We start from the raw sequence: 115,343 nt of genomic DNA, 5'->3' as shown, positions 1-115,343 counted from the left end.
CGTTACAGAGAACCAGATACTGAGTATCGCGGTTCCGCCCTCCTCCGGCTTTACCAACAAGCGCATTAACGCCGGTGAAATTAAAAACCAGGGGATCGAGCTGTTGCTCTCCGGGACTCCCATCCAGTATACCGGAGGATTCCAGTGGGATATCAGCCTTAACTATGCGACCAACCAGAATGAGGTCGTTGCCCTTACGGAAGGTGTAGAGAGCTTTCAGCTTGGTATTGACCGGGGAGCTATTATCACGGCTAATCCAGGTCAACCGTATGGAGAGATCTATTCTGCCGCCGCGCGATGGTTGAGAGATGAAGCGGGGAACCGTCTCATTAATCCCAATACCGGACTTCCCATCCGGGAAACGGGACAATACCGTGTCGGCAATGCCGTGCCCGACTGGACGGGAGGAATCACGAATACCTTCCGCTACAGGGGCTTTGATATAAATTCTCTCATCGATATTTCGCAGGGGGGATTGATCGTTTCGATGTCAAATGTAAACGAGGCCATCCACGGAACCACCAAGCGGACCCTGAAAGGACGGGACGGTACGCTGGTGGCTGAAGGCGTAATTGCAGAACCGGACGGGAATGGGGGATGGACCTCGACCGGCCAGGAAAACACCATGCAAATCAGTGCGGAGGATTACTGGACGCAAGCTGCTCCCGGATCGGAACAGTCTGTTGCTGAAGCGTTTACCAACGATGCGAGCTACATCGCGCTCAGGGAGGTAAGTATAGGTTACACCTTTCCATCGCTTGTAGAGCGTTTATCGGTAATAAACTCCCTGAGATTTTCGATTATCGGCAGAAACCTGCTCTACCTGGAGAGGCATACCGACGGTTTTTCTCCGGAATCCGCCAGCTTTAATGTTTCCAGCAATTCAATAGGTCTGGAATCAGCGGCTTTTCCCATGACCAGAAATGTTCGCTTTAACCTCAGCCTGGGTCTGTAAACTTATGAAAAGACGGAAATCTGCAATTAAACCATGGAAAAAAATGAAGCGCGATATTTATAACTCTCTGTCGGTTGCCCTGTTGACAATTATTGCCGTTGTTTCCTGCACGGATCATTTTGAGGAACTGAATGAGCCACCTACCTCAGTGACTGAGATAGACCCGGCCCTGGTCTTCAGCAGTACTCAACGGGATATGATGTATGACAGTTCGAACGACTACTGGAAGACCAATACGATGCAATACGGCGCCTGGGTTCAGCACTGGGGTATCTCCGACCGTAACCAGACGGCGCCCTTCTATATCCCGATGCTGGCATGGCACGATAATGACTGGGAATGGCATTACAACCAGCTCAAAGAGCTGTCCCAGGCAGAAAAATTGCTGCTTGGCAGTGTGGAAGGCAGCAACCCGGACGATCCGGCAATCCGCTCAAAAATGGCCATGGTGAAGTTTCTGCATGTGTATGTGGCAGAGCGATTGACAGCGCTTGTAGGCGATATGCCTTATTTTGAGGCGGTACAGGGGATCTCGGGCATTTCAACCCCCGTCTATGATGCCCAGCAGGATATCTATCCCGCACTGTTGGATACGCTGGACAAGTATATTGGTAAGTTGAATAACGGGGACCAGTCTTTTGGGGAGGCCGACTTTTTCTACGGTGGTGACATAGATCTGTGGAGAAAATTTGGGAACTCCCTGAAGCTGAGAATAGGTATGCGGCTAAAATATATCGATCCGGCGGCTGCCGAGGAGGCCGTGACCGATGCCATGGGCGGTCCGCTGCTGGCAAGTAATGCCGAATCAGCCACGGTTCCCACTACTTCGGGAGGCGGTTCTGATTTCCAGGCTCACCCCATACTGGCTATCTTCCGTCAACCGGTGGGGAAGTCGCAGGTTGGGGAAACCATCATCGAAACCTTGAAAGCGAAAGATGATCCGCGCTTGACACTCATTGCAGAACCGACAGCAAATTCCAAAAATGACCCACCATTGGAGTATCGGGGTATTCCCCACGGCATGACCAATGCTGAAGCCGATCAGGTCGATGTGGGGGACTATTCCTATCCCAGCAGCAGCATCTTTGTGAATGAAGCCCTGGCCCGTCCCATGAAGGTGTTTATGTATCCAGAAGTTGCATTCCTTAAGGCCGAGGCGGCTCTGGAAGGTTGGGGCGCAGCACCGGCTGCGGCCGAGGAGTATTACCAGGATGGCATTCAGGCTGATTTGAGCAGATTCCCTTATAATGTGTCGCAGGGAGATATTGAAGCTTACCTCGCGAATGAAGGTTCTCTAAGCGGAACCCATGCAGACCAGATGGAGCAAATTATGACGCAAAAATGGCTGGCCTTTTTTGACCAGTCGATGCAGGCCTATATCGAATGGCGAAGGACGTCCTATCCACGGCTGGATCCCGGCAGTGCCCAGGGGGTGACCAATGGAAACATCCCCCGGAGAGGTCTCTATCACCGGGATGAGGCTTCGCTCAATCCAACGAACTATCAAGAAGCGATACAGCGCCAGGGCCCGGATGAAGTTATGACAAAAGTCTGGATCGATGCTAATCCGAGTAACGGACAGCAGTGACAGCTTTAAACCGTAATGGTGCTCTATGAAAAGGCAAGTCGTATCCGGCTTGCCTTTTTTAAGGCAACAGCATAGTTGACAATGAACAAGAGTCAGCAGGATATTTTTTCAGAACTCATATCGTCCAGAACCTATTTTACCATTCGCTTTTGCTCACAGAGCGTACCTTGAGCAAAATTAATGTCCTCCTGCAGGTGTGCAATTTAGATGGCTGCATTTTATATTCTTTAAGGAAGTGATAAGGGACATCTGCTAACAACGTGGGGTTGGATTCATGATGAGGTTTTCTATTTTGCTGATTCCGATGGTTTTATGCTGCTTCTGTAGTACTGAGCAGCCGGGGAAGGGTGGGAAAAAGAGCGATCTTTCTGTAGAGAAAAATAGCACAAGGGGAGATTTTATTGATATCACGGCGGCTAATTCGAAAGAGGCAAACAACAAAGAACAGATCAGGAAATTGGTGGAACCGGACCCTGTGGCTGTGAAGAAAGTTCAAAGTGAGCACGATACCGGAAAGGCGGGGACGGCCGTGAGTTCCGGCTTGCAGCAGCCCCTGTATGTGATCGATGGCGTTGTGAGGGAGCAGCATCGACGGGCCAGCGCGGGAAGCTGGGGAGAAAAAGAATATAACACGCCACTGGATATCCCCCCGGAGGAAAGAGAGTCGGTCGAGGTGCTGACGGGGGCAGAAGCAATTGCGCTCTATGGGGAGCGCGGCAGGAATGGAGTTGTTATCATTAAGACCAAAAGAGGGAAAAAGGGGAAGGTGAGTTATATTGAATCCTCGGGCGACACGGTGTATACCAGAGGTGATGCTGCCTCGCTCGGCATGCAGGAACTGATGAGGGAACAGAAAAACAACGGGAAGAAAGATCACTGAAATGATATATCGCTTTTTAACGCTTGCGCTTGCTTTGATGGTCGTTCCCACTTCTTCCAGGGGGCAATCTGACAGTAAGGCCGCCCCCCCCCGTTTAAAGCTTTTGGATCCTTCCGCTACTAATGTTCAGTTCAGTAATAATATTCCGGAATCCAAACACCTTAATATTCTTACCTACGAATATCTGCATAACGGAGGCGGTGTAGCAACGGGCGACCTGGACAATGACGGGCTGGCGGATATCTATTTTACGGGCAACTTCGTGAAAAACAGGCTGTACAAAAATAATGGCAATATGCGGTTTGAGGAGGTGGCGGCTGAGGCGGGAATACTGGGCAGCCAGGGCTGGGATACCGGGGTGTCAATGGTGGATATAAACAATGACGGCTACCTCGATATTTATGTATGCCGTTCGGGGCCTCTGGAACCCGAGCTGCGGGCCAATGAGCTCTATATTAATAATGGGAATATGACATTTACCGAAAGAGCCGCTGAGTATGGCCTGGATGACCGGGGATATGCGACGCAGGCAGCCTTTTTAGATTATAACGGGGATGGCCTGCTGGATATGTATCTGCTGAACCATAATATCCGGCAAATGGAGTCATTTAACCCTGCGGAGGTCGTCGGGCAGCGGGATCCCTATGTGGGAGACAAGCTGTATAAAAACACGGGCAATGGATTTGTGGATGTCAGTGAAGAAGCCGGTATAATCGGTAATCCCGTCGGTTATGGATTGGGCATCGCCATCGGTGACCTGAACAATAACGGTCGTCCGGATATTTATGTAGGAAATGACTTCCTGGAAAGGGACTATCTTTACATAAACAACGGAGATGGAACGTTTACCGAGAAACTGAAGAAGGCGATGCCTCATATTGTTCAGTTTTCCATGGGGAACGATATTGCTGATTTTAACAACGATGGATGGCTTGATATCCTGGCTGCCGATATGATTGCGGAAGGGAATTATCGCCAAAAAACAAATATGACGGGCATGGATCCCACTACCTTTGGTTATATGGTGGAAGACGGATTCCATTATCAGTATATGAGCAATACGCTGCAGCTTAACAATGGCAGGGCGGTGTTCAGTGATGTTGGGCAGCTTGCAGGTATTTCCAATACAGACTGGAGCTGGGCTGCCCTGATGGCCGATTTCGATAACGACCGCCTTAAGGATATCTTTATTGCCAATGGGTATTACAAAGAGGTGGCAGACAAGGATTATGATAGATATGAAAATAAAATACTGGACAGGGTACGGGCCGAGGAGGATCTGAGCATCCTGGATTTTATGCCGAAGCTGCTGGCCCGAATTCCGTCAACTCCGATCTCAAACTATATATTCAGGAATAATGGGGACCTGACCTTTACGAAAAAAAATGCGGCATGGGGCATGGATCATCCGGGCTTTTCAACCGGGGCCGCCTATGCCGACTTAAACAACGACGGGGCGCTTGATCTTGTTATAACCAATGTAAATGACAAACCCTACATCTACAGAAACACGGCCGCCGCCGGCCGGCATTATCTCAGGATCAAACTGGATGGGCCTTCAAATAACCGGAGCGGATTGGGTAGCCGGGTAACAGTCTATAGCGGGGGAGAGCAGCAGATGATTGAGCACTACCTGAACCGTGGATTTCAATCTTCCATGGAGGATGTTGTTCACTTTGGACTGGGAAACCATTTGCAGGCTGACAGTGCTGTTGTGAGATGGCCGGACGGTAAACAGCAGACAATCTATAACATCGCGGCAGACCAGACGAAAGTATTGAACTATGGTGATGCCTCTCATCCTGTTGAGAAGCAGAAGCAACAGCAGGAACCCCTTTTCAGTGATATAACACGGCAGGCCGATCTGTCATACCAGCATCAGGAAAATGCATATGATGATTTTGCCAAAGAACCCCTGCTGCCCCATAAAATGTCGAACTTTGGTCCGGGCATAGCGGTGGGAGATGTCAATGCCGACGGTCTTGACGATTTTTTTGTCGGGGGAGCGCATGAGCAGAGCGGCACCCTGTATATACAGAACGAGGAGGTATCGTTCTCACCGGCTGAATCACAGCCCTGGCGTTTTGACAGCCGGAGTGAAGATATGGAGGCCGCCTTTTTTGATGCTGACGGGGATGGAAGCCTGGACCTGTACGTAGTGAGCGGGGGGAGTGAGTTTGATCCCCATTCACCGGAACTGCAGGATCGTCTCTACCTGAACGATGGGGAGGGGAATTTTGAGAAATCTTCAGCGGCCCTGCCCGAGATGTTGACGAGCGGTTCGGTGGTAGCACCGGGGGATTTCAATGACGACGGGCAGACCGATCTCTTTGTCGGAGGTCGGCTTATTCCGGGCCGTTATCCTTCACCTCCCCGAAGTTACATTCTCAAAAATGACGGGGGAACATTCATTGATGTAACTGATGAGATAGCCCCGGATTTACATGAAGCAGGTATGGTCACAGATGCGATATGGTCGGATTATAATGGGGACAAGCAGGTGGACCTGATGGTAGTGGGGGAATGGATGTCGATTCTGGTTATGGAAAATGAGGAAGGGGTATTCATCAACAAAACATCAGAGGCGGGGCTTTCAGATACCAATGGATGGTGGTTCAGCATTGCCGAGGCGGGGATAAATGAACACGGAAATATGGACTATATCGGGGGAAATCTGGGACTGAACTATACCTTTCGCACCTCAAAAAAGGAACCTTTTCAGCTGTTTAGTGGTGATTTCAATGAGGACGGTCGCCAGGAAATTGTTATGGGCTATTATAATGGCGGTCACCTTTATCCCCGCCGCGGAAAGGAGATCATGCAGCAGCAATTTCCTTTTATCAAGAAGAAGTTTACCACCTTTGATGCCTATGGACGAGCTACACTTGATGATATATTCGGCCAGCAGAAATTGAGTGAGGCCCTGAACTATAAGGCACGGACCTTTGCCAGTAGTTACCTGGAGAATGGGGAGAATGGTAGGTTTACGGTTTCACCTCTTCCGAATATGGCTCAGCTATCCTCGGTAAACGGTATTCTGACCGAAGATTTTAATGGAGACAATCGTACTGATGTTGTCATTGCAGGAAACCTCTACAGCTCCGAAACGCATATCCCCAGGAATGATGCAAGTATCGGTCTGTTCCTGGCAAGAAATGAGGATGGTAGCCTGCGTTCGATTCCCGCCCGTGAAAGTGGATTATATGCAGGAGGAGATGTCAAGGATCTGGAACGTATTCGATTAGGCCGGAATGGGGAAAGGGGAATTTTGATTGCCAAAAATGATGATTATTTGCAGCTGGTTAAAGTGAATGCTGAGCCCCGGTCCAGCGGACGAGATTAGGTGCGGGGTCATCGGGCTTTACTGTCCTTGCGGACCCTGGTACAGATAGGGAATGAGCGTATCTCCATGCCGGCCTACAATGATCAGTGGCCCAATACCACTGGAGAGCACCTCGATATTTCGAACATCACCTACACCCAGAAAGCCTGTTGCATGAGAACTGATCGGGCTAAAGTCAAAAGTTCCCTGGCCTTTTAGTAACATTCCTTCGTTGGCTGTGGGACCATTTTCAGGACGGGTTCCAAAGTTGCTGCCGGCAACCAGTAGATCAGGAATGGAGTCATGGTCAAAATCGGATACTACCATATCGAAAATCGGGGCTGTTTGTGCTTGCCGGGGCAGTGGGATAGAACGGAATGTGCCATCGCCCTTATTCTGGAATACCGTTGATGCAAAGGTGTGAGCTTCAAGTTTTATGGCATCCTCCATTTGTTCATCGGTGAGAATGTCTTCGATGGTAGCTGTTGAATAAGAGGCATAGGTCGGGAATTTTTTTTCCAGTTCAGGCAGTTGTCGAAGCAACAGATCTCTGCCGGGCACGGGGTAGCGATTCTCTTCGATGACCTGTGTCAGGATGGGATCGTAATAACCATTATGGTTGAAATCACCGGCATACACGATTGCCGGTGATTTGGTGGAGGCATCCCAAAAGGCATTAAGCCCCCTGTTACCTGCAATAAGGTCCAGGTGCCCGTCACTGTTGAGGTCAGCTGCTTTCAGGACGTTCCACCAGCCGGCGCTGGTTTGGAGTCCAGCCGCTTTGGTAATTTCATGGAAGGTATGGTCATTGTTTTTCTCAAAGATGCGAATCGGCATCCATTCGCCGGCAATAACAAGCTCCGGCCGGCCATTGCTGTTGAAGTCTCCCCAGACGGCATCTGTGACCATACCCGGTGAAGCGAGCTGAGGTGCCGCTTGTTGAGTGATATCTCTGAATTGACCATTGTTGTTTTTAAGCAGGTAACTCCGGGGTGCAGAGGGATAGCGACCGGAGTTCACCCGGCCTCCGACAAAGAGGTCCGGGGCGCCGTCTCCATTGAGTTCTACCGGGGTCACGGTTCCTCCGCTGCTATGCATCCGGGGCAGTGCATCGGGAGCATAGGCGAAGTTGCCAAATCCGTCATTAATATACAGGCGGTCCTGGTATCCGGGCCCATTAGCCGGATCAGAGTTGCCACCGCTGACTACATACAGATCGAGGCTCCCGTTGCCGGTGATATCCATAAAAAGCGCATCGGTGTCTTCCTGCTGCCGGTGCTCTTCGAAGGCAGTTATCGGTACTTCGTTGAATGTGCCGTTGGGTTGTTGAAGGTAGAGAGCAGCTGTTTGTCCCTGGCCTCCACCTACAAACAAGTCGGCGAGTTTATCATTATTGACATCTCCACTGGCCAGTGCCGGGCCGAGGTTAGTCAAGGTATGGGGCATGAGGGGAGTGTCAATTCGGTCGCGTTGTATGCTCTCCTGGTGAGTGAAATCCATTCCCATGGCAGCGTTGTCAAGAAATAAAAACATCTGGTTTTGCTGCGACATGGAATCCTTATGGACCGAAGAAGGCTTCCCGGCCCTGTTCTGGTGAAGCCTGACGAGCTGGTTGGCACTGACATCAGTTATCTTCTGATGAGACTGGTCGGGCCAGATAACCTCAATGTCAACCTGTTGATGGGAACCAAGACCGAAATGAAGGACGGGATCGACAGATGATTGAAAGCCGCGTACAGGAAAGTTTTCCTGGAAGAAGATGGTACTGTCTTTACCGGTGACGGTAATTTTGGCCCCGATGCCGTAAGTATTCATGCCGGCTCCCTGCAGGCGAATCTTCAGGTAGTTGTTCTCCTTTCTGGTCCGGGTCCTGTTTCTGAGTATGAAGGGGGGTTCATTGATATTATTCACGATATAATCCAGCGCCCCGTCATTGTCCAGGTCCGCATAGGCTGCGCCGGTAGAGAGGCCCTGCTGATTAACGCCCCAGGTCTCCGATACATCTCTGAACGACAGGTTTCCCTCATTTTTAAAGGCGAAATTATGCAGCTCAACCGGTTTCATCTGCTGGACGAGCTTATAGAGGAGCTTCGGATCTTCCGGTAATTCCTCATGGGGATATTTTTCCCATAGAATATTATTCAGGTAGTCCAGATCGGTGTAGAACCGGCCAAAACCGTTGGTGACGACAATGTCTTTCCGGCCGTCGTTGTTAAAATCAGCCAGCAGGGGAGCCCAGCTCCAGTCTGTATTGGAAATACCTGCAAGACGCCCCACTTCTGTGAATGTCCCATTCCCACTGTTGATTTGCAGGGTGTTTCTCATGTTCTGCCGGTGGTATCCATGGGCGGTCAACTGCTCATACATGCTATAGTCGGGTTTTTTAAAAACCCTTCTGCGGGCATATTCGTATGGCAGCATATCAGCGACCAGGATGTCAGGTGACGCATCGTTGTTAATATCGGCGATGTCCGACCCCATCGAAAAGTAAGAGGTGAGGTCCGTCCTGCTAAATATCTCGTCCTCGAAGGTTCCATCACCCTGATTGATGTACAGGTAGTCTCTTTCAATAAAATCGTTGGTAACGAAAATGTCGGGCCAGCCATCCCTGTTTAAATCAGAGACCGTTGCACTGAGTCCGAAGCCAATGGGATTTTGTTCAATACCGGCTTCCCTGCTGACATCCCTAAACGTTCCGTTGTCATTCCTGTAAAGCCTGTCACCGGCGTAACGATCCACTTGTGTCCTGATATCATCAAGGTCAAAGCCGGTCAGCGGTTTAACGGAATAGTTGACGATATAGAGATCGAGGTCACCATCACGGTCATAATCAAGGAAAGCGGGCTGTGTACAGTAGCCCGGGTCATCCAGCCCATAGCTTTCGGCTGCCTCGGTAAACGTCATATCCCCATTGTTAATAAACAGCTTGTTATGACGATTTTTTAATGTCGTTTCTCCCGCCTTGCAAACATAAATATCCAAAAACCCATCCCCGTTGATGTCGACCATAGCTGTTCCGGCCGACCAGCCCGAAGCATCGCCGACCATTGCTTTGGCCGTGATGTTTTTAAACTGAAAGTTACCCTGGTTAAGATATAAGGCGTTTTCCCCTGTATTGGCAGTAAAATAAATATCTGTCAGTCCATCATTGTTAATATCTCCTGTCGCTACCCCGCCGCCGTTATAGAAAAATTCGGTTTCCAGGATGTTGCTTCCTACACCTTCTTCCACATTATTAATGAAATTAATGCCTGTTTGTTCATGGGGTACCAATTCAAAAAGGGGTGGTGCATCAGTTGAGGCAGCACAATTGGTGAGGATGAGGACGGCCAGCAATGGGATGCATGTGAGAAGACCCGGAAAAAGAACTGTTTTTTTTGACTGAGTCATGGAGGCAGATCAACTATTCAGCTATTGACGAGGTGCTGTATCCCTTATCTTGAAGCAGTATAAAAAACCCTGTTGTTAAGTATCTGAAATGAATATTCAATTTATATCCGAATCCATCAAATATTAATTGAGGATTTGGCAGATGGGCCGTCATCATGAGAGGAAGGAATTGATTGAAGGATTTAAGCGGACCTGTAAAACAGGTGCCATTTGGCTATTTCCTTTTGCATTAATACAATGGTATAATTGATTTTGTTAGTTGACAGGGTATTAAATCAGAAAATATACTATGGATAAGGTGAAATTGAGTCATTTAGTGGGCGTGTGTGTTATATTGCTTTTTGGGGGATGCGGTAGGGAAAGGGACGCTTCAAATAGTGATGTAAAAGAGGGTGATTTTTGGAAAAGCCAGGCTCTTAACGAAATCATTATTCCGTGGACAGAGTATGCCTACGACGCTGATACGGGATCCTTTCCGTCATATATGGATCGGGAATGGCAGCCGTTCCAGGGAGATAGCCAGTTCCCCGGAATGGTTTCCCGCCATATTTTCAGCTATTCGACGGCCTATCTGCTCACCGGCGAAGACCGATACCTGGAGATAGCCGAAGGCATTGTTGATGACCTGCTGGAAAATGGATGGGATTCGGAATATGGATTGTGGTTTAATGAGCTTGATATGCAGGGGGAGCCTGTCGATAGCCAAAAAGACATGTTTATGCAGCTTTATGCCGTGACCGGGCTTTCCATGTACTATGTTGTGACCCGTGATAAACGGGTTTTAAATAATCTTGAAAAATCAATCGAATTGTTGAACAGGCATGCCTGGGATGCTGAAAACGGGGGATATGTTAATATCCTGGCTCGGGATCTTATGGTTGAGGATGACACCAAGAAGGCTACTCCTCAGCTGGCGTCCCTGTCCGGTTATCTTGCTTACCTGTATCCTGTTACACAGAGTACCCGGTATCTGGATGAACAGGTTAGGGGAATAGAACTAATGCTGGATAAAATGAGGGCTCCGGAGCAAGGATGGCTGCTGGAAAGCTTCGACCGGCAGTGGCAGCTCAATGGCGAACGGAGTAACAGAATCAATGTGGGGCACAACCTGGAACTGGTATGGCTCTTGCTCAGGGTGCACCTTCTTACCGGCAAAGATCGGTACAGGGAGAGGGCTATGGAGTTGTATACTCCCTTGTATGAAGTTGCCTTTAACCGCGAAACAGGGGCATGGCATCACAGTTTTCTCCGGGATTCAAATAAAAAAAGAGCCAGTACCTCCTGGTGGATCCAGGCGTACGGAAACATGCTGGAGCTGTATATGTACCGGATTACCGGTGATCGGAATCATCTTCAAAATTTTCAGAAGGGAGCCGATTTTTGGAATGATCATATTATGGACAAAGAGTTCGGTGGCGCCTTTCTGAAAGTGGGGGTGGAGGGCAGGCTGGTTGAGGGTAACAAAGCGGTGCGTTCGAAGACCTCATATCATTCCATGGAGCATGGGCTGTTAAATTATCTCTATCTTAATTTCTGGGTAGCAGAGCAGCCCGTGACATTATATTTCAAGGTTGATGGCCCCACAAAGGGGGGGAGACTGTATCCGAATATCACGGAGGATTCTGAAGTCTACATTAACAGTGTTCGAATAGATGGTGAAATCTGGGATCAGTTCAATGCGGAGGAGGGGTTTATTACATTGCCTCCCGGGAATAAAAAAATAGAGGTGGAGTTGATGCGATGAGTAGCGAAAATATGCTAATTGGGGAGGGAGTAGGTCTGCCGGATTCTCTTTGTTGGCCGGCGGAGGACAGGGCAGCACTACAGGACCTGTCGTCAACGCGGTGATTTAAATAGTTGTGGTGGTATTTTGCTTTTAATTCGTTATAAGATATGAAAATGAGCAGGGCATACAGCAGAAGTAAAAAAGGATACAGGGAATATGATTTTATAATGCCCTGCCTTTGGATGTTCAGTTAGCTTCTAAAGCATGGTGTGGTGCAGTTCCTGAGCTCACAGAAGAGCAGGCCCAAGGGTGACCATTTCTGTACATTACGGCTCTGTACCTGCAGTAATGATGGTAAATAACTTTAAACGAATGCGTCTATGAAAGAATCAAAAAAGGAGAAAAAAGGCATTAAGCGACGGGATTTTTTGCGGCAAACCGCCCTGGGTGGAATGAGCCTTGGATCACTGATCATGGCACCGCAGCGGAGTCAGATTGAACAGTTGACTTCCAGGATTAACAGGAATTCCGCCCCCTCTGATCTACAGATTACCGATATGCGCATTGCCCATGTCGATGATGCTGCGCCGATTATTCGGATTAGTACCAACCAGGAAATCCATGGATACGGAGATGTCAGGGACGGGGCAGACCCCCGATATGCACTGATGCTGAAAAGCCGGATTCTGGGCATGAATCCCTGCAATGTGGAAAAATTATTTAGAATAATAAAACAATTCGGAGGTCACGGGCGGCAGGGGGGAGGTGTTTCAGGCGTTGAAATGGCTCTGTGGGATTTGGCCGGGAAAGCATATGGCGTGCCGGTGTATCAAATGCTGGGAGGCAAATACAGAGACGAAGTTCGGGTTTATGCTGATACTCCCACATCCAAGGATCCAGAAGTTTTTGCCGACAGGTTGCAGGGAAGAATTGATCAGGGGTATACAGCACTTAAAATGGATGTGGGTATAGGGCTCATTGCTGATGTCCCCGGGACACTGGTCAATGCCGAGTTTTGGAGAAACCAGCCGGGAGGATTGTCAGGCTGGAACTCGATAGCCGGCAGTTATTCAAATACGAAGCATCCATTTACAAGGATCCAGATCACGGATAAAGGTATTGACCGGCTCATGGAGTACATTGATGTTACAAGATCAAAGATTGGGTATGAAATACCACTGGGGGTCGATCACTGGGGGCACTTCGGGATAAACGAGGCTATTAAAATAAATCGCGCGGCCGAACCGTATAACCTGGCATACTCCGAAGATATCATCCCCTGGCAGTATACAGAACAATGGCGAGAAATTACCACCTCCTCAACGACCCCTACGCTGACAGGGGAAGATATTTTTGGCTTGGAAGGATTTAAGCCCCTGATTGACAACCAGGCTGTGAGCATCGTTCATCCCGATCCAAATTCGGCGGGGGGAATTTTAGAGACCAAACGCATAGGAGATTATGCCTCCCGGCATGGGATCGGTTTCATGCATCATCATGCCGCTTCCCCGGTCTCCTTTTTAGGTTGTGTACACAGTGCAGCCGCTACTGAAAACTTTATGTGGCTGGAACATCATTCTGTGGACGATCCATGGTGGGAGGACCTTGTTACGGGCATCGATAAGCCTATTGTTCAGGATGGATATGTGAGGGTCCCCGAGAAGCCGGGTATTGGAGTGGAACTGAATGAGGACGTTGTAAAAGAACATCTTATGGATGATGCCGAATTTTTTGCCCCCACTCCGGAGTGGGATCAGCAACGTTCGTGGGACCGTCTATGGAGCTGACAGGGGACCCCTGGTGATGGGTTGGCATGGTTTTCCTGGTTGTGTAAGTGCTTAAGACGATCTGTTGCAATAATACCCCGGGCAGGCACGGACGGTTTGGGCCACCGATTCAGAATACCTAACATTACGAATGATTAGATACCAAAAGTATAAATCAATGATTATGAAATATGTAAAGTCTTGGTCAATTTTTGTTTTCATCTTCTGTTTATGTTTCCCGTTTCGGGTGAATGCGCAGACGATCCCAGAGGAAAAGCTTATTGCCCTCACCCCCCACTGGGAGGGGGAGCGTTTTGATGATGGACGCCCGCGGGTGCCGGACCACATCCTGGAGCGCATGGAGCATGTAACTATTGAAGAGGCCTGGGGCATCATCCGTGGCGAGGGATACCACAACCAGTTTGAAGGAGGGCAGTGGAGGATTCTGCATCCGGAGGAGCCCATAGTGGGCCGGGCGCTGACCGCTACCTATATGCCGGCGCGCCCCGGGGTGCAGGAGTACATTGATGGCGAGGGCAAAAAGGCCGATCGGTCGGGCCCGCCCAACACCTGGCCCATCGACATGCTCGAGCAGGGCGATGTATACGTGGCCGACGGCTATGGAAAAGTAAAGGATGGCACGCTCATAGGCGATCGCCTGGGCAATACGATCTATGCCAATTCCGGCAACGGGGTGGTATTCAACGGTTCCTCACGAGACCGTGAGGGCCTGGCCGAAATCGAGGGCTTCAACGCCTTTGTGCGCGACTGGCACCCCTCCTTTATCCAGGAAATGATGCTGGCAGCCATCAACGGGCCGACGCGGATCGGCTCAGTGACAGTGCTGCCCGGTGATGTGGTGCTGGCCAAGCCAGAGGGAGTGATTTTTATCCCGCCCCACCTGGCCGAACAGGTGGTGACGCGCTCAGAGGTGATTCGTGCCCGCGACGCCTTCGCCCACGAACGGGTGCGCAGCGGCACCTATACCGCTGGTCAGATGGATACCGAATGGACCGATGCGATCGAGGAGGATTTTCGGGCGTGGTTGCAGGCCAACAGCGAACGGCTGCAATCCGAGCTGGGGGTCAGTTCCAGGACCATCGATAATCTGCTCAACGACTAACCACACGCAATCAATAAATACTTACCAACTATTATGTCAGACAGGAAGAGCAATGACACGGAATATCAGGGGAAGAGCCGGCGCGATTTTCTGAAGAAGGCCGGGATGGGCGGTCTGGGGCTCGGTTCCCTGATGATGCGCCCCCTGGAGGAGCAAGTCGGTCACCTGGCGTCAAATATCAACAGAAATTCAGCTCCCTCGGAACTTGAAATTACCGACTTGCGTATTGCAGAAGTGGACGGCATTCCCTTCCGGGTACCGCTGGTCCGCATTGATACCAATCAGGGGATCTCCGGCTACGGAGAGGTACGCGACGGCGGCGCCAAGGAGTATGCCCTGATGCTCAAGAGCCGGATTCTGGGTCACAATCCCTGCAATGTGGAGAAACTGCTTGGAATTATTGAACAGTTTCGCGGCGAAGGCCGGCAGGCCGGCGGCGTGGCGGCCGTGGAGATGGCACTTTGGGACATCGCCGGCAAGGCCTACGGTGTACCCGTCTACCAGATGTTGGGCGGAAAGTATCGTGACAAGATTCAGCTTTATGCCGACACGGCAGGGGCCAAGGACCCTCACGAATTTGCCCGCCGGATGAAGAAGACCCGGGTGGATCAAGGTTACAAGGCCCTGAAGATGGACATCGGAATTGAATTGCTCTCGCAGACCCCGGGCACCCTGGTGAACTCCGGAGCCCATATCCCCAAGGGCGATTCCCGCCTGCAGAGCCAGTACTCGGGGACTCCCGGAGAATACGGTCAGATTGACCACCCGTTCACGCGCATCCAGATTACTGAGAAAGGACTGGAGCTGATGGAGGAGTACGTGCGCGTCATGCGTGATACCATCGGCTATGAAATCCCGCTGGGAATCGATCATTTTGGTCATTTTGGAGTCAACGAGGCTATTAAGATTGCTCGCATGCTGGAACCCTATACCATCGCCTATGCCGAGGATCTGGTTGCGTGGAAGTGGACCAACCTGTGGAAAGAAATCACCGATGCCACCACTACACCCACTCAGACCGGTGAAGACATTGGCACCTGGGAGGGGTGCAAACCGCTGATTGACAAGCGGGCAGTAGATATTATTCACCCGGACCCGGGCTCGACGGGCGTCCTGGGGACCAAGAAGATCGGCGACTATGCCCAGGCCAACGGGGTAGCGATGAACCTTCATTTTGCGGGCTCGCCCATCGGTTTTATGGCTTCGGTTCATGTAGCGGCGGCCACTCAGAACTTCAATACCCTTGAGCATCACTCGGTGGGTGTTGACCGGTGGTATGACATGTACGACGGGGATCCGGCCATGATTTTCGATGATGGCTATGCCACGGTGCCGGAGAAACCGGGGCTGGGAGTGGAGCTGAACATGGATGTGGTCAAGGACAGCCTTATTGAGGATGCAGGCTTTTTCGAGCCCACCCCGGAGTGGAACGAGGTGCGTTCCTGGGACCGCTTGTGGAGCTGAAGGCATACAAGATCAACATTAGACAGGTAGAAGCTATGAGGCTATTGAGAGTACTGGTCGTTGTAATACTGGGAGGGTTTGTCCTGGCGAAGTGCGAAAACAAGGATTCGCAGGCAGGTCCGCCCCCGGTTCAGGATCGGGCCCGGACCATTATGAATGAAATAGACAGCGTACTGAATGATCAGTATCAGCTGTGGTACCCGCGGGTGATGGACCGGCAGCACGGTGGTTACCTGAGCCAGTTTACCTACGACTGGAAGCCAGAGGGAGACCAGGATAAATTTATCGTGACGCAGGCCCGTCATGTCTGGTCGACTTCAAAAATAGCCGCGGCCGATAACGGCCTGACTGCATTCGAAGATTATGGACGCCACGGCTATCAATTTCTCCGGGGGGGCATGTGGGATCAGGAACATGGCGGGTTCTATGAGCTGGTCAGCCGTGAGGGTGAGGTTATAGCGGAGGGAGATACCGTCCGGAAACAGCTTTATGGCAATGCCTTCGGTATCTATGGCCTGGCCGCCTACTACCAGGTCTCCAAGGATCCGGAAGTGCTGGATTTGGCCAGGGAGGCGTTCCGCTGGCTGGACGAAGGCGCCTATGACCCTGAAAACGGGGGCTATTTCAATAGCCTGACCCGGGAGGGAAAGCCCTATTCCGAGGGGTTTCCCAAGGATTACAACAGCAGCATCCATATTCTGGAGGCTCTGGCGGAGTTGTACCAGGTATGGCCGGACGCTCTGCTCCGCGAGCGACTGCATGAGATGTACCGTATTGTGCGCGACCGCATGGTGACCGACAAAGGGTATTTGAACCTCAACTTCCGGGCCGATTGGTCGCCGGTGGTCTATACCGACTCGTCGCGGGCCCTGCAGAAAGCCCATCTCGATACTGATCACATCACTTTTGGTCATGATATTGAGACCGCCTTCCTCCTGCTGGAGGCCGCTCACGCCCTGGGGTTTCCTGCCGATTCCACTCTTTCAAAGGCAAAGCAGATGGTCGATCACACAGTCGAACATGCCTGGGATGAGGAAGAGGGTGGGATCTATGATTATGGCTATTACTTCCAGGGCGATGACAGCCTGACCGTGACATCCAAGGCCAAGGTGTGGTGGTCTCAGGTGGAGGCCCTGCATTCCCTGTTGATAATGGCCCGGTATTTTCCGGATGATCCGCATAATTACTTCGATCTGTTTGCCCGGCAGTGGGCCTACATTAAACAGTATATGCTTGACCGGGAACATGGCGGGTGGTATCGGAGTGGGTTGGATGAGGAGCCGGAAGCCCGGAAGACGCCGAAGGCTACGATCTGGAAAGGAAACTATCACACCATCCGTGGACTACTTAGATCGAAGGAGCTTCTGAAGGCGATGGCTCAGAACGAAAGCTCAGAGTAGAGGTTTTGCTGCCGTCTATGAAGTCTTTTAATCCTGTTCCAGTGAAGATAAGGTCTTATTCTTTTATCGTATGTGCTATTATCTTTGGGGGGACCGCCTTGGTCGGATGCCATTCCGGTGTGAGTGAAAGTGATTGGGCAGTATACAAGAGTGATGCGGCCAGCTCAAGCTATTCCACGCTTAGCCAGATTAATAAGCAGAATGTCAATCAGCTGGAGGTCGCCTGGAAGTACGAAGTTGGAGATGCCAAAGAGGAGGATTATTCGACCATAGAAACGAATCCATTAATCGTTGATAATGTGCTTTACGGGGCCTCACCGTACTTAAAAGTGTTTGCTCTGAACGCAGAAACGGGGGAAGAACTGTGGCGGTTCGATCCTTTTGAAGGCGGCCGGGCCCGGGGCTATATGAGATCGGTTGTTTACTGGGAAGATAGCAACGACCAGCGCATACTGTTTTCAGCAGGCCCCCATCTCTATGCCCTGGATGCATCAACCGGAGAATTAATAGCTAATTTTGGTACTGAGGGTAAAGTAGATCTGAATGTTGGCCTGGGAAGGGATCCGGATAAAATTTCGGTAAAAGCCTCCTCGCCTGGTATCATGTATGAAAATTTACTCATCATGGGTTCGGCCGTGGGGGAAAGCTATAAGGCACCGCCCGGACATATCCGTGCTTATAATGTTCGTACGGGCGACGTCGAGTGGACATTTCACACGATCCCGCAACCCGGAGAGAAGGGAGCGGAAACATGGGCCGGTGGAAGCCAGGATTCATTGCAGAACCGCGGGGGAGTAAATAACTGGGCAGGGATGAGCCTGGATAGGGAGCGAGGCATCGTCTATATCCCGCTGGGCTCTCCAGTCTATGATTTCTACGGGGGCAATCGCAAGGGAAAAAACCTGTACGGCAATTCCCTGGTTGCGCTGGATGCTTCAACAGGTAAATATGTCTGGCATTATCAGACGGTCCACCATGATTTGTGGGACTATGATTTGCCGGCGCCTCCCAATTTGGTTACCGTACAACATGATGGCAGGGAGGTAGACGCCGTAGCCCAGGTCACCAAAACCGGATTTACATTTGTATTCAACCGGGAAACGGGGACGCCGCTTTTTCCCATTGAAGAGAAACCTTTTCCATCTTCCAATATTGCATCCGAACAGACCTGGCGAACCCAGCCTGTTCCGGTCAAGCCGGAGCCGTTCGTTCGTCAGGGATTCAGAGAAGAAGACGTTACAGAAAGATCGCAGGCCGCCCATGATGCTGTTCAGGAAAAACTCGGAACCCTTCGCAACGAAGGACTCTTTACTCCCCCTGATCCCCGGGGAACAGTGCTGTTTCCCAGCACCCGCGGAGGGGCTAACTGGGGAGGTGCGGCTTATGATCCGCATTCGGGATTACTTTATGTCAATGCCAACGAAACACCCGAAATTTCCACCGTTAAAAAGGTCAAACAGGAACCCTCGCCGGATAAATCCCTTTTTGAACGGGGCGAAACCTTCTATCTGCAGAATTGTGCTTCCTGCCATGGCTCCAAGCTGAAAGGCCAGCAGCCTACTTATCCTCCACTATCAGATATAGCACAGAAAAGATCAGAAGATGAAGTGCTGGAGATTATCAGGCAGGGTGGGGGCATGATGCCGGCGTTTACTGATATATCGCAAGCCGAAAAAGAAGCCATTATAGCTTTTCTATTCAACCAGAAGGGGGATCGGGAAAAGCCGGCGGTACACGAAGGGGAGAATGGATTTGAAAATAAAGGCAGATACATCAATGTAACGGCCTACAGCCGTTTTGAGGATCCCGATGGATTTCCGGCTGTCACGCCTCCCTGGGGAACATTAAATGCCATTAACTTGCATACCGGCGAAATAGCGTGGCGCATTCCGCTGGGGACGGACCCTGAACTGGAGTCCTCCGGTCTTACAGGACTCGAAAGTGCAGGTGGCCCCATCGTGACAGCAGGCGGCTTAGTCTTTATCGGTGGTACCAGAGACAAAAAATTTCGCGCTTTTGACAAGGATACGGGTGCATTACTTTGGGAAACAACGCTGCCGACGGGTGGATTTGCAACCCCTTCAACCTATATGAGTAACGGCAGGCAGTATGTCGTTATCGCCGTGGGCGGGGGAAGGGGGACTCCTCCCGATGACTGTTACGTGGCGTTTGCTTTACCCGGTTAAAAAAGCCCTGAAGCTCCTTCCCTGTCGTGGTGAAAAGGTGTTCCCGTTCATTGAAGCTGTTATCCCTTATTCTTCTGTGGCCAATTCGGCCCAAAGGTTGATTGTTAATTTTTTATTGGTAACTTAAAAAGGGATAATAGTAGCAAGGGATTACGTACAAAATTTAGCAGATTTTAAGAAAAGGGATGGGATTATGGATTCTGCTCATAAATTTAGCCCGTTGCCGACTGACAAAACGTTAGTTGAGCAAATACGCAACAGCAATAAAGAGGCTTTTGAAAAATTATTCCGAAGATATTACTCGGGACTGCACCGGTTTCTATGGGGATATGTGCAAAATAGTCAGGTGGCGGAAGATATGGTGCAGGAAGTATTCGTGAGGGTCTGGGAAAACAGAGGGGAATTAAATCCGAATGAAAAGGTAAAAAACTATTTATATAAAGTTGGTAGGAACCTTGCCATAGATCATAGCCGTCACAAAAAAATTGTCAGAGAGTGGGAAAAAGAAAAAAAAGCCCTTCATTCATACTCATCGGATAAAAAAAGAGTGGATGAAAAGCTCCATAACAAATTTATGCTCAAAGAAGTAAAGAAAGCCATAGAAGAACTGCCTTCACGCCGTCGGTTGGTGTTTATTCTCAGCCGCTATGAAGGGATGACCTACAAGGAAATTGCCAAGGAGCTTGACATTTCAGTGAATACCGTTGATACACAGATATGTAGAGCCTTGCAAACCCTGAGAGATAAATTTTCATCATTTCTCTAATGGATGAGCTCTACATTCCTCAAACTTCGTGGCAGAGGTCAAGGAAGCAGGGCATGGAACTTGCCGCAACAGATCGTTAAATCCTACCATGCTGTCTGCAATCCATTTGAAGATGTCCCGTCCCGGATCACGAGCAGCCTGAAAATACGGTTCATATTGGCCTGTCGGGAACACCCCTTTTTGTAACCGGTACGGGTATCCGAGGGAAATAGTTCAGATGTTTATAACTGCAGTCAATGTATGGGGTTGCACGGATAGTTGAATGGTTGTGATGGGGGGAATGAGCTGAATGCGATAAGGAATACCATGATTTTAAAAAACATAGGCGATTGGTCTTCATAATACTTATTTTCAAGGCTTCTGAAAACAGATTGTCAATATAAGTTAAGAATAGTTTTTATTTATGACGTGGAAACGAACCCACAACTGTGGAGAACTGACAGCGGAAAATACGGGCGAAGAAATCATCCTGAATGGATGGGTATCCACCCGGCGAGATCTGGGCGGGGTTATCTTTATCGATCTCCGGGATCGGTACGGCATCACCCAGATTGTATTTAATGAAACCGATAAGGAACTCCACGAAAAGGCTGAGCAACTGCGCGGCGAATACGTCATCGGGGTAAAGGGAATGGTTGAAGAGCGGGATGAAGAGAATGTTAATCCTGAGCTTTATACCGGCGATATTGAAATTACGGTCACAGATCTGCAGATCTATGCGAAAGCGGAAACACCGCCTTTTGAAATCAAAGAGGATATAGCGACGGGCGAGGAAATTCGGTTGACCTATCGCTACCTTGATCTACGGCGGCCGGACCTGCAGCGCAATATGATACTCCGTTCCGACTTTTATCAGTCCGTTCGCTCGTTTTATCATGAACGTGATTTTGTAGAAGTGGAAACACCGGTGCTGATGAAAAGCACGCCGGAAGGCGCCCGCGATTATCTGGTGCCCAGCAGGGTCAACCCGGGCAAGTTTTTTGCTTTGCCGCAGAGCCCGCAGACCTACAAGCAACTGCTGATGGTGTCGGGATATGACCGCTATTTCCAGATTGTAAAATGTTTCCGGGACGAAGACCTCCGGGCCGACCGGCAGCCTGAATTTACCCAGATCGATGTCGAAATGTCGTTCGTGGATGAGGATGCCGTGATGAGCAGTACCGAGGATCTGATGCAGAAGCTGATGAAGGAGACCATCGGGGAGGACATTGAGCCCTCGTTCAAGCGAATGACCTATGAAGAGGCGATGAAAACCTATGGCACCGACAAGCCGGATACCCGTTTTGGATTGGAGTTTGCGGACTTCTCGGAGCTGGTTGAGGACTCAGAGTTCAAGATCTTTTCAGGCACTGTTGAGAAAGGCGGTGCGGTGCTTGGCATTACGGTGCCCGGGCAGGGAAGCATGGGGCGCGGTGCCATTGACCGGCTGACCGAGCGGGTCCAGGACGAGACCGGGGCCGGCGGGCTTATTTATATCAAACTCAATGAAGAAGACGGGGTGAAGTGCAGTGTGGAGAAATTCCTCAAGGAGGAAACCGTGGAGGCCATGGTTGAAAAGGCCGATGCCGCTATGGGGGACCTGGTACTTATCCTGGCCGGACCGAGCCCGGATGTTTACCACCAGATGAGCAAGCTGCGACTGATGATGGGCGAAGAGCACAACCTTATCAACGAAGACGAATTTGATTTTCTCTGGGTAACCGACTTTCCGCTGGTGAAGTGGAGCCGCGAAGAACAGCGTTACCAGGCCCTGCATCACCCATTTACGGCTCCCTACCAGGAAGATGTTGACAAGCTGGAAGAAGACCCCGTGTCTGTGCGTTCGCGGGCCTATGACCTGGTTCTCAACGGTTATGAAATAGGAGGAGGATCCATTCGTATCCATGACCGGGAGCTGCAGAAGCGCATGTTCAGCCTGCTGGGCATCGATGAGGAGGAAGCCGAAGAGCGGTTTGGATTCCTCCTCGAAGCGTTTAAATACGGGGCGCCGCCCCATGGAGGCATCGCACTCGGCGTGGATAGAATTATTATGATTCTTTCCGGGGGCAACAGCCTGCGCGATGTGATTGCCTTCCCCAAAAACCAGAAAGCACAGAGCCTGATGGACAACAGCCCCGACTACGTAGACCAGGAGCAGCTGGATGAGCTGCATATCCGTCTGAAGCGAGGAGTGGGACCAGAACACGAATAAAAAATGAATGGAGCTGAACTTTGAAAACCTTAGGTGTTGACGGCTGCCGGGCGGGATGGATTGCCATATCCCTGGATAACAACAATGCGGGCTACTGGCTGCTGGAATCGGACCAGGAGCTGGGTAATTTTTTTGAGTCTTACGACCGCATCTTTATTGATGTGCCCATCGGTCTTGAAGAAGAGGCCTATGTGCGGGATTGCGATCGTGAGTTGCGTGATGTGCTGGGACCAGATTATACGGCCAGTGTCTTCAATCCTCCCATTCGCCCGGCCCTGCATGCCCCCACCTATGCGGAAGCCTCTATGACCAGCTACGAAATAACGGGCAAGAAGGTGTCTATCCAGTCGTGGAATATTACACCCAACATCAAGACAGTCGACCAGTTTTTGCAGCAGGATGAGACGCTCAGGGAGAAAGTGTATGAGAGTCACCCCGAGTTGTTGTTTCAAAAGCTCAATGGTGGGAACGCCATCCTCCAGAAAAAAGCAACCAAGAAGGGGCTGCGCCATCGATTGGGGCTGCTCAAGGAAAAAAGCAAATTTGCGGACGACTTTTTCCGGGATATCAAGGAAGAGTACCGCCGCAACCAGGTGGATGAGGACGACATTGTGGATGCAATGGTGTTGGCCCTGTTCGCCCGGTATTCGCTCGACCGGGAGGTTAAGACTCTTCCGGAAGATCCCCCCACCGATGCTACCGGGCTGAAAATGGCTATTCACTACGTATAGCGATCAGCAGTTTTTTTCTTCCAGGATCTGTTTGTATTGCACACCCTCCTTGTAGACGCTGTTGACGCCATTGAAGGCAGCAATGCGGTAGGCCTCACTCAGGGTAGGGTAGTTCATCACGTGCTGGATAAAGTACCGCACGTCTCCGTCCAGAGCCATGACCGCTTGCCCGAGGTGCACAAGGTTGGCAGCTTCATTGCCGAGAATATGGACGCCCAGCAGCTTGAGTGACTCCGTATTAAAAACCAGCTTGAGCAGCCCGTCGTTGTGATTGGTCATGTCGGCCTTGGTGATCTCACTGAAGTATGCACGTCCCACGGTGATATCAAGGCCCATTTTCTCAGCTTCCTGCTCGGTCATGCCGATGTTGGAGATTTCCGGAATGGTATAGATGCCATAGGGAATCTGCTCGGGCATTTCTAAACTTGAAATGCTGAACATATTGCAGGCTGCCAGCCGTCCCTGTGTAAAGGAGGCCGATGCCAGACTCGGGAAGCCGATCACATCGCCGGCAGCATAGATACTGTCAACATTGGTTTTATAGTTCTCATCGACAATAATAAAATTATCTTCATCCGTTTTGACGCCGGCCTTGTCGAGGTTAAGGTTACCAACGTTGGGCTTGCGACCTCCCAGATACAGCACATGTTCAGTCTCGAGAACCTGGAGCTGTTGTTCGCCGGTATTGGCCTTGAACTTGACCTCCGTGTTATTTCGCAGGGGATTGAACTCCACATCCTGGATTGAAATACCATTTTTTACGGTAATGCCGCGGTCGTGAAGCGCCTGTTGAAAATGCTCCTTGATTTCATGATCCAGGAAGGTCAGGTAGTCGTCCTGTTCGTTGAGAAGCGTAATGCGGGTTCCGAGTGCCGCAAAAATGGTGGCGTATTCAAAAGCGCTGACGCTGGAGCCGATAACAACGAGCCGGCGGGGAATATGCGTGAGGTCAAGGATGGATTTATAATCCAGGATCTTGTTATGCTCTATTTCAAAAGTCCCCGGCTCGGTGGGACTGCTTCCCGTGCACAGCAGGATATAATCAGCCGTGTAGGTTTCGGTAGTTCCCAGGTGCGTCTCCACTTCGACGGTATGGTCGTCGAGCAGTCGGCCAAAACCGCGGGCTACATCTACGTTGTTGTTGATGAAATCATTTTTAACTTTGCGGTTTTCTTTTTCCAGGATTTCCTGCTTGTACTGCAGAAGGTCGGCCATACGAAACCGCTCATAGGGCTTTCTGCTTTCATGATCGCCGAACTGATTGTTGAATTCCAGAATGGTTTTGGCAGCCTCGCGCAGGGCTTTGCTGGGAACGGTGCCGGTATTGATCCAGGTACCGCCCAAATAGTCTTCATGGGATTCGACAACCAATACCTTCTGGTCAAATTTGGAACTCTGCATGGCACACGAAAATCCTGCCGGTCCGCTGCCAATAATAATTACATTATAATCTCGGCTCATGGTATTTATTAGTAGCTAATTGTTTTGTGACAATAAAAGTAAAATAGATGAATTTGCGAAGGATTTCTCTGTTTTCAGCTATAGTTTTAATTTTTTTTAAATTGGAACGAATTAATCACCGTTTTTGATTGGGAGTATGCGAATAAGATGCTAAATTTAACACATTGATTTGTAAAGAGTTATATCATATTCATACACTATTACTAACTCTAAAATTTTAAACTTGTAATAATTATGGCTTACGAATTACCCGATCTTCCATACGATTATGATGCATTGGAACCTCACATTGATGAGCGAACGATGAGAATTCATCACACCAAGCATCATCAGGGATATACGAATAAGGTGAATGCAGCATTGGAAGGACATGAGTTTGCTGATCTTCCCATTGAAGAAGTGTTGCAGCGGATTAACGAAGTGCCCGAGGATATCCGTCAGGCTGTGATCAACAACGGCGGAGGTTACGCCAATCACAAATTATTCTGGACCATTCTCACTCCGAACGGAGGAGGACCGGCAACTGGCGATATTGCGGACGCCATCGACGATGAATTTGGCAGCTTTGCTTCTTTCAAGGAGCAGTTCAACAACGCGGCTACCGGACAATTTGGTTCCGGATGGGGATGGTTGTGCGTCAAAGATGATGGAAGCCTGGAAGTGCTTTCGACGGCCAACCAGAACAGTCCCTATATGAATGGGCTGACCCCAATTCTCGGCGTGGATGTGTGGGAGCATGCTTACTACCTGCATTACCAAAATAAGCGCGGCGACTATGTTGAACATTTCTGGAATCTGATCAACTGGGATCAGGTGAATGAGAACTATGCGGATGCTACGTAATAGCCGCTGATATAGTCTGCTTCAGGAAACGCTCCACGGACAGCTGTGGGGCGTTTTCTTCTTCAATACTTCACAAAAGGTTATTATATTTATTATTTAATAGTAGCCGTAACGAAAGAATGTTTTTATTATGCAATTTGGATTAGGAACTGGTCCCGATGTTTCTTGGATGCGTGAGGAACTGACCGATTTAGGCGTCGAGGAGTTAAAAACGGTTGATGATGTTGACCGCGCGATGAAAGAGTATAACGAAGGCACTATGCTGATGGTGATTAATTCGGTATGTGGCTGTGCAGCGGGTAATGCCCGGCCGGGTGTAAAGATTGCCCTTGACGAATCCGATACCAAACCGGATCATATGGTGACTGTTTTCGCGGGGCAGGACAAGGAAGCCACCGCCCGCGCCCGTGAATATTTCAGCGAGTATCCGCCATCTTCACCGGCATTTGCCTATTTCCAGGATGGCGAGATCAAGGCTATGATTCCACGCCACCGTATTGAGGGGCGTACCAAGCAGGAAGTAGCCAGCGACCTGAAGATGGTTTTTGAGGCTTTCAACGGCCAGGAAGAGGAAGAATAACTGAGAATAATCGTTTCATAAAAAGCCGGTGGTTCTTATCACCGGCTTTTTATAGTTGAAGGAATAAAGAAGGTCGTTGTACACCTGATTTCATGACGACTGGGACAGGCATCGGGTTCTCCTCCCCTGAATGACCGTGCCTCTCATCAACCATTGCCTTGCCCCCTTATGTCTGGCCTTCGTTCTTGAAGATGTTGGCAACTTTCAGCATAGGATAGAACGCCAATAGATTACAACTGTTCCTGCTCCATCTCACCCAGCACCTTCTGGGTAATCTCCTTGCTTTGCCGAGTGTCGATTCTGGCTTTCAATTTCATGAGGATACTGTACAGCCCCATATGAACCTTCGTGCTGTAAATGAAGTTCTTGTCGCCGCGGGGCTCATTCATAATCGGCATCCTTTTGGCGTAATGGTTGATTTTCCGCTTAAACGACGGATCGCCAAAGTCAAACTCATTATTCATGTAGGGCAGAGCAAAGGTATTGCCGTAATTCTTGCAAAACTGGAAGAACTCTTCCTCCTTCCGGGGGTTGTCCGGATGTTCCTTGACGATATCCAGCCGGGTGTATAGTTCCCGGATGGCTTTTTCATCGCCATTGAGGTGCATTGGCAGCAGTTGCATATAATTTTGCGTAAACTCCTCATCAAACTTTTTGACACATCCGAAATCAATAACACCCAGTCGGCCGTCGTCCCGAAAAAAGAAATTGCCGGGATGGGTGTCAGCATGGATGAAGTTGCGCTGCTCCACCTGGTCGTGGAAGAAATCCCAGAGCAGCTGTCCGAAATGATTGCGTTCTTCCTGGCTGGGATTCATTTCGAGGAGCTCTTTGAGGTGCCGGCCCTCCACAAAAGTCATGGTCAGTACTTTCCGGGAGGACAATTCTTTAATCCAGCGGGGAGTGACAATAGTGTCACCGTGAAACCGCTGGTGAAAGTACTCGATATACTGCCCTTCCTGCCGGTAGTCGGTTTCTTCCAGCAGGGTGGCTTCCACCTCATCAAAATAGTCATCGAGGTTAGCCCCCCGCTTGGCCAGTCGTTTGACCAGCGACTTGGCCATGGCCATATCCGAGTGGATGGTATTGCGCACGTTGGGATATTGAATCTTGACGGCAACCTTCTCACCGTCTTTGAGGCGGGCCTCGTGCACCTGTCCAATGGAGGCCGCGGCAATGGCATCCGGTTTAAAATGACTGAACAGTGCTTCCGGGTAGTCTCCGAGCTCTTTCTTGATGATGGAGCGGGCCAGTGCCTTGTTGATGGGGGGTACGCTGTACTGCGCTTCACTCATCACTTCGGCGAATTCATCGGGGAGCATGCCCTCGTCCATACTCAGCGACTGGGCAATCTTGAGGGCAGTTCCGCGCAGTTTTGTAAATTCATTAAAAATCTGCCGGGCATTCTCGGAGTGGAACTGCCGCCCCTCTTCCTGGCTCTCTTTCTGTCCAATTGATTTTTTCAGGTATCGTTTGGCATAATTGGTGCCGACTTTAAGGCCGGTTTTGGCAAAAATTTTGCCGCGTTCGAACTTTGAGGATGGAAAATCTTCGTTCATAAATTATCGAATTTCTATTTTGGAAAAGATCTTTTTAATAAGGGGCATCTGGTTAAGGAAAGTCTTTTTGTTGGAATACAGGAACTTTCCGAGTTCAAATCCCTGGTCGAGAATGGTGTTGTACAGCAGCTCCTGCAAAAGGCTGGTCAGCTTATCGATGAATTCCATGGTCAGCTCGTGCCCCTCACTCGTATCGTAAATTCGGAATCGAATGGTCTCCAGGTACTTGCGCCGGAGAAAAGCGTAGAAGCAGCTATTCATGATGATGGTAGAGCCGGTCGACAACCGGGAGTCTTCTTCCAGGAACTCCTTTAGCAGTTTTTCCACTTCCTGCTCAAAATCGGTTGTGGTGTGTGACTGCAGGATGAGCTGCTCAAAGGTGTTATCCACGAAAGCCGGTTTTTCATCCAGCATGTCAAAGCTTGCATAGGCAAAGTTTGAAAATTTTTCACTGATCGAGTAGGCTTCGAAACCGCTGATTTCATCAATCATGAAACGGTAGCGGTAAATAATGGCGGTATAATAAAACTGAAGTATGGCTTCTTTGTTCGGGAAGTAGTCAAATACATCAGCAGGATCGATGCCTGTGGCTTTTGCCACATCTTTTATCACAAAATAGCCGTTGCCCTTGAGATACAGATCCACAGCGGCGTCTGCAATGGCATATTTTATTTCGAGCGTTTCAGGATCAAGAGTCGACATGGTGAAAATTGTTTCTAGTTAGATATTGTTGCTAGGGCTGTACGGATAATCACTCCAGGGCCGGTGCTGCAGGTGCATTTTGACGATTCGTAGGGAAAACGTATGAATCGCCCGTTTCATTATATCCTCTGCTGGAAGGTTATCAATTAATGATGTTATTTTTGCATAATGTCAGTTCGTTTGCAGTGTATAGGATTAACAAAGATTGTCTCCGATTCAATCCCCTGGTGTAATGTTTTTTGCCGGCATGTTGCGGGAAGTCATGTCCGGAATACAGAGGAGGCCGCCGGCTCATGAAACCCAGGCTCTGCTAGGTATTGGCAGACTTGTCGTAGCTTTCCTCTAATGCTGACAGAGTTTGTTCGGCCTGCCACTGGTGGCGCCGCTGGTGAGCCAGCGTCAGGAGGTAGTACTCGGAAAAGGTCAGCCGCAGCAGGCTTAGAAGGGGATGGGGCACCTTGGTGCCTCTCAAGCTGACGCTTTCCTTTCTCGCGTATCTGAGCTGGCTCACAAATCGTTCCTGCAAATTTATAAACTCGTCCAGCAGCTCCAGCCGGTTGTATCTGCTCACTGCATCGGGGCGCATCGGGGATACCGTTTTCATTTTGAAGGTGTAGGGCGGTTCGAAGAAATCAGCAACTTTTTTCCAGAACCAGCGGGGTGGAAAATCCTGATCAATATCATTGGTAGTGGCGGGATTACCTGAGAGACGGCGGTCCAGGTTCCGGTGATAAATATTCCCAAATTTGATGAGGTGGTGATAGCATTCGGCAATGGACCATTGCTGGGCGGAAGGGGACTGAAGGAAATGCGCCTCATCGACGGAGAGAAGAAAAGTTTCAGCGGTTTCCCCGGCCTGTTCAAACTGTTGAATAAACCAGTCATAGCTGTATCGGAGAATCATGGGAAGAAATATCCTTGTGAAGGGTTATCTTAAGGGATAGATTAGAGATAGCATCAACTGTGCGATTTGCTATTATAACATAGTCATTGGGGATAGCGTTTTGAAATTAATGGACAAAATAAAGCGGCTGTTTAAACAGCTATTTGAGCAGATACGGAACTTCGATATGGGTTTGCATGGGGCTGCTATCGCATTTTTTGCTATTTTTTCTACGGCCCCGCTGATCATTATTGTGGTATGGGTGCTCAGTCTCGTGCTGGGAGGGGAGACAGGACAGGCTCAACTCCAGCAAACTCTGTATGCGATTGTGGGCAATGATATTGCCGACTCGATCCAGGAAATGGCGGTTACCGCTTCACGTAGTTCCTCGGGTTTCTGGTCTTCGCTGGCTGCGGCGGTTACGCTTCTTTTTGGAGCCACTACGCTGTTGTCCCAGTTTAAATACAGTCTCAATATGATCTGGGAGGTCCCGGAGCCGGAGACAGGCATGGTCGTGGTCTTCCTGTGGAACCGTTTTAAGGCCCTGCTGTTTATCGGGGCTGTGAGCCTTCTTTTGCTGCTCGGTTTGATTTCCGAAAGCATTCTCTACGGGATGGAGCGGGTGCTTATATTGTTTTGGGGGACAGGCGATCTTTTTATGGTGCAAATGAGCAGCACCGTGACTAACATACTGCTGGCGATGGCCTTTTTTGTGACGCTTTTCAAGGTACTGCCTGATGTGGTCATGCGGCTGCGGGATGTTGCTGCTGGTGCTCTATTCACCACCCTTCTTTTTATGGTGGGCAAAATGCTGGTCGGATGGTATCTTTCCGAGTCAGCGCTTGAGCCGGCCTACAAGACAGCCGGATCGTTCGTCATTTTTCTGATTTGGATCTATTACAATGTGCAGATTGTGCTGGTGGGTGCTTTTTTCACCAGGGAGTACACCCGGATGTTCGGGGGGGAGGTCAGCTACCGGGAGCGTTCTTTCAAAACGCCTAATAGCGATCGCAGCTGATCTTCGTGTAAAAAGCTTCTGGTTTCTGTTGTATAGATAATGAAGCCGACAGGGCTACCGGAGCCGCTGCTTTTTAAGGGCCATGATCCGCTGATAGGATTGATCAATTCTTTCCGGGCTGATGGCTCCCTCTTCAAGCAGACGATGGATGATGCTGTTTACTTTGGGTACAATCTCGGGATCGTAAATGGCATTGTTGCCGAAGGTAAGAATATCAACACCCGCCAGAAGCGCTTGCCTGACCGCGGTTTCAAGGCCGTACTCCTTGCGGATGGCTCCCATCATCAGATCGTCGGAAATAATGACCCCTTCGAAATTCAGCTGATCGCGCAGCATGCCGGTGATGACCGGTTTCGAGAGGGTAGCGGGATAGGTCGTATCCCATTGGGCGTTAAAGATATGAGCCGTCATAATCATATCTATCAGGCCGTCATTAATCAGCTTCCGGTAGGGAATAAGTTCCTCTTTCGACCATGTTTCGGTTACATCCACTACGACGAGATGGGAATCTTTTTCCGAGCTGCCGTGTCCCGGGAAATGTTTGAGCACCGTCACGATATCCTGTTCGTGCAATGCTTGGATATAAATGGAAGCGTGTTTGACCACGGTTTGCGGATCTGCAGAGAAACTGCGCTTCAATCCCCCGATAACGGGATTGCCGGGATTGGTGTTAAGGTCTACCACCGGTGTAAAATTAAGGTTGAATCCCAGTTCAGAGAGCGTTCGGGCCATTTGTCGTGCATAGTGGCGCGTGCTGTCGCTATTGTTGAGCTCTCCGAGGTACTGTGCCGATACCGTGGACGGAAAGCCTCGTTCCGGCTTGAGTCGGGCTACCTGGCCGCCCTCTTGGTCAACGGCAACAAAGAGCGGAGTCTGTGCCTGCTCCTGAAGGTCGCTGATGAGTGTTTTGACTTGGTCGGGAGATTGAATATTGCGCAGAGCCGTGTCTTTCGGGACGTCATAGTCAAAAAGGGTAACACTTCCCAGGTGATATTGGTTAATATCCCGTACGATGTGATTGGTGTCTGAGAGGCTGGTGCCACGAAACCCGACATTCAGCATCTGGCCTATTTTTTGATCCAGGGAGACCGGTTCGTTCGTCGTGTCGGGGGTGCCGTCCTGGCTGCAGGCGCCGGTGGCAAAAAAGGCCGTAATCAGGGTGGCAAACAAGGCGGTTGATTTCATCATGATCAGTCTGTAAAAACGTATGGGTTAAGGTTGAGTGATCAGGCTGTCCAGGATCTGGGGCAGGTTGAAGGAGGGGCGTGCATCGTTGTAACGGAGGATATTCCCCTCCGGCCCCACCAGGATATAAAAAGGAATCCCCCCGCCGCGGTAGGCTGAAAAGGTTTCTTGTTCAAAGCCATGGCCTCCATAAAGCTGGGGCCAGGGGTTCTGGAATTGTTCCGTCGCCTGTCGCCAGCGGAGGCTGTCTTCTTCGATGGATATTGCCAGGATCTCAAACTGATCCCGCGAATAGTTGTTGTACAATTTCCGCATATGGGGAAATTCATCGAGGCACGGGATGCACCAGCTGGCCCAGAAATCAAGCAGTACATACCGGCCGCGGAAGTCCTGCATCCGGAGGGTTTCACCTGCTGCGGTAGGGAGTGTAAAAGGAATGGCCGGCTGGCCCGGGGAAACACGCTTAATTTCCTTGTAAAAGGAGATCAGAAAGTCTGTATAACGGGGGAAGTCTGTATAGTCATCCAGGAAAGCCCTGTAGCTGGGTTCGGCTGTTTTCAGCGGCATCTCCCCGATACGTTCGGCCACAAGATACAGCCGTGCATAGGCTTTGGCACGGCGGCCGTCGATATGTTTCAGAACAGAGGTGCGTGCTGAATCGAGGGTGGGGTACCCGAGGCGCTTCACGTCGTATTGCATCAGGGATTGCCCCAGCTTTTTTTCCAGGCGGTCTGCAACACCAAAGGTATTGGCAAAGGCATTGGTGAAGTCACGGATGCCGGCCCGCTGGGCATGAAGCGAACGGAACGTGAAAAAATCAAGCTTTTGGGCGGTCTGCAACACCTCTGCTCGCTCTTCTTGCGGGTGGAAACCGGGTGTTGTTCGTTGATAGGTGATCGATTCAAGCCGCTTGACCAGGTATTCGCCTATGGCCTTAAAATAAAGATCCTCAAAAGGAGTGGAGGCAAAATATTCTTTGGCTAATTCGTATCGTTTTTTGTACAGGTCCAGGACGGCCGTGGAATCTCCTTCCCGGAAAGCGGGAAGGTGGTTATTAATTTGCATCAGCAGCGGTTGTTCCTTCTCAAGGTAGGTCGCATAGGTTTCATCCCAGGGTTCAGAATAGCCATCCACATCTACCGCGGCCGGAAAATCGGCGCGACTGATGGTCAGCTGCAGACCGCGGCCCGGCTTCAGATACAAAGGATAGGACTGTTCATCAATATGAAAACGCACGAGCTGTGCAGAATCTACGGGTATAGAAAGGCTGAAGTTTCCGTTTTCATCTACGGCGACGGGATGCTCAATCTTGTCAGAATATTTGTAGTGCAGCGGCTGCTGGCTGATATAAAATTGAGCTGATCCCACATAGTCAACAGAGCCTGAGATAGATGCTCCCTGCTCCTTTTGGGCACAGGAGGCAGTTACCAGCAGAAAAGCGATGAGAATAATTTTGCGGAATGACATGGAGCAAAGACTCATGATAACATATTGCTGAATTTTTGGGCATGATAACGGCTCGCCATGAATGCGGAGGATCCTAAGATAAACTGAAAGTTTCGTTTTGCAAGAGATATTTCACAAATCGAAGGGAAACCATACAAAATTTATTGCTTGCGCTTTGGATTTATATTATTAAGTTGTAAAGGAAATTTTCGGACGGCTTTTCTCTCCGCCTTACAGGCACCTGTCAGGCGGATTCTTTTCAACGTTAAGAGAAGGGCCATCGTTCTCGGAGTAATGGAACAGCTAATCAAAAAATAGGGTGATGGGAAAGAAGAAGGAAAAGATGGAAGAGTATTGGCATGCTAATCTTCGCTATGTCAGCATTCTCCTGGTCATCTGGTTCATGGTGTCGTTCGGCTTCGGTATTCTATTTGCTGATCAGCTGAATACCATAGAGATGGGCGGATTTGAATTGGGCTTCTGGTTTGCACAGCAGGGGTCCATCTATGTATTCGTTGTTCTTATTTTTGTCTATGTCTGGCTTATGAACCGGCTGGATAAAAAATATGATGTGCACGAAGGGTAATAATAAGGGTAATTTTATAATAGCAGGGTTATAGTTATATGGATATTCAAGCGTGGACGTATATACTGGTAGGGGCCACCTTTGCCGTATATATGGGTATCGCAATATGGTCGAGAGTTGGTTCCACCAGTGATTTTTATATTGCCGGCGGCGGGGTTCACCCACTGGCAAACGGCATGGCAACAGCGGCGGATTGGATGTCGGCGGCTTCTTTTATTTCCATGGCCGGCCTCATATCATTTATGGGGTATGACGGCGGCGTCTATTTGATGGGCTGGACCGGGGGATATGTACTGCTGGCTCTTCTGCTGGCCCCTTACCTCAGGAAGTTTGGTAAATTCACGGTTCCCGATTTTATAGGAGACCGCTATTATTCCAATGTCGCCCGAACCGTGGCCGTGATATGCGCCATCATTGTCTCCTTTACTTATGTGGCCGGACAAATGCGGGGCGTGGGCGTGGTTTTCGCCCGGTTTCTGGAAGTTTCCATCGACATGGGCGTTTATATCGGAATGATCATTGTTTTTTTCTATGCCGTGCTGGGAGGCATGAAAGGCATTACCTACACCCAGGTGGCTCAGTACTGCATCCTGATTTTTGCCTATATGGTTCCGGCCTTTTTCATCTCATTTCAGCTGACAGGGAGTGTATTTCCACAGATTGGTTTTGGGAGTACCATCGCTGACGGTTCAGGAACCTATCTGCTGGAGAAGCTGAACCAGCTGCACGTGGAACTGGGTTTTGCGGAGTATACCTCCGGCACCAAATCAACCATCGACGTCTTTGCCATAACACTGGCCCTGATGGTAGGAACAGCGGGCCTGCCGCACGTAATTGTTCGATTTTTTACTGTTCCCAAAGTGCGGGATGCACGAAAGTCTGTGGGCTATGCGCTTCTGTTTATTGCAATTCTGTATACGACCGCCCCGGCTATTGCAGCCTTTGCCCGGGTCAATCTTATTGAAACCGTCTCCAATGAAGAATATGAAGAAGTCCCGGCCTGGTTCAGCAACTGGGAACAGACGGGCCTCCTGGGTTTTGATGACAAGAATAACGACGGGAGAATCCAGTATGTCGCCGATGAGCAGACCAATGAGTTGACCATCGACCAGGATATCATGGTACTGGCAAACCCGGAGATTGCGGATCTCCCCAACTGGGTGATTGCTCTGGTGGCTGCCGGTGGACTGGCCGCCGCGCTTTCGACGGCAGCTGGTTTGCTGTTGGTAATATCAACCAGTATTGCCCACGACCTGATCAAGAAACAAATCAAGCCGTCTATCTCTGAAAAGGGCGAATTGGTATGGGCTCGTATTGCCGCGGCTTTTGCCGTCCTGGTGGCCGGATATTTTGGTATTAACCCGCCCGGTTTTGTGGCAGCGACGGTTGCTCTGGCCTTTGGCCTGGCAGCTGCCTCCTTTTTCCCGGCGATCCTGTTGGGCATCTTTGACAAGAGGATGAATCGACAGGGAGCAATAACCGGCATGATTGTCGGTATAGTGCTGATGCTGTTTTATATGATAAAGTACAAGTTGGGAGGTTTCGGAGGAGGAACGCCCGACGACTGGTGGTTCGGCATTTCACCGGAGGGCTTCGGTACCGTAGCCATGCTGGTGAACCTCGTTATTGCAGTGGTGGTATCCAGGCTGACGGCGGATCCCCCCGAGGATGTGCAGGATATGGTGGAAGAAATCAGGTATCCCGGCAAACCGAGAGAAATCAAGCACTAAGGCAGTGGGAAACAGAGAAAAATAGTTGCACAAAAAGTAACATTTTTTTGCTTTTTTAATCTGCAAGCACTTGATTATGTCTCAATAATATTTAATATAGGATTTACTGATATAAAAATAGGTTCAATTTAAATTTGATTGTTATATGTGGCTGAATATCGATTCATTTGAAGAATACAAGGATGTTTACAAGGAAAGCGTTGAAAATCCCGAAGAGTTTTGGGAGCACGAAGCAGGGACCTTTTATTGGCGAAAGCGGTGGGAAGAAACGCACAGCGGCAGTTTCAAAAACGGGGATGTGAAGTGGTTTGAAGGCGGAAAGCTCAATATCACCGAAAATTGTCTTGACCGCCATCTCAATACCATTGGCAATAAGACGGCCTTCATTTTTGAACCCAACCATCCCGACTCCTTTCGCCGGACAATCACCTATCGCCAGCTTCATGAAGATGTATGCCGCTTTGCGAATGTCCTGGAATCAAAAGGTATTGAAAAGGGAGACCGTGTGGCTATTTACATGGCCATGACGCCTGAACTGATGATTGCGGCTCTGGCTTGTGCCCGAATCGGTGCGGTTCACTCTATCGTATTTGCCGGTTTCTCTGCGCAGTCGCTGGCCGAGCGTATCCAGGACTGTGACGCCAAGATGCTGATTACCAACGACGGGCTGCGCCGGGGGGAGAAACATGTTCCGCTCAAGGATATTTCCGATGAGGCTCTGGAAGATTGTCCCTCCGTCAAAAAAGTGATTGTTTGCCAGCGTACCAACCGGGATATCGACTGGGTGGAAGGCCGCGATGAGTGGTGGCACCTGTTGATCCGCAATGCCCCGAAAGAACATGAAGCGGTCGAAATGGATGCCGAGGATCCGCTCTTCATTCTCTATACTTCCGGCTCTACCGGCAAACCCAAGGGACAGGTTCATACATGCGGTGGATACATGGTTTACACCAGCTACACCTTCCGGAATGTCTTCCAGGTTGAAGAGGAGGATGTTTATTGGTGTACAGCTGACGCAGGATGGATCACCGGTCACTCTTACATTCTTTATGGACCGCTGCTCAATGGGGCTTCCAGCATTATTTTTGAAGGAACCCCCACCTACCCGGATGCAGGCCGTCTCTGGGAAGTTTGCGAAAAGTATGGCGTCACGCACTTTTACACCTCGCCAACAGCCATCCGTGCGCTGATGAAGGAGGATATCGAATATGTGAACAAGTATGATCTCAGCTCGCTCAAAGTACTCGGCAGTGTAGGCGAACCCATTAATGAAGAGGCCTGGCACTGGTATCACGACAAGATCGGTAATGGACAATGCCCTATCGTGGATACGTGGTGGCAGACAGAGACAGGCGGTATAATGATTTCGCCTCTGGCTGGTGTTACGCCTACCAAACCGGGATTCGCCACACTTCCGCTGCCCGGCATTCAACCGGCCCTGGTCGATAAGAACGGAAAAGAAATCGATGGCAATGGCGTGCAGGGCAATCTTGTGATCAAATATCCGTGGCCGGGTATGACGCGGGGTATCTGGGGCAATGAGGAACGCTACAAGGAAACCTATTTTGCCGACTATCCCGGATACTATTTTACGGGTGATGGATGCCGCCGCGATGAGGATGGTTATTACCGTATTACAGGCCGGGTGGACGATGTATTAAATGTATCGGGCCACCGCTTGGGAACGGCAGAAATTGAAAATGCCATCGATGAACATCCCAAGGTGATTGAAGCTGCAATTGTGGGGTATCCCCATGATGTGAAAGGCGAAGGAATATTTGCATTCATGACGTGCGACAACGGGGTCTCTGAACCAGAGGATTTCAAGAAAGAAATTCATGACTTGGTCTCGAAGATTATCAGCCCAATCGCAAAGCCTGATAAAATTCAGATCGTGGATGGGCTTCCTAAAACAAGATCCGGAAAAATCATGCGCCGTATATTGCGCAACGTTGCCGCCGGGGAAACGGACGACATGGGAGATACGTCCACCCTGCTCGATCCCAGCGTAGTGGATGAGATTATTGCCGGTAAGGCGTACTAGTGACAAACCGCCACCTGTCAATCCAATATCCAAGGCACACCATTAGGTTGGTGTGCCTTTTTTTATCTCCCAGCAAGAATCCATCCCGCCGCAAAGAATACCAGGCTGACGATAAGCAGAACAAGTCGAAAGCGCGTCCGCATCATAAGCGGATGAAATAACAGTCCGAACGTCAGGGGATAGTCGGTAAGCCAGTTGTAGTAATGATGGCGGTGGGCGCTGCCTAAAACCATCGTCACATGTCCGTGAAGGATGGTGATCATAAAAGGTACGGCAAAAAAAGCCGCCCCGGCATACATCAGCACATCCTGGATCATGAGGTACCGGGCAATGTAGATATACGGCCAGGTAAAAAGAAGAAGCAGGGGCAGGCAGAGCAGCCAGTTGATGATATTGATTCGCCTGAAATTCTTATGGCTCAGCTCGGAGTGTTTCAAGGTTTCAGCTGTCGGCTATTAAAAGAAGTTAACAATATGATTCTAACGACATGGATACCCATAGGCAATACCCTTATATCTGGCTGGCAATAAGCATTTCTATACTTCGGTAGGGCAGATTGAAGAGGTTGGCCAGCGATTTCTTGGTGAGGTTTTTTTTGTAGACGTAGGTGCCGTTGCGCAGGGCCGTGTTGCTCCAGAGGCATTCTTCAATACCGCCGGCATCACCGATAGCAAGCAGGTAGGGTACAATCACGTTGTTGAGGGCATAGGTAGCCGTCCGGGCAACATTCGACGGGATATTCGGCACACAGTAATGAATGACATCATGGGCCAGGAAGGTAGGTTTCGAATGGGTCGTAGCCCGGCTCGTGGCCACACAGCCTCCTTGGTCAATGACGGTATCCACGATAACGCTGCCAGCCTTCATGTTCATTACCATGGGCTCGGTCACCAGGCAGGGAGCCCGGTCTCCTTCCTGCATCGCGGCCCCGATAACTACATCGGCATGCTCAAGGGCGGAAGAGATATACTGGTAGTTGGCTGTGGCGGTGATAATACGACGGTCGAGAGCATTTTCAAGGTGGCGCAGCCGGGCCAGGTCATTGTCCATGACAAACACCTGGGCCCCGTAACCCAGGGCTGTGCGGGCCGCGTATTCAGCCGTAATGCCGGCGCCCAGGATAACCACTGTCGCGGGGGGGATTCCTGAAATGCCCCCCAGCATGATGCCTTGCCCCCCTTCTCCCTTCTCAAGGTAATGGGCGCCGATCTGTACTGCCATGGATCCCGTGATCTCATGCATCATCCGTACAATGGGAAATTCTTTATCCTCTCCCTGTATAAATTCAAAACCAAAGGCGGTGACAGACTGTTCAATAAGGGTGTTAATAAAAGACTCTTTCGCATTTCCCAGGTGCAGGGCGGAAAAGAGGATGTGGCTTTCTTCCAGCAGATCAAGTTCTTCCTCGCAGGGGGGCGCCACTTTGACAATCATTTCAGCTTTACGGTAAATTTCATCAATGCCATAGGCTATCTCTGCGCCGGCATCGGCATATTCCTGGTCAGTGAAATTAGCCTCTTCCCCTGCCTTTTTTTCCACAAAAATTTCGTGGCCGTTGGCTTTGAGTATTGATACTCCCCCGGGCGTCAGGGAAACCCGGCGTTCATCATTGGAAACCTCTCTGGGGAGTCCTATCTTAAGGGATACTTTGGATTCGGATTCTATGAGTCGCTTTTCCAGCGTCTGGATACCAATTTGTTCGGTTTCAAGCGGCTTTATGTCCATAAACGAATGTTTTGCAGAGACCTTATTTCTGATAATTTAATTGACACAACTACAGTAAGCAAAAAGACAATTTAAAATATGAATGCGGAATGGTGCATTAGCAATAAAAGCAGCCCTGCATTTCTAATTCTGAATTCAATATTCACTGATGAGTTTACGCCCCAAGAAGAGTTTAGGACAGCATTTTTTAACGGACGACAATATTATCAACAAAATTGCCGATGCCATACCGGCCCGCCCAGACGATCGGGTGATTGAAATTGGTCCGGGTACGGGGGCACTTACTGAAGCACTGGTTCGCCGTTTCGAAAATCTGTTGGCCCTGGAGCTGGATGAACGAGCCATCGCCTTCCTGGAAGAGAAGTTTGATAACCTCGTGATCCATCACCGTAATGTGCTGGAAGTGGATTGGACGGACTATTCCATTGGCAAGGAGCGGACGCATCTGGTGGGCAATCTTCCGTATTATATCACCAGCCAGATTCTCTTTTCCCTGCTTGAGTCACGGGCCTTGCTATCTGATGCTGTATTGATGATGCAGAAAGAAGTGGCAGAACGCCTGGTGGCCGTACCGCGGACCAAGGATTACGGGATTTTGAGTGTACAGACTCAGCTGATGAGTACGCCGGAAATCCTGTTCCCCGTTTCACGCCATTGTTTCAGTCCCCAGCCCAATGTGGAAAGTGCCATGGTAAAATTAACTTTTGACAAGGGGGCCCTGCGTTGTACGGATAAGCATCTAAAGACTGTTGTGCGAACGGCCTTTAACCAGCGGCGAAAAAAATTGAGTAATGCCCTCAAGCCCCTGATTGCCAAGGACCGGCTACCTGCAGGTTTCGATTTTGATAAACGGGCTGAAGCCTGGCCGCCATCCGAATATGAAAAGTTGACAGCACTATTCGAGAAAAGTGGCATTTTGACCTGAAATTTCGGCTACTCTTTTATCGCCATCTTTCAACTTGGCAATGAATTAACCCATAAAACGGGATTTCGCCAGCTTAAAGCGCCCTTTGTGATATTAATTGGTTATTAGCAATAGTTTGGTACGATCCTTGCTCACTTATATGTCTTAACAAAGTCATTTGCTTTGTACGATTTTTGAACGTATTTCCAGCATTATTATGCTGATAGTGATGAATTTCAACTTCAACTAATAACCTTAAATTGTAGGAGTCATACTTATGGCTAAATCTAAAATCAAACCGTTAAGCGATCGCGTTTTGGTTCAGCCAGAACCTGCCGAAGAGAAAACCAGTTCCGGAATTATTATTCCTGATACGGCTAAAGAAAAGCCCCAGGAAGGAACGGTGGTTGCCGCAGGTCCCGGCAAAGTAGAAAACGGAACCAAGATTGACATGTCGGTAAAAGAAGGCGACAAAGTGCTCTATGGAAAATATTCAGGTACGGAGATTACACTGGATGGTGAAGAGTACTTGATCATGCGTGAAGCCGATATTCTTGGAATCGTTTCCTAAGCATCTCACCTTATTTTTGATACATAACCAATTACAAACAATTAAAATTTATAGACAACTATGTCAGCAAAACTAGTTCATTATGATATGGATGCACGCGATGCTCTAAAGCGTGGCGTTGACAAGCTTGCCAATGCTGTCAAGGTCACACTGGGACCGCGTGGACGAAACGTAGTAATTGAAAAATCTTTCGGTGCACCCACTGTAACCAAAGACGGTGTTACGGTAGCCAAAGAAATCGAGCTGTCCAACAAGCGCGAGAACATGGGCGCTCAGATGGTAAAAGAAGTTGCTTCCAAGACCAGCGATAATGCCGGTGACGGAACAACTACGGCGACTGTTCTTGCCCAGTCCATTATTCAGACCGGCTTGAAAAATGTTACGGCCGGGGCAAACCCAATGGAACTGAAGCGGGGAATTGAGACCGCCGTGAAAGCTATCGTCAAGGAGCTCAGCAACATGAGCAAACCGGTGGGCGACAGCCTCGACAGTATCAAGCAGGTAGGTTCTATTTCTGCCAATGGTGACGAGGAGATTGGTCAGAATATCGCCGATGCGATGGAGAAAGTAGGAAAAGACGGTGTGATCACTGTTGAGGAAGCCAAGGGTACCGAAACGTATCTTGAAACGGTTGAAGGTATGCAGTTCGATCGCGGATACCTCTCTCCCTATTTTGTGACCGATTCTGAAAATATGGTTGCAGAGATGGAAGAACCCTATATTCTGATCTTCGACAAGAAGATTAGCAATATGAAGGATCTGCTTCCCATCCTTGAAAAAGTGATTCAAACCGGAAAGCCACTGCTCATCATTGCTGAAGACATTGAAGGCGAAGCACTGGCTACGCTGGTTGTGAACAAGCTTCGCGGCTCGCTGAAAATTGCTGCAGTCAAAGCTCCGGGCTTTGGCGATCGTCGCAAGCAGATGCTGGAAGATATTGCAATACTGACCAATGGTACGGTCGTTTCTGAAGAGCGTGGTTATAAGCTGGAAAATGCTACGCTTGATTACCTCGGCACTGCCGATCGGGTGAATATCACCAAAGACAACACGACTGTTGTGGGTGGACAAGGCTCTGATGATGACATCAAGGCCCGCGTCAACCAGATTAAAGGTCAGATTGAATCTACCACTTCCGACTATGATCGTGAAAAACTGCAGGAGCGTCTTGCCAAACTCAGCGGCGGTGTTGCCGTGCTGAATATTGGCGCTGCTTCTGAAGTTGAAATGAAAGAGAAGAAAGCCCGCGTCGAAGATGCCCTGCACGCAACTCGTGCAGCCGTTGAAGAAGGCATCGTAGCCGGTGGCGGTGTTGCCCTGCTGCGAGCTCAGAAAGCACTTGACGAACTGAAAGGGGAGAACCCTGATCAGGAGGTCGGCTTTGACATCGTACGACGAGCTCTCGAAGCTCCGCTGCGTTCCATCGCGAACAATGCCGGATCAGAAGGGTCCATCGTTGTACAGAAAGTGAAAGAAGGCGAAGGCGCTTTCGGATTCAACGCACGTACGGATACCTACGAGGATCTGATCAAGGCCGGCGTTATTGATCCAACAAAAGTAACGCGTACGGCCCTTGAAAACGCTGCGTCCGTGGCTGGCTTGATGCTGACCACTGAGGCCCTCATCTCTGATAAGCCTTCCAAAGGCGATGACGACGATGACGGACCTGCTGCCGGCGGCGGTATGCCCGGCGGAATGGGCGGCGGTATGCCCGGCGGAATGGGCGGAATGGGTGGCATGATGTAAATCCACTCCACGCTCTTAAAGCCTTACGGCTGAGGACGTTCTAACAACGTCAAGCCCCACTTTTCCAGCTGATGGAAGAGTGGGGCTTTTTATTTGAATTGAGCTGTTCCTCTGTTGGTCTTCGTATATAGGAGTGAACAGCTACCTTTTTAATGAAAAACATCACTATGAGAGCAAATACGAAGACCTTCTGCAGGGGGATGGCACTGCTATGTCTGGCTGTCTTTCTACAGAATTGTGCATCCACCAAAAAGGCATCCATACCGCAGGGATGGAGCTATAACCTGAACTGGGAGAATTTTAACAGTGCAGAGATTACACCGTCAGATTATCTGATTGTTCAAAGCAAAGAGGATATGGTAATGCTGGACGGAAACAGCGGCCGGGTAGTAGTTAATGACATCCGCGAACGAGGCGGATTCTTCTCGGAAATCGGGCGTGATTTCAAAGAACAGGTCAAGGAAGATCTGCTGGTAAGCCAGCGAGTGGATATCAAATATTACCACAAGGAATTGCCGCAGCTGGGAGCGATGCTTCTTTTTAATCAGGTGGAGAAAGGAGACCGGGTGCGAAGTATTAATCTTGACAGCGGGCAGGAAAATTGGTCTTCGACGTCGTATGTATGGAACCTGGACAAGTATCAGGACATTGCTAACATTGCCATCAATGAGCTGATGGGAGGCAGTCTCGGGGCCAAGGGGATGTCAGCTGTGGCCCTGCAGACCCGCATGATTGAAAGCATGATCCGGGAAGTGCCTGAGCAAAACGGATTTCTGTTTCGAACGGTGGAAAAATTGTATTTCATCGAGGGTAAAAGCGGGGAAATACTCTGGGAAAATGAAGAAATGGCGGGAACCGGAATTGCTGATGTTGAATACCTGCCTGCTACGAATCAGCTTTTGTTGGCTACCAGCATGGCTGGGCTAAGAGATGTCTTGGAAAATGCCAATGTGGACCGCGAGCTCAAGCAGGTGGCATTACTGGATGCCACCACGGGACAGACAGAATGGAAATCAAGCTATACCGGCCGAAGCGAACAGCTAAGGGTTGTCAGGAAGCAGGGAGAAAATGTACATCTGGATTTCAACGGGGGCTCCGTAGAGATCTTTGATTTTGACAGTGGGGAGCGCCTGTTTGGAACCCGTGACGGTATTCAGGAAAGCAATGCCAAGCTGGCCAGTTTTACGACGGATTACAACCCGATGGAGACGCCCGAGACGGCTGCGCCAAAATTGGAAGGTGATGCGGTCTACGCCGTAAATCCAGAGGAGGTTAAAGCCGTTGGCTTGCCCGATAAGCAGATCCAGAAGTTTGACTACACCACCGGCGAAATGTTGTGGCAGGTCGAAATGGAAAATACCACGGATATCCGGGATATGCGGTTCCGGGATGATCATCTCATTGTACGACTTTCGGCCCAGCAGCCGGATACGATGTCGGGGAATGTTTCCAGTATTGTAGGAAAGGTGAAGCCGCTCGGATTTTATGCTTTTTCAAAAAAGAGCGGTGAACCGGCCTGGGAACTGACGGAGCCTTTTGAAAATCATGTTTCCAATGTCATTTATGAAGAGGATCATGCCTGGGCCGCCGGAGGAAAATCATTGTACAAGTTCAGCCTGGTGGATGGCAGCGTCCTCGCCGATTCATCCTACGAAGACCATGGGATGGGAGAAATAAAGTATATCCATGAGTCGGGTGACAAGCTGGTTCTGGTGGGGTTCAAAGGGGTAGCTATTGTCAGCAAGGCAGATCTCACAACGCAGTTTAGCAAAGCACCCAAAGGGCGCCTGAGGAGTTTTGACATCAATGATCAATTTTTGGTGATTAAAATGGAGCGGCTGCTTTCGGGCCAGGAAAATATCCATGTTTTCAACATCAGCAGTCCCTCGGAAGTTGCAAACTTCACGCTGGGAGGCCCTGATAAAGATCTTCACGGACGCCTGGGCCGTCAGGGATATAATCCGACCGCTGATTTTCAGCAGCTAATCACCATCACGGACGGAGGCATCAAAAGCTTTGAAATATATTGAACAGATGAGAAGCTGTGATCTCAAGGGGGGGCAGGGGAAACCGTGTTCCCCCTTTTTCTTATGGCCATCAATGAGTGGCGCTCATTTCCGTGGCGAGTTCAACTTCTTTTGCCAGATCCATTACGGCATCGGCATAGAGGCCGCTTGGATTATAACGGAGCACGGAGGTTCGCAGGCTATTGGTGCGCTGTTGGAAATAGGCCAGATAGTTGGCTACCGACATGATGTTATTGTCCATGTCAAAAATATCGTCGCCCACAAACCATTTATTCAGCGAGTAGGGGATAAACTGGGCAAAAGACATGGCTCCTGCATAGCTGGATTTCAACTCGAAAACATCGATGCTGTTTCGCTGGGTAAAGTCCAGGAGTTCGAGCAGCTGTGCTTTGGCAAAATCGGCCCGGTAATCTACCGCATACATTGATACGTAGGCATTGAAAGGGTTATAGCTGCCGATGTTTTGGCCAAAATCTGATTCAATGCCAATGATGGCTGCAATGACATATTTGGGAATGCCATACTTTTCCTGGGCCTTTTGCAGCTGATCGGCGTGCTTGCGTATAAAGTCAGCCCCGCGATCTCTCTTGTCATCAAAACCGAGTATTTTTTTATACTCTTCAAGGTTGATGGACTTCCGTTCGGCAGATTTACGGAAACGATCACCTATGCCCTCATAGATCTCAAACCGATCGTCGCGAAGCAGCGGTTCAATTTCATATCCCTTCCTGCGGCAGGCCTCGAGGAGAGCTGAGAGAGAGGATTCATAATTGGAGTGCGCGGGCAGTGAAAGGGTATCTGGTGAAGCATGCCACCCGGCGGGCGATGCCGGTATTGGTTTATCTGCAGCAAAAGAATGGGCCTGTGCTGAGGATATGGCCCAGGCAAGAAGCATAATGAGTAACGAACTTTTTTTCGAAACAGACGCGATGATGGTCATAAGTACTGATGAACTTTAATGGAGACTGTGTAACAATATATATAAAAATTTTGTACCATTTTTAACAACGATGGGTGGCAGAATCTCTTTTTTAAAGTAGGGAGTGTTTGGGCAGTTGTGTAAACAGACGGGCAAGAGGGATCTGGTGGAGATGGGCTTTTCATGGTTGTAGTTATACAGGTTGTCACCGAGCACCCGGTGTTCCGTCCACGCTGAAGAAGGGCTGGTGCTCATTACGAGGGAGAATCACAACCAACTTAAAACGGAAGGTGCACGGTGACTGCCAGCGCCCGGGCGGTAACGGTGTATACGGTCTCCTGCGCAGTATCAGAGGTCCGCCCAAGACCGGTGCACAACGGTACTTTCTGGCTTTACCTCTGATAATAACGGGCTTGGTGCAAGCGAGCCCTGATTCCATATGGCGTGGTGCCTCGCCGTAATGTAAACACAGGGATGGTGACAGGTCGACCATTTTAGTCAATGGTTGTTCTGTCGGCAAGCAGGTTCTTGTAGAGGTAGGATAGCCCCATCACAAGCCCCCATTGCAGGATAATCGTTGCCACAGAAAAGGCACTGAGTGGATTGTACCAGCTGTCGGGAGCATAGGCGGTGATGCTCAGGTACATCCACCAAAGCAGCAGGGAGATGACCTCCACCGGAACCACATATTTGATGATGATCTCCCACCAGCGGCCGAGGGTGTACCGCTGCTCGCCGTTATTGACAATCTCAGATCGAAACCGGGAGGGGTCGAAACGAATAATTGCAAACGATATAAAGGCTCCTGAGACCATCAGGCCCACGGACCAGACGAAATCCTGGTTGGCCAGCACATCCAGGGAGAGGGCTGAGGGCATGCCCATCAAAAAGCCGGTGAGGCAGATGAAAAGCGTTGAATGAGTACGTGCATAGCCCATATCTACAAATACCCGGCTGGACAGTTCAATCATCGAAATAAGGGAGCTGAAGGCGGCAAACGTTAATCCCAGGAAGAAAAGAATAGCGAACAGGGAGCCGCCGGACATTTCATTGAAAAGCTGGGGCATCCATATGAACGTAAGACCGGTGGAGGCGGGCCCGGAGGTTTTCATGACCTCCAGTACTTCCCCTGAGGTCATGTTGCTGCCCAGCGTGCCGAATACAGTGGCAAAGATGGTCATGGCTGCCAGCAGGGAGACGATGTTGTTACCAATGCCGGTTTGAAAGGCACTGACGCTGATATCGTCGCGATTCCGCATGTATGCGCCATAGGTGAGAATGAGTCCCCAGGCCGCACCGGTATCCCAGGCGTTCTGGGTAAGGGCCTCGAGCCAGAGGGAGGGGGTGGCCAGGGTAGACCAGTCGGGGGTAAACAGGTATTGAAGACCCTGGACACTCCCGGAAAGGGATACTGCGCGGACAAGCGAGATGACAACAACCAGCAGCAGTGAAGGGATCAGGATCTTATTGATACGCTCAATGGAGGAAACCCCCTTTACCACGACGAATCCTCCCGCCCCCATCATCAGGGCGTGAAATGCAGAAGGCCACAGTGAGTTTTGAAACCCCTCCCAGACCCTATTTGCCTGCTGCATGCTTTCGGGCAGACCAGTACTTATCGATTCGACCAGGTAAAACAGCGACCAGCCGGCGACAACGCTGTAGTAGAACATGATAGCGGTGGCTACGAAGCCGATGAAGGCCCCCATCCAGCTGTATTTTTTACCAACCAGCCTGATGAAGGAACCGATGACTCCTTTGCGTCCATTCCTGCCGATGCCGTACTCAGCAATAATCAAGGGAATGGAAAACAGGAAAAGACAACATATCCATGCAATGAGAAAAGCACCGGCTCCTTCCTGTCCCCCGTTTTGTGCTGCAATACGTGGAAACCGCCAGATGTTCCCCGTGCCTACTGCAATACCCAAAACACTTAAAATTAACCCGATTTTCGATGAAAATAGATCGGAACTGCTGTTATCTGAGCTTGTGGGCATGGAGAAGCAGTGAAAATTTCAGTTTTTAGGTTTATTATGGAAGCCGCATCTATTGTTAATAATTTTTTTATGCAGAGGCAACCTGTTTATTGGTATCCCTTAAAGCAGCCTGCGGGGCGCAATAAGCAGGAACAGATGAAGTCAAAGGGTTTTGGGGAGGTATCAAGAACGACAGCTGGTTGCGATTGAAGTGTCCGTAGATTTTAAGCTACTTTTTATCGCTTTATTTGACTGTCTGAGCTGAATGAATAGACGCCCTAAGAGAAAAGCGAATGTACTGTAATTCCGGTTTATACACATTTGGAATGTTGAATTCTACTTAAAAGAATAATTTGTTAAAGTTTGGATGAAAGTTAGAGAAGACTCTTTCAAAGTTGTTTTCTTCACTATATCCTTTTTAATTATGGTGTGTATAGGGATTTTTAAAAGGGTTAGTTCAAAATAATTTTTGCTCTTATAATTTTAAAGTGTCCATTCTTCATTTAGTTTTATGCATATTTTAAGGAGAGCAAAAATAGTTTAAGCAGTATATAGAGCTTGTCCAAAATTTGAATAGGTTAAATTTATTTTTGGAAAATGGGGTTGGATGATGAGAAGGATGTAGTTCTATTGCAAAAGCTGAGGGAGGGAGATGAAATGTCTTTCAGAAGCATCTATTTGAAATATCACAGTCGTATGTTCAGGCTGGCTTTCAAATATTTGAGAAATAGACCATTGGCTGAAGATGCTGTTCATGAAGTTTTTGTTTCCCTTTGGGACAATAGAAAGAAACTCAGAGCATCAGGATCATTAAAGGGATTCTTATTTACGGCCATCAAAAATCATGTACTGAATGTTATTGATGAGGACAAGCGAAGGCTCAAGAAACACATTAAACTTTCATATGAGAAAAAAATAGACCGTTTCAAAACTGCTAATGTTATTGAGCTTTCAAAATACAGGGATATATATAAAACTGATGTAGAACAGCTCCCTGAAAAGAGGCGTGAAGTTTTAAAACTGCGCACTGAAGAAGGTTTAAATAATAGGGAAGTGGCAGCATACCTTGATATATCTGTTCATACTGTAAAATCACAGTATTATAAGGCATCTGTTTTTATAAAAGAGTATGTACACAGAAAAATGACTAAAGAAACAGGTAGTTAACACATTTCTTTATGGATCAGTATTTGATGTGTGGAAATCTATAATTAGATATGTATTGGTATGCTGTGATAACTTTGAACTGGCATTCCTTCTTTTTGTTTTTAATTGAGTCTTTTGTAAGGCCTTTCCTGCGACCTTGGTATGGTGGATTTGTAACCAATAAAACCGCTGAAAATAAATAGGGAGTAGATATTAGTAATAAACTTTGATTTTGATATATAGAGTGTTTTACAAGATGTTATTCAAGATTAAAATGAGCTGAATAAAAACATTTAATAATGTGAGATAATAAAAATAAAGTCCATCATAAACTTCTATTTTGTTCTTACTCATTTCTAATAATTTTGTCAAAAAAAATTTAGCGTAATACTTTTACGATTGGCAGCTGTAGTATTAGTAAAGAAGGCAACAACCGCAAAGATTTGAGTATTAATGGACCGCAGGCTGCTGAACAGATATTTCCGTGACGAGTGCTCCGAGGCGGAGTTGGACAAGGTTCTGGATTGGTTCCAAACAGAGGAGGGACAGGCATTTCTAAAACAAGATATGGAACGGCAGTTGACGAAAGACGACGAGCTGTCAATTTATCCGGATGTGGAAACCGAAAAAGTATTCAATCGTATTCAGCTGAGTAAGAAAAAAGAGTATAAGAAGCATCGCTGGGTGGGGGGGCGCGTTGCCTCCATTTTGCTATTGGTAGCCGTACTTTCATCCCTGTTGTATTGGGGGGGAATTACCACTGCGGAGGGGGATGAAAATACAGAACCCGTTTATACAACTTATGTAACCGAGTCGGATCAGCAAAAAGTGTTGACGTTGACCGACGGGACCCGAATAAGACTGAATGAAGATGCAAAACTGATTGTGCCGGAGGCATTCAAATCTGAAAGAAGAGAAGTTGAATTAGAAGGGGAGGCATATTTTGACGTAATAAGTAATAAAAAACGCCCTTTTTTAATAAGAATGGAAGGGGCTGTTGTTGAGGTGCTAGGAACTAAGTTTAATGTTAAGGCTGATACCAATTCTAACAGTGTTGAAGTTGCCGTTCTTGAAGGAAAGGTGGCCTTAAAGAGTGGAGATACTGATAATGCGGCCAGTGCACTGCTGACACATAACAATTTTGGTGTATTGCGGTTTACTGACAGCCAAATTACAATTGAGAACACAAATGCTAAAAATTATGTAAGCTGGTTTAAGAATCGACTGAAATTCTCCGGGGAACCGCTGGGACAGGTTAGTCGTCAGCTCGAGCGACTTTATGGAATAAAGGTTGTGTTCAAAAGTAACAAGCTCAAAGATCTGCAGCTAACAGCAGAAATGGAAAAAGTTGATTTGGAAGAAGTGATAAAAACAATTGCAAATACCTTTGATATACGTTTCAGAATGAAAGGGGATTATATTGTCTGGATGGAATAGTTTTGTCAAAATGACAGCATAGATAAAGGAAAAAGTAAATTAAGAGGATGAATTGTATGGACAAGAACAACGGGTATGCGTTATTCTTAAGAAGAAAGAAGATAGTTCTCAGAGTATTTCCCTTATGTATAGGTATGATATTGCTGGTAAATATGGCTTTTGCAGGTCAAATAAGTCCGGTAACAGCATCACTCTTGGATAAATCCAATGATAGTCAGCGACCTCTCGTTTCGGTACATTTTGAGAATGAACCTCTGCCTGGTGTTTTGCAGAAGTTAGCTCGTAAAGTGAATGTTGGGATTTCGTATGATACACAGGTGGTTCCTTCAAAATTGATAACATACCAAGGTAAAAATGAATCCATCTATACTGTTTTAAAAGCTGCTCTCGAAGGGACCGATCTGTATGCTACCTTATCTGAGAATAGAAAAGTGATTGTGATCAAAGAAAAAAAAGTGCAGCAATTGTCCAAAATTCAGGAAAAAATAACTGGAACTGTTATCGATGCCCAGTCAGGAGAAACACTGCCTGGAGTAAATATTTTAGTAAAGGGAACGACAAGAGGAGCCTCTACAGATGTAAATGGTGCGTTTGAGCTGGAGGTACCTTCCTTGCAGGACACTTTAGTTGTATCCTTTATCGGATACCAAACCAAGGAGGTTCCCATTGATGGACAAACTGAGCTTAACATTGAAATGGAGCAACAGGCAATATCAGGGGATGAAATTATCGTGGTAGGGTATGGGACGCAAGAAAGGCAAGATTTTACAGGCTCTGTTAGCCGAATAGAAGCTGATGATTATAACAAACAATCTGTTTCTCAGCTTACTGAGATGCTGTCCGGAACCATTCCTGGATTCTATTCTCAACAATCAGCTTCTCCTGCTGGTGGTGGATCTATGGAAGTAAGGGGGCCAACTTCAATAAGTGCAAATACAGATCCTATGATTATTCTTGATGGAGTTATTTATAATGGGAGTTTGCGAGATATTAATCCTAATGACATTGAAACAATTGATGTATTAAAAGATGCTAGTTCTGCAGCTGTATATGGGTCAAGAGCTGCGAATGGTGTCGTGCTCGTTACAACTAAAAAAGGAGCTAAAGGTAAACCCACAATTAGTTTTTCTTCAAAAGTAGGTGTATCTACGCCAACAAAAGATCGAAAACCTTTGGGACCAGAAGAGTATTTGACATTTAGGGCAGATTATTTCAGAGAAACAACAAGAAATAATCCAACCATTTCCGAGTATTTTTATACTAATCCGGATGATTTGCCAAACAGTTTAAGTATTGATGAATGGTTAAATTTAAATGATAGTCCTAATCCGGATCCTTATACCGAGTATCTTCAAAGGTTAAATTTATATCCGGCTGAGCAAGAAAATGCGTTGGCTGGAAAGACAGTGGATTGGTATGATTTGGTTATGAATGATGGAATAAGGCAAAATTATGATATAAGTGTTAGTGGAGGACTGGAAAATCTAAATTACTATTGGTCGGTAGGGTATCTAAATAATGAAGGGTTAATTAAGGGAGATGAATATTCTACATTTCGCACAAGGCTAAATTTGGAATATGAAATCAATGATTGGCTGGTTATAGGGACAAATACACAATATAGTAGCAGAGATGAAGGAGATACACCAGCAAGTCTAGCCTTAATGTATATTGCCAGTCCGTTTGGTGAGGTGCGTAATGATGATGGATCCCTCAAATTACGTCCTTATGGTGATCCAAGTGCCTACAATCCATTGATGAACTATTATGGGCACAATCGTGACAGGAAAATAAACTCGATTTTTTCGAATCTGTATACACAGATCACATTTCCTTTTAATATTGAATATGAATTTTCCTTTCAACCGAGGTTATCATACACAAATGAACTGAATTTTTGGGGAGAACAAACGATAACGGGTACACAGACATATCCGGGAGGATATGCCAGTCGTGTTAATAGTAAGGTTAGTGACTGGATGGTAGATAATTTATTGACGTGGAAGAAAGAGATTGGCATTCATTCAGTAAATCTTACTTTTTTATACAATATCGAAAAAAAATCTAGTTTGTATGAAATTCAATCCAATCAAAATTTTGCACCTAATGCGAATTTGGGATACCACGGACTACAGTTTGGAGACAGTCCGAATTTGAACAATATAGACACCAAAGAGACGGCGGATGCCTTGATGGGGCGAGTGAATTATACCCTGCTTGACAAGTATATTCTTACTGCATCAGTCCGCAGGGATGGGTATTCTGCTTTTGGTCAGGATCAACCCCGAGCTGTTTTTCCAGCCTTGGCAGGAGCATGGAGAGTATCAAACGAGCACTTTTATAATACCGACTGGTTCGTCAACAGAGTAAAATTAAGGGTATCTTGGGGTATAAATGGCAACCGTTCAATTGGTGCTTATTCTGCTTTAGCTTCGTTAAGCTCAACACTGGACTATGACGGTTCAAGTGTTAACGTTGGAGTTGAGAATTCTTCTCTGGCAAATGAAAATCTGGCTTGGGAGCAAACTACAGCTCTTAATTTTGGGACTGACATTGGCATATTAAATGACCGCTTGGGCATAAGTGCAGATTATTATATAGGTACTACAAAGGATGTATTGATGAACAGGCGTTTACCGATTATTACAGGTTTTTCAAATGTAACAGCTAATCTTGGCGAGTTGAAAAACCGGGGACTTGATATCAGTATAACGAGCAACAACATTATAAAACCAGATTTTTCCTGGAGTACAGATTTGGCATTTTCTTTCAATAGGAATGAAATTGTATCTCTGTATGGAGATTTGGGTGAATATACTTTATTAGGGGAGCAGCACAGAGGTGAACTGCCAGACTTTTCAAACAATTGGTTCCCTGGTCACGCTATAGATGCCGTATGGGATTATGATATTTCAGGTGTTTGGCAGATGGAAGAGGCTGAACAAGCTGCAGAATACAATATGTTGCCGGGGGATTATAAAGCTGAGGATGTTAATAATGATGGAAGGTATGTAGATGTAGAGGATAAACAGTTTATAGGTCACACAAAACCTCGATTCCACATAGGGTTAAGAAATAATTTTAATATGGGGCCATTCGGTGCCAACATATTTATTAGGGGAGACTTGGGGCATCTTATCCCATTTAATGAAGCTTTGAGAGGAACCTTATCTCATGACAGGCGAAATTATGATATGGGTCCTTTACCCTATTGGACAGCAGAAAATAAAAATAATGAATATGCTCGCTTACGACCTAAGCATACAGCTTACGGTGGAGGAATAAATTTTTATGAGCCGGGGACATTTGTTAGAGTACAAGACGTAACTCTAAATTATTCGCTGCCTCACTCACTGTTGGAAAGATTTGATGTGAATTCGATGAGTATATATTTATCATCTCGTAATTTGTTGACTTTTGATGATTTTGCAGGGTGGGATCCAGAATCAAGGATGCTTCCTATGCCCAAAACATATACCATCGGAATTGACTTGTCATTATAAATGACTGCTAAATTTATAAATAACAATAAGATATGAAAGTTATAAATATAAAAGTCTGTCTTATATGCGGGTTAATGTTTTTGAGTCAGTTTTTTAACTCGTGTACCGATAATTGGCTCGCACCTGAACCGCTTTCAACATTTACACCAGAAAATGTTTATGTAGATGAAGAGGGGTTTGAATCGTTACTTGTAACGATGAGAAAAAATCTCAAAGATGAGCATTATGGTTTTTTTAGCTGGTCGACGGCTGAATATGTTTCATCTGATTTAGCGGTAGGAGGGTATGGACCTGATTTCTCTTTTCTTACTCCTACTGGCACGCCAGAGCGATACCCGGTGGATGATATGTTTGGTGATATCTATGAGTATTTGAAAGATCCGAACGTGCTAATCTCTCGCATTGATGAGGTTGCATGGCAAGATCAATCTATACGTAATCGGCTTCTTGCGGAAGCATTTTGGCATCGTGCATATTTGTATTATAGATTAATCCATTCCTATGGGGATGTACCGTGGATTGGTGAGGAATTGAAAGGGGCTAAAATTGATTTTGTAACTCACTCCAGATGGGCAATCTTAGATAAGATTCAAAGAGATTTAGAATGGGCCGTGGAGTGGATGCCTGAGTCAGCGCCTCCCAGAGTCCCTACGAAATATGCCGGCTGGCATCTGTTGGCAAAAATTTATTTGGCAAATACGGAATTTGATAAAGCAATTGAAGCTGCTACAAACGTAATTGAGGGTCCCTTTGCTTTAATGACTAATAGATTTGGAAGTTGGTCAGATGATCCAACACGTAATGTGATCTGGGATCTTTTTAGACATGAAAATATTTATAATGGTCAAAATACCGAGACTATCCTGGGGTTGGTGGATAGAGCCGAAGCCCCGGAGGAAGCTCGGAGATATCGATCTTTGGCTGCAAACTTTAATCCTCATTGGTGGGATGTGAAAGATATAGATGGCCAAAGGGGCATTGAATACCCTTCAGCCCTTATGGATACAGTTATGAGGGGTCAAGGGATTACGGTATCGAATAAATACTTTCAATATGGAATATGGGGAGATGAAACTTACTCCTGGGAAACTACGCCAGACCTTAGGAGATCAGATATAAATTGGATTGAAATGAGAGAAATTCGTTATAATGTGGCTGATTCTCCTAACTTTGGCGAGCGTATCGAGCAACGGTGGTCGACTCCAAGCGACACTACATTAAGATGGTATTCATGGCCTCACTACAAAACATATAATCCTACAAGTCAGGAGGAAAGCACGTGGGGAGGAGGAAATGGAGATTGGTATCTATTTCGTCTTGCAGAAACTTATTTAATAAGAGCTGAAGCATATTACTGGAATGAGCAATTAGCTCAATCCGCTGCTGATATTAATGTGGTTAGATTACGTGCTAATGCTCCCTCCATTACAGGGGCTGATGTAACAATAGACTATATTTTTGATGAGCGGGCACGTGAATTATATATGGAAGAACCCCGCCATACAGAGATGGTTAGGGTATCAAATATAATGGCCAGATTAAATACTAATGGCTATGAACTAGAAACTATTGGACAAAAAAGCTGGTGGTATGATAGAGTAATGAGGGTAAATGATTTGTATAATCAACCGCCCGGCACTTGGTGGAGTAGTCAATCTGTTACAATTGAGCCATATAACATTTACTGGCCAATTCCTCAAAACATAATTACAGCAAACACCCAGGGTACAATCAATCAAAACTATGGTTACGAAGGTTATCAAAATAACAGTGAACCACTTGATACGATTGAAGATACGATTGAAAAATAATTCTATGCTGCTGTAGGAAAAAAATATAGTCTTATATCTATCGTATTCACTGTGACCTTTCTTCCATCTTCGGATTTTGGCAGCTTATTGTACAGGAGGAGCACCCGATAGGATTATGTCATGGTTTTAAAATGGATCGTGGTGGCTTATGAGATGTGTTTCAATGTTTTTGATATATTCCATTACGGTTATTTTAATGGTTAAAATAAGGGTTCGGAGGATTATGGAATTCAGGGATAATAGGTTTCCAGTTGGCAAGCGACTTGTTTTGTTCTTTTTCTTTGCTATGTGCTTTTTAAACATCTGGCCGGGAAAAATGCATGCACAGTCCGATAACCATGCTTTTGTTATTGAAAGTTCAATAGACAATGCCCCAAAACATATTTCATCAATCGCTGAATGGGAGAACCAGAGATGGAATATCATAAAGGGAATGGAAGAAGTAATGGGGGCATTACCACAACGAATTGATCTGCCTCCCTTGAATATACAGGCTTTTGATACGTTAAAGACAGATAGGTATAACCGACTTACGATCAGTTTTACGGTTGCAAAAGATGAACGGATATCCGCCTATTTGTATATCCCGCATCGCAGCGGTGTATCTGGGAAACTGCCGGCAATGCTTGCCCTTCATCCGACAGGAGAAATAGGAAAAGATATTGTTGATGGACAAGGGCTTGCCAACAGAGGCTATGCAAAGGAATTGGCCGAACGGGGATATATTGTCATTGCACCGGATTATCCCGGATTCGGAGAGTTAAAAGATTATAAATTTGATGAAGACCGGTATAAGTCAGGGACAATGAAGGGAATTTTCAATCATATGCGCAGTGTAGATCTGCTCAGGGAAAGAGAAGATGTCGATCCTCAGAAAATTGGGGTCATCGGGCACTCGTTGGGAGGACATAATGCCATGTTTGTTGCTGCTTTCGATCCTCGCTTAAAGGTCGTTGTTTCCAGCAGCGGATGGACACAACTTGGATACTATGACATTGGCAAGGCGGCAGTTGAAAAATATGGGGGGCGGCTTGGTCCCTGGGCACAAGATGTATATATGCCTTTAATACGTGATAAATTTAATATGGATGATGATATAATCCCTTTTGACTTTCATGAAATTATAGCGGCCATAGCTCCACGTTCCTTTTTTTCGAATTCTCCTGCCAATGATAACAACTTTGATGTTAATGGAGTACGAAAAGGAATTTTAAAATCACGCAGCGTATATAAATTTTTGGATGCTGAAGACAACCTTCAGGTTCGATATCCTGATGCAGGGCACGATTTTCCGACAGAGGTGCGCCGAGAAGCCTATCAGTTCATAGATAAGGTCCTTGGTCACATCCCTTCCGAGCATGATATGGAATAATATAACCTCACCCGTTTTAGAGTTCACACAGGTTTAGCTGTTATCTACTTGCTTGCAGGTTACACAAGCTCGGGATGAGGAAAAACCGGTCGTAGCAGGGTCAGGCGACATCTTCCCCGACCCCGGCCCATTCCAGGTAGCGGCTGCGTATCTCTGTGATATGACCGTCGAGGTTCTCCAGGGTCCAGTTCGACACGTCTATCGCTTCGTGGATATGGGCTGTGACGGTCCCGGATTTTGTGATGAGGCTTCCGCCCTTGCTCAATTCCCGGCTCCCTTCAAAATAGATGGGAACAATGGGATATCCGAGATCCAGGGCCATACGGAAGGGGCCCTTCTTGAAGGGACCGATAATGCCCGGGTGCTTGCGGGAGCCTTCAGGGGCCATCATGACCGATAGCTGGTTGCGCTTGATGCGCCCGTAGGTTTTTTTCAGCTGCTTTATCGCTTTATCAGACTGCCTCCGCTGGATGAAAATCTGCCCCGTCAGACGTCCGAGGAGGAAGAAAAGGGGGTTATACTGGAACTCCCATTTGGCAACGAATCGGATCCTGGGCAGGCCCAGGGCTAAGAGTGTCAGTACATCAAGGGTCGAGCTGTGGTTGATGATGAAAACAGCCGGACAGGTAATTGGGCCGTCATGGTGCTGTACGTCGAAATGGATACCACTGGTCCACAAGACAGGCTGCATCATCAGGGGGGCGACGTGTTCAACAATAAAATTGGAGGCCCTGCCAAGGGTGAGCAGCAGAAGCAAAAGGATAAGGGGAGTGAAGAACAGCAGGATCAGGAAAAAAAGACTGATAGCGAGAATGCTTCGGAAATGATCCCCGAATGTAAAAGTGGAAGTACTCATAGCCAAGGGGTGATACTCTTGTCAAATGTGACCGGAATATAGAAAAATCATTGACCAATCATGGCACGCCCCTCACCTTTGATGAAGGCGGTACCTGCTGACCCGCGGTATAAGGTCTCATTTGCCGCCAGGTGGAGCTACCGGGTTTTGTTATTGTAGGTCAGCTTAAAATAAAGAAGGGTTATGGCCAAAGATAAGGTAACCAGGTTGGCGGCAATGATGGGAAGATCCGAAACGATGAATCCATAGATGAGCCAGAGTGAGACCCCAAGGCAAAATGCCACATACATCCCAAGAGACAGATCATCAGCAGATTTCGTTTTCCAGGTTTTGACAACTTGCGGTATGAAGGCAATGGTGGTGAGCATACCGGCCACCAATCCCAGGATCATGGTCATAGACATGAGTAGTTAGTTCTCTAAATCAAATTTGGAGGTGCAATGGGGACATCGTGTTGCCTGGATAGGTATATCAGAGTAGCAGTAACGGCATTTCTTGATAGTGGGAGAAACCGGTTCCGGGGTTTGTTTCGGATCTTTCAGTTTGTTGATATAGCGTATCATCAGAAATACGGCAATGGCAACGAGTCCAAAATTCGTTATGGCGTTGATAAAAGTTCCTATCCGAAGGATGGTAGCTCCGGCTTCTTCTGCCATCTGGAGGGAGGTATAGGGACCCGGGCTGCTTCCTTCCCTGAGCACCAGGAACAGATTACTAAAATCAACTTCACTGGTGAGCAGACTGAGGGGCGGCATCAACAAGTCGTTGACCAGTGATTGTACCACCGTCGTGAAAGCCGCCCCGATAATTATTCCGACGGCCATATCGATGACGTTACCACGTACAGCAAAGGCTTTGAACTCTTTAAACATAAGATGTTCGACTAAGAGGATTCCGAGTGCTCAAAATTCCGGGATTATGAAACCAGCTGTATACAGGAAGCAGCAGGCTGTTCCAGCTCGCAGTCTTCCGTATGATGATGAGCATCGCTTCTCATGCCGGTCTGACTCTGACTGCTACTCTTCCTCTTGCTCGGACCCGGTGTTGCTGGAATCGGTCAGCTGTTCCTCTTTTTTCTCCGGTTCTTCTTGAGCATCCATATCTCCATTCATCCAGGCCATAACAATTTTGCCGGACACTTCCTCTTTCTCCAGAAGCTCGTCGGCCAACTTGTCTAACACATCACGGTGTTTATTGATAGCCTCGAGGGCACGGTCATAGGCCGTTTTCAGGATCTGTTGTACTTCCTGGTCGATCTCCCGGGCCGTGCTGTCGCTGTACTCCTGCTGGCTGCCCATCTGCTCGCCCAGGAATACCTGTTCGCGCTGACCTCCGAAGGCAATATTGTTAAACTTGTCACTCATGCCCCAGTCCAGTACCATCTTGCGGGCCAGCTTTGTAATCTGCTTGAGATCGTTCTCAGCTCCGCTGGTGGCCGTGTCGAAGATGAGGTTTTCTGCCGCACGCCCCCCCATCATAACAGCCATGCGATCGAGCATATATTTCTTTTCGTAGAGCAGCTTTTCTTTCTCGGGAAGCTGCATCGTGACGCCCATGGCCTTGCCGCGCGGAATGACGGTGACTTTGTGTATGGGGTCGGTGTCGGGCAGGGCGGCCGCTACAATAGCATGCCCCGCTTCATGATATGCCAATAGTTTTTTCTCGTGATCAGAAAGACGAATCCCTTCCCGCTTGAGCCCCATCATCACCTTGTCGCGGGCCTGGTCGACATCCTGCTGCTCTACAGCCTTGCGCTTATGCCGGGCAGCGATGAGAGCGGCCTCGTTAAGCAGGTTCTGAAGGTCTGCTCCGCTGAAACCGGGGGTTGACCGGGCAATCTCACTGAGGTCAATGTCCTCGGAAAGTTTTTTGTTCTTGGCATGGATTTTTAAAATCTCCTTGCGGTGTTCCTGGGTTGGCAGGTGTACCGTAATCTGCCTGTCAAATCGACCGGGTCGGAGCAGGGCTTTGTCCAGGATATCCGGACGGTTGGTGGCGGCCATCACCACAACGCCTTCATTGGGTTCAAATCCATCCAGTTCGGCCAGCAGCTGATTGAGCGTTTGTTCCCGCTCGTCATGGCCACCACCCAAGCCGGCTCCCCGCTTGCGGCCAATAGAGTCAATTTCGTCAATGAAAATAATGCTGGGAGCTTTTTCCTTGGCCTTGTTGAACATATCCCGCACGCGCTTGGCCCCCACACCTACGAACATTTCCATAAAGTCAGAGCCGGTAATGGTAAAGTAGGGAACCTTTGCTTCTCCGGCTACGGCCCGTGCCAGGAGCGTTTTCCCGGTTCCGGGTGGACCCACCATCAACAAACCCCTGGGAATTTCACCGCCGAGGGAATCAAACTTATTGGGATTCTTGAGGAAACTGATGATTTCTTGCAGCTCGGTTTTGGCGCCACTGAGTCCGGCCACATCATCAAAGGTGGTATTGACTTTTTCAGCGTCTTGCAGCTTGGCCTTGCTTTGCCCAATCTTGAACATATTCTGCCCCTGCATACGCATCTGACGAAAAAACTGGATGCCTATGATGATGAGGAAGATCAGGGGGATGCCCCAGATTAAGATGGTCCACCAGTTGTAATTGCTCTGCGGCAGTGTTTGTACCTTTACATTGTTGGCTTCGAGCATGTCCATCAGCTTCTCATCGCCAAAGGAAGGCAGATAGGTTGAGAAATGGCTGTATTGCGTGGTATCGTTTTCAGAGGCCTTGAGTGTTGCCTTCTGATTGAGCTGGCCTTCAATTTTGTCACCGCGCACCGTTACCTTCTGGACATTGCCAGCCTGGATTTGTTCACGGAAAGTGCTGTAATCAATGGTAGGTGGGCCACCAAAGAGTCCACCATCCTGGGAGCTGAAGAGCCAAAAAGCAAGAAGCGTGGCAATAATGATCCAATAGAAACTGTATTGAAATTTACCGCCCGGCCTTTTATTACCTTTCCTATTTTTGGGATTGTTACTGTCCGATGATTTTCTCTTGTTCTCGGCCATAAACTTGGGTTAAATAATAGATAGCAAAAGATTCAAATAAAGTAGGTATCCCTTTCAACGTGAAATGAAGGGATCGTAATTCCATAGGTCAGTATACGAATAGCGTGATGGAATTGCGATGCATTTAATATCTGAAAGAATCGTAATAAAAAAGCATGAAAAAGAGTGATCAGAAAAAAGCCCCTGAGGCTATCAACCGTCAGAGGCTTAAGAGAGAGTGTCTAGAAAGTGAGTCGGGAGGGGATCGAACCCTCGACCCACGGCTTAAAAGGCCGTTGCTCTACCATCTGAGCTACCGACTCTCGGTCTCAAAACAGATTCCAAATATACGGCTTTCATCGGTTGAATTTCAACCAAAAATCAGGAAAAATTTTGTTTGCCGTACTGCAGCCCGTACAGGCACAGTTGGAAACTTCAATTGCGTCTAAAAATCGCTAACTTTCAACCTTATTTCCAATTTAATTTATTTTTTTGATTTGAAACCGTCTCTGTTGATGTCGCAGCACATATTTCCCCTGCGTATTCCCACGCCCTTTGCGGTGGGGGATGTGTTTTGTTATCTCATTGTGGATGACAAGATTGTACTCGTGGATTGTGGCTATTATGCTGAAGAATCGCTGGAACGGCTGAAAGCCCACCTGGGGGAACAGGGATTGCAGTTGGGGGATCTGGATGAAATCTGGCTTACCCACGGACATCCTGATCATTTCGGGCAGGCCGCTTTGTTGGCCGACCGGTCGGGAGCAGTGATATACGGACATCCCAAGGAACGGTCAAACTTTGCAGGGAATGACGACCGGGATCTGTTTCGGGACTACTTCCAAAGCCAGGATGTCCCGGAAGAGCTGGTTCAACAGATGCTGGATCAGCTGGAATGGCTGCAGCAATATCAGCAGCCCATTGAACCGGAATGGGTGCGGGAAGGAGACCTGCTGGAGAGCGGCAGAATATCGGTTGAGGTGAAAAAAGTGCCGGGACACGCTCCCGGACATCTCCTCTTTGATACGCGGGAAGGCGTAATGTTCGGTGGAGACTTGTTGCTTGACAATATCAGTACCAATGCGCTCATAAATTTTGACCCGGATACGCGTCAGCGGAATAAAAGTTTATTGCAGTACCGGGCATCCCTCCGTTGGATTGCTGAACGGGAGGGACAAGTGCTGCCGGGCCATGGGGAGATCATTCACCATATCAGGGAGGTGGCAGAACATCACCTGCAGGAACAGGAAAAGCGCTATGCTCATATTCACCAGCTGCTGGCGAAGCAACCGATGAGTTTGATGGAGCTGGCCCGGCGGCTGTTTGCCCCGTCCATTGAACAGGGAGCCGTCTTTTTGGCATTGTCGGAAGTATTGGGGTACCTGGATTGGGGCCGGGAAGAGGAGACTATTGGCTGGAACCAAAGAAAACGAACATATTGCAAGGCATAAGGTTTGACTCTTCATTTGGAGCTGCAAGAAAATAGCCAATTGGTTTGACAATGAGCCATGGTATTGCCAGCTTCCGATAACCATAAGAATAACAAATAACCATTGACAGTATGGCTACGATATTCACCAAAATCATTGAAGGCGAAATACCATGTCACAAGGTGGCGGAGACGGAAGATCATATGGCATTTCTGGATGTAAACCCCATCGCAGAGGGACATACGCTGGTAGTACCCAAACAGGAGGTGGATTATTTTTTTGATTTGCCGGATGCCTTGATGCATAGCACTATGGGCTTTGCCCGGACGATTGCCCGCGCTATCGATACCTCCTTGGAACCGCTTCGCACCGGTGTTATTGTGCAGGGACTGGAAGTACCCCACGCGCATGTTCACCTGGTTCCCCTTTATGAAACGCATCAGGTAATGGCACTCGGGCATAATGTAAGCGTGAGTGATGACCGGATGAAAGAACTGGCCAGCCTGATAAGCAGAGAGGTGCAGCTATGAAACTATCCATATTGAATGGACCCAATCTCAACATGCTGGGCACCCGCGACCCTGAGCATTACGGTGCTGAAACGCTTGAAGATATCGAGCAGCTGCTGACCGAAACATTTCCTGATGATGAACTTATCTTTTTTCAAAGCAACCTGGAGGGAGAACTGGTCGAAGCTATTCAGTCGCTCCTGAAAAGTGATGTTGATGGGCTCATTGCAAACTTTGGAGGGTATTCTCACACCTCCGTGGCTATACGAGATGCCCTGGACCTGCTGGAAATACCCATCGTGGAGGTGCATTTGTCCAATATTCATGCGCGCGAGGAATTTCGTGAGCAGACGCTGACCGGCCGCATTGCAGATGGTATCATCACCGGCTTTGGCAAGCACAGCTACGTGCTGGGAGTGTATGCCATCCAGCGGCTGATAGCGGATCAGTGATAGACGTGGACTGGAAAAAAACCGCCCCGTTTTATTATGAGATGCCAACAGTTGCAGCACAGGTCAGAACTAATGTTAATCTCACGCTTTTGTAATTGAAAAAATTAAGAGAACTCCTCTCCGATACGCTGGTTTACGGGATAAGCAGCGTCCTGGCCCGGTTTATTGGGTATTTGCTGGTGCCCCTTCACACCGATGCTTTTGCCACCTCGCAATACGGGGTTGTCAGCTTGGTGTATGCCGGATTGGCATTTTTAAATGTGTTGTTTACGTTCGGGATGGAATCGGCCTACCTGCGGTATGCCAAAGATCGGGAGCGGTCTCCGGACATCTTCAAAACGCTCCAAATTGGACTGGGACTGCTTTCTTCATTCCTCGTACTGATGCTTGCCCTGCTGGCCCCTACCCTCATGCCGGTAATGAATCTGGAGGCTGCGGGCAATCAAAATCTGTACTGGATGATGCTGGGCATCCTTTGGTTCGATACCATGGTATTGATTCCATTTGCCGAGCTGCGGCTGGTCCGCCGCCAGTGGTTGTTTGCCATTGTAAAGACAGCCAATGTCGTTGTCAATGTCGGATTGCAGTTCTACTTTATCCTGTGGCTCGACCGGGGGATTGAGGCGGTTTTTTTTGCCAGCTTAATTGCATCGGCCCTGACGGCCCTGGTGTTGTGGTTGGTTACGGCTGATATGTTTTCAGGGACGTGGGATACGTCCATCCTCAAAAAGGCGTTCTACTTTGGGCTGCCGTTTGTTCCGGCAGGGTTGGGCTTTGCGATCAATGAAACGCTTGATCGCTTTTTTCTTGGCAACTACCTCTCGGAAAGCAGGGTTGCGGAGCTTTACAGTCCCGACCTGATGCCAGACGACGTTGTAGGGATCTACAGTGCCTGTTACAAAGTATCGGTCTTCATGCTATTGCTGGTACAGATGTTTCGCATGGCATGGCAGCCGTTCTTTCTGCGCGAGGCTGATGACCCGGAAGCCCCCGGGCTTTATCGCGATGTGTTTCGGTATTTTAACGTCATTGCCGGGACCTGTTTTTTAGTCGTGGGGCTGTTTGTACAGCAGATCGTTCAGATCAAGGTTCCGTTTCTTGATGTCTACCTGGTTGGGAAGGAATACTGGCTCGGGCTCCAGATTGTACCGCTACTGCTTGGGGCATACTGGTTTCATGGCTGGTATATGAACTTTTCGGCCGGTATTTTTATCCGCGAAAAAACCAAAGTGCTGCCCGTTATTACATTGATCGGCGCCGTTATCACGATTGCAGCCAACCTCGTATTTATCCCGTACTGGGGCATGATGGGATCGGCGGCAGCCACGTTAATCAGCTATTCGGTTATGGCGCTGCTGCTCTACTATCAAAGTATTAAAGTTTACCCGGTACAGTACGAGGTGTTCCGCGGATTGGGAATGATGATTCTTGCGTTTCTCTGTTTGTACCTGCAGTCGTATCTGAATCAATGGGTTTCAGGGGAATGGATGAGCCGTGGTATTATGTTAATAATTGGTATAGCAGGCTTTGTTGGTTTTGCCTGGTCTACCCCTGAGCGATAAATATAAGTATTGCGCAGGGTGATAGTTGCTGAGAACTACACCTATCTGTTCTTCATTATTAAGATTGGAATAAAAATTATAGAGAGAAATAATTATGAAAAATAATGTTGGTATTTTTGTAGACGCTGTGAATGTAACCATGAATGGCGGATTTGGCTTGCGATATGATATATTAAGACGATTTGCCTGTCGCGACGGACGCACTCCTTCGAGGATGAATGTATACTTGGGCTATGATCAGGAAAGAGCGAATAATGATGAATCCTACCACGCCAAGACACAGCGATTCAGCGAGGTACTGCGTGATTTTGAGTACAAGGTTATTGAAAAACCCATGCAGTATTATGAAGATCATGAGACTGGAGAGGTAATAACCAAATCAACGGTGGCTATGGATATGGCCGTCGATATGATGACCCAGGGCAGGCAGCTGGACAACGTCGTTCTGCTGACCAACGACGGAAGTTATGTAAGTGTAATCAGAGCCCTGCAGCGCCAGGGCGCCCGGGTCGAGCTGGTTGGTTTTGATGATGTTCCCACGGAGCTTCGCAAGGAGTCGGATCTGTATATATCCGGCTATTTGATCCCGGGGATTCTGCCCATTGAATCGCCCTATGCCTGGGGCGAAGTGGGGTCACGGGTGCGGGGAGTGTGTTACGACTTTTCACACAGCGACGGCTACGGGTTTTTACGCTATCTCGTCAAGCTAAATGAAAATCTCTGGATTACCGACTCCCGGTTCGAAGCCTCGCCCTATAAAACCGTCTTTGCGCATGTATCACAGTTTGAGAGCGATTTTGATACCAGCTATCTGCCCAGTCGTCATCTTATTTTTGAGTTTGACCTGATAGAGAACGACAAAGGATTGGTAGCAGAAGACATTGTCCTGGTCAGTGCACCCTGATGGGCATCCACCGGCTCATGGAAGAAACCTATGTGAAAGATTCGACAGCACGGGCATTTCTGGATGGAAATCAAAAAAGGCCCCGCTATGGTCTGCGGAGCCTTTTTTTCAAATGCAAGTAGTGAAGAAGCCTTACGTCTTCAATTTATTGCGATTTATTTATTCATCAGCTTGCGGAATTCTGCGAGTACAGAATGCACGTGATCAGCCGATGTGTCCATAAGTTGTTGTTCTTCGTTGTTTAAATCAACCTCAATTATCTCTTTAATTCCTCCTTCACCCAATTTTACGGGTACGCCCAAAAAGAGATCCTCGTGGCCATACTCACCGTTTAGATAGGCCGCACAGGGGAAGACGCGGTTCTGATCGAGCATGATAGCTTCCACCATTTGTGCCGCTGCCGCTCCGGGTGCATACCAGGCTGAGGTTCCCATCAGGTTGACCAGTTCGCCGCCCCCGCCTTTGGTGCGCTCGACGATTTCATTCAATGTATCCTCATCAATAAATTGTGTAACAGGCATTCCGGCGACGGTAGTAAATCGGGGAAGGGGAACCATCGTGTCTCCGTGTCCGCCCAGCAGCAGTGCCTGAATATCCTTCGGGGATACGTCCAGCTCTTCTGCCAGGAATGAGCGATAGCGCGCGGTATCCAGAATTCCGGCCATTCCCATAACCCGGTTGGAATCCAGTCCGCTGGTTTCATAGGCCACCTGGGCCATAACATCGAGCGGATTGGATACAATAATGAGAATAGTATCGGGCGAATGTTTAATCAGCTGCTCTGTGACGGACTGCACGATATTTGCATTCGTTTCCAGCAGATCGTCACGGCTCATCCCGGGACGACGCGGAACACCGGCTGTAATCACGCAGACATCCGAGCCGGCGGTATCTTCATAATCTACCGTGCCGGTAAGCTTGGTATCAAATTTATGAATGGGGGATGATTCCCACTGGTCAAGGGCCCGACCTTTTGAAGGATAAATTTTATCACCATTTTTTTCTTGCACGATATCAACCATCACAACCTCTTTGGCAAAGTCGCGCTGAGCAACGGCCATCGAAACCGTAGAACCGACATTGCCGCCGGCACCAACTACTGTTACTTTCATATTGACTAACTTTTTTATGTGTTAAAATTCGATATAAAGATAATGGTAAAATTACTGAATATCAGGATAAAGAAAATGGCGGGCACGACGCCGAAACGGACTGCCGCCGATTGAATTTTTCAGGCGCAGCTCTACAGGCGTTCCCTGGAATCCATCCCCCACATGAGCTTGTGGCGAAGAGTATCAAAATAGCTTTGGTTGGGCAGTTCGATAAGATCTATGGTAAAATTGGACCGCTTGATGTTGACTTCAAAGGGGTAGGAGGTGATCTCCTTTATCTGTCCGTCGTATGAGAACAGCACTTCGTGGTCTTGCTTCTGGACCTTTATTTTCAGCGACTTGTTTGAAGGCAGTACCAGCGGGCGTGTGGTCAGGGTATGCGGATTGATGGGGGTTAACACCATCACATTGGTATTCGGCATTACAATGGGTCCGCTCGAAGAGAGGTTATAGGCTGTGGAACCGGTAGGGGAGGCCACAATCAGTCCGTCGGCCCAATAATTATTGATAAACATGTCATCATATTCGGCACTGACGGTTACCATGGAGGTAGAATCTTTCTTGGCAAAAAGAAATTCATTTAAGGCATGGTAGATGGTCCCTTTATGATCTTCGGCTTCCAGGAGGTATCGTTTATCAATGCGGTAGTGTCCTTCTTTCAGGTTGTCCAGCGCCTGGGTAATATTCTCTTTCTGCGTGTAGGCCATAAAACCCAGCCGTCCGCTGTTAACGCCCAGGATGGGCTTTTGAATGTTTTTCATCAGGCGGGCGGTATAGAGCATCGTTCCATCGCCGCCAACGGCAATAATGATATCGGCCTGGTCGATGGCTGCCTGTTCACTGTCGGTGACAACGGCAGAGGGATGCTCCTCGCCCCGATAGAGTTCCTGCAGTTCGGAGCAGAAAATAATCTTGACGTCATGACTGTCGGCCCAGGAAAGAATATCGATGAAGGATTCTTTTACGGAATACTTCCTGGGGTTTGCTATTACCGCGAGTTTCATGAATATATACTTAAATGTTAGTCGGCTGGTAATTCGGTCTTGCGAAGGTTAATCCACCATGAATACCGGTTAGCGGCAAGATGCTGGATGTTTTGACGCTTGAGGGAATACTGTTGTATGGTAAAGCTGGCGACCTCGGGATGGCGGCTCCAATCCACGGTTGGAAGCAGTTCAGAATAACGGCTCATAAAAACGCCGGTTTGTTGTGTGGGGATGCGGACATCATTGATGGCAAGCATTCCGCCCTGGTTGGCAAGCAGTTCGGAAAGCTGTAGTAGAAAAGCCGTTGCATATGGATCTTCAGTTGCTGGCGCTTCTGTGTTCAGGCTGCCGGTCGGCGGGACATCTGCTTCTGTTTTCATATAGGATGTATCGGCTAGCAACGGACCGAACGGATCGAAAAGCGTCTCCCCATTATTTTGGGCAAGCTGAGCCAGGGCCGCTGCTTGTCCCTGAGAGAGGGAGGAGGAAAGGTGCCGCCGCAGGGTATATTGTATTTCACCGGCTTCTTCGAGTGCATAACGGTTTGCATAGGGCATTGCCAGGGACATGTCTGCTGATAATACCCGGCGTGCGAGCGACGGTCCCAGGGCCGGCAGAAAATGAATATCTCCCTCTTCGAGTGCCTGGAAAAGGGCCGATTCATTACTGCTTGAAATGACATCGACACGATTAAGTTGTACATCTGAGGCCCCGTAATAGTTGTTGAATTTTGAAAAGATGAAGCTGGAGTCACTGGACTGTTGAGACAAGGTGAAGGGACCGGAACCTACGGCTGCAAAGCTGTCAGTATTTCTTCTGGTGGCCTCCCGGGGATAGACCACGGCCAGAGGTGAGGCCAATTTTTGGAGAAAATCCGGGTCTGGTTCGTTTAACTCGAAAACCACCGTCGTATCGTCGGGGGTCCGGATGCCATTGATTTTATCCAGTGTTCTCAGACTGGGTTTATACAGCAACCGCTGTTCCCGGAAATAGGCGTCAAACCCTTCAATATTCATGAACAATTCAGCCGCATGGGGAGGAACGTCATTATGGGCCATCCGTTCGAATACAAACCGTACATCATTGGCTGTCAGTTTGCGTCCCGTCCCGCTTCCAAATACCTCGCTGTTGTGAAAAAAAACATCCGACCGTAAATGGAAGGTATATTGGCGACGGTCATTCGAGGAAGACCACTCCCGGGCAATGGCAGGCGTGATCGTCCCTGTTTCATCGAAACGAACCAATCCCTCGTACAGCAGTTGAATGGCCCGTGTCTCCGCGCTGTTGGTGGCAAGCAGCGGATCCAGGGATCTTATGGGCTCAAGTTCTCCTATATTGAGCTGTTGGAAACTGGCCGCCTGTCTTCCGGTCTGGGACTGATCGGTCGTATCACCAGCGGTGGCCGTTTCGGGATCCCGGTCAACGATAATGGTCTCGGGCTGTTTGCAGGCCATGGCGAGGACGAATATCAAAAGAAAAACAGACAGTCGTTTGGCAGTAGGGAGTAGTATCATTGTCCGGATAATTTTAAAGGAATGTTTGTGAACACTTCATCGAACGTCCTTATTTTAATAATGGATGGTATTTTTTGAATATCCATTGATGAAACAGCCTGTTGCAGAATCTGCAGAATCTGCCCCGGATCAAGCAACAGGTAATACGGGTTATCATTTTGTCCCCTTCAATCCCTTGATACCTTTGACTGCTTTTTCATTGAGCAGGTTGGTGTCGTAAGAACGTATGCGGCCCACCTTCTGCCGGTGCTGCTCCAGGGCTATGTCAATAAGCTTTAGCATTAATTCTTTCATATTCATTCCACTTTCTTCCCATAAATAGTAAGAAAAAGAACCGGGAATGGTGTTGATTTCATTGAAATAAACCTCGTCAGTATCGGTATTGACCAGGAAGTCGAGACGGGCCACTCCGCTGGCCCGAAAAATCTTGAATATATTGCGAGACATGGCCTGGATTTTCTGGGTGAGTTCATCAGATATATCGGCGGGGATAATGCGGTCTGCCGAGGCCATGCCTTTTTGCCCTCCTCCCTCATTTTGATACTTGTCTTCAAATGAAAGCAAGTCCTGTTGTCCCAGGGGGCGCTCGCAGACACTGGTCTGCATCTGTTCGGTGGTGCCAAGAATCGAACAGTTGATTTCCATCAGGGGGATCACTGCCTTTTCTATCATCAGGTTGTGATCGTATCGGAAGGCCATCTCTACAGCTTCGATCAACGCTTCTTCATCATCGGCTTTCGCGACCCCAATACTGCTGCCCAGTGTGGTGGGCTTCACCATAACAGGATATTGGAGTTTCTCGGCATAATAGAGTACGGATTTTTGGTCACGGACCCATTCACTTTCATAAAAGTCATATTCGTCGACAACGGGGATGTTATGGGCCCGGCAGAGTTCTTTGGCTTTTACCTTGTCCATGCCCAGGCTCGAAGCGAGAACATTACTTCCGGCATAGGGTATGTTATACATTTCGCAGGTTCCCTGAAAAGCCCCGTTTTCACCTTCCGACCCGTGGAAAGCAGGGATAACAGCGTGGATGGAATGTTGTTCAGGGGAAGAGAAGAAGCCGTTCTTCTCGGTTTCCCGGAGAATGGGTTTTCCCAGATCATCATGCCCGAAGCTACAGGAGGTAGCCTGCTTGACTAATGCATCCAAATCCTGGTAGTTTTCAAGATCCAGCAGGGGCGGGCCGGTCAGCCAGCGTCCCGATTTGGATATGTACAGCGGAATGATCGTATAGCTCGTATTCTTGAGCGAGGCAATCGCCTGCATGGCCGAGAGTACGGATACTTCATGTTCAGGTGAAATACCTCCAAAGGCAACAATAATATTTTGGCTACTCATAACATCTTATCATCATTAAGTTAAATCCCTCTAATGATAAGAAAAGATACCCTCAGATGTGAAGGAAATGACAGACGGGTGCTGCCCCGGGTTCGGCATTTCCATCCCGTCACCTGCCATACCGGCAGGAGCTTCGTGCGGCTGCTATTTTTTATTCTGGGCCATGTAATAAAGCTGCATAACGCGTAATTCGCTGTAACCAACAGATTTATCGAGCTTATTGTATACAATGCGCAGCATTCGCGCTCCAACATCGTCCATGACCTCCATCACCTCGTCACGCTTGCGTACGGAAAGGGAGGAGGCCGCGGCGATTCCCTCGGTTCTGAGGTCGTTGCCTTCTTCCAGGTAGGTCTTCAGGTGTTTGATGACTGTCACCTGCTTGACCCCGTGTTCCTCGGCCAGGTGGTCAATCGACTGCCCCTCATTGAAGGCCTCTCCCATCTGCTCGAATGTTTCCCCGGACGATTTTTTCTTCTTTTTCTTTAACGACTTACGGCGCGATTCCACTTCATTTTCATCACAGTATGTCCTGATCATCTTCAGAAAATCTTTCCCGTATTTCTTTTGTTTGACCGATCCGACGCCATAAATGGCGAGAAGATCTTCTTTATCCCGGGGGAAGTAATAGGCCATTTCCATGAGTGTAGTGTCGGGAAAAATAACATAGGGAGGGATGCCCTGCTGGTCGGCCATTTCCTTTCTCCTTTCACGAAGCTGCTCAAAAAGGTCCCGGTCGTAGTTATTTTCCACATCCGAGGAGGTACGATCAATGGCTTCGTCGCCAATAACGGTATCGGTGCGGTCGAGCACGCCAAACACATTTTCCTGCCCGTTCAATACGGCTTTGGCCTGTTCGGTAAACTGCAGCGAGCCGTGCTTTTCATCGCGACTCAGGTAGTTTTGTCGGACGAGCATACGCCCGAGTAAAATCCACTGTTCCTTGGCCCATTCGTTGCCAATATCATAAGTGGAAAGCTGATCATGCCCATTCTCGATGACTTTCTTGGCCTTCGATCCCCGCAATACATCCGCAATATGATAGGCCCCGAACTTTTGATCAGTGCGGGCTATACAGGAAAGGAATTTTTGGGATTGAACTGTCAGGTCTTCCACTTCGGCATCAACCGACAGACAATTGTCACACATGCCGCATTCGTCGTTTGGGTATGTTTCGCCGAAATACTTCATGAGTGGTTTCCGGCGGCATTCATCGGTTTCCAGGAATTTCATTAGATCCTTCAGGTGCTTTTCAGCTACCTTTTTTTCCTGGCCTTCTTTCTGGTTGATAAAATACTGAATTTTCTGCTTGTCGGACCTGCTGTAGAGCAGCAGGCAGTCGGAACGCAAGCCATCGCGGCCGGCCCGTCCGATTTGCTGGTAGTAGGATTCAATGTTCTTGGGCATGTCGTAGTGCATGACAAACCGTACGTTGGGCTTGTCAATTCCCATGCCGAAGGCGATGGTTGCCACGATAATCGAAATGTCATCCCTGATGAAGAGTTCCTGATTGCGGGCACGCACTTTCTTGGAAAGCCCCGCATGGTAGGGCTTCACCGAGTGCCCTTCTTTTTTTAGTTCGACATAGAGCTCCTCCACCTGCTTGCGGGAAAAGCAGTAAATAATCCCCGACTGCTTTTTCCGCGTATAGAGAAAATCAAGCGTCTGTTCAACGGGGTTGTCTTTGTCAGCGACCTTCAGAAAAAGGTTCTTTCGGTCAAAGCTGGCCAGAAATGTTTCGGAGTCGTCCAGTTCCAGGATGTCCTTGATATCCTGGCGTACGCGGGGGGTTGCCGTTGCCGTGAGGGCCAGGCAGGTTGCATCCGGAAAATCGCTCCGTACCTCGTTGAGCTGCCGGTATTCGGGACGGAAGTCGTGCCCCCATTCGGAGATGCAGTGAGCCTCGTCAATGGTAAACAGATCAACCTGCTGGTTGCTAAGCAGTTCGCGAGTCTGTGGCATGAGCAGCGTCTCAGGGGCCAGGTACAGCATTTTAACTTCACCGCGTTTAAGCCGGGCTACATTATCCTGGTACTGTTCAGGCGTCAGCGAGCTGTTCAGGTATATAGCCGGAATGTTAAACTGGCGCAGCTGTTCCACCTGGTCTTTCATAAGGGAGATGAGGGGAGATACGACAATCGTCAACCCGTCAAAAAGAAGCGCTGGGATCTGGTAGCAGAGCGACTTTCCCCCGCCTGTGGGCATGATGACCAAGGCATCCTCTTTGTTTAGGACCTGGGTGATGACATCCTCCTGTAGGGGACGAAACGTTTCGTACCCAAAAACATTATTCAGTTTCTTGCGTGCTTCTTTGATCATGGAGTACAAATAAATTTTGAAATGGGATAGAATGAATGATGATAGCACAGATTTCGGACCGGTGATGTCACCACCGGCCGAAATCTGTGCTATCCGGAAAAAGGGCGCTTCTTATGTCCTACGAGTAAAACTTATTTACTGAGATAGAGATTTTTAAATTCAAAAGGTTTTTTAAAGTGTTCGTCATTAAAATTCTCCATAAAGTAAATGGTTTCCCCGGTGGATTTCATTTCCGGGCCAAGTTCTTTCTTAACTTCGGGGAACTTATCGAAGGGAAAGACCGGCTCCTTAATGGCCCATTTGTCGAGAGTCGACGTCAGTTCTTCCGTACTGAAATCCTTTATTTTGGCCCCCAGCATCACTTTTACAGCAATCTGCGCTTCGGCACGTCCCGTCGCTTTGGCCAGGAATGGAATGGTGCGCGTTGAACGGGGGTTGGCTTCCAGCACGTACACCTCATCACCTTTGACGGCATACTGTACGTTCAGGAATCCTTTTATGTTCATGTTTGCCGCAATTTTTTCATGGTACGAGCGGATTTTATCCAGTGCGGTGTCGCTGAGTGAGTAAGTCGGGATGACGGCCGTGGAGTCGCCCGAATGGACGCCGGCCGGCTCGATGTGTTGCATAATACCGGATATATGCAGCTGTTCACCATCATAGACGGCGTCAACATCCACTTCAACCGCATGCTCCAGGAATTTGTCAATGAGGAAGGCATTTTCGGGATGCGTGGCGAGAACGCGTTCGGTGTAATATTCCAGCTCTTCCTGTTTTACGGCGATACGCATGCCCTGCCCGCCCAGTACGTAGCTGGGTCGGATGAGCACCGGGTAGCCGATGCGGTTGGCAATTTCGATTGCTCCATCCACATCCTCGGCTGTACCGTAGGAGGGGAAGGGGATATCCAGTTTTTTGAGAAACTCCGAGAAGGATCCGCGGTCTTCGGCAAAATTGATCATCTCAAAGTCGGTGCCGAAAATGTTGATGCCCTCTTCGACAAAGCGTTTTCCCAGTTTCAGGGCCGTCTGTCCACCCACCTGTAAAATAACGCCCTCGGGCTGCTCATGTTCATAGATATCCAGCACGCGTTCCCAGAAGACTGGTTCAAAATAGAGTTTGTCGGCGATGTCAAAGTCGGTGGAAACCGTTTCGGGGTTGCAGTTGACCATGATGGCCTCATAGCCCATATCCTGGGCCGCCTTGACGGCATGCACACAGGAGTAGTCGAACTCGATACCCTGGCCGATCCGATTGGGTCCGCTGCCCAGGATCATCACTTTTTTCTTGTCAGAGACCTCGCTTTCGTTTTCTCCCTCGTAAGCGGAATAGAAATAAGGGGTTTCGGCCGGGAATTCTGCCGCGCAAGTATCCACCACCTTGAAGGAGGGGGTCAGCCCCAGCTCCTTGCGCCGGGCCCGCACTTCCTCTTCGGTAACTTCACCATTACTCTGGCTGAGCATCCAGCTGATCTGTTCGTCGCCGAAACCAGCCTGCTTGAGCTCGTAGAAGTCCTCTTTTGATATATCCTTCAGGGATTGTCCCTCCGTACGATTTTCGAGGGAAACCATGTAGCGGATCTGTTGCAGAAACCAGGGATCGACCTTGGTGATATCAGCAATTTCTTCAACCGAAGCACCCAGCTTAAAGGCATTTCGTATATTCAGCATGCGATCCCAGTAAGGTTTGATGAGGCGTTCGCGCACATGCTTGCGATCCAGCTCCTCATAACCGTCGGCGCCCAGTCCCGCACGTCCAATTTCGAGCGACTGGAAGGCCTTGTTCAGCGCTTCGGGGAAATTGCGTCCAATGGACATGGCCTCCCCGACAGCTTTCATCTGTGTGGTAAGCTCTTCATCCACATTAGGGAACTTCTCAAAGTTAAACCGCGGCGTCTTGACAATGACGTAGTCAATAGAGGGCTCAAAGCATGCCGAAGTATTGCCGGTAATCGGGTTGGGCAGTTCGTCCAGGTTGTAGCCCACCGCCAGCTTGGTTGCTATCTTGGCAATGGGATAGCCGGTGGCCTTCGAGGCCAGGGCCGAGGAGCGGCTCACCCGGGGGTTGATCTCAATAGCTACATAGCGGTCGCTGCCCGGTTCAACAGCGAACTGCACATTGCAGCCCCCCGCAAAGGTTCCAATCGAGCGCATCATCTTAATAGCCGCATCGCGGAGCATCTGGAACTGTTTGTCGGTCAGGGTCTGAGAGGGGGCAACGGTTACCGAGTCGCCGGTATGCACGCCCATGGGGTCAATATTCTCCACCGTACAGATGATAACGACGTTATCATTGGGATCGCGCAGGAGCTCGAGCTCGTATTCTTTCCACCCGAAGATGGATTCCTCGATCAGCACCCGGTGTACAGGACTCATTTCCAGTCCGCGGCGTACTTTGCGTTCAAACTCATCTTCGCTCCATACGATGCCGCCGCCGGCGCCTCCCATGGTGAAGGAGGGGCGGATAACAATGGGCAGGCCGCCCAGTTCTTCGGTAATCTCTTTAGCTTCCAGCAGCGAATCGGCCGCCCGGCTGCGGCACTGGGGGATGTCAATTTCGTCCATCAGGTCTCGGAACTGCTGGCGGTCTTCGGTGATATCCACTGCAGCTATATCCACACCGATGATCTGAATTCCGTGGTCGCTCCAGTATCCTTCCTGCTGCAGGTCCCGGGCTAAATTAAGGCCCGTCTGGCCGCCCATGGTGGGCAGCACGGCGTCGGGATTTTCTTTCTCTACAATTTCCTTAATGGATTCGATGGTCAGCGGCTTCAGGTAAATTTCATCGGCCATCATCGGGTCTGTCATAATGGTCGCCGGATTGGAGTTGATCAGCACAACCCGGTAGCCGTCTTCTTTCAGGGAACGGCAGGCTTGTGATCCGGAATAATCAAATTCGCAGGCCTGGCCAATGACAATGGGTCCTGATCCGATAATGAGGATGGTATTAATGTCGTTACGTCGTGGCATTCTGGGTGTAGTTTTCTATTTTATTAATAGATTATGATTTTTGAAGGGACGCCACACAGGACGTCCGTGATTCGATGAATGGCTTAGGCCATTTCCTTTTTCCCTTCCTTAATCATGTCCAGGAATTGATTAAAAAGGTATCGGGAATCATGCGGACCGGGCGAGGCCTCGGGATGATACTGTACCGACATGCCGGGGAAATTTCTGAACCGCAGGCCCTCGATGGTTCCGTCATTCAGATTCTTGTGGGTGATTTCCACTTTCGATTCATCCAGCTCCTTTTCATCTACGGCAAAACCGTGGTTCTGCGTCGTGATTTCAACGAGCCCGGTCTCGAGGTTTTTTACCGGGTGATTGGCCCCCCGGTGGCCTACGAACATCTTTTTCGTTGAGATGCCTTCGGACAGAGCCATGAGCTGGTGTCCCAGGCAGATACCGAATATGGGTTTGCCCGTCTGCTTGGCATATTTGACTACATCCATGGCATATTCTGCGGTGGCAACGGGGTCGCCGGGACCGTTGCTGAAGAAGAAGCCATCGGGTTGCCACTGTTCCAGTTCTTTCTTGAAATCACCCTTCGCCGGGAAAATGCGCAGTGTGCAGCCTCGTTTCACAAAGTTGTCGATGATACTTTGCTTAATGCCGTAGTCAAAAGCTGCTATCTTGAAGGGGCCATCGCTGTGTACTGTTTGGGGCTCGGTGCGTGTCACTTCGGTAGCCAGTTCAAGCCCGACCATGTCTTCCCAGTTGCGGGCTTTTTCCACCAGGGCCTCTTCATCGAGTTCTTCGGATGAGATTACCGCATTCATTACACCCTTGGAACGGATGTGCCGTACCAGCTTGCGGGTATCGATGCCGCTGATGCCGACTACCTCATTCTGTTCCAAGTATTGCTGAAGGTTGCCATCGGCCTGGGGATTGCTGTGTTCCCATGAAAAGGAACGGACGATCAGCCCGGAGATCATGACCCGTCGTGCTTCGTCATCGCGGCTCATGGTTCCGTAATTGCCGATATGAGGATAAGTCATCATCATGAGCTGACCGTAGTAGCTGGGATCAGTAAATATTTCCTGGTAGCCAACCATGCTGGTGTTAAAACATAGTTCGCCGCCGGTGGTACCTTTTTTTCCGATAGCATAACCGTGTTCTACCGTGCCGTCGGAGAGGGCAATGATTGCTTTATCTCTGGGATACAGTGACATATTATTAAGGAATAAATCTTTTTGAGGGGTTCGAATTTTGATATAAAAAAAATCCGACAACCAATGAAGTGTCGGATTTCAGGAAAAGGGGAGGTGTGCTGACCATCGATAAATGGTCAAATATTTCATGTATGTATGGGAAGCTGAAAATGCTTCCGCCTGGTTTTAAAAGTGTTTGCTTGCAGGCCAAGTTTCGTTCGCTAATCCTCTATTATTAACATTACTGTGCTTTAAACCGCAATTCCAGCGCAAAACTGCATAAAGATACAAATCGAATAATTGAATTCCAATGAATTATTAAGCTAATTCCGATTTATTGCGAAGGCCGGGCCTGAATCAGAAATTCCCGGTTGCGGTAGACATACGATACCGACAGTTCGTTGGGGCGGCAGCATACCTGGCAATCTTCAATATATTCCTGTGTTTTGCCCTGTGATGGATCTACAAATGTTGTATTGATTTCGCCGCAGTAACTACAGGTGAAAGAAGGGGTATCGGTATTATCGGGTTTCATGGCGGGCATGACACACCTCATTGGTCAGTAAGTTGCAGTAAGAATTAATCTACATGCTTTTGATAAAAATTGAAAGCCCGGATGCTGCTAAAAATCATTGAGATGATCGCAATGAACCTGGAAAGCCGGGGTGATATTGCCGGCTGGTGTCGTTTTTTTCAATACGTCTTAGACTGTCTTGCGGGCTTGGGAAAGCACTTTGCCCAGCAAATAGCCGGTAAGGGTAGAGAAGCCCCCGGCCAGGCCACCGACAAGGACAGTGATTAGGATAACCAGCCATGGATGAGGCAAGCTGAAAAGATCGGCTATCCGGGTGACAAGGAGACCATCATTGGCAAGGTGGATATAAGTTGCCTGGACAAACCACAGAAGCCCAATTCCCAAAAAACCTGTACCGAAGGATGATCCGCCTGTTCTGCCCAGGGCTGCACCCAGGAGAATCGCAGGGACAGCTAGCGACCACCAGGGAAATATGAGACTTAGCAGCCAGGCCGACAGAGCAAGTAACAAAATTAAAATCATGGTTTTACAGCTGCCTTTATTGCATGTTGAGCATGTAGGTTACCGAGTCGTCACTGCTCGGCCTGTGTTTCATGAACCACAGCGGATAGAGCTTCCCACGGGTCCAGTCATCGATCATATTATCATAGTAGGGTGATCCGGGATTGCCGGATTGCCCTCCGGGATAAATGCCATATGCATCGATAGCCGGGCCCATTGCTACCACCATGCGCCAGGAGGGACCGTGATCTCCCCGTATCGCATTGATAGATTCTCTCGCTCCATCGGTAAAGATATTTGGTTGACCAAGGCCGGGTATTTGAGCGAGGTGATTAAGATTGGTATTGTTCACCTGTCCCCATTTCCAGCGGGGGCCCCGAGGGCCGAATTCCTTGGTGAGCTGCCGGAAGGCCCGGTGAAAAGAACGGTTGATCAGCATATTAAGGGTTTCCGACTCTTCGGTCGTAATGTTGTCATACCAGCTGAGGGTCGAATCGGTAAGCACAAGATGGGCAGTCTGGTCGCGGGCGGGCCGTTCCATGGGAAAGGATACCGCATGATACTCATCGTCCCAGATGGCATTGTCAAGGGCCTCCCACCAGTAGTGGAAGAGTGAGGGGGCGGAAAGTTCTCCATCATTGTTATAGTCCCATTCTGCAAGCGATGCAAGGGCCTCCCGTTTCAGGGGAGACAAGGTGTCTTTGCGGAGGTCCCGCAAAAGCCGGGGGAGCACCGTGGCAGCATGATAGCTGTAGGTATCCGTCTGGAGCTGCTGCAAATCCCGGGGCGTAATATTGTCCATAGCGGCGAGCCGGTCGTTGATACGCCGCCCTCTTTCATAGGGAGCAAAATCGTCATCGAGGTAATAGGGGTAGGCGTCGCCGGTTGGATCCTGGTTGGCCGAGCTTACAAACCCACGAGCCGGGTTCTTGACGGAAGGAATATGGTCAAAAGGAATCCATCCCTGCCAGTCGTACCGGGGATCGGAGCCATCACCGATAAAGCGACCCTGCCCGTTCCATTTAAGCGGATACTTTCCGGCAGCAGTAAGGGCGATGTTCGTGTGGTCGGCAAACACCCAGTTCTGTGCCGGACTGTCAAAGTGCGGCAGCGCTTCGCGGTAATCCTCATAGCTGCGGGCCTTGTTGAGCTCAAGAAAATAACGAAGTTCATTGGACCTTTTATGGGCAATCCATTGCATGGCGTGGTATCTGGGGATGCCGGGCCGCATCTTTTTACTGCCAGACGTCTGTACAACAGGACCATGATGCGTGTAGACGACCGTGTCTACCACGGCAGGTTCTCCTTTGATATTAATTTTCTCTACTCGCTGCGTGGTCGGACGCCAGGAGCCATTGTAGCGGTATTCAGCCAGCGTAGAGTCACGAAAGACAATTTCATACCAGTCCCAGACATCAGCGCTCACGTTGGTGGTACCCCAGGCGGTGTGTTCATTAAAGCCTACGATAACAGCAGGTGCGCCCGGCAGAGAGGCTCCCATGACATTTTGAGTGGGGCTGTGCAGCTGTATTGCATACCAGATGGAGGGAAGCGTCATATTCAGGTGAGGATCATTGGCAAGGATGGGATATCCGCTGGCCGTTTTAGAGCCACTGACAGCCCAGTTGTTGCTCCCGTTGTGCGGGTCCGGCCGGAAGGGAGGGATCTTTGTGGCAATGGACGGTTTGAATACAGTGTCGGGCTGCTGAATGGGAACCGGAAGGAAATCCCATTTTTGATCGGGGGGAATGACGGGGGCATTGAGCGGAGGGTCAATATCCAGGACCTGTCGGATAAAGGAGCTTCCCAGGTACGCCCTCGTATTACTCATCTGAAGGTCATGATGGTGGCCTGCCAGGGTATATGTCATACTTTTGAGGAGTAATGCTGTCTTCAGCGGGCTCCATGGTTCGGGCCGGTAGTCGAGAAGTTTATATTCCAGGGAATATTCAGCAGGATTGAGTTCATTTATCCGGGCGTTGACACCTGCCGCATAGGCCTTGACGGCACGGGCCGTTTCGGGATGTTCGACTAAACCGCTCAGTGCCTGTTCGGCAGCACAGCCCATGCCAATGCGTCGCCGGTACCGATCATATTCAAGCATCGAGGGGCCTATAATCTCGGAAAGTCGTCCCGCGGCTGCATAAGTCTGAAATTCCATCTGCCAAAGGCGGTCCCGTGCAGTGACATATCCCTGGGCGTAATAAAGATCATCGTCGTTTTGGGCAAAAATGTGGGGGATACCGAGCGAATCGTAGTAAACAGATACGGTTTCGGTCAGGGCTCCGCCGGGCATATCGAGCTGCAGGTCGCTTTTCTGGCTGGTGACGGCATTTGCCCAGAAGCCGGCAGAGGGACTAAAAAACGGACCCAGGGGTGGAGTGGGTCCGAAGGCAATGGACAACAACCAAAACAGCAGGAGGGTTGTTGCCGCTGAAATCAACAGTTGGGTCAGGTTTCTGGCCATAAGATGTAATGATCAGTTTTAAAAAATCCGGCCCCGGCCCGGCGAGGTGGAGACGGCTACCAGAGCAGCATTTTCATGCAAAAGACACTTCCTCCGCTCTTCATAAACTCATAAGTGCTGACTTCATGAACCGCAAAGCCGGCATCCCTCAGGTTCTTGGTGACGTTGGTGGCACCCTGCTGGATTATCACATTACGGCCGTCAGGACAGCAGGCATTACAGGCAAAGAGTTCTTCGGCTTCATACTTGGAGGCTTCAATGACCTGGTCGAATATTGTGTGAATCATGCCGAGGCCCTGGTCGGTAAACGCTTCGGGATATATCAGGGCCGTATGCTCATCCAGAATACAGAAACAGGTATCCAGGTGGTAAAACGATTCATCCACCAGCTCAAGCGTGATAATCGGTATGCCGAAGGTGTCGGAAATCATTTGATAGGCATCCAGTGAAGAGCGGAATCCATGGCCTCCCCACAGCAGGCGTCTGCCGGTGTGCCAAATTGCATCTCCGCAGCCTTCGAAGTCGCGAATCTTTTCCTCGTCCAGGAAGTGCAGTTCGTAACCACGCTGGCGATACCATTGTTCAAAATAAGGGACTTCTTTTTTGCGCTGTTCTGCATGCATAATACTCATGAATACATGCCGGTTACCGTCTTCGTCACGGTAGGGCAGGCTTTGATTGGCGCAGAAGACCATGTCGGGCAGGCCTTCCTGGTCTTCCATAATGTGTATCTTCATACCGATTTGATCGAACAGTGACTGCACTAGGGTCCACTCATTCTGGGCTTCAATTTTATCCACGTTACCGACTTGATCCGCCATATGCGGATTAATCACATAATCGACGGAAAAATGCAGGGGGCGGACCATCAGAACCTCCTTCGGCAGAGGCATGGAAGGGATATCGTCTATGCTGAAAGAGAGTTCTTCGGCAGAGGTTATGAGTTGGGCCATGTCGGTTGAATGATAACGTGAGTTAAGGAAGAAAAGGCTCAGGCTGTGAGCCCATTGTGGTACACAAGATAATCATTTGTCGGAAAGAATAAACTATGGCGGGTAGACGTTTTTGGAGCATTGGGCAGGTGCCTGTACCGGTCTGAAAATGGTGAAGCTCAGGGCGCACGCCCTGGATATGAGAGGTCCCGCCCGGCCATATTTGTGATCCCCTCGTAAATAAACTGGATGGAGAGAACCGAAAGAATAACACCCAGGAAACGGCGCAGGATTTCATCACCGGTTCTTCCATACCTTTTTTAAGGTATTGCGAGGTCAGCATCAGTATGAGTGTGAGCAGGCAGACCGCAAGGATGGCCGAAAGTACGGCAATATTCCCTTCCACCGTAGCGGTCTTAGAAAAGAGCAGTATGGACAAGGTGAGAGACCCTGGCCCGGCCAGCAGCGGGATAGACATTGAAAAGACCGAGATGACAAAGAAACCGGTCAGGGCATTAAGAAAGACGGCGAAATCCAGGGCTGGGAATTGTGTCGAACAGTTAGGGGGGATTATCCAGGTCTGTTCAGGGAGGCGTGTGTCAAGTTACGTCGGACTTGAGCAACAGCTTGTTAAGCAGTCCGGGGGCCCATCGTTTCAAATAGACGCCCACAATTTCCTTTCCGCCGATATAAATTTCGTTTTTTCCCCTGGAAATTTTAGGAAGCAGCTTTTCGGCGAATGCATCCGGGGACAGGCCATCCTGTTGCCCCTTGCCCATTTTGTTGTGTCTGCTGCCGTCGCCTTCCAGCATGTTCCTGGTTACATCGGTTTTTACAAAGCCGGGACAAACCAGTGTTACCCTGATATTATGTTCATGCACTTCCTGCCTCAGAGAATCAAAATAACCGTGAAGGGCGTGCTTGGATGCGGCATAGCTGGATCGAAGCCGGGTGCCGAATTTCCCCATGACGCTGCTGGTGACGACAATATGTCCCGATTGGCGTTCAATCATTGAGGGGAGGAGGGCTTTGGTGAGGGCCACAGAGCCAAAGAAATTCACCTCCATCACCTTCCGGAGTACCTCGAAGTTTGTATCAACAGCCAGGGAGCGCTGGCTGATGCCCCCGTTGTTAAACAGGTAGTCGATATCCCCATAGCGATCTAGCGCTTGCTGGGCTTTCTTCTCCAGGGTATCCGTGGCGGCCAGGTCCAGCGGCAGTACCTGGATGTGGGCAGGATCGCCCGCGCATTTTTCTTTTACCTCTTTCAGGGCCTCCTCTCGCCGCGAGGAGAGGATGAGTTTGGCTCCCCGGTTGCTGAGGGCGTAGGCCAGGGCTTCGCCAATACCCGAGGAGGCACCGGTAATCCAGGCAACGTTATTTTCAAAGGGCATAAGTGCGATGGTTTGTGGGTTTCTAACAATTGAAATAAAATGGTGAAACAAGCGCAGCATGACAAGGTTCATTTTATAAATGACCTTCCGGTTCAGATACTCTGTAAAGTTTGCTATCTTACCAACGAATTTTGATCCGATGCTGTTTTGACCTGTTTTACTGTAACTAAAATTATTTGATGTGAAACCCAGACATAGCATACTGTTAGTAGAGGATGAAGAAGAATCGGCCGAAATGCTGGCTAATTTTCTGGAAATGAATGATTACGAGGTTCTGGTTGCTCATGAAGGGAATCGGGCGCTGGAGCTTATTGAGCAGCATGCGGGCGAAATACATCTGGCGATCCTGGATATTATGGTGCCTAATGTGGACGGCAAGGAGATCTGTCGCCATATCCGCAAGCATCCGGTGCTGAACGACATCCCTGTTATTTTTCTGACGGCCAGGGACGAGGAGAAGGATGAGATTGAAGGGCTTGAGCTCGGGGCGGACGACTATATTCCCAAACCGGCGAGCCTGAACCTGGTGAAGGCGCATGTGGAGTCGCTGCTGAGGCGCCAAAATCCCCAAAAGGCCAATTGGTTGCAGTATGGAGATACCTACCTGGACACAGAGGCCAAGGAGCTGTATGTTGAGGATGAGAAGGTTGATCTTACCTCCACGGAGTATACCCTCATTGAGCTCTTCTACAAAAATCCAAAACGGGTGTACACCCGGCAGGAGATCCTGGAGCATATTACCGAAGACGATCGATTTGTCTTTGACCGGACGGTGGATGTGCATGTCAAGAACCTGAGGTTGAAGATGAAGGGAGCCGGTGAGATCATCAAAACCTACCGTGGCATTGGTTACGGGCTTAACCGTGAGATTGTGAAGGTGTAAAAGGAGTGTTGAGATGTTGCTGATGTGACTATATTCCATCCTTTTCCTTCCCCGAAAAGCGTGTTCCTGAACTTGACTGCCAATGCCATTAAGTACTTTAAGCCAGACTCAAAATCTGAGATAAGCAGTCAATTCAAAGTTGAGCAGGGACCAAAAAATGATTGTAGAGGATAATGGACTGGGGATGGATCTGAAGAAGATAAAAGATGATTTACTCGGCTTGAATCAAACTTTTCACGATAATAACGACTCCAAGGGGGGTAGCCTTTATTTGGTACATCGTCAGATGACAAATTTTGACGGGAAAATTGATGTTGAGGGTCAGCCGGACAAAGGAACACAATTCATTATTAATTTTCGTTGAGTCTGCCCTCTTGTGCTTCCCGGCTATGAATGTAAATATGAACTCCTGAAACACGAATTGTATATGAGCATACGCTCCAAACTGGCGTGGACCTTTATTCTGCTGTTGATTTTCGGTATTACATCCATCAGCAGCTATTCGATCCTTTTTATCAGGGATTACCTGCTTGAAGAGGGCCGAACGGAGATGGAGCGCGATACCCGCTGGCTGGCCGTTACCATCTCCAATCTGACCGGCAGCAGTGAATTCAAGCAGCGGTTTGCTGAAGCAGCTCAGACCTCGGGGTACCAGCTGGCCCTCTACGATTCCTCCGGGCGGCTGCTCAACAGCTACCTGAAAGAGGATACGACTTTTATTCCTGATCAGCGGTTGGCGCCGCAGATCAGGGATACCCTGGAGGAAGGCGGAGGAATCCCCTTGCTTCCCCGTAATACCAGTGCGGAAGTGTTGACCAGCTATATCCGACTGCCGCACACCGGAAACGGGTTGTATTACCTGCAGGCCGCCCAGCTCAAGGATGAGATCTATGCGCCCATTAAAACCATCCGCTGGATCATCTATTACGGAATGTTTATTTCGGTTGGCCTCATCATCCTGGTCAGTATCTGGATGTCGCGCTATCTTACCAAGCCTATTACCCAGATAAAAAATGCGGCCCGCGATATTGCTGAAGGGGATGTGGACCGGGAGATCGATATACGCCGAAGTGATGAATTTGGCACCCTGGCAACTTCGCTTAACCAGATGGCATCGAAGCTGCGGGCCGATACTGAACAGATCAAGCGGTTTGCGGAAAAACAGCGCCAGTTTTTTGCCGACATCACCCACGAAGTCCGGAATCCGTTGCATACCATCTCCGGGGCGCTGGAAATGCTGGAGCTTGACAAGTTGTCTCCCTCCAAAAGACAGAAATATATTGCCACTGCCAAAAAGCAGACAGAGCGTATTTCACACCTGTTCAAGGATCTTAAAACGCTGCAGCGCTACGATTCGGATGAATACTTTGTTGAAATGCAGGAGTTTGATCTTGCCACCGTTGCCCGGCATATGCAGGACTGGTATGGCGAAAAAGCCGCAGAGAAGGGAATTGACCTGGAATTGGACCGGCATTCCTGCAATGTGCTGGGCGACCCCGGAAAAATTGAGCAGGTGCTTGACAACCTGGTATCAAATGCCCTGAAGTATACGAACAAGGGGAGTGTGACAATGACCTATGAGACCGTTGGCGACCGGGTGGTCCTCTCCGTGCAGGACAGTGGCATTGGTATTTCGGATGAGCACCTGGATCGGTTGTTTGATCGGTTTTATCGTACCGACAAGGCGCGTTCAAGAGACAAGGGGGGAACCGGGCTGGGCCTGGCGGTGGTTAAAAGCATCCTCAATGCCCATAATTCCGATATTAATGTGGAGAGCACCGTGGGCAGCGGTACCAAATTCTGGTTCGAGCTGCCAAAGGGATAGGCACAAGGGTCAAAATCTGTTTCATACGGTTTAGCGGACTGTTTACGGGGGACAGGGTGTGGAATAGTTAGACTCGTTCTAAATATAATTAGTACCCTTTTCTTCAAACTCTCTTCATAAAAAATGAATTTATTAACTGTGATAATATCGAAGTTTCCACTTTATCAAGAACATAAACAAGGCTTTTACTTGCCGGAGATTAATACAAGGTTTAGATGTCTCAAGACGAAAAACGAATTGGTGTAGTATTGATGAATCTCGGTGGGCCTACTGCTGATTATGCAGTTCGCCCCTTTTTGTATAATCTTTTCCGTGATGAGGATATCATCAAGCTGGGCGGTGGAAGGTTTCAGGATTTTTTCGCGAATATAATTTCTAAATTTCGTGCTCCCGCCGTGCAGGAGGATTATGAGGAGATCAATGGGTGCCCGCGGGGTTGTATGGGTAACAAGCACTGCCTGAATCGCAAGAACAGTATTGTATCGACCTGCTGCTCGCCCATTAATAGCCTGACAGAGAAGCAGCGCCGGGGATTGGAGAAGCATTTTAAGAAGCTAATGCCCGACCATTTTGTGAAGGTCTATACCTGCATGCGCTACTGGCTGCCCTTTGCCGAGACGACCATGGAGGATATGGTCGAGGATAGCATCACACATGCTGTGATGGTGCCGCTATACCCACAGTTTTCGTGGACAACCACCGGCAGCAGCTTCCGCGACTGGGAGACCAAGCGAGAAGATAAATTCGGAGAGCATACCCCGTGGAAAGAATTCCATGTCAAAAATTACCACCTTGACGAGGATTACCTGGCCGCCATGAACGACCGCATCGATGAGGCCCTGGCGGGAATGGAGGAGGAGACGCGCAGGAAGACACATTTTATTTTCAGTGCCCACGGAACCCCGCTCCTGGAAGTGAAAAGCGGCGATCCCTATACCTCTGAGATCAACCAGACGATGGAGGCGATCATGGAACGGCGCGGCTACGACTATGACTACTGGCTGGGATACCAGTCGAAGGTGGGGCCGCAGAAATGGACCCAGCCCAATACGGCGGAGCTGGTGGAGCGTCACATTGAATACGGCATCAAAAACTTCTTGATGATCCCCATTGCGTTTGTCACAGATCATATTGAAACGCTGTATGAACTGGGGGTTGAGCTGGCAGAGGATCTGGAAGAGGAGGGATATGAATATGAAAACATCACGGTGATGCCGGGCATTAACGATCATCCCCGCTATATCCAGGCCCTGGCGAACCAGGTACTGGATAAAATGGATCATGAACTTGATGTTGAATCAGGTGCAAATTCTGAATCTGAAAAGGTTTCAGCTTGAAAGATGTCCGTAGATCGACCTAAAATATCAGACTTTTGCGTCGTCGGGGTCAACCACTGGGAGGCCACCATCGATGTGCGCGAGCGTTTCAGTTTGACAGAAGCACAGAAAAAGGAACTCATACGGGGAGCCGGACGTGAGGGAATCAACAGCTTGTTCGTGATCTCAACCTGTAACCGTACGGAACTCTTTGCCCAGGACGCTACGCCCCAGGAAATTATACGATTGCTCATAACGTATTCGAATGCCAGCCTGGAAGAATTCCATAACTATGGCTTCGAGAAGGAGGGCCGGCGGGCCATAGAACATCTGTTCCAGGTCACAGTAGGGCTTGACTCCCAAATTCTGGGCGACCTGCAGGTTGTGAAACAGATCAAGGAAGCATATGAGCTGGCCAGTAATATGGATGCGGTTGATGGAGAACTTCATCGCCTGATGCAGCATGTATTCCGGGCACACAAACGATCCCGCAATGAGACCTCGCTGGGCGAAGGGGCGGCCACCACGGCCTATGCCGCCGTAAAATTCGCCATTGAAACCTTTGATAATCTGAAGGATAAGAATATTCTTCTTGTCGGTACAGGCAAAATCGGCAAGGTCACCTGTAAAAATCTGATTAATCTCGGTGCGAGGAAGTTGACGCTGATTAATCGAACCCGCAACCGGGCAGAATTCGTGGCCGATAAATATGACTTGCAGGTAGCTGATATGGCCAGGCTGCCACAGGAAATTGCGGACGCGGATCTTGTCATCGTAGCGACGGGATCCAAAAAGCCGGTCATTACGCTGGATGATATGAAACCCTCCCTGCTGGATCCCGCTTTCAAGGTGATGGTTGATTTGTCAGTTCCCCGCAACATCGATCCTGAAATAGCCGATCTGAATTTTGTAGACCTGGCAAATATGGACTTCCTGACGGATGTGACCGACGAGGCTTACCGCAGACGGGAAGAGAATATACCGCTGGTGAAAAAAATCATTGAGGATGAGTTGACGGATTACCAGAACTGGCTCAGCAAGCAGAAGGTGGTGCCCACGATCAAGGCCCTGACTGCGAAGTTTGATGCCATCCGTGAAGATGAATTTGATTTCTTCAAAAATAAGATTTCTGAGACTGATAAGGATAAAGTGGAGAATTTGACGCGTCGCATTGTCAATAAGATTGCTGCTTATTCCATAGAGCACCTGCGCGACCATCATGAATCGGAGCAGGTGACCAGGGTTGTACACGATATGTTTAAGCTGGAAATCAACACTGATAATGAATAGGCAAGCCACCATTCGTATTGGCACACGTGACAGCGAACTTGCTACCTGGCAGGCAAAGCAGGTAGCGAAGGAACTTCAAGAGCTCGGTCATGAAACTGAGCTTGTTTTTGTTAAATCGGAAGGCGATCTGGATTTGACCACCCCACTTACCGAAATGGGTGGCAAAGGGGTTTTCACCAAGGCGCTTGATGATGCCCAGCTTAATCATGTAATTGATATTGCGGTGCATTCCTTCAAGGACTTGCCAACTGAAAATCCCCTGCCGCTTAAAGTGGCCGCTGTCATGGAGCGGGCCGACCCCCGGGATTCACTGGTGGCACCCGCCGGCACGGACTTCCTGGAGGATACCTCGTACCGGGCTACCATTGCCACCAGCAGCAACAGGCGGCGTGCCCAGTGGCTGCATCGCTACCCCCACCATGAGATTGTGAACATCCGGGGAAATGTAAATACAAGGCTTGAGAAGGTGCATGCTAATGACTGGGACGGGGCTATTTTTGCCGCGGCAGGACTTCAGCGCATTGATCTGGGGCATCACATCAGTGAATATCTCGACTGGATGGTTTCAGCAGCGGCACAGGGTGCCATGGCAGTCATGATCCGTGACGGTGATTCCAAGATGGAAAACATCGTTTCGCAACTCAATCACGACAAAACGGCCCTGTGCACTGCCGTCGAGCGTGATTTTCTGCATGATATGGAAGCCGGATGCAGCGCGCCCGTCGGAGCCTTTGCGGTTATTGATGATGAAGAGCTTCATTTCAAGGCTGTGGCCCTGACCCTGGACGGCCGGAAACAGTATGATTTTGAGAAGCGCGTTTCCGTTGGGAAGGCCGGTGATCTGGGACACGCCGCTGCACAGGCACTGCTACGCCAAGGAGCCGGAAAGATCATTGAGGAAATGAGATCGGAGTAATTTGAGGTAGTTTGACAAGGTATGAGACAAGCCAAACGGAATATTTTAGTTACACGACCGCTATCAGCACAGCAATTGGAATATGCCCGTATATTAGGACTGGAGCCGATCATAGAACCAGCCCTCGAGTTTCATTTTCCCCATTACTGGGATGAGGTGCTCAGGGTGATAAATGAGCATCCGAAATCCGACTGGGTTTTTACAAGTGCCAATGGGGTTAAGGCCCTTAAGGAGCTGATGAACAGTGGATTACAGGTACGCCCGGAAACACAGCTTTTTGCGGTGGGGGCCAAAACCCGCGAAGCGCTGCAGGACCTGGGGCTGGATGCCAAAATTCCCCGCAAAGAAAATGGCAAGCATTTGGCCGAGCTGATTATCAAGGAGGGAAAAATTAATTCGGTTATCTACTTTCACGGCAATTTAAGTCGGGACGAAATGACGGATCGGCTTGGTGAAGAAGGTATTGAAGTTATTGAGCTGGAAGTCTACGAAACGGTAATCAACCCCGTTGAGGTGCCCGGCCGCCCCATTGCCGGAATCCTTTTTTACAGCCCCAGTGCTGTTGAAGGATTTGCCCGTGGAGCGGGTTTTGAAGACGACCTTCCCCCGCTTTTCGCCATTGGTCCCACCACCGCCAAAGCACTGAAGGAGCATACCGACCAGCAGGTGGAAATTGCGGGCCGGCCCGATACGGAGGTGCTGCTGCGGCTCACGGCCGACTACCTATTCAACCAGTCCGAGGATCACATTACCCGCGAAGACAGGGGCTGATCGCGGAGAAACAAATCTTTATCAACCAAAGTATTTATGGATCATAATTTTCCTGCACTCAAGAATGATTTACTGCTTCGCACCCTGCGGGGGGAAGAGGTGGAACGCCCGCCGGTTTGGATGATGCGACAGGCGGGGCGTTACCTTCCACAGTATATGAAGCTTCGCAAAAAATATACTTTTTTCGAGCGCGTGGAAACGCCGGCGCTGGCCTGTGAGATCACCATCCAGCCTATCGATGAACTGGAGCCCGATGCAGCCATCATCTTTTCGGATATCCTGACAGTGCCCCAGGCGCTTGGTATTGATGTGGACCTCGTCAAGGGCAAGGGGCCGGTAATGGGCAATCCCATACGAAGCGTGGATGATGCCTTTGCCATCCTGGCCGAGGATGTCCCCGGAAAGCTCAGCCACGTGATGGAGGCTATTACACTTACGCGGAACGAGCTGAATGGACGCGTGCCGCTGATTGGTTTTGCCGGTGCGCCGTGGACGCTCTTCTGTTACATGGTGCAGGGCGAGGGATCAAAGAACTTTGCCAGGGCCAAAGCCTTTATGTATCAGCATCCGGATGCGGCACGACATGTTATGAAAGAGCTGACCAAGGCTACAATTGATTACCTTAAAGCACAGGTGGCCGCCGGTGCTCAGGTGGTGCAGGTTTTCGACTCGTGGGCGGGACTGCTGGGTCCGGAGGATTTTAATGAATGGGCCATGCCGTACCTGATGGAAATATGTGCGGCCGTTGATGAGGTTCCGGTGATCCTGTTTGCCAAGGGAAGCTGGTATGCCCTTGAGCGACTCAGTTTCAAGAGCAACGCTTCTGCTCTGGGTGTTGACTGGACCGTCACCCCGGAGTATGCACGTGAGGCTACTCGCGGAAACATTGTGCTGCAGGGTAATTTTGATCCGTCGAAGCTGATGATGCCGGCGGAGGAGATCAGGCGGCAGGTCAAGCGGATGATCGATCGCTTCGGCCCACAGAATTATATTGCCAACCTCGGGCACGGCATCCTGCCCAATATTCCCGTAGATCATGCCCGGGCATTTGTGGATGCCGTGAAGGAATACGAAGCAAAATAAACCATTGATGTATTATCCGCTTTAAAAGGAATTATTAAAAGTCCATATGACTATGCCCGTTGAAAGCAGTGCACATCCCGTCTCACCAAAAGGAAACCCCAAGGGGACTCCCGTCAAAGAGCGGTTCGAGGCTTATATCCAAGACCTCCAGGATGAAATATGCAGCCGGCTCGAGGAAATTGACGACAAAGCGCGGTTCCGCCATGACGACTGGGAGCGCGAAGGCGGCGGCGGAGGCCACACCCGGGTCATTGAGAAGGGAAATGTGTTTGAAAAGGGCGGGGTCAATATTTCAACGGTGCACGGGGAATTGCCCGAGCTCATTCGCAAACGGTTTGAGGTTGAGCAGGGATGGTTCTGGGCCGGTGGACTATCACTCGTTATTCATCCGCGAAGCCCGATGGTACCGACGGTGCATGCCAATTTTCGCTATTTTGAACTCTATGATGATGCTGAAATGAGCGAAGTGCGTGACTGCTGGTTCGGCGGTGGCGCCGATTTAACCCCCTATTACCTCCGGGATGAGGATGCCGTACATTTCCACCGTATATTGAAAAAGGCCTGTGATCCCCATGGGAAGGAACTGTATCCCCGCTATAAAAAGGAGTGTGATCACTATTTTTACAATGATCACCGGTCCGAAGGGCGGGGGATAGGCGGGCTTTTTTTTGATTACCTTCGCGCCGATGGGGAGCGATCGGTGGAGGACTGGTACAGCTTTACTACGGCCGCGGGCGATGCTTTTCTGGAGAGCTATGTGCCTATTGTCGAGCGACGCAAGGACGAAAGCTATACCGAAACACAGCGATACTTCCAGGAAATCCGACGCGGCCGCTATGTCGAGTTCAACCTGATTCACGATCGGGGGACCTTGTTTGGATTGAAAACCAGCGGACGTACCGAGTCCATCCTTATGAGCCTGCCGCCGCGGGTGCGCTGGGACTATGATTTTAAGGTTGCGGAGGGCAGCGAGGAGGCCTATCTCATTGATCGGCTTCGAAACCCCATTGACTGGATTGCCCTTGGCAGAGAAGAAGGCATGCTCGACAGCTAACCAATGATCGAATGTACATCCCGGGCTTGATTTATTTCAGCATCTGTTTGCTGAGGATACTGAAATAAACCCAGCTCGACAAAAGCAACAGATATTGTATTATGACACATGGACAATTTCCCTATATTCGGGGACGACGACTGCGAACCTCTTCGGCCATGCGAGAAATGGTGGCCGAACATCATCTCAAACCGGCTGATTTCATAGCACCTGTTTTTGTTATGGAAGGGGACAATAGCAGGGTTGAAATCCCTTCCATGCCCGGCTACTATCGGTACAGCCTGGACTTATTGATGGATGAAATCGGGGAGTTGAAAGAAGTGGGTGTTCGTTCGGTGCTGGTTTTTGCCAAGGTGCCGGATGAGAAAAAAGATAACAGGGGCACGGAGGCCCTTAACCCGGAGGGACTCATGCAGCGGGCTGTGCGCACGATCAAAAAGCAATTTCCTGAAATGCTGGTGATGACCGATGTGGCGATGGACCCCTATTCCAGTTACGGACACGATGGCATTGTGGAAGACGGCGAAATACTCAACGACGAATCGGTGGAAGTGCTTGCAAAGATGGCCGTAAGCCACGCCGCAGCGGGCGCCGACATGGTGGCTCCCTCGGATATGATGGATGGCCGAATCGCAGCCATGCGAGAATCGCTGGACGAGGCGGGGTTCAAGCATACCGGGCTCATGGCATACAGTGCAAAATACGCTTCCAGCTACTACGGTCCTTTTCGGGATGCGCTTGATTCGGCACCGGGCTTTGGCGACAAGAAAACCTACCAGATGGATCCGGCCAATGTCAGAGAGGCTGTCAGAGAAGCGAAGCTGGACGAACAGGAAGGCGCCGACATTGTAATGGTCAAACCCGGGTTGCCATATCTGGATGTTATTCGGGCTGTCAGAGAAAACGTTTCGGTACCTGTTTCGGTGTATAATGTTTCCGGAGAATACGCTATGTTAAAGGCCGCGGCCGAGAAGGGCTGGCTGAACGAAGAACAAGCGATGATGGAAGCATTGGTAGGCTTCAAGCGGGCCGGCGCTGATCTGATAGCTACCTACTTCGCAAAGGCGGCTTCTGAATTATTGAACGATTACTAACATATTTTTTAACAGGTTATGCGAATGTGTTTCAGCAGTCAGCTTGTTAACTGCTGAATGATATTCAGCCTGACCATGGCACAAAATGATAACTGAACATGCTAGAAACGAGCAAGAAATTATTTGAACGAGCACAGCAGTTTATTCCAGGCGGTGTGAATTCTCCGGCCCGGGCTTTTAAATCGGTAGGCGGCACGCCCGTTTTTTTTGAAAAGGCGGAGGGCTCCTTACTGACCGATGTGGATGGCAAGGAGTATATTGATTATGTAGGGTCGTGGGGACCGATGATACTCGGACACGCCTATGAGCCTGTGATTGAAGCCGTCAGGGAAACAGCCGGCCGGTCCACTTCTTTTGGAGCCCCGACCGAGGTGGAAGTGAAGATGGCTGAGCTTGTCAGGCAGATGGTGCCGGGCGTAGATAAAATCCGTATGGTCAATTCCGGGACGGAAGCCTGCATGAGTGCCATCCGGGTAGCCCGTGGTTACACCGGGCGAGATAAGATTATCAAATTCGAGGGCAACTATCATGGTCACGGTGATTCATTTCTGATTAACGCCGGAAGCGGAGCCCTGACACTGGGCCAGCCCAGCAGTCCCGGGGTCACCAAGGGGACGGCACAGGATACGTTGACCGCCGATTTTAATGATTTGAATTCTGTGAAGCAGCTTCTCAATGAATATGAAGGGGAAGTGGCTGCAATTATCGTTGAGCCCGTGGCCGGCAACATGGGGTGTATTCCCCCCAAAAAGGGATTCCTCCCCGGACTGCGTGAGCTCTGTGATGCCCATGATGTAGTGCTTATTTTTGATGAAGTCATGACCGGCTTCCGCATAGCAAAAGGGGGTGCCCAGCAGCGATACGGGGTCACCGCTGATCTTGTTACCTATGGAAAGATTATTGGCGCCGGGTTGCCGGTGGGTGCTTTCGGAGGGAGGAGGGAGGTAATGGACGAGGTCTCCCCGGTCGGGCCGGTCTACCAGGCGGGAACCCTTTCAGGGAATCCGCTGGCGATGGCTGCAGGTTTTGCCCTGCTTTCTGAGCTGAACAAGAATCCCCGCCATTACGATGAGCTGGAAGAGAAGACAACCTATCTGTTTTCAGGATTGAAAGAGGTTTTCGAGGCGCACGAGGTGGCAGCCAGTATAAACCGGGTGGGTTCGATGATCAGCGTCTTTTTTACCGGAGAAGAAGTGATTGATTTTCGGACCGCCCGATCCACTGATCAGAGGTTGTTTAAACGATTTTTTCATGAAATGTTGAAAAACGGTGTGTATCTTCCCCCGTCTCCTTTTGAGTCTTGGTTTTTAGCGAATTCGCACACCGAGTTGCTGCTGGACGACACCATTGCAGCCGCGGATACAGCGATAGCCTCTGCTCTGAGCGAATAGCTGGATAGCAAGAAAACCGCGTGAGACGGTTTTGCCATTCTGCTAAATCCTGCTTTCCCTGTGAGGGGGAGGAGTCAGAAAACTGGCCTGCTGTTACTGGGACAAATAGATAAGCACCTGTTTCAGGTCCCCATTCCAGAGGCAGCTGGAAAAGGAATCAGCGCCTCGCATCAGTATTTTGTAATTTGAAATGGTATATGAACAAACTGATTGAAAAATTGATGAAGCGGTGGGGTGTCGAAAGTTATGGCGGCCTGCTGATTATCCTGTTTATTTTTTCGATAACAGGAATGACTGCTCTCTATGTGCGAAAATATGTCTTTGGATTGCTGGGATTGAATGCGGAAACCCCCCTTTTGCTTGAGATACTTGCCTGGATATTGATCGTGTTCCCGGCCTACCAGATCCTCTTTCTTTTATATGGATTTCTGCTGGGCAAATTTGAATTTGTATGGAATTTCGAAAAAAAGAGCCTCCACCGCATTAAAAGGCTGTTTGCCCGTGGAGAAAATCCCTAGTCCTCATCCATCTTTTCCAGCTTTTTCTGCTTTTTCCTGGACAGGGTTTCCACAACCAGGCTATAGGAATCTTTGATCCATTCTTTGATAAGCTCATCGTCAAGCGCTCCCTCGGTATCAATTGTATTCCAGCTTCGCTTGTCTTTAAATTGACCGGGCTGCACCTCCTGATAAAGATTTCTGAGCATGGAAGCCTTGACCGGATCGCACTTCAGGTCAATACTTTTAAATTTATCGGTATCCGCAATCGCATAAATTTTATCCATTACTTTAAAAGCCAGAATATTTTCGTCTTCAAAAGGATGATCTTCGGTTGAGCCCGTGAATGTGAGGCAAAATTCTCGAAAGTCTTCTAAGTTCATGAATTATATATTTATGAAAGATTATAAGCTTTAATTATTAATAGTATGATAATCACGGATAAACTCCTCAAGGAGTCCCGTTGCTGCGTCCCCGATTAACGATAGCTGGTCGTACGATACAATTCCCACCGTGCCGCTTTCCCAGGTATTAGCCGTGGTTTGCAGATCTTGGTTTAGCACCAGTTTGACCGGCTGGTAGAAATAAAGGTTTATGGCAAAGGGCACAAGTCCGCGCCCGGCATCCATCGCATTAATGTGCAGATACAGTAGCGGAAGCTGGTCAGACTGCCTGATCTTTTCATCAGGAATAAAGGTAATACCTGCTTCCCGCAGCAATTGCCGTCCTTTGTCCTGCAGGGATGCTACCTTCAACTCCCCTTTTTTCTGCAGGGCGGCATTAGCTTCATAATTGACAGAAAGACCCATCGATTGAATGCCCCTGAGAGAGCTGCGTTCGCGATCAACCTCATTTTGTGCCCACACGAGCACCGGCATCATCCACAGCAAAACCAGCAGGCCCAGCTGGCGATTAATTCTTATGGATGTTTTCATAGCTGCAGTCGCTTTCAGTTATACCGGTAGATATGCTCGTTTGTGCCCTCAGGACGACCTTAGACCTCCCTATTGGCTGTAAAAGCAATAAATAATTAATGTTAAGTTATAATAATGATGGGGAACTGCAAGTATGAATTTTGCGGTATGTCCCTCTTAAATAAAGGTCACAAGTTTTTCCAGATGGCCAGGGCTAACAGGATCCAGGAGGCGATAAAGCACAACCCACCCACGGGGGTAATGGCTCCCAACCATCGGATGCCGGTTATGGAAAGCACATACAGGCTTCCCGAAAATATCAGGAGGCCGGCAAGCATCAACCATCCAGACCACGACAGGAGGATCGAATCGGAAAGATATCGTGCGGTGAGGCCGACAACCAGCAGGCCGATGGCATGGTAAAAGTGGTAGCTGACCCCGGTTTCAAAAATGGTGAGCATCTCATCTGAGAGCATTTTTTTAAGTCCGTGCGCACCAAAGGCCCCCAGCATGACCGCTAGTGCCATGGCAGCAGATCCAATGATCAAAAATAATTTCTGCATGGGTTATACTTTTTTAAATCGAAAGCCTGACCAGTTTTCATCGATCGATACCATGGCAACCCCTTTCAGATCAATGCTTTTGGCATAGTCATGGATGGAGTCGCGGTTGATGTCGGTATCTATCGAAGCACTGCCCTTGTAGTAGGCCACCCAGAGGGCTCCCTCATCGTCGAGGGCTCTTCTGAGGACAGGCAGATGGGTTTCTAACATATTGCGGTTCTCTATGAAACCCAGAATTATATCCACCTGCCGGCCTTGGAGTTCTTCTATTACCGCAACGTCCTCGGGGAGTTCGCCTGTCAGATCCAATACATTATCGGGAGCATTGAAAAGGCCCATTCGCTGGCCGGGTTTTATGTGCATTTTCTGAGCGAGGGTTTTGCGAGGCACCGCACTTCTGCATCGTTGGTTTAATGTTGGCCGGTATATAGGTATTATAGATGAAGTTATTGTGAAGCTTCGGTAATGCCTTCGCCGGTTTTTGCAACGTTATCCCTTGAAGCCGATCTCTTTGTGCGTGCCGTCACAGAAGGGCTTGGCAGATGACTGTCCGCAGCGGCAGAGCGCGATGTTTTTTGTACTGGCAGCCGGCTGTGCTGCTATGGAATATACCTGGTAGGATCCCTCCACCAGCACTGGACCATTTTTCATCATTTTGATAACAAGGGGATGGCTGCTGCCAGTACTCACGTCTTCTGAAAATGCCAGCTTGTCCGGGTCAAACCCTGCCGGCGCTTCAAAAGCGATATTCTGGTGTGAATTGTCGCAGAGCGGTTTATTCTGAGACTCACCGCATCGGCACAGGGCCAGCCGGGTGTCTTTTAAAATTGTTTCTCCGTCTGCATTTCTGACCTCGATGTTGCCGCGCAGATATACCGGGCCGTCCGGGGCAATAATAATGGCATTTCGGGGCTCGGGCTCTTCCTGCGGATCGGTGTCACGATATTTCAGCGCACCAGTCGGACAGCACTGAACGGCTTTTTTCAGCTGACCGGGCGTTGCTTGTTGCGGCTGGATCCATGGTCGCTTGTCGGGGTTGAAGACGGATGGCAGGTTTTTAACGCATTCAGCCGCATGGATGCATCGCTCCTGATCATATTCTATGGTGATATTTTCTGCTTCGTAGCTGTGGATGTTTATTTTCATGGAATTGTTGGATCGGGGTTCAGAGTTGATATCAGTATTAGATTAGACAGGACCTCTAAAAATCCATGGGGTTCGGATATTTGAAGGTATAATTGAGCATGTGTTTCAGCTTCATGTTGGACACGATCTTGTAGCCCTCGTTCTCATCATCATTATAAACCGGGGGTGCCAGGCCCTTGGCCCTGGCCACGGCCGGATAATACATTTTTTTGGGCGGATGTCCATCCGAGACGCCATTGAAGATATGATTGCTGATGTTACTGTGTATGATGGCCTTGAGGATGCCGATGCAGTCATCGCGATGGATAAGGTTAACCGGCGCATTGCCATTGCTCAGGTTCTTGCGGCCTGAAAGGTGGGTGACCGGGTGACGGTCGTAACCATAAAGCCCGCCAAACCGGACAATATGCGTGTCGAAGGAGGATTCGTTCATAAGCAGGGCTTCTGCTTTCAGCAGGGCGTTGCCGCTCGGTCGAACAGCTTCCCCCGCTTTGGCATCTTCCTCTGCAACTATGCCCGGCTGTTCCGGGTAGACGGAGGTAGAACTGACAAAAATAACTTCGTCGATGGAGGAGTCGCGAATGTTTTCAATAATCGCCTGTATTTGTTGCTTGTGGAACTGTTCCACATGCTCCCTGTTTCGTCCCGGAGGTATATTTAAAATAAGCAGGTCGGCATCCCAGAAATCGGGATCCGCATCAGCGTTGAGCCGGGGATCCAAACGGATGAGGTAGGGCTCAATATTTTTACCTTTGAGAAGCGTTAATTTTTCAGGGGAGGTGGTTGAGCCTTTGATATGGTGCCCTTCGTCTCGCAATTGTTCTGCAAGAGGCAGGCCCAGCCAGCCGCAACCCAGGATGCTGATAATCATGGTATCAAAATCTATGAGTAAATGAAGCGGTATGTTACAAAAAACGTTATGAAATTATAAATTTTTTGAGAGGGAACATCCGTATGACGATAGAGTATGAGTAGGTAAGGATATAAATAAAAACAGCCATCAACTATTCAACATTATGAAACGCATTACGCTTATAACATTCGTTCTTTCGGTTGGATTGCTCTTTACATCCTGCAGCGAGAAGTCAGAAAATGAGATGAACCAGATGCAGGAACAGGCGGAGGAATCCACCAATGAGGCGATGAATTCCATGGAAGAGGAAATGGAATCATTGCAGAATGAGTTCATGGAGAATGTCGATGAGCAGCGAGAGGCCCTGAATGAAGAGATAGATGAAATTGAAGCAGCCATCGAAGAGCAGTCGGAAGAGCTGGAGCCAGAAGTCGAGAAGCGCTGGAATGATCTGAAGGATCAGCAAAGTGAGCTCGAAGAAACATACGAGGAAGTGGAATCAGGTACGATTGAAAATTTTGAAGCGTTTAAGCGTGATTTCCAGGAACAGCTGAACAGCCTTGAGGAAAACATAGCTGAGCTCAAAAAAGACCTGGGCATTGAAGATTCAGAATCGTAGATGCCACATAGAGTCGCTTGTTAACAAGGAGGTTAGAGATTTGAGGCCCGGTCATTGGATCGGGCCTTTTTTATTTACACGCTTGGCCGCTGCCTGCTGTGAGAGGAGGGGCGGCAAACGGGAACTTCTTTTGATCAAATATCCCCTTAATTTTGTGGCTGAGGAATCGTATAATAATGCGAACATCAGCGCTAACGTCAAGTGACCCCGAATGGATTTTTCACACCTTCACTGCCACACACAATTCAGCATGTTAGACGGTGCAGCCAGCATCAGTCAGCTCATTACGAAGTCGAAAAATGAGGGGATGCCGGCCATCGCGATTACGGATCACGGGAATATGTTTGGCGTGCCGGAATTTGTGAATGAAGCACACAAGCAGGGTGTAAAGCCCATCATCGGCTGCGAATTTTACATTACCCCTTCGGGAATGGATGACAAGAAGGACCGAACGCGGTATCACCAGGTGCTGTTGGCCAAAAATATGACGGGATACCGTAATCTCACCAAGCTGTGTTCGCTCGGTTATACAGACGGGCTCTACTACAAGCCCCGTATCGACAAGCCGACGCTGGCCGAACATGCCGAGGGGCTCATTGCCACAACCTGCTGCATCGCCAGTGAGATCAACCAGACTATTATCAATGAAGGAGAGAGCGAAGCGCGGGCGCTTTTTGAGTGGTATCTGAATGTTTTCGGTGATGATTATTACATTGAACTGCAACGTCACGGCCTGCAGGATCAGAACCGATGCAATGAGGCGCTGGTCAAGTGGGCCAGGGAGTACAATGTGAAAATGATTGCCACAAACGACTCCCACTACGTGGAAGAAGAGGATTCGGAAGCTCATGATATCCTGCTGGCCCTGCAGACGAATGCCGATATTGATGATCCCAACCGGTTCCGGTTTACTGACGATCACAATAACCTGAACACGGAGTTTTATTTGAAAACGCCGGAGGAGATGCAGGAGCTGTTCAGTGATCAGCCGGCGGCAATTGACAATACAAACGAGATTGTTGAGAAGGTCGATGATATCGATCTGAGTTCCGAGCTGCTGCTTCCCCATTACAGCATTCCCGATGAGTACGATTCCATGCTCGATTATCTGCGCAAACTTACTTATGAAGGGGCTAAGGAACGGTATGGGGAAATTACGCATGATGTCAGTGAACGCATTGAGCAGGAGCTGATGATTATCAAGGAGATGGATTTTGTGGGCTATTTCCTGATTGTACAGGATTTCACCACGGAGGCCCGCCGCCGGGATGTATTTGTGGGGCCCGGCCGGGGTTCCGCAGCCGGCTCTATTGTGGCTTACTGCCTGGGGATCATCAATATCGACCCCCTGCGGCACGACCTCCTTTTTGAGCGATTTCTAAACCCCGAGCGGGTAAGTCCGCCCGATATTGATATTGACTTCGATGACAGCGGCCGGCAGGAAGTCATTGACTACGTGGTCGAAGAGTACGGCCGGAACAATGTGGCGCAGATCGTGACCTATGGCACGATGAAGGCCAAGACCTCTATACGTGATGTGGGACGGGTGCTGGGAGTTCCCCTGGAAGAGGTGAATCGCATTACCAAGATGTTTCCCGACCAGCCGGGGGTTAACACTTTTGACAAGGTGCTGGATCCGTCCAAGAATCCTGAGTCGGCCAAGGATATCAGGGAATTGTTTGAGCATCCCGATCCGCAGGTGCAGAAAATGATGCGTTTTGCACGCACCCTGGAGGGATCGGCCCGGCAGACCGGTATTCATGCGGCCGGCGTCATTATTGCACCCGGAGAAATCAGTGAATATGTGCCGGTTGCCTTGTCGAAAGACAAAGAACTTATTACCCAGTACGATGGGCCGCACGCGGAGGAGTGCGGGTTGCTGAAGATGGATTTCCTTGGTCTGAAAACCCTTTCCATCCTGAAGACCGCCATCAAGTATGTGGAAGAAAATCACGGCGTCCACTACGAGCTCGACGACATTCCTGAAAACGATGACAAAACTTTCGAGCTCTATCAGAAAGGAAATACCATCGGGACCTTTCAGTTTGAGTCTGACGGCATGCGTAAGTATCTCAAGCAGCTGAAGCCCACTTCCCTTGACGATCTCATTGCCATGAACGCGCTCTACCGTCCGGGGCCGATGCAGTTTATCCCCGAATATATCGACCGGAAGCATGGCCAAAGCGAGGTGGAGTACCCGCATCCGGACCTGGAGGAGCTGCTGAAACCGACATACGGTATTATGATCTACCAGGAGCAGATCATGAAAGCGGCGCAGATTATTGCCAATTATTCGCTTGGCGAAGCCGATCTGCTACGGAGAGCGATGGGCAAGAAAAAGCAGAAAGTGATGGCGAAGCAGCGCAAGGTCTTTACTGAGCGGGCTATCGAAAACGGCGTATCGGAATCCAAGGCCGAAGAGCTATTCGATATCATGGCTGAGTTCGCCAACTACGGATTCAACAAATCGCACTCGGCGGCCTACTCGGTTGTGGCCTACCAGACGGCCTTCTTTAAAGCCAATTATACCCCCGAGTATATGGCGGCGGTGCTCACGCACAACATGGGAGATATCGACAAGGTTTCGAAGTTCATCGAGGAGTGCTACCATAACGGCATCACGGTGGATCCTCCCAATATCAATACCGGGGCCGGTAAGTTCGTGGCTGTGGACGGACGTATCCAGTACGGCATGGAGGCAATTAAGGGGGTCGGCTCCAATGCCGTCGAAGAGGTTGTAAAAGAGCGCCGAGAGAATGGTATGTTTGAATCGGTGTATGATTTTGCCCGCCGCATTGACTCTCGGATCTGCAACAAGCGAACACTGGAAAGCCTGATCCAGGCCGGTGCGTTTGATGAGCTGAACAGGAACCGTCGGCAGCTTCTCGAAAATATGGAAGTGATCATCAGTTATGGTTCACGGGTGCAGGAGATGGAGAACTCCAACCAGTCGGACCTGTTTGGCGACGGTACCGGCAGTGCTTCGGCCATCGATGAACCGGTGCTTGATGAGGTGCACCCCTGGTCTAATATTGAACGACTCAACAAGGAGCGCGAGCTGATCGGTTTTTATTTGAGTGGGCATCCGCTGAGCAAATACAAGGAGGATGTGGAGATGTTCTGCTCTCATACGCTGGATGCAAAGGAAATGGAGTCCCTTCCCAACCGTACCGATGTGCGGTGTGCGGGTATCATTACACAGGTTAAACGGGTCACGGACAAAAAGGGGCGTCCTTTTGCTTTTCTCCAAATGGAAGACCTGCACGGCACGGTGGAGGTAATCGCCTTTAATGAGGTCTATGACCGCAGCCTGGGGATGATCCAGGTGGATACGCTGGTTGTGGTGGATGGGAGCATCGACACGCGTCGGGGAAAACCGCAGATTATTGCCAACAGCTTTGAGCGAATCGAGAGCATGCGGGAAAAGTATCAAAACCAGATAGAACTCAAAATTGATATTGATACCTCGCAGGTGGATGAGGAGCAGCTGCATCGCATGGCCGATCTTTTTGAGCAGCACCAGGGAGAAACGAATGTCCGGTTCAATGTGTTGAGCAAGGAGGCAAAACGGCCGTTTGCCATGCACGTGCGGAAGTTTGTTGTTGATCCCAATGATGAATTGCTGGGTGGACTTAAGTCACTGGTGGGCAACGAATCGGTCAATTTGAGACGGAATGCCAATAACGGCCGATAAATTTTTGCAATATCCTGTATAACAATAAATGATATGATTGTAGAAAAAAATTATACGATATTTTAACGAAATGATTGAAAGAATATAACTTTAACCAATGACTAAGATGTTATGAGTAAAGCACTAAAATTTACAGACGATTCTTTCGAGGAAGATGTTTTGAATGCAGATGCCGGTCAGCCGGTACTGGTAGACTTTTGGGCGGAATGGTGCGGCCCCTGCCGTATGGTTGGTCCTGTAGTGGAAGAACTGGCCGGCGAATTTGAAGGCAAGGCCAAGGTCGGCAAGGTGGATGTGGATTCGAATCCCGAGACATCGACCAAATACGGTATTCGAAGCATACCTTCACTGCTGATCTTTAAAGATGGCGAAGTTGTTGACCAGATTGTCGGAGCCGTTCCAAAGGCTCAGCTTAAAAAGCAGTTGGAAGCACAGCTATAAGGGAGAGTTCGTATAATTTAGTACAGGGGGCGCGGTTCAGCCGGCCCCTTTTTTTTTGTAACCGAATGTGGGAGCAGGAAAGCCCTGTAATGGGGACAGGGCACCATTTGGCAGATAAATTTCAGAACTTAATTTTATTAATTGGCAATAGTCTATTATTATCAGTTAATTATCTAAAGAAGAGATAAGGGGGGAAACGGGAACGGGTGACCAGGTATCACCTTACATTTTGATACACACAGGCATAGAGTTGTAGGAATGATTCATAAATTTATTTATATGAGAGATTAGATACAGACTAATTTCTTGTTTCGATGTCGTTAAGGATAGGGGACTATAATGATGGATGATACTTTGAACAAACATCAGCTTTGGAAGTCGTTTTTAGACAGCGATCTGGAAGCATGGGAGCAGCTTTTCAAACTGTGCTACGAAGACCTGTATGGATATGGTCTTAAGCTCTCAAGTCGTCCGGAATTGACAAGAGATTGTATTCATGAACTATTTGTAATATTGTGGGATCGGCGCGAGAATTTGGGGGAGGTAGAGTCGGTCAAAGCTTATCTGCTGGCTTCATTGCGACGGAGCCTGTTAAAACGAATCCAGGAGAAGCGAAGGTATTTTGTAAACTGGGACGGAGAGGTGCATACGACGGTCCAGATTCAGTTTTCTCCAGAAGAGATAATCATAAGGGATGAAATGAAGCTTGACAAACGGCAGGCCCTGCATGAAGCTCTCAATGCGCTCCCTGATCGCCAGAAAGAGGTGCTTTATCTGAAGTATTTCAACGGGATGAGCTACGATGAGATCGAAGAGATCCTCGCTATCAACTACCAGTCCATTCGCAACCATATTCACCGGGCGGTCAAGAGGCTGAGAACTATCATGGATGATCATTTATCCGATATCGCCATTTCCCTGCTTCCTTTTCTTCTGCTCGTGGCCCTGTGAATGCATGTCAATAGCTTTTAGCTGGTTCGGGCTGAATTCACGCACAGGAAGACGGAAGTGCACTCCTTGACTCAGCATCAAGAGGAGCGGGATACGTTGGATTTGTGGTTTTAAGAGGCATGAAGGCCATTCTGGAGAGTAGATCGAAAATAAAAAAAGAGTGAGTACAAAATGGTTTGAATTGCTCTATGGTAGTGAACGTGAGATAGTTTAACCGAGACCGCAGCGTGAAAGATAAGGAATACACAATAGACGAATTGATAAACAATCCTTCCTTTGCATTATGGGTGGAGGGGGATTTGAACGAACGACAGGCTGAGCGTTGGAACCTCTGGGTTAAAAAGAGTAAGAAAAATCGAGAATTAGCTATTCGGGCACAACAGAAAATTTCGGGCTATGCCTTTAAACGTCCCGCCCTGCCTGATGTACAGCGTGAATGGGCAAGAGTAAGAGCTGATGTCGTTCCTGAAAAACAGTCCATAGGCAGTACACGGGTTAAACAGGTGAGAAAAGGCAGAAGTCGGGATTATTTCAGTCTCTTTTTAAAAGTCGCTGCTGTCCTCCTGGTTGGTTTGTTTGTGGGATACGCGGCCTATATGTATCAGGATCCGGCTGCCGTGGAAGAGCCTGTGGCCGTGCAGAGGGTACAGACCAACTATGCCGAAAAGAAGACAATTAACCTTTCAGATGGATCTACAATCATTTTGGCTGCTAATTCAGAACTTTCCTATAAGGAGAACTGGCTGGACCAGCCGGTTAAACGGGTGGTCTTGAAGGGGGAGGCCTATTTTGATATTGCCCCGAAGGAAAAGAAGGGATCGCCCAAGTTTGTGGTTGAAACAGACGATGGTACCGCTGCGGTCTGGGGTACCCGATTTACCATGGACACCTATGGAACCGGAACTCGGGTAGTGCTGGCGGAGGGAGAAGTGCGTATTTTGCCGGAAAATAATACCGGAAATGAAGAGACAACAACGCTCGAGCCGGGTGAACTGGTGAGATTTCACGGAGAGAGCAGCCACATTGAGCTCAAAAAGGTAAACCCGGCTGTGTATACCTCATGGTCCACCAATGAGTTGTTTTTTGATAATACGCCCTTGTCAGTTTTAATCAATCGTATCGAACGAACCTACGGAGTGACGGTTGAAGTTCAGGATCTGGAAATGCTGAACAGAACGCTTTCCGGGTCGGTCGATTTCAGAAGCTTGAATGGCCTTACCGATGCAGTAGCCGGAATTTTTGGTTTTCAAATTCATCAAACAGGAGAGACCCTCATTATCAAACAATAATAAGAACAAAGATCACATGATTATGAAAAGGTACAAATGGATAGGAAGTCTGATCATTTTGCTGGTCGTATCTACGCAGTGGACGGCGGCCCAGAATAATCAGTACGATAGAAATGTGTATGTCAGTGCTACAGATTGGAATAACCAGAATCTGCAGGAAATAGCACCGGGGACTCATCTCCAGGAAGTGTTATCGCTGATTGAGAATGAGTATAATGTCAATTTTTTGTTTGACAGTAAGTTGCTTGCTGATCAATATGTGTCAGAACATAAGGTGTTATACTTGAACCGCGATCTGTTTGACCTTCTGGATCGGCTTCTTGCTGAATTCAACTTCACCTATAAGAAGCTGACGCACCGGACACTTGGAATTTTGCCCAGGGATACGGAGATGAAAAATCCGATGAATCTGGAGGTCGTCACGGGCTCGGTCACCGATGCCCAGACAGGAGCCCCCCTTCCGGGCGTAAACGTAATGGTCAAGGGAAGTACAATAGGTACCTCCACAGACAGCCAGGGAAGTTACGAGCTGAATGCGCCGTCTCTGCAGGATACGCTTATTTTTTCATTTATCGGCTACCAGACCCAGGAAGTACCGATAAGCGGACGTACAAGCATAGATGTTAACTTGTCGCCCCAGGCTATTGCGGGTGATGAAGTGGTGGTTACCGCCTTTGGTCTTGAGCGAGAGAGTAGTTCACTGACGTACAGTACCGAAAGTGTTGATAATGAGGGATTGACCGAAGCCAGGGAACTGAATGTAGTGAATTCACTGTCTGGTAAAGTGGCCGGTATGCAGGTTAACCAGGCTGGTACCGGTGTTGGTGGAGCTTCGCGGGTGGTGCTGCGGGGTAACCGTTCCATATCAGGGAGCAGTCAGCCGTTGTATGTGGTTGACGGGGTGCCGATACGCGGTGATATCAGTGATATGAACCCGGACAACATCGAAAGCATTAACGTGCTGAAAGGACCGAATGCGGCTGCACTGTATGGTAGTGAGGCGCAGAACGGTGCTATCGTCGTTACCACCCGGAAAGGTCGGGAAGGTGAAATAGATTTCAGCTTCAGCAGTAACTTCATGCTTCGCGACCCTATACTGTTGACCAAGTATCAAAATGTTTACGGGCAGGGAACATCCGGGGTCTACTCGCCCAGTTCTGAGTCGAGCTGGGGACCCCAAATGGACGGGCAGATGGTGGACCATTGGTCGCCGGCCCCCGACATGCAGGGCGAGCAGTATGCATTTAATCCACAGCCGAACAATGTAGAAGAGGCTTTTCAGACAGGGTACAACTCTTCGAATAACCTGACCGCCAGCATGGGTAGTGAGAACGTGCAGGCTCTGTTTTCCTATACGTTCACTAATGCGGAGGGTGTAGTGCCCAAGAACGAACTGGACCGCCACAACATCAGTGCGCGGGTGACCAGTCAGCTGTCGGATAATCTTTCGCTGGACAGCAAGCTGTCGTACATGCGCCAGAGCATTGACAACCAGCTGCCGACCGGTGAAAGCTTTGCAAACCCCATCCGGCATATTTACCGCTTGCCGCGTAACATCCGTACGGCGGATGCCGAGATGTTTGACTACACCAATTCAGAAGGAATGCTCCGCCAGAATTACTGGAACCCGCTGTCGAACGGCGGTGCCAATCCCTACTGGACGATGAACCGAAATCTGAACGAAAACGTAAGCGATCGCATCAATGCGCTGGCTTCACTGACCTACGATTTCACAGACTATTTAAGCCTGATGGTCCGGTCGGCCTATGACGGCGGCAGTGGTGAGTCCGAATTCAGGCGCTACAATGATACCTATGTAATTGCCCAGAACGGCTATTATAGCATAGCCAAGAGCAATGGTTATGAATGGAACAGTGACTTCCTGCTTTCCTACAACCAGGATCTCACGGAAGATTGGTACCTGGAAGCCAACGTTGGCGGTAATATCAAGAAGGAACGCAACTCTTCCATGAGTGCCAATACGAATAATGCACTTACGATTCCCAATTTCTTCGCCATCTCCAATACGCAGAATGTAGCGGCAGGAGAGAATATCGGTTCACCGATGGATATCTATTCGGCCTACGCCTTTGGGCAGCTGGCATGGAAAGATGCCATCTACCTGGACTTTTCCGGGCGTAATGATGTCAGCTCCACCCTGCCGGAGGATAATCGTTCGTATTTCTATCCATCTGTCGGATTGTCTGCAAGCCTGACGGAATTGATTTCCGGTCTGCCCGACGTGCTGAGCGGGGCCCGCGTGCGCGGATCATGGGCGAAGGTGGGTAACAGTGCACCGCCGTTTATGACCATCCGAACGGCCAGCCTTTCGTCCGGGGGTAACAACGGTTTCCTGCAGCTGGATACGACGCTGCCGAACGAGAACCTGAAGCCTGAAGAAACAGAATCATACGAATTGGGAGCAAACCTCCAATTCTTTGAGAATCGCCTGGGGCTGGATTTCACCTACTACAAGACCAATACCCGCGACCAGTTATTCCAGGTTGCCGTACCGGTTGGGTCCGGTGCCAGCTCCTTCTTCACCAACGGTGGAGACGTTTCCAACAAAGGGTATGAGATTTTGCTCTCGGCTACGCCGGTGCAAAGCCGTGATTTCAACTGGGATCTCAACGTGAACTACTCTGCCAATGACAACATGGTGGAAAAGATTTCCGAGGATCAGCCGATCCTTACGCTGGCTACCGACTTCCTCCGCGCCTTCCGCATTGAGGAGGGCAAGCCGTTTGGGCAGGTTTACTCCCGGGGTTGGGAGCGAACCGAAGACGGGGATGTTATTGTAGGCGAGAACGGGGTGCCCCAGGTAACCGGCGGGCGTACTGTTCCGGTGGCGAACTTCTCACCCGACTGGAGAGGTAGCATCCGAAGTACGTTGTCGTATAAGAACCTGAGCCTGAGCTTCTTGATTGATCATCGGCAGGGTGGCTCCATCGCTTCGCTGACCAACGCTATTTTGTTTGATGACGGGCTGACCAAACAGACTCTGAACGGACGCGACGGAGGCCTGGTGTTTGGAGATAATCTTTTCGGCGGTGAGTCTGCCGTCATGCGGACTGGTGGCACGGATGAGAATCCTGAATACAGCAAGAATACCCAGGAAGTGGATGCCCAAACCTTCTGGACTTCCATTGGAGGCCGAAATACGCCGGTGGGAGAAGCATTTGTAGTAGAGGCTACCAATACACGGCTGCGGGAGCTCACCCTCGGTTATAATTTGCCCGAATCGGTGATTTCTTCCCTGCCCATTTCAAACCTGAAGCTTTCCCTGGTAGGTCGGAACCTGCTCTTCCTGTACCGGGCCTCCGAAAATCTGGATCCCGATCTGATGACAGGAACGAATGCTGCCGCTGAAGGTTTCGAATCATTTACGCCTCCTTCAAGCCGTACGTTTGGTGCCAATATCAAGATTGATTTTTAGAAAAATTTTAATGCAAATGTCTTAAGGGAATTTATTATGAATAGCCTTAAAAAGAATATACTTAAAATGACGAGTACCGGCCTGTTGGTCATCTTACTGATGGCGGGCTGTACCGATCACTTTGACGAACTGAATACACCTGATGACCAGCTGGTAGCCAGTAACCTGGAGTCGGCGCAGCTGGGACAGGCTTTTGCACAGGCCCAGTTCTATGGGCTGTACGGAAGCCCCGGCCCCTTTCAGCTTATGCAGTCGCTTCATGCTGATATCTATGCCCAGTATTTTGCGACTACAGCCCCGAACTTCGATTCTGATCAGAACGTCATGATTCGAAGTTGGCAGAACGGAGCCTGGAATGGGTTTTACGGCGCTGCGGCCCCGCAGCTCGACTTTGTGGAGAACTTCAGCGAGGAAAACGGGATGACCCTTGAAAATGCTGTTGCCAAGGTCATGCGCGTACAGCTTTACCATCGCATTACGGATTACTGGGGACCAATAATCTATTCCGAGTTCGGAAATGGAGAAACAAAAGTACCCTATGATTCCCAGGAAGACGTCTACAAGGATTTCTTCGTGACCCTTGATGAAGCCGTAGCTGTGCTGAAAAACAACGCGGGTGGCAATGCCTTTGGAAGTAATGACCAGATCTACGAAGGCAGCGTGGATCAGTGGCTGCGGTTTGCAAATTCGCTGAGGCTTCGACTGGCCATGAGGGTCAAATATGTAGAGCCGGAGTTGGCCAAGACGGAAGCTGAAAAAGCGGTCAGCGATGGTGTTATGATGGATAATTCGCATAACGCCAAGCTCCTGACCACTCAGAACTCCAGGAATCCGTACACAACGATCACCGACTGGGGAGAATTCCGGATGAGTGCGGCCATGGAAAGTGCGCTGGAAGGGTATGAAGATCCCCGCCAGGCCAAATATTTTCAGCCTGCGGTCAACGGCGACCAGGACGGTGACGGCAATCCCTATGAGGGATTCAGAAACGGGCTGCCCAAGACACGGAAGGAGTCGGGTGTAGAGGACGAGGGTCTGAACGACCGGTATTCTGACATGGGCATCGACTGGCAAAACGACAGCAAAGGCGGATCCAACCCGCCCATTGAAATCATGAATGCCGCGGAGGTCTACTTCCTCCGGGCTGAAGGTGCTCTGGAAGGCTGGAATATGGGTGGTACGGCCGAGGCACTGTACGAAGAGGGTATCCGCATGTCAATGATGGAAAGCACAACGGCTACCTCTGCCGAAATTGAGGCCTATATCGAAAGTGGCAATACCCCCAAATCTCCTCAGGATATCTGGGACAGTCCCGCCTTGACCGATATTCCCGTGGCCTTTGAAAGTGCGGGCAGCAAAGAGCGGAAGCTGGAGCAGATAATTACCCAGAAGTGGCTGGCCCTCTACCCGAATAGCATGGAAGCATGGGCCGAATACCGGAGGACCGGCTACCCCGCGCTGTATGACCGTATCAATTCGCTGAATCCGGCTATTCCAGTCGGGGATGATGTACAGAGAATCCCCTTTGCAAGCGGAGAGTACTCGGATAATGCAGAATCGGTTCAGAATGCCATCCAGCTACTTACTTCGCCTGCTGATGAAGCAACAACCAAGCTCTGGTGGGATGCCAAGTAGCTGCCGTCTGTTGCTCTGATTATTGGTTATTAGGTTGGCTGTCTGCTTACTCTACAATTCTATAAAGGAAGAGCATAGTAACGGGGAGTGGAGATTATCACTACACTCCCTCCCCGTTATTACTATGCCCATGGATAAGCTCTGCTGAACACCGGATGTTTTTGTTAATGCACAATCGTTAATCCTATCGATTATGATGAAATACCTTTACTCTGAAAATTTTACCAGGCTTTTATCGCTGTTGAGCATTGGTTTTCTTCTTGTTTCCTGCAGTGCCCGGCAAGCGGAGGACCCATCGGGACAGGAAACGAATAATTATGACTATGATGTTGAAGAACGGATCGCGGAGCTCGGTATCACCCTGGGTGAAAAACCAACCCCTCCCGTTGCCAATTATGTGCCGAGTGTACGTACCGGTAATCTTGTATTTTTATCTGGCCACGGACCGGATAAGCCGGACGGAAGCCAGGTTATTGGAAGGGTAGGCGATGAGATATCCCTCGAGAAAGGACAGGAGGCTGCTCGTCTTACAGCAATCTCGCTGCTGACCTCCCTCAAGGCCGAAGTCGGGGATCTCAACAAGGTAACACGAATCGTCAAGGTCTTCGGAATGGTCAATGCCGCTTCTGATTTTACCGAGCATCCCCAGGTTATCAATGGCTTTTCAGACTTGATGGGGGAGGTTTTTGGCCAGCGGGGCAAGCATGCTCGTGTAGCTGTTGGCATGGGATCGCTGCCGGGCAATATTCCGGTTGAGATTGACATGGTTGTGGAAGTTGAAGATTAGCGCATAGGATTAAAACCATATGCGTTTCTGCAGCCTAAATGTGATTCGCGCAATACGTTTTTCGCTTGAATTTTCATAAAAAAGTAAGATAGTCACAGCGATTATAACTTAATTTGTTTCTGTTATAGGGCATGAATAACTTCAATAACTTATCCCTTACTTATCTTTTCCTTGTTTTACTCCTGAGTTTCCTGGTTCAGTGCAGTCCCGAAGAGAATGCATCGGTCAATTCGAATAAAGCTGATTTGCTATTGCCCGAGGGATTTGAGGCGACAATTGTTGCCGATAGCATTGGGAAGGCACGCCACCTGGCCGTCAACAGCAATGGAGACATCTACGTTAAACTGAAGGGGTCTGATGAGCAGCCGGGGGCCCTGGCCATGCGGGATACCACTGGTGATGGAATTATGGATGTATTCAAACGATTCGGAAACCGTGACGGCCACTGGGCTGAGACGGGAATGAAAATTCACAATGGATATCTGTACTACAGTTCCAGCTTGTGGGTCTATCGTCAGAAACTGGTTCCCGGGCAGCTGCTGCCGGATGCCAAAATCGATACCATACTGTTTGATGATCATGAGCACGGCGATCACGAGCATAACACCAAGCCGTTGTCGTTCGACAGCCGGGGGAACATGTACGTACCCTTCGGAGCGCCCAATAATTCCTGCCAGGAACCGAAGCGCACCCCCGGGGTGGCCGGACTGGATCCGTGTCCTGTGCTTAAGGATCACGGCGGCATATGGCGCTTTAGTGCCGACAAGAAAAATCAGCTGCAGAAAGACGGGGAGTTGTATGCTACGGGGTTGCGCAGCATTGTGGCCATGAACTGGAATCCGGTGGATGACAATTTATACGTTACCATGCACGGAAGTGACAACCTCCACCGTCTCTTTCCCAATGAGTTTAGCCCATGGGAGAATGCCCTGCTTCCATCCGAGGAATTTATGCGTGTTACAGAGGGGAGTAATTTTGGATGGCCCTATTGTTATTATGATCATATGCAGGGCAAAAAAGTGTTGGCCCCTCAGTATGGCGGAGACGGGCAGAAAATAGGCCGCTGCAGCGATTTTGATGATCCGGTTGTGGGCTTTCCGGGCCATTTTGCCCCCAATGACCTGCTGTTTTACCAGGGTGATCAGTTTCCGGATCATTACCAGGACGGCGCTTTTATCGCCTGGCACGGCTCCACCATTCGGAATCCCTACCCGCAGGCCGGTTATTTCATCGCATTTGTCCCCTTTGAGAACGGCGAGGTTGCCGGTGAGTGGGAGGTCTTTGCCAATGGGTTTGCGGAGGTGGATCCCATTGTCAATACCAGCGATGCCAAACACCGGCCATCCGGACTGGCTGTGGGGCCGGATGGATCACTGTACGTCTCGGAAGACAGGAATGGGCGCATCTGGCGCATCAGGTATACCGGCGACAAGGCGTCGTTCGGCGAAGAAGCACTGGCCCGGATGAAAGAGGAGAAGGAGACGGCCAGCAACATTCGCCAGCCGGATCAAGAAAAAGATAACCTGCAGAAAGAAAAAATTGCCGGCGGGGAGCAGGTCTACAGGACCTACTGTGCCTCCTGCCACCAGCAGAATGGAGAGGGAACCGATCGGTATCCACCGCTGGCCGGCACAGACTGGGTTACCGGGGATAAAGAACGATTGATCGGCGTCATACTTAACGGCTTGGAGGGATCCATAGAAGTAAATGGACAAATGTATAATAATGTCATGCCTCAGCACAGCTTTCTGAGTGATGATGAGGTGGCCCAGGTATTAACTTATATTAGAAAGAGTTTCGGAAATAACGCCCGTGCGGTTTCCGTTGAGGAAGTCAAGAAGATACGCAGCAGTACTGAGAATTAAGATAATTCTAATTTAAAAGGAAGGTTATTATGATTAGCAGGAGAAAGATGTTGAAAATGCTTGCAAGTTTTCCCCTCTTTGGCGGAATTGCAGCTTCGAAAATGGGAATGGCAGCATCCTCGAAGGAAGCATCATCGGCCTCCGCAGAGCGGGACCTGTTCGAGGAGCTGGGGATCGAAACACTGATTAATGGAAGGGGAACACTAACCTTCTTGTCGGGTTCGCTGATGCAGCCGGAGGTGGTACAGGCCATTGAATCAACCTCGCATGAATTTGCCAACCTTTACGAGGTACAGGATAAAGTCGGGGAGCGCATTGCGGAGATGTTGAATTGTGAAGCGGCTATGGTAACTTCCGGGGCCGCAGGAGCGCTCACCCTGGGTACCGCAGCGGCCATCACCGGCACCGATGAGGAGATGATAAAAAAACTGCCCAACATTTCCGGCCCCCGGCGAGAAGTGATTATCCAGAAAAGGCACCGATACAGCTATGATCATGCTGTGCGTAACACGGGCGTGAAGATGGTTGAAGTTGAAAGTGCCCGGGAGATGGAGGAGGCTATCAATGATCGAACAGTAATGAGCCTGTTTTTTAACGCGGCTGCCCAGTTCGGGGGATTTGAACATACCATTGGGCATGAGGAGTTTGTTGCTATCAGTAAAAAGCATGACATTCCTTCCTTTATTGATGCGGCCGCGGATGTGCCCCCGCCGGATAATCTGTTCAAGTATATTGATATTGGTTTTGACCTGGTGACATTCTCGGGTGGTAAAGCGATACGGGGGCCGCAAAGTTCGGGCCTGTTGTATGGACGAAAAGACCTTATTGAAGCAGCAAAGCTGAATCATAACCCTCATTCTGATTCCATCGGAAGGGGGATGAAAGTGAACAAGGAGGAGATTTTTGGGATGATGGTTGCCCTGGAGTCTTACCTGGAGCGTGACCACGAACAACAGTGGGAAGAATGGGTAGGCCGTACCAAAACCATTGCCGCGGAAGCTGAGAAGGTGCCCACGGTGACCAGTGAACGCAAAGTGAACTCGGGGCCGGCAAACCATTTCCCCGATCTGCAGTTGAGCTGGGATCAAAGCCGTGTGCAAATAAAACCTGAGGATGTCGTTAAGAAGCTTCAGGAAGGCGAGCCCCGCATTGAAGTGTCCTCCAACGATGAAGGGCTCTATATCACTGTAGTTATGATGAAGCCTGACCAGGTGGGTATCGTTGGCCGGCGGGTCCGCGAAGTGCTCAGCCAGGCTGTTTAATGAATATACTCAGAAAGGATCCGACTTATGTACAAGCATAAAATGAACAGGCGTCATTTTTTACAGGTTGTCGGGGGAGGTCTGCTGCTAAGCTCTCCCTTGGGGGCCCTGGGCTGCGCCGCCTCTCAAAACACGGCCCAAGAGAATGATGAACTGTACACAAGCAGGCATGTAACCGAACCCGGAAGTTTCACCGATGGGGCCGAAGGCCCCGCGGTTGATGAAAAAGGGAATCTGTATGCGGTGAACTTTGCCCGCCAGCATACCATCGGCCGGGTGACGCCCGACGGGGAGGCCAGCCTGTTTGTAGAACTCCCGGGTGATAGCATTGGCAATGGTATAAGGTTCAATCGTGATGGGGAGATGCTGGTTGCAGACTATGTCAATCACAATATACTGAAGGTTAACATGAAGACCCGGAAGATCAGTACCTATGCCCATGAACCAGCGATGAACCAGCCCAATGATATTGCCATCGGGGCGAATGATGTGCTGTATGCAAGCGACCCCAACTGGAGTGAGTCTACAGGGCAGCTGTGGCGCATTGACACTGGTGGTACTATAACGCTGCTTGAAAAGGACATGGGTACGACCAACGGCGTAGAGGTCAGTCCCGATGAGAATACCTTGTATGTGAATGAATCGGTGCAGCGGGTTGTCTGGGCCTATGATCTGTCTGAGCAGGGGGAGATCAGTAATAAACGCCGGTTTATATCCTTTGATGATTACGGTATGGATGGCATGCGCTGTGATGTGGATGGGAACTTATACCTGACGCGGCACGGCAAAGGGGTGGTGGCTAAAATATCGCCACGGGGAGAACTGATGCGCGAGATCCCCATGGTTGAGGGTAAGAGTACAACAAATCTGGCGTTTGGCGGTCCCGACGGTCGTACGGTATATGTAACCGTAGCAGATACCGGTAATATCCAATCATTCAGGGTGGATAAACCGGGCAGGAGCTGGAAACTCAAAACTGAACGGTAACCCGGGTCTAAAAGGGTTGTTATTACAGCCACCAAAGAAAATAGGTTTAATTTCAATATTACACAATAACGGAACAGTATTATGGAATTTACAGACGATAAACGATCACGACGTTCAATCATCAAATCCTTGTTTGCCGGCGCGGCCGCCAGCATAGCCGGAATGTTCGGGGTG

Annotated in this window: 90 protein-coding genes and 1 tRNA gene (1 of these 91 running past the window's edge); 56 read left to right on the top strand and 35 right to left on the bottom strand. The window is 49.1% G+C overall.

The window, feature by feature from the left end:
• The 4 genes from FN808_RS12130 to FN808_RS12115 all read left to right on the top strand — a co-directional run.
• Nucleotides 1-955, top strand: the end of a protein-coding gene (locus FN808_RS12130; RefSeq protein WP_185958380.1) for a SusC/RagA family TonB-linked outer membrane protein. Its footprint begins 2,615 nt before the window's first position; only the last 955 of its 3,570 coding nucleotides appear in the window; its start codon lies off the left edge, out of view; the stop codon is at nt 953-955.
• Between the two features lie 43 nt (nt 956-998).
• Nucleotides 999-2,543, top strand: coding sequence for a SusD/RagB family nutrient-binding outer membrane lipoprotein (locus tag FN808_RS12125; RefSeq protein ID WP_185958379.1), 1,545 nt, complete (start codon nt 999-1,001; stop codon nt 2,541-2,543).
• A gap of 274 nt (nt 2,544-2,817) precedes the next feature.
• Nucleotides 2,818-3,423: a TonB-dependent receptor plug domain-containing protein gene (locus FN808_RS12120; RefSeq protein WP_142714865.1), complete on the top strand. Its 606-nt coding sequence runs from the start codon at nt 2,818-2,820 to the stop codon at nt 3,421-3,423.
• Nucleotide 3,424: 1 nt separating this feature from the next.
• Nucleotides 3,425-6,766: a VCBS repeat-containing protein gene (locus tag FN808_RS12115; RefSeq protein ID WP_142714864.1), complete on the top strand. Its 3,342-nt coding sequence runs from the start codon at nt 3,425-3,427 to the stop codon at nt 6,764-6,766.
• Between the two features lie 18 nt (nt 6,767-6,784).
• Here FN808_RS12115 and FN808_RS12110 read toward each other — a convergent pair whose 3' ends face one another.
• Nucleotides 6,785-10,135: a VCBS repeat-containing protein gene (locus FN808_RS12110; protein ID WP_142714863.1), complete on the bottom strand. Its 3,351-nt coding sequence runs from the start codon at nt 10,133-10,135 to the stop codon at nt 6,785-6,787.
• Nucleotides 10,136-10,424: 289 nt separating this feature from the next.
• Here FN808_RS12110 and FN808_RS12105 point away from each other — a divergent pair, with 289 nt between their 5' ends.
• The 9 genes from FN808_RS12105 (at nt 10,425) to FN808_RS12065 (ending at nt 23,488) form a co-directional block, all read left to right on the top strand.
• Nucleotides 10,425-11,879 (top strand): AGE family epimerase/isomerase, encoded by a 1,455-nt coding sequence (locus FN808_RS12105; protein WP_142714862.1) that lies wholly within the window; start codon nt 10,425-10,427, stop codon nt 11,877-11,879.
• Nucleotides 11,880-12,241: 362 nt separating this feature from the next.
• On the top strand, nt 12,242-13,648 hold the full coding sequence (locus FN808_RS12100) for a mandelate racemase/muconate lactonizing enzyme family protein (RefSeq protein ID WP_142714861.1): 1,407 nt from the start codon (nt 12,242-12,244) through the stop codon (nt 13,646-13,648).
• A gap of 163 nt (nt 13,649-13,811) precedes the next feature.
• Complete coding sequence (locus FN808_RS12095; RefSeq protein ID WP_142714860.1) at nt 13,812-14,750, top strand: RraA family protein; 939 nt, start codon at nt 13,812-13,814, stop codon at nt 14,748-14,750.
• Nucleotides 14,751-14,783: 33 nt separating this feature from the next.
• On the top strand, nt 14,784-16,214 hold the full coding sequence (locus FN808_RS12090; protein ID WP_185958378.1) for a mandelate racemase/muconate lactonizing enzyme family protein: 1,431 nt from the start codon (nt 14,784-14,786) through the stop codon (nt 16,212-16,214).
• A gap of 35 nt (nt 16,215-16,249) precedes the next feature.
• Nucleotides 16,250-17,614: an AGE family epimerase/isomerase gene (locus FN808_RS12085; RefSeq protein ID WP_142714858.1), complete on the top strand. Its 1,365-nt coding sequence runs from the start codon at nt 16,250-16,252 to the stop codon at nt 17,612-17,614.
• A 41-nt stretch (nt 17,615-17,655) separates the two neighbouring features.
• On the top strand, nt 17,656-19,800 hold the full coding sequence (locus FN808_RS12080) for an outer membrane protein assembly factor BamB family protein (protein WP_221930034.1): 2,145 nt from the start codon (nt 17,656-17,658) through the stop codon (nt 19,798-19,800).
• Nucleotides 19,801-19,993: 193 nt separating this feature from the next.
• Complete coding sequence (locus FN808_RS12075) at nt 19,994-20,566, top strand: RNA polymerase sigma factor (protein ID WP_142714856.1); 573 nt, start codon at nt 19,994-19,996, stop codon at nt 20,564-20,566.
• Nucleotides 20,567-20,969: 403 nt separating this feature from the next.
• Nucleotides 20,970-22,757, top strand: coding sequence for an aspartate--tRNA ligase (gene aspS, locus FN808_RS12070; RefSeq protein ID WP_142714855.1), 1,788 nt, complete (start codon nt 20,970-20,972; stop codon nt 22,755-22,757).
• A gap of 20 nt (nt 22,758-22,777) precedes the next feature.
• A complete protein-coding gene (locus FN808_RS12065) occupies nt 22,778-23,488 on the top strand; it encodes a DUF429 domain-containing protein (protein WP_142714854.1) in 711 nt (236 codons plus the stop codon).
• A 3-nt stretch (nt 23,489-23,491) separates the two neighbouring features.
• Here FN808_RS12065 and sthA read toward each other — a convergent pair whose 3' ends face one another.
• Nucleotides 23,492-24,949 (bottom strand): Si-specific NAD(P)(+) transhydrogenase, encoded by a 1,458-nt coding sequence (gene sthA, locus FN808_RS12060; RefSeq protein ID WP_142714853.1) that lies wholly within the window; start codon nt 24,947-24,949, stop codon nt 23,492-23,494.
• A 234-nt stretch (nt 24,950-25,183) separates the two neighbouring features.
• Here sthA and FN808_RS12055 point away from each other — a divergent pair, with 234 nt between their 5' ends.
• Together FN808_RS12055 and FN808_RS12050 are read left to right on the top strand one after the other, a co-directional pair.
• Nucleotides 25,184-25,792 carry a superoxide dismutase gene (locus FN808_RS12055; protein ID WP_142714852.1) on the top strand — a complete coding sequence of 203 codons (609 nt, stop codon included), beginning with the start codon at nt 25,184-25,186 and terminating at the stop codon, nt 25,790-25,792.
• Nucleotides 25,793-25,922: 130 nt separating this feature from the next.
• Nucleotides 25,923-26,372 carry a BrxA/BrxB family bacilliredoxin gene (locus tag FN808_RS12050; protein WP_142714851.1) on the top strand — a complete coding sequence of 150 codons (450 nt, stop codon included), beginning with the start codon at nt 25,923-25,925 and terminating at the stop codon, nt 26,370-26,372.
• Nucleotides 26,373-26,602: 230 nt separating this feature from the next.
• On the opposite strand, the gene FN808_RS12045 is transcribed toward FN808_RS12050, so the two are convergent.
• The 3 genes from FN808_RS12045 to FN808_RS12035 all read right to left on the bottom strand — a co-directional run bounded on the left by FN808_RS12045 (nt 26,603) and on the right by FN808_RS12035 (nt 29,537).
• Entirely contained in the window at nt 26,603-27,931 is a 1,329-nt protein-coding gene (locus FN808_RS12045) for an ABC1 kinase family protein (RefSeq protein ID WP_142714850.1), read from the bottom strand.
• A 3-nt stretch (nt 27,932-27,934) separates the two neighbouring features.
• The gene (locus FN808_RS12040; RefSeq protein ID WP_142714849.1) at nt 27,935-28,633 is read right to left on the bottom strand and encodes a TetR/AcrR family transcriptional regulator; all 699 of its coding nucleotides are present in this window, start codon (nt 28,631-28,633) and stop codon (nt 27,935-27,937) included.
• Between the two features lie 310 nt (nt 28,634-28,943).
• Nucleotides 28,944-29,537 carry a DinB family protein gene (locus FN808_RS12035; RefSeq protein WP_142714848.1) on the bottom strand — a complete coding sequence of 198 codons (594 nt, stop codon included), beginning with the start codon at nt 29,535-29,537 and terminating at the stop codon, nt 28,944-28,946.
• Nucleotides 29,538-29,646: 109 nt separating this feature from the next.
• Here FN808_RS12035 and FN808_RS12030 point away from each other — a divergent pair, with 109 nt between their 5' ends.
• Nucleotides 29,647-30,534, top strand: a complete 888-nt coding sequence (locus FN808_RS12030) for a YihY/virulence factor BrkB family protein (protein WP_246068349.1) — start codon at nt 29,647-29,649, stop codon at nt 30,532-30,534.
• A gap of 54 nt (nt 30,535-30,588) precedes the next feature.
• Here FN808_RS12030 and FN808_RS12025 read toward each other — a convergent pair whose 3' ends face one another.
• On the bottom strand, nt 30,589-31,722 hold the full coding sequence (locus tag FN808_RS12025; protein WP_221930033.1) for a glycoside hydrolase family 3 protein: 1,134 nt from the start codon (nt 31,720-31,722) through the stop codon (nt 30,589-30,591).
• Between the two features lie 24 nt (nt 31,723-31,746).
• On the bottom strand, nt 31,747-33,186 hold the full coding sequence (locus tag FN808_RS12020; RefSeq protein ID WP_185958377.1) for a TlpA family protein disulfide reductase: 1,440 nt from the start codon (nt 33,184-33,186) through the stop codon (nt 31,747-31,749).
• A 301-nt stretch (nt 33,187-33,487) separates the two neighbouring features.
• On the opposite strand from FN808_RS12020, the gene FN808_RS12015 reads away from it, so the two are divergent.
• From FN808_RS12015 to acs, 3 genes are all read left to right on the top strand, one after another.
• Nucleotides 33,488-33,751, top strand: a complete 264-nt coding sequence (locus FN808_RS12015) for a DUF4212 domain-containing protein (protein WP_142714845.1) — start codon at nt 33,488-33,490, stop codon at nt 33,749-33,751.
• A gap of 38 nt (nt 33,752-33,789) precedes the next feature.
• Entirely contained in the window at nt 33,790-35,481 is a 1,692-nt protein-coding gene (locus FN808_RS12010; protein WP_142714844.1) for a sodium:solute symporter family protein, read from the top strand.
• Between the two features lie 145 nt (nt 35,482-35,626).
• Nucleotides 35,627-37,525 (top strand): acetate--CoA ligase, encoded by a 1,899-nt coding sequence (gene acs, locus FN808_RS12005; RefSeq protein WP_142714843.1) that lies wholly within the window; start codon nt 35,627-35,629, stop codon nt 37,523-37,525.
• Between the two features lie 62 nt (nt 37,526-37,587).
• On the opposite strand, the gene FN808_RS12000 is transcribed toward acs, so the two are convergent.
• Complete coding sequence (locus FN808_RS12000) at nt 37,588-37,962, bottom strand: hypothetical protein (RefSeq protein ID WP_142714842.1); 375 nt, start codon at nt 37,960-37,962, stop codon at nt 37,588-37,590.
• Nucleotides 37,963-38,035: 73 nt separating this feature from the next.
• On the bottom strand, nt 38,036-39,250 hold the full coding sequence (locus FN808_RS11995; protein WP_142714841.1) for an alanine dehydrogenase: 1,215 nt from the start codon (nt 39,248-39,250) through the stop codon (nt 38,036-38,038).
• 148 nt (nt 39,251-39,398) lie between these two features.
• Between FN808_RS11995 and rsmA the strand changes: the two genes are divergently transcribed.
• The 4 genes from rsmA to FN808_RS11975 all read left to right on the top strand — a co-directional run bounded on the left by rsmA (nt 39,399) and on the right by FN808_RS11975 (nt 44,501).
• Complete coding sequence (gene rsmA, locus FN808_RS11990) at nt 39,399-40,175, top strand: 16S rRNA (adenine(1518)-N(6)/adenine(1519)-N(6))-dimethyltransferase RsmA (protein WP_142714840.1); 777 nt, start codon at nt 39,399-39,401, stop codon at nt 40,173-40,175.
• Between the two features lie 256 nt (nt 40,176-40,431).
• Nucleotides 40,432-40,725, top strand: coding sequence for a co-chaperone GroES (groES, locus tag FN808_RS11985; protein WP_142714839.1), 294 nt, complete (start codon nt 40,432-40,434; stop codon nt 40,723-40,725).
• A gap of 60 nt (nt 40,726-40,785) precedes the next feature.
• Entirely contained in the window at nt 40,786-42,471 is a 1,686-nt protein-coding gene (gene groL / locus FN808_RS11980; RefSeq protein WP_142714838.1) for a chaperonin GroEL, read from the top strand.
• Nucleotides 42,472-42,638: 167 nt separating this feature from the next.
• Nucleotides 42,639-44,501, top strand: coding sequence for an outer membrane protein assembly factor BamB family protein (locus FN808_RS11975; protein ID WP_185958376.1), 1,863 nt, complete (start codon nt 42,639-42,641; stop codon nt 44,499-44,501).
• Between the two features lie 67 nt (nt 44,502-44,568).
• Here FN808_RS11975 and FN808_RS11970 read toward each other — a convergent pair whose 3' ends face one another.
• Nucleotides 44,569-45,438, bottom strand: a complete 870-nt coding sequence (locus tag FN808_RS11970; protein ID WP_142714836.1) for a lytic murein transglycosylase — start codon at nt 45,436-45,438, stop codon at nt 44,569-44,571.
• 473 nt (nt 45,439-45,911) lie between these two features.
• Complete coding sequence (locus tag FN808_RS11965) at nt 45,912-47,414, bottom strand: sodium-dependent transporter (protein WP_142714835.1); 1,503 nt, start codon at nt 47,412-47,414, stop codon at nt 45,912-45,914.
• A gap of 582 nt (nt 47,415-47,996) precedes the next feature.
• Here FN808_RS11965 and FN808_RS11960 point away from each other — a divergent pair.
• The 5 genes from FN808_RS11960 (at nt 47,997) to FN808_RS11940 (ending at nt 56,662) form a co-directional block, all read left to right on the top strand.
• The gene (locus FN808_RS11960) at nt 47,997-48,560 is read left to right on the top strand and encodes an RNA polymerase sigma factor (protein WP_185958375.1); all 564 of its coding nucleotides are present in this window, start codon (nt 47,997-47,999) and stop codon (nt 48,558-48,560) included.
• A gap of 594 nt (nt 48,561-49,154) precedes the next feature.
• Entirely contained in the window at nt 49,155-49,976 is an 822-nt protein-coding gene (locus FN808_RS11955) for a FecR family protein (RefSeq protein ID WP_185958374.1), read from the top strand.
• Nucleotides 49,977-50,032: 56 nt separating this feature from the next.
• Complete coding sequence (locus FN808_RS11950; RefSeq protein ID WP_185958373.1) at nt 50,033-53,479, top strand: SusC/RagA family TonB-linked outer membrane protein; 3,447 nt, start codon at nt 50,033-50,035, stop codon at nt 53,477-53,479.
• Nucleotides 53,480-53,511: 32 nt separating this feature from the next.
• The gene (locus FN808_RS11945) at nt 53,512-55,290 is read left to right on the top strand and encodes a RagB/SusD family nutrient uptake outer membrane protein (RefSeq protein WP_221930032.1); all 1,779 of its coding nucleotides are present in this window, start codon (nt 53,512-53,514) and stop codon (nt 55,288-55,290) included.
• A 223-nt stretch (nt 55,291-55,513) separates the two neighbouring features.
• The gene (locus FN808_RS11940) at nt 55,514-56,662 is read left to right on the top strand and encodes an alpha/beta hydrolase (protein WP_221930031.1); all 1,149 of its coding nucleotides are present in this window, start codon (nt 55,514-55,516) and stop codon (nt 56,660-56,662) included.
• A gap of 100 nt (nt 56,663-56,762) precedes the next feature.
• Here the strand turns inward: FN808_RS11940 and FN808_RS11935 are convergent, their stop codons facing one another.
• From FN808_RS11935 to FN808_RS11915, 5 genes are all read right to left on the bottom strand, one after another.
• Entirely contained in the window at nt 56,763-57,518 is a 756-nt protein-coding gene (locus FN808_RS11935) for a lysophospholipid acyltransferase family protein (RefSeq protein ID WP_142714831.1), read from the bottom strand.
• Nucleotides 57,519-57,655: 137 nt separating this feature from the next.
• Complete coding sequence (locus FN808_RS11930; RefSeq protein ID WP_142714830.1) at nt 57,656-57,922, bottom strand: SemiSWEET transporter; 267 nt, start codon at nt 57,920-57,922, stop codon at nt 57,656-57,658.
• A 6-nt stretch (nt 57,923-57,928) separates the two neighbouring features.
• Nucleotides 57,929-58,390, bottom strand: coding sequence for a large conductance mechanosensitive channel protein MscL (gene mscL / locus FN808_RS11925; RefSeq protein WP_142714829.1), 462 nt, complete (start codon nt 58,388-58,390; stop codon nt 57,929-57,931).
• Nucleotides 58,391-58,534: 144 nt separating this feature from the next.
• Nucleotides 58,535-60,517: an ATP-dependent zinc metalloprotease FtsH gene (ftsH, locus tag FN808_RS11920; protein WP_142714828.1), complete on the bottom strand. Its 1,983-nt coding sequence runs from the start codon at nt 60,515-60,517 to the stop codon at nt 58,535-58,537.
• A 229-nt stretch (nt 60,518-60,746) separates the two neighbouring features.
• Nucleotides 60,747-60,819 (bottom strand) — tRNA-Lys (locus tag FN808_RS11915).
• A 192-nt stretch (nt 60,820-61,011) separates the two neighbouring features.
• Here FN808_RS11915 and FN808_RS11910 point away from each other — a divergent pair.
• The 5 genes from FN808_RS11910 (at nt 61,012) to FN808_RS11890 (ending at nt 65,353) form a co-directional block, all read left to right on the top strand.
• Nucleotides 61,012-61,947, top strand: a complete 936-nt coding sequence (locus FN808_RS11910) for an MBL fold metallo-hydrolase (protein ID WP_142714827.1) — start codon at nt 61,012-61,014, stop codon at nt 61,945-61,947.
• A gap of 110 nt (nt 61,948-62,057) precedes the next feature.
• Nucleotides 62,058-62,456: an HIT family protein gene (locus tag FN808_RS11905; protein ID WP_142714826.1), complete on the top strand. Its 399-nt coding sequence runs from the start codon at nt 62,058-62,060 to the stop codon at nt 62,454-62,456.
• A complete protein-coding gene (locus tag FN808_RS11900; protein WP_142714825.1) occupies nt 62,453-62,887 on the top strand; it encodes a type II 3-dehydroquinate dehydratase in 435 nt (144 codons plus the stop codon). Before FN808_RS11905 ends, FN808_RS11900 begins: the two co-directional genes overlap by 4 nt.
• 95 nt (nt 62,888-62,982) lie before the next feature.
• A complete protein-coding gene (locus tag FN808_RS11895; protein ID WP_142714824.1) occupies nt 62,983-64,449 on the top strand; it encodes a lipopolysaccharide biosynthesis protein in 1,467 nt (488 codons plus the stop codon).
• Between the two features lie 94 nt (nt 64,450-64,543).
• Entirely contained in the window at nt 64,544-65,353 is an 810-nt protein-coding gene (locus FN808_RS11890) for a LabA-like NYN domain-containing protein (protein WP_142714823.1), read from the top strand.
• A 155-nt stretch (nt 65,354-65,508) separates the two neighbouring features.
• Here FN808_RS11890 and mdh read toward each other — a convergent pair whose 3' ends face one another.
• From mdh to FN808_RS11825, 13 genes are all read right to left on the bottom strand, one after another.
• Nucleotides 65,509-66,465, bottom strand: coding sequence for a malate dehydrogenase (mdh, locus tag FN808_RS11885; protein WP_142714822.1), 957 nt, complete (start codon nt 66,463-66,465; stop codon nt 65,509-65,511).
• 131 nt (nt 66,466-66,596) lie between these two features.
• Nucleotides 66,597-67,469, bottom strand: a complete 873-nt coding sequence (locus FN808_RS11880) for an NAD(+)/NADH kinase (protein WP_142714821.1) — start codon at nt 67,467-67,469, stop codon at nt 66,597-66,599.
• A 17-nt stretch (nt 67,470-67,486) separates the two neighbouring features.
• Complete coding sequence (locus tag FN808_RS11875; RefSeq protein WP_142714820.1) at nt 67,487-68,965, bottom strand: ABC transporter substrate-binding protein; 1,479 nt, start codon at nt 68,963-68,965, stop codon at nt 67,487-67,489.
• A 153-nt stretch (nt 68,966-69,118) separates the two neighbouring features.
• The gene (locus tag FN808_RS11870) at nt 69,119-70,309 is read right to left on the bottom strand and encodes a D-alanine--D-alanine ligase family protein (RefSeq protein WP_142714819.1); all 1,191 of its coding nucleotides are present in this window, start codon (nt 70,307-70,309) and stop codon (nt 69,119-69,121) included.
• A 144-nt stretch (nt 70,310-70,453) separates the two neighbouring features.
• The gene (gene recQ, locus FN808_RS11865) at nt 70,454-72,628 is read right to left on the bottom strand and encodes a DNA helicase RecQ (protein ID WP_142714818.1); all 2,175 of its coding nucleotides are present in this window, start codon (nt 72,626-72,628) and stop codon (nt 70,454-70,456) included.
• 131 nt (nt 72,629-72,759) lie between these two features.
• Nucleotides 72,760-75,597 carry a carbamoyl-phosphate synthase large subunit gene (gene carB, locus FN808_RS11860; RefSeq protein WP_142714817.1) on the bottom strand — a complete coding sequence of 946 codons (2,838 nt, stop codon included), beginning with the start codon at nt 75,595-75,597 and terminating at the stop codon, nt 72,760-72,762.
• An 83-nt stretch (nt 75,598-75,680) separates the two neighbouring features.
• The gene (carA, locus tag FN808_RS11855; RefSeq protein ID WP_142714816.1) at nt 75,681-76,799 is read right to left on the bottom strand and encodes a glutamine-hydrolyzing carbamoyl-phosphate synthase small subunit; all 1,119 of its coding nucleotides are present in this window, start codon (nt 76,797-76,799) and stop codon (nt 75,681-75,683) included.
• Nucleotides 76,800-77,112: 313 nt separating this feature from the next.
• The gene (locus FN808_RS11850; protein WP_221930030.1) at nt 77,113-77,322 is read right to left on the bottom strand and encodes a CPXCG motif-containing cysteine-rich protein; all 210 of its coding nucleotides are present in this window, start codon (nt 77,320-77,322) and stop codon (nt 77,113-77,115) included.
• A 159-nt stretch (nt 77,323-77,481) separates the two neighbouring features.
• Nucleotides 77,482-77,823, bottom strand: a complete 342-nt coding sequence (locus FN808_RS11845) for a hypothetical protein (protein ID WP_185958372.1) — start codon at nt 77,821-77,823, stop codon at nt 77,482-77,484.
• 28 nt (nt 77,824-77,851) lie between these two features.
• Nucleotides 77,852-80,281 (bottom strand): penicillin acylase family protein, encoded by a 2,430-nt coding sequence (locus FN808_RS11840; protein WP_142714814.1) that lies wholly within the window; start codon nt 80,279-80,281, stop codon nt 77,852-77,854.
• Nucleotides 80,282-80,337: 56 nt separating this feature from the next.
• On the bottom strand, nt 80,338-81,234 hold the full coding sequence (locus FN808_RS11835; protein WP_142714813.1) for a dimethylarginine dimethylaminohydrolase family protein: 897 nt from the start codon (nt 81,232-81,234) through the stop codon (nt 80,338-80,340).
• A gap of 22 nt (nt 81,235-81,256) precedes the next feature.
• Nucleotides 81,257-81,691: a MarC family protein gene (locus FN808_RS19460; RefSeq protein ID WP_221930029.1), complete on the bottom strand. Its 435-nt coding sequence runs from the start codon at nt 81,689-81,691 to the stop codon at nt 81,257-81,259.
• A 121-nt stretch (nt 81,692-81,812) separates the two neighbouring features.
• A complete protein-coding gene (locus FN808_RS11825) occupies nt 81,813-82,607 on the bottom strand; it encodes an SDR family oxidoreductase (protein ID WP_142714812.1) in 795 nt (264 codons plus the stop codon).
• A gap of 181 nt (nt 82,608-82,788) precedes the next feature.
• Between FN808_RS11825 and FN808_RS11820 the strand changes: the two genes are divergently transcribed.
• The 12 genes from FN808_RS11820 to FN808_RS11765 all read left to right on the top strand — a co-directional run bounded on the left by FN808_RS11820 (nt 82,789) and on the right by FN808_RS11765 (nt 94,748).
• Nucleotides 82,789-83,490 (top strand): response regulator transcription factor, encoded by a 702-nt coding sequence (locus FN808_RS11820; protein ID WP_142714811.1) that lies wholly within the window; start codon nt 82,789-82,791, stop codon nt 83,488-83,490.
• Nucleotides 83,491-83,647: 157 nt separating this feature from the next.
• On the top strand, nt 83,648-83,854 hold the full coding sequence (locus tag FN808_RS11815; RefSeq protein WP_142714810.1) for an ATP-binding protein: 207 nt from the start codon (nt 83,648-83,650) through the stop codon (nt 83,852-83,854).
• 63 nt (nt 83,855-83,917) lie between these two features.
• On the top strand, nt 83,918-85,315 hold the full coding sequence (locus FN808_RS11810) for a sensor histidine kinase (protein WP_142714809.1): 1,398 nt from the start codon (nt 83,918-83,920) through the stop codon (nt 85,313-85,315).
• Nucleotides 85,316-85,530: 215 nt separating this feature from the next.
• Nucleotides 85,531-86,652, top strand: a complete 1,122-nt coding sequence (hemH, locus tag FN808_RS11805; protein WP_142714808.1) for a ferrochelatase — start codon at nt 85,531-85,533, stop codon at nt 86,650-86,652.
• A 3-nt stretch (nt 86,653-86,655) separates the two neighbouring features.
• Nucleotides 86,656-87,921: a glutamyl-tRNA reductase gene (gene hemA / locus FN808_RS11800; protein WP_142714807.1), complete on the top strand. Its 1,266-nt coding sequence runs from the start codon at nt 86,656-86,658 to the stop codon at nt 87,919-87,921.
• Nucleotides 87,914-88,837: a hydroxymethylbilane synthase gene (hemC, locus tag FN808_RS11795; RefSeq protein ID WP_142714806.1), complete on the top strand. Its 924-nt coding sequence runs from the start codon at nt 87,914-87,916 to the stop codon at nt 88,835-88,837. The genes hemA and hemC overlap by 8 nt, the downstream gene beginning before the upstream one ends.
• A gap of 21 nt (nt 88,838-88,858) precedes the next feature.
• Nucleotides 88,859-89,608 carry a uroporphyrinogen-III synthase gene (locus tag FN808_RS11790; RefSeq protein ID WP_142714805.1) on the top strand — a complete coding sequence of 250 codons (750 nt, stop codon included), beginning with the start codon at nt 88,859-88,861 and terminating at the stop codon, nt 89,606-89,608.
• Between the two features lie 36 nt (nt 89,609-89,644).
• A complete protein-coding gene (hemE, locus tag FN808_RS11785) occupies nt 89,645-90,691 on the top strand; it encodes a uroporphyrinogen decarboxylase (protein WP_142714804.1) in 1,047 nt (348 codons plus the stop codon).
• Between the two features lie 52 nt (nt 90,692-90,743).
• The gene (gene hemF, locus FN808_RS11780) at nt 90,744-91,745 is read left to right on the top strand and encodes an oxygen-dependent coproporphyrinogen oxidase (protein ID WP_142714913.1); all 1,002 of its coding nucleotides are present in this window, start codon (nt 90,744-90,746) and stop codon (nt 91,743-91,745) included.
• 101 nt (nt 91,746-91,846) lie between these two features.
• Nucleotides 91,847-92,839 carry a porphobilinogen synthase gene (gene hemB, locus FN808_RS11775; RefSeq protein WP_142714803.1) on the top strand — a complete coding sequence of 331 codons (993 nt, stop codon included), beginning with the start codon at nt 91,847-91,849 and terminating at the stop codon, nt 92,837-92,839.
• 98 nt (nt 92,840-92,937) lie between these two features.
• Nucleotides 92,938-94,230: a glutamate-1-semialdehyde 2,1-aminomutase gene (gene hemL / locus FN808_RS11770; RefSeq protein ID WP_142714802.1), complete on the top strand. Its 1,293-nt coding sequence runs from the start codon at nt 92,938-92,940 to the stop codon at nt 94,228-94,230.
• A 197-nt stretch (nt 94,231-94,427) separates the two neighbouring features.
• On the top strand, nt 94,428-94,748 hold the full coding sequence (locus tag FN808_RS11765; RefSeq protein ID WP_142714801.1) for a DUF6787 family protein: 321 nt from the start codon (nt 94,428-94,430) through the stop codon (nt 94,746-94,748).
• Here the strand turns inward: FN808_RS11765 and FN808_RS11760 are convergent.
• The 6 genes from FN808_RS11760 to FN808_RS11735 form a co-directional block, all read right to left on the bottom strand.
• Nucleotides 94,745-95,110, bottom strand: coding sequence for an MmcQ/YjbR family DNA-binding protein (locus tag FN808_RS11760; RefSeq protein WP_142714800.1), 366 nt, complete (start codon nt 95,108-95,110; stop codon nt 94,745-94,747). The two genes, FN808_RS11765 and FN808_RS11760, sit on opposite strands and share 4 nt — an antisense overlap.
• A 30-nt stretch (nt 95,111-95,140) precedes the next feature.
• The gene (locus FN808_RS11755; RefSeq protein ID WP_142714799.1) at nt 95,141-95,662 is read right to left on the bottom strand and encodes a hypothetical protein; all 522 of its coding nucleotides are present in this window, start codon (nt 95,660-95,662) and stop codon (nt 95,141-95,143) included.
• Between the two features lie 167 nt (nt 95,663-95,829).
• Nucleotides 95,830-96,204: a DUF423 domain-containing protein gene (locus FN808_RS11750; RefSeq protein WP_142714798.1), complete on the bottom strand. Its 375-nt coding sequence runs from the start codon at nt 96,202-96,204 to the stop codon at nt 95,830-95,832.
• 3 nt (nt 96,205-96,207) lie between these two features.
• Nucleotides 96,208-96,567 carry a DUF3052 domain-containing protein gene (locus FN808_RS11745; RefSeq protein WP_142714797.1) on the bottom strand — a complete coding sequence of 120 codons (360 nt, stop codon included), beginning with the start codon at nt 96,565-96,567 and terminating at the stop codon, nt 96,208-96,210.
• A gap of 126 nt (nt 96,568-96,693) precedes the next feature.
• Nucleotides 96,694-97,350 carry a CDGSH iron-sulfur domain-containing protein gene (locus FN808_RS11740; RefSeq protein WP_142714796.1) on the bottom strand — a complete coding sequence of 219 codons (657 nt, stop codon included), beginning with the start codon at nt 97,348-97,350 and terminating at the stop codon, nt 96,694-96,696.
• A gap of 55 nt (nt 97,351-97,405) precedes the next feature.
• Entirely contained in the window at nt 97,406-98,221 is an 816-nt protein-coding gene (locus FN808_RS11735) for an SDR family oxidoreductase (RefSeq protein WP_142714795.1), read from the bottom strand.
• A 145-nt stretch (nt 98,222-98,366) separates the two neighbouring features.
• Between FN808_RS11735 and FN808_RS11730 the strand changes: the two genes are divergently transcribed.
• From FN808_RS11730 to FN808_RS11680, 11 genes are all read left to right on the top strand, one after another.
• The gene (locus FN808_RS11730; protein WP_142714794.1) at nt 98,367-98,822 is read left to right on the top strand and encodes a hypothetical protein; all 456 of its coding nucleotides are present in this window, start codon (nt 98,367-98,369) and stop codon (nt 98,820-98,822) included.
• 211 nt (nt 98,823-99,033) lie between these two features.
• Entirely contained in the window at nt 99,034-102,516 is a 3,483-nt protein-coding gene (gene dnaE, locus FN808_RS11725; protein WP_142714793.1) for a DNA polymerase III subunit alpha, read from the top strand.
• Between the two features lie 111 nt (nt 102,517-102,627).
• Nucleotides 102,628-102,957 carry a thioredoxin gene (gene trxA / locus FN808_RS11720; RefSeq protein ID WP_142714792.1) on the top strand — a complete coding sequence of 110 codons (330 nt, stop codon included), beginning with the start codon at nt 102,628-102,630 and terminating at the stop codon, nt 102,955-102,957.
• Nucleotides 102,958-103,296: 339 nt separating this feature from the next.
• Nucleotides 103,297-103,908, top strand: a complete 612-nt coding sequence (locus FN808_RS11715) for an RNA polymerase sigma factor (protein ID WP_142714791.1) — start codon at nt 103,297-103,299, stop codon at nt 103,906-103,908.
• 227 nt (nt 103,909-104,135) lie between these two features.
• Nucleotides 104,136-105,197: a FecR family protein gene (locus tag FN808_RS11710; protein ID WP_142714790.1), complete on the top strand. Its 1,062-nt coding sequence runs from the start codon at nt 104,136-104,138 to the stop codon at nt 105,195-105,197.
• Nucleotides 105,198-105,219: 22 nt separating this feature from the next.
• Entirely contained in the window at nt 105,220-108,633 is a 3,414-nt protein-coding gene (locus tag FN808_RS11705; protein WP_221930028.1) for a SusC/RagA family TonB-linked outer membrane protein, read from the top strand.
• Nucleotides 108,634-108,669: 36 nt separating this feature from the next.
• Nucleotides 108,670-110,268 carry a SusD/RagB family nutrient-binding outer membrane lipoprotein gene (locus tag FN808_RS11700; protein WP_142714789.1) on the top strand — a complete coding sequence of 533 codons (1,599 nt, stop codon included), beginning with the start codon at nt 108,670-108,672 and terminating at the stop codon, nt 110,266-110,268.
• 193 nt (nt 110,269-110,461) lie between these two features.
• Nucleotides 110,462-111,055 (top strand): RidA family protein, encoded by a 594-nt coding sequence (locus FN808_RS11695; protein ID WP_246068346.1) that lies wholly within the window; start codon nt 110,462-110,464, stop codon nt 111,053-111,055.
• A gap of 131 nt (nt 111,056-111,186) precedes the next feature.
• A complete protein-coding gene (locus tag FN808_RS11690; protein ID WP_142714787.1) occupies nt 111,187-112,920 on the top strand; it encodes a PQQ-dependent sugar dehydrogenase in 1,734 nt (577 codons plus the stop codon).
• Between the two features lie 29 nt (nt 112,921-112,949).
• Nucleotides 112,950-114,182: an aminotransferase class V-fold PLP-dependent enzyme gene (locus FN808_RS11685; protein WP_142714786.1), complete on the top strand. Its 1,233-nt coding sequence runs from the start codon at nt 112,950-112,952 to the stop codon at nt 114,180-114,182.
• 27 nt (nt 114,183-114,209) lie between these two features.
• Complete coding sequence (locus FN808_RS11680) at nt 114,210-115,169, top strand: SMP-30/gluconolactonase/LRE family protein (protein WP_221930027.1); 960 nt, start codon at nt 114,210-114,212, stop codon at nt 115,167-115,169.
• Nucleotides 115,170-115,343 lie beyond the last annotated feature (174 nt).

The organism is Fodinibius sediminis (genome assembly GCF_900182555.1).
Taxonomy (GTDB): Bacteria; Bacteroidota; Rhodothermia; order Balneolales; family Balneolaceae; genus Fodinibius; species Fodinibius sediminis.
This window is presented reverse-complemented; position numbering and strand designations above follow the sequence as displayed.

What these genes read in the sequence shown, in the direction of transcription:
- FN808_RS11975 (WP_185958376.1), top strand. Translation starts at nt 42,639, where the DNA reads ATGAGAGCAAATACGAAGACCTTCTGCAGGGGGATGGCACTGCTATGT.
- FN808_RS11750 (WP_142714798.1), bottom strand. Translation starts at nt 96,204, where the DNA reads ATGCAGAAATTATTTTTGATCATTGGATCTGCTGCCATGGCACTAGCG.
- FN808_RS11735 (WP_142714795.1), bottom strand. Translation starts at nt 98,221, where the DNA reads ATGATTATCAGCATCCTGGGTTGCGGCTGGCTGGGCCTGCCTCTTGCA.
- FN808_RS11810 (WP_142714809.1), top strand. Translation starts at nt 83,918, where the DNA reads ATGAGCATACGCTCCAAACTGGCGTGGACCTTTATTCTGCTGTTGATT.
- rsmA (WP_142714840.1), top strand. Translation starts at nt 39,399, where the DNA reads ATGAGTTTACGCCCCAAGAAGAGTTTAGGACAGCATTTTTTAACGGAC.
- FN808_RS12035 (WP_142714848.1), bottom strand. Translation starts at nt 29,537, where the DNA reads ATGATTCTCCGATACAGCTATGACTGGTTTATTCAACAGTTTGAACAG.
- hemC (WP_142714806.1), top strand. Translation starts at nt 87,914, where the DNA reads ATGAATAGGCAAGCCACCATTCGTATTGGCACACGTGACAGCGAACTT.
- FN808_RS12090 (WP_185958378.1), top strand. Translation starts at nt 14,784, where the DNA reads ATGTCAGACAGGAAGAGCAATGACACGGAATATCAGGGGAAGAGCCGG.
- FN808_RS12095 (WP_142714860.1), top strand. Translation starts at nt 13,812, where the DNA reads ATGAAATATGTAAAGTCTTGGTCAATTTTTGTTTTCATCTTCTGTTTA.
- sthA (WP_142714853.1), bottom strand. Translation starts at nt 24,949, where the DNA reads ATGAGCCGAGATTATAATGTAATTATTATTGGCAGCGGACCGGCAGGA.
- carB (WP_142714817.1), bottom strand. Translation starts at nt 75,597, where the DNA reads ATGCCACGACGTAACGACATTAATACCATCCTCATTATCGGATCAGGA.
- FN808_RS11875 (WP_142714820.1), bottom strand. Translation starts at nt 68,965, where the DNA reads ATGATACTACTCCCTACTGCCAAACGACTGTCTGTTTTTCTTTTGATA.
- FN808_RS11935 (WP_142714831.1), bottom strand. Translation starts at nt 57,518, where the DNA reads ATGAGTACTTCCACTTTTACATTCGGGGATCATTTCCGAAGCATTCTC.
- FN808_RS11755 (WP_142714799.1), bottom strand. Translation starts at nt 95,662, where the DNA reads ATGAAAACATCCATAAGAATTAATCGCCAGCTGGGCCTGCTGGTTTTG.
- mdh (WP_142714822.1), bottom strand. Translation starts at nt 66,465, where the DNA reads ATGAAAGTAACAGTAGTTGGTGCCGGCGGCAATGTCGGTTCTACGGTT.
- carA (WP_142714816.1), bottom strand. Translation starts at nt 76,799, where the DNA reads ATGTCACTGTATCCCAGAGATAAAGCAATCATTGCCCTCTCCGACGGC.
- FN808_RS12110 (WP_142714863.1), bottom strand. Translation starts at nt 10,135, where the DNA reads ATGACTCAGTCAAAAAAAACAGTTCTTTTTCCGGGTCTTCTCACATGC.
- FN808_RS11700 (WP_142714789.1), top strand. Translation starts at nt 108,670, where the DNA reads ATGAATAGCCTTAAAAAGAATATACTTAAAATGACGAGTACCGGCCTG.
- FN808_RS11715 (WP_142714791.1), top strand. Translation starts at nt 103,297, where the DNA reads ATGATGGATGATACTTTGAACAAACATCAGCTTTGGAAGTCGTTTTTA.
- acs (WP_142714843.1), top strand. Translation starts at nt 35,627, where the DNA reads ATGTGGCTGAATATCGATTCATTTGAAGAATACAAGGATGTTTACAAG.
- FN808_RS11905 (WP_142714826.1), top strand. Translation starts at nt 62,058, where the DNA reads ATGGCTACGATATTCACCAAAATCATTGAAGGCGAAATACCATGTCAC.
- hemA (WP_142714807.1), top strand. Translation starts at nt 86,656, where the DNA reads ATGTCCGTAGATCGACCTAAAATATCAGACTTTTGCGTCGTCGGGGTC.
- hemE (WP_142714804.1), top strand. Translation starts at nt 89,645, where the DNA reads ATGGATCATAATTTTCCTGCACTCAAGAATGATTTACTGCTTCGCACC.
- FN808_RS12100 (WP_142714861.1), top strand. Translation starts at nt 12,242, where the DNA reads ATGAAAGAATCAAAAAAGGAGAAAAAAGGCATTAAGCGACGGGATTTT.
- FN808_RS11815 (WP_142714810.1), top strand. Translation starts at nt 83,648, where the DNA reads ATGATTGTAGAGGATAATGGACTGGGGATGGATCTGAAGAAGATAAAA.
- FN808_RS11870 (WP_142714819.1), bottom strand. Translation starts at nt 70,309, where the DNA reads ATGAGTAGCCAAAATATTATTGTTGCCTTTGGAGGTATTTCACCTGAA.
- aspS (WP_142714855.1), top strand. Translation starts at nt 20,970, where the DNA reads ATGACGTGGAAACGAACCCACAACTGTGGAGAACTGACAGCGGAAAAT.
- FN808_RS11850 (WP_221930030.1), bottom strand. Translation starts at nt 77,322, where the DNA reads ATGCCCGCCATGAAACCCGATAATACCGATACCCCTTCTTTCACCTGT.
- FN808_RS12040 (WP_142714849.1), bottom strand. Translation starts at nt 28,633, where the DNA reads ATGTCGACTCTTGATCCTGAAACGCTCGAAATAAAATATGCCATTGCA.
- FN808_RS11685 (WP_142714786.1), top strand. Translation starts at nt 112,950, where the DNA reads ATGATTAGCAGGAGAAAGATGTTGAAAATGCTTGCAAGTTTTCCCCTC.
- FN808_RS19460 (WP_221930029.1), bottom strand. Translation starts at nt 81,691, where the DNA reads ATGTCTATCCCGCTGCTGGCCGGGCCAGGGTCTCTCACCTTGTCCATA.
- FN808_RS11825 (WP_142714812.1), bottom strand. Translation starts at nt 82,607, where the DNA reads ATGCCCTTTGAAAATAACGTTGCCTGGATTACCGGTGCCTCCTCGGGT.
- FN808_RS11695 (WP_246068346.1), top strand. Translation starts at nt 110,462, where the DNA reads ATGATGAAATACCTTTACTCTGAAAATTTTACCAGGCTTTTATCGCTG.
- FN808_RS12120 (WP_142714865.1), top strand. Translation starts at nt 2,818, where the DNA reads ATGATGAGGTTTTCTATTTTGCTGATTCCGATGGTTTTATGCTGCTTC.
- recQ (WP_142714818.1), bottom strand. Translation starts at nt 72,628, where the DNA reads ATGATCAAAGAAGCACGCAAGAAACTGAATAATGTTTTTGGGTACGAA.
- FN808_RS11835 (WP_142714813.1), bottom strand. Translation starts at nt 81,234, where the DNA reads ATGGCCCAACTCATAACCTCTGCCGAAGAACTCTCTTTCAGCATAGAC.
- ftsH (WP_142714828.1), bottom strand. Translation starts at nt 60,517, where the DNA reads ATGGCCGAGAACAAGAGAAAATCATCGGACAGTAACAATCCCAAAAAT.
- FN808_RS12055 (WP_142714852.1), top strand. Translation starts at nt 25,184, where the DNA reads ATGGCTTACGAATTACCCGATCTTCCATACGATTATGATGCATTGGAA.
- FN808_RS11690 (WP_142714787.1), top strand. Translation starts at nt 111,187, where the DNA reads ATGAATAACTTCAATAACTTATCCCTTACTTATCTTTTCCTTGTTTTA.
- FN808_RS11970 (WP_142714836.1), bottom strand. Translation starts at nt 45,438, where the DNA reads ATGACCATCATCGCGTCTGTTTCGAAAAAAAGTTCGTTACTCATTATG.
- FN808_RS12015 (WP_142714845.1), top strand. Translation starts at nt 33,488, where the DNA reads ATGGGAAAGAAGAAGGAAAAGATGGAAGAGTATTGGCATGCTAATCTT.
- FN808_RS11950 (WP_185958373.1), top strand. Translation starts at nt 50,033, where the DNA reads ATGGACAAGAACAACGGGTATGCGTTATTCTTAAGAAGAAAGAAGATA.
- FN808_RS11900 (WP_142714825.1), top strand. Translation starts at nt 62,453, where the DNA reads ATGAAACTATCCATATTGAATGGACCCAATCTCAACATGCTGGGCACC.
- FN808_RS11680 (WP_221930027.1), top strand. Translation starts at nt 114,210, where the DNA reads ATGTACAAGCATAAAATGAACAGGCGTCATTTTTTACAGGTTGTCGGG.
- FN808_RS11730 (WP_142714794.1), top strand. Translation starts at nt 98,367, where the DNA reads ATGAAACGCATTACGCTTATAACATTCGTTCTTTCGGTTGGATTGCTC.
- hemB (WP_142714803.1), top strand. Translation starts at nt 91,847, where the DNA reads ATGACACATGGACAATTTCCCTATATTCGGGGACGACGACTGCGAACC.
- FN808_RS11930 (WP_142714830.1), bottom strand. Translation starts at nt 57,922, where the DNA reads ATGTCTATGACCATGATCCTGGGATTGGTGGCCGGTATGCTCACCACC.
- FN808_RS11965 (WP_142714835.1), bottom strand. Translation starts at nt 47,414, where the DNA reads ATGCCCACAAGCTCAGATAACAGCAGTTCCGATCTATTTTCATCGAAA.
- FN808_RS11765 (WP_142714801.1), top strand. Translation starts at nt 94,428, where the DNA reads ATGAACAAACTGATTGAAAAATTGATGAAGCGGTGGGGTGTCGAAAGT.
- FN808_RS11840 (WP_142714814.1), bottom strand. Translation starts at nt 80,281, where the DNA reads ATGGCCAGAAACCTGACCCAACTGTTGATTTCAGCGGCAACAACCCTC.
- FN808_RS12085 (WP_142714858.1), top strand. Translation starts at nt 16,250, where the DNA reads ATGAGGCTATTGAGAGTACTGGTCGTTGTAATACTGGGAGGGTTTGTC.
- hemF (WP_142714913.1), top strand. Translation starts at nt 90,744, where the DNA reads ATGCCCGTTGAAAGCAGTGCACATCCCGTCTCACCAAAAGGAAACCCC.
- FN808_RS11705 (WP_221930028.1), top strand. Translation starts at nt 105,220, where the DNA reads ATGAAAAGGTACAAATGGATAGGAAGTCTGATCATTTTGCTGGTCGTA.
- FN808_RS11945 (WP_221930032.1), top strand. Translation starts at nt 53,512, where the DNA reads ATGAAAGTTATAAATATAAAAGTCTGTCTTATATGCGGGTTAATGTTT.
- FN808_RS11880 (WP_142714821.1), bottom strand. Translation starts at nt 67,469, where the DNA reads ATGAAACTCGCGGTAATAGCAAACCCCAGGAAGTATTCCGTAAAAGAA.
- FN808_RS12105 (WP_142714862.1), top strand. Translation starts at nt 10,425, where the DNA reads ATGGATAAGGTGAAATTGAGTCATTTAGTGGGCGTGTGTGTTATATTG.
- FN808_RS11790 (WP_142714805.1), top strand. Translation starts at nt 88,859, where the DNA reads ATGAGACAAGCCAAACGGAATATTTTAGTTACACGACCGCTATCAGCA.
- FN808_RS12125 (WP_185958379.1), top strand. Translation starts at nt 999, where the DNA reads ATGAAGCGCGATATTTATAACTCTCTGTCGGTTGCCCTGTTGACAATT.
- dnaE (WP_142714793.1), top strand. Translation starts at nt 99,034, where the DNA reads ATGGATTTTTCACACCTTCACTGCCACACACAATTCAGCATGTTAGAC.
- FN808_RS11760 (WP_142714800.1), bottom strand. Translation starts at nt 95,110, where the DNA reads ATGAACTTAGAAGACTTTCGAGAATTTTGCCTCACATTCACGGGCTCA.
- FN808_RS12115 (WP_142714864.1), top strand. Translation starts at nt 3,425, where the DNA reads ATGATATATCGCTTTTTAACGCTTGCGCTTGCTTTGATGGTCGTTCCC.
- FN808_RS12050 (WP_142714851.1), top strand. Translation starts at nt 25,923, where the DNA reads ATGCAATTTGGATTAGGAACTGGTCCCGATGTTTCTTGGATGCGTGAG.
- hemL (WP_142714802.1), top strand. Translation starts at nt 92,938, where the DNA reads ATGCTAGAAACGAGCAAGAAATTATTTGAACGAGCACAGCAGTTTATT.
- FN808_RS12030 (WP_246068349.1), top strand. Translation starts at nt 29,647, where the DNA reads ATGGACAAAATAAAGCGGCTGTTTAAACAGCTATTTGAGCAGATACGG.
- groL (WP_142714838.1), top strand. Translation starts at nt 40,786, where the DNA reads ATGTCAGCAAAACTAGTTCATTATGATATGGATGCACGCGATGCTCTA.
- FN808_RS12010 (WP_142714844.1), top strand. Translation starts at nt 33,790, where the DNA reads ATGGATATTCAAGCGTGGACGTATATACTGGTAGGGGCCACCTTTGCC.
- FN808_RS12020 (WP_185958377.1), bottom strand. Translation starts at nt 33,186, where the DNA reads ATGTCATTCCGCAAAATTATTCTCATCGCTTTTCTGCTGGTAACTGCC.
- groES (WP_142714839.1), top strand. Translation starts at nt 40,432, where the DNA reads ATGGCTAAATCTAAAATCAAACCGTTAAGCGATCGCGTTTTGGTTCAG.
- mscL (WP_142714829.1), bottom strand. Translation starts at nt 58,390, where the DNA reads ATGTTTAAAGAGTTCAAAGCCTTTGCTGTACGTGGTAACGTCATCGAT.
- FN808_RS12045 (WP_142714850.1), bottom strand. Translation starts at nt 27,931, where the DNA reads ATGAACGAAGATTTTCCATCCTCAAAGTTCGAACGCGGCAAAATTTTT.
- FN808_RS11740 (WP_142714796.1), bottom strand. Translation starts at nt 97,350, where the DNA reads ATGAAAATAAACATCCACAGCTACGAAGCAGAAAATATCACCATAGAA.
- FN808_RS11890 (WP_142714823.1), top strand. Translation starts at nt 64,544, where the DNA reads ATGAAAAATAATGTTGGTATTTTTGTAGACGCTGTGAATGTAACCATG.
- FN808_RS11995 (WP_142714841.1), bottom strand. Translation starts at nt 39,250, where the DNA reads ATGGACATAAAGCCGCTTGAAACCGAACAAATTGGTATCCAGACGCTG.
- FN808_RS12025 (WP_221930033.1), bottom strand. Translation starts at nt 31,722, where the DNA reads ATGATGAAATCAACCGCCTTGTTTGCCACCCTGATTACGGCCTTTTTT.
- hemH (WP_142714808.1), top strand. Translation starts at nt 85,531, where the DNA reads ATGTCTCAAGACGAAAAACGAATTGGTGTAGTATTGATGAATCTCGGT.
- FN808_RS12075 (WP_142714856.1), top strand. Translation starts at nt 19,994, where the DNA reads ATGGATTCTGCTCATAAATTTAGCCCGTTGCCGACTGACAAAACGTTA.
- FN808_RS11745 (WP_142714797.1), bottom strand. Translation starts at nt 96,567, where the DNA reads ATGCACATAAAACCCGGCCAGCGAATGGGCCTTTTCAATGCTCCCGAT.
- FN808_RS11940 (WP_221930031.1), top strand. Translation starts at nt 55,514, where the DNA reads ATGGAATTCAGGGATAATAGGTTTCCAGTTGGCAAGCGACTTGTTTTG.
- FN808_RS11910 (WP_142714827.1), top strand. Translation starts at nt 61,012, where the DNA reads ATGTCGCAGCACATATTTCCCCTGCGTATTCCCACGCCCTTTGCGGTG.
- trxA (WP_142714792.1), top strand. Translation starts at nt 102,628, where the DNA reads ATGAGTAAAGCACTAAAATTTACAGACGATTCTTTCGAGGAAGATGTT.